This is a genomic window from Ruegeria sp. CDSB013 (genome assembly GCF_059611165.1).
The window spans coordinates 110,506-201,313 of the sequence record NZ_JBXWPA010000011.1 but is presented as its reverse complement, the minus strand read 5'-3'; the positions used below and the strand labels follow the sequence as shown (position 1 = coordinate 201,313).

General features: G+C 57.7%; 84 protein-coding genes, 1 other RNA gene and 1 riboswitch (1 of these 86 cut by a window edge). Of the genes, 32 read left to right on the top strand and 53 right to left on the bottom strand.

What is annotated here, in order from left to right; translation table 11 throughout:
• Positions 1–137: 137 nt before the first annotated feature.
• The 3 genes from fusA to rpsL are packed head-to-tail and all read right to left on the bottom strand — an operon-like array spanning position 138 to position 3,131.
• A complete protein-coding gene (fusA, locus tag AC2FJF_RS18360; RefSeq protein ID WP_282120247.1) occupies positions 138–2,255 on the bottom strand; it encodes an elongation factor G in 2,118 nt (705 codons plus the stop codon).
• 18 nt (positions 2,256–2,273) lie between these two features.
• A complete protein-coding gene (gene rpsG / locus AC2FJF_RS18355; RefSeq protein ID WP_008756926.1) occupies positions 2,274–2,744 on the bottom strand; it encodes a 30S ribosomal protein S7 in 471 nt (156 codons plus the stop codon).
• A 15-nt stretch (positions 2,745–2,759) separates the two neighbouring features.
• On the bottom strand, positions 2,760–3,131 hold the full coding sequence (gene rpsL / locus AC2FJF_RS18350; RefSeq protein WP_005621086.1) for a 30S ribosomal protein S12: 372 nt from the start codon (positions 3,129–3,131) through the stop codon (positions 2,760–2,762).
• A gap of 385 nt (positions 3,132–3,516) precedes the next feature.
• On the opposite strand from rpsL, the gene AC2FJF_RS18345 reads away from it, so the two are divergent.
• On the top strand, positions 3,517–4,323 hold the full coding sequence (locus AC2FJF_RS18345) for a putative rhamnosyl transferase (protein WP_496726647.1): 807 nt from the start codon (positions 3,517–3,519) through the stop codon (positions 4,321–4,323).
• On the opposite strand, the gene AC2FJF_RS18340 is transcribed toward AC2FJF_RS18345, so the two are convergent.
• The 6 genes from AC2FJF_RS18340 to rplJ form a co-directional block, all read right to left on the bottom strand.
• Entirely contained in the window at positions 4,308–5,177 is an 870-nt protein-coding gene (locus AC2FJF_RS18340) for a DMT family transporter (protein ID WP_496726643.1), read from the bottom strand. The genes AC2FJF_RS18345 and AC2FJF_RS18340 overlap by 16 nt on opposite strands.
• A gap of 87 nt (positions 5,178–5,264) precedes the next feature.
• Entirely contained in the window at positions 5,265–5,774 is a 510-nt protein-coding gene (locus AC2FJF_RS18335) for a macro domain-containing protein (protein WP_496726642.1), read from the bottom strand.
• 81 nt (positions 5,775–5,855) lie between these two features.
• Positions 5,856–10,097 carry a DNA-directed RNA polymerase subunit beta' gene (gene rpoC / locus AC2FJF_RS18330; RefSeq protein ID WP_496726641.1) on the bottom strand — a complete coding sequence of 1,414 codons (4,242 nt, stop codon included), beginning with the start codon at positions 10,095–10,097 and terminating at the stop codon, positions 5,856–5,858.
• A 49-nt stretch (positions 10,098–10,146) separates the two neighbouring features.
• Positions 10,147–14,280, bottom strand: coding sequence for a DNA-directed RNA polymerase subunit beta (rpoB, locus tag AC2FJF_RS18325; protein WP_496726640.1), 4,134 nt, complete (start codon positions 14,278–14,280; stop codon positions 10,147–10,149).
• A gap of 252 nt (positions 14,281–14,532) precedes the next feature.
• Positions 14,533–14,907 (bottom strand): 50S ribosomal protein L7/L12, encoded by a 375-nt coding sequence (gene rplL, locus AC2FJF_RS18320; protein ID WP_037314964.1) that lies wholly within the window; start codon positions 14,905–14,907, stop codon positions 14,533–14,535.
• Positions 14,908–14,986: 79 nt separating this feature from the next.
• Complete coding sequence (gene rplJ, locus AC2FJF_RS18315; RefSeq protein ID WP_170417030.1) at positions 14,987–15,505, bottom strand: 50S ribosomal protein L10; 519 nt, start codon at positions 15,503–15,505, stop codon at positions 14,987–14,989.
• 481 nt (positions 15,506–15,986) lie between these two features.
• Here rplJ and AC2FJF_RS18310 point away from each other — a divergent pair, with 481 nt between their 5' ends.
• Together AC2FJF_RS18310 and AC2FJF_RS18305 are read left to right on the top strand one after the other, a co-directional pair.
• Positions 15,987–16,961, top strand: coding sequence for a phosphotransferase (locus AC2FJF_RS18310; RefSeq protein ID WP_496726639.1), 975 nt, complete (start codon positions 15,987–15,989; stop codon positions 16,959–16,961).
• Positions 16,962–17,121: 160 nt separating this feature from the next.
• Positions 17,122–18,162, top strand: coding sequence for a Hint domain-containing protein (locus AC2FJF_RS18305; protein ID WP_496726638.1), 1,041 nt, complete (start codon positions 17,122–17,124; stop codon positions 18,160–18,162).
• 160 nt (positions 18,163–18,322) lie between these two features.
• On the opposite strand, the gene rplA is transcribed toward AC2FJF_RS18305, so the two are convergent.
• Both rplA and rplK read right to left on the bottom strand, forming a co-directional pair.
• Positions 18,323–19,021 (bottom strand): 50S ribosomal protein L1, encoded by a 699-nt coding sequence (gene rplA, locus AC2FJF_RS18300; protein ID WP_496726637.1) that lies wholly within the window; start codon positions 19,019–19,021, stop codon positions 18,323–18,325.
• Between the two features lies 1 nt (position 19,022).
• Positions 19,023–19,472 (bottom strand): 50S ribosomal protein L11, encoded by a 450-nt coding sequence (gene rplK, locus AC2FJF_RS18295; RefSeq protein WP_037314971.1) that lies wholly within the window; start codon positions 19,470–19,472, stop codon positions 19,023–19,025.
• A 270-nt stretch (positions 19,473–19,742) separates the two neighbouring features.
• On the opposite strand from rplK, the gene AC2FJF_RS18290 reads away from it, so the two are divergent.
• From AC2FJF_RS18290 to AC2FJF_RS18275, 4 genes are all read left to right on the top strand, one after another.
• Positions 19,743–20,933, top strand: a complete 1,191-nt coding sequence (locus tag AC2FJF_RS18290) for an adenylate/guanylate cyclase domain-containing protein (protein WP_496726636.1) — start codon at positions 19,743–19,745, stop codon at positions 20,931–20,933.
• Between the two features lie 380 nt (positions 20,934–21,313).
• Positions 21,314–22,534 (top strand): peptidoglycan-binding domain-containing protein, encoded by a 1,221-nt coding sequence (locus AC2FJF_RS18285; RefSeq protein WP_496726635.1) that lies wholly within the window; start codon positions 21,314–21,316, stop codon positions 22,532–22,534.
• A 464-nt stretch (positions 22,535–22,998) separates the two neighbouring features.
• Positions 22,999–23,859, top strand: a complete 861-nt coding sequence (locus AC2FJF_RS18280) for a hypothetical protein (RefSeq protein WP_496726634.1) — start codon at positions 22,999–23,001, stop codon at positions 23,857–23,859.
• Positions 23,856–24,620: a hypothetical protein gene (locus AC2FJF_RS18275; protein WP_496726633.1), complete on the top strand. Its 765-nt coding sequence runs from the start codon at positions 23,856–23,858 to the stop codon at positions 24,618–24,620. Before AC2FJF_RS18280 ends, AC2FJF_RS18275 begins: the two co-directional genes overlap by 4 nt.
• A gap of 131 nt (positions 24,621–24,751) precedes the next feature.
• On the opposite strand, the gene nusG is transcribed toward AC2FJF_RS18275, so the two are convergent.
• The 11 genes from nusG to ccoN all read right to left on the bottom strand — a co-directional run bounded on the left by nusG (position 24,752) and on the right by ccoN (position 34,826).
• Entirely contained in the window at positions 24,752–25,285 is a 534-nt protein-coding gene (gene nusG, locus AC2FJF_RS18270; protein WP_058272488.1) for a transcription termination/antitermination protein NusG, read from the bottom strand.
• A gap of 200 nt (positions 25,286–25,485) precedes the next feature.
• Entirely contained in the window at positions 25,486–25,683 is a 198-nt protein-coding gene (gene secE / locus AC2FJF_RS18265; protein ID WP_058279820.1) for a preprotein translocase subunit SecE, read from the bottom strand.
• 68 nt (positions 25,684–25,751) lie between these two features.
• Positions 25,752–25,910, bottom strand: coding sequence for a cbb3-type cytochrome oxidase assembly protein CcoS (gene ccoS / locus AC2FJF_RS18260; RefSeq protein ID WP_058272490.1), 159 nt, complete (start codon positions 25,908–25,910; stop codon positions 25,752–25,754).
• 5 nt (positions 25,911–25,915) lie between these two features.
• The gene (locus AC2FJF_RS18255; RefSeq protein WP_496726632.1) at positions 25,916–28,093 is read right to left on the bottom strand and encodes a heavy metal translocating P-type ATPase; all 2,178 of its coding nucleotides are present in this window, start codon (positions 28,091–28,093) and stop codon (positions 25,916–25,918) included.
• Positions 28,094–28,096: 3 nt separating this feature from the next.
• Positions 28,097–28,555, bottom strand: coding sequence for a FixH family protein (locus tag AC2FJF_RS18250; RefSeq protein ID WP_496726646.1), 459 nt, complete (start codon positions 28,553–28,555; stop codon positions 28,097–28,099).
• Position 28,556: 1 nt separating this feature from the next.
• Positions 28,557–29,984 carry a cytochrome c oxidase accessory protein CcoG gene (ccoG, locus tag AC2FJF_RS18245; RefSeq protein ID WP_496726631.1) on the bottom strand — a complete coding sequence of 476 codons (1,428 nt, stop codon included), beginning with the start codon at positions 29,982–29,984 and terminating at the stop codon, positions 28,557–28,559.
• Positions 29,985–30,084: 100 nt separating this feature from the next.
• Positions 30,085–30,960, bottom strand: coding sequence for a LysR family transcriptional regulator (locus tag AC2FJF_RS18240; RefSeq protein WP_496726630.1), 876 nt, complete (start codon positions 30,958–30,960; stop codon positions 30,085–30,087).
• Positions 30,961–31,368: 408 nt separating this feature from the next.
• Entirely contained in the window at positions 31,369–32,232 is an 864-nt protein-coding gene (gene ccoP / locus AC2FJF_RS18235; RefSeq protein WP_496726629.1) for a cytochrome-c oxidase, cbb3-type subunit III, read from the bottom strand.
• Positions 32,229–32,465 (bottom strand): cbb3-type cytochrome oxidase subunit 3, encoded by a 237-nt coding sequence (locus AC2FJF_RS18230; RefSeq protein WP_496726628.1) that lies wholly within the window; start codon positions 32,463–32,465, stop codon positions 32,229–32,231. The genes ccoP and AC2FJF_RS18230 overlap by 4 nt, the downstream gene beginning before the upstream one ends.
• A gap of 11 nt (positions 32,466–32,476) precedes the next feature.
• A complete protein-coding gene (gene ccoO, locus AC2FJF_RS18225; RefSeq protein ID WP_058272496.1) occupies positions 32,477–33,205 on the bottom strand; it encodes a cytochrome-c oxidase, cbb3-type subunit II in 729 nt (242 codons plus the stop codon).
• A 13-nt stretch (positions 33,206–33,218) separates the two neighbouring features.
• Positions 33,219–34,826: a cytochrome-c oxidase, cbb3-type subunit I gene (gene ccoN, locus AC2FJF_RS18220; protein WP_472724515.1), complete on the bottom strand. Its 1,608-nt coding sequence runs from the start codon at positions 34,824–34,826 to the stop codon at positions 33,219–33,221.
• Between the two features lie 195 nt (positions 34,827–35,021).
• Here ccoN and AC2FJF_RS18215 point away from each other — a divergent pair, with 195 nt between their 5' ends.
• On the top strand, positions 35,022–35,861 hold the full coding sequence (locus AC2FJF_RS18215; RefSeq protein ID WP_496726627.1) for a universal stress protein: 840 nt from the start codon (positions 35,022–35,024) through the stop codon (positions 35,859–35,861).
• Positions 35,862–35,905: 44 nt separating this feature from the next.
• Here the strand turns inward: AC2FJF_RS18215 and AC2FJF_RS18210 are convergent, their stop codons facing one another.
• Positions 35,906–36,160: a GlsB/YeaQ/YmgE family stress response membrane protein gene (locus AC2FJF_RS18210; RefSeq protein ID WP_170417060.1), complete on the bottom strand. Its 255-nt coding sequence runs from the start codon at positions 36,158–36,160 to the stop codon at positions 35,906–35,908.
• Between the two features lie 64 nt (positions 36,161–36,224).
• On the bottom strand, positions 36,225–36,965 hold the full coding sequence (gene fnrL / locus AC2FJF_RS18205; RefSeq protein WP_496726626.1) for a transcriptional regulator FnrL: 741 nt from the start codon (positions 36,963–36,965) through the stop codon (positions 36,225–36,227).
• A 64-nt stretch (positions 36,966–37,029) separates the two neighbouring features.
• Here fnrL and hemN point away from each other — a divergent pair, with 64 nt between their 5' ends.
• Positions 37,030–38,385: an oxygen-independent coproporphyrinogen III oxidase gene (gene hemN / locus AC2FJF_RS18200; RefSeq protein WP_496726625.1), complete on the top strand. Its 1,356-nt coding sequence runs from the start codon at positions 37,030–37,032 to the stop codon at positions 38,383–38,385.
• A 177-nt stretch (positions 38,386–38,562) separates the two neighbouring features.
• A complete protein-coding gene (locus tag AC2FJF_RS18195; protein ID WP_496726624.1) occupies positions 38,563–40,491 on the top strand; it encodes an elongation factor G in 1,929 nt (642 codons plus the stop codon).
• Between the two features lie 20 nt (positions 40,492–40,511).
• Here AC2FJF_RS18195 and AC2FJF_RS18190 read toward each other — a convergent pair whose 3' ends face one another.
• The 5 genes from AC2FJF_RS18190 to AC2FJF_RS18170 form a co-directional block, all read right to left on the bottom strand.
• Positions 40,512–42,089: an ABC transporter ATP-binding protein gene (locus AC2FJF_RS18190; protein WP_496726623.1), complete on the bottom strand. Its 1,578-nt coding sequence runs from the start codon at positions 42,087–42,089 to the stop codon at positions 40,512–40,514.
• Positions 42,086–43,192 (bottom strand): ABC transporter permease, encoded by a 1,107-nt coding sequence (locus AC2FJF_RS18185; RefSeq protein ID WP_108861177.1) that lies wholly within the window; start codon positions 43,190–43,192, stop codon positions 42,086–42,088. Before AC2FJF_RS18185 ends, AC2FJF_RS18190 begins: the two co-directional genes overlap by 4 nt.
• Positions 43,193–44,278 (bottom strand): microcin C ABC transporter permease YejB, encoded by a 1,086-nt coding sequence (locus tag AC2FJF_RS18180; RefSeq protein WP_058279808.1) that lies wholly within the window; start codon positions 44,276–44,278, stop codon positions 43,193–43,195. It lies immediately after the preceding gene.
• A gap of 9 nt (positions 44,279–44,287) precedes the next feature.
• Positions 44,288–46,192: an extracellular solute-binding protein gene (locus AC2FJF_RS18175; RefSeq protein ID WP_496726622.1), complete on the bottom strand. Its 1,905-nt coding sequence runs from the start codon at positions 46,190–46,192 to the stop codon at positions 44,288–44,290.
• Between the two features lie 174 nt (positions 46,193–46,366).
• The gene (locus tag AC2FJF_RS18170) at positions 46,367–46,873 is read right to left on the bottom strand and encodes a c-type cytochrome (protein WP_496726645.1); all 507 of its coding nucleotides are present in this window, start codon (positions 46,871–46,873) and stop codon (positions 46,367–46,369) included.
• A 119-nt stretch (positions 46,874–46,992) separates the two neighbouring features.
• On the opposite strand from AC2FJF_RS18170, the gene AC2FJF_RS18165 reads away from it, so the two are divergent.
• A complete protein-coding gene (locus tag AC2FJF_RS18165) occupies positions 46,993–47,826 on the top strand; it encodes a prephenate dehydratase (protein WP_496726621.1) in 834 nt (277 codons plus the stop codon).
• Between the two features lie 12 nt (positions 47,827–47,838).
• On the opposite strand, the gene AC2FJF_RS18160 is transcribed toward AC2FJF_RS18165, so the two are convergent.
• From AC2FJF_RS18160 to nudC, 3 genes are read right to left on the bottom strand one after another with little or no spacing between them, the layout of a single operon-like run.
• Positions 47,839–48,306, bottom strand: coding sequence for a GNAT family N-acetyltransferase (locus AC2FJF_RS18160; protein WP_496726620.1), 468 nt, complete (start codon positions 48,304–48,306; stop codon positions 47,839–47,841).
• Positions 48,307–48,332: 26 nt separating this feature from the next.
• Positions 48,333–48,800 carry an SRPBCC family protein gene (locus AC2FJF_RS18155; protein ID WP_496726619.1) on the bottom strand — a complete coding sequence of 156 codons (468 nt, stop codon included), beginning with the start codon at positions 48,798–48,800 and terminating at the stop codon, positions 48,333–48,335.
• A gap of 40 nt (positions 48,801–48,840) precedes the next feature.
• Entirely contained in the window at positions 48,841–49,821 is a 981-nt protein-coding gene (nudC, locus tag AC2FJF_RS18150; protein ID WP_496726618.1) for an NAD(+) diphosphatase, read from the bottom strand.
• A 174-nt stretch (positions 49,822–49,995) separates the two neighbouring features.
• Here nudC and AC2FJF_RS18145 point away from each other — a divergent pair, with 174 nt between their 5' ends.
• The 3 genes from AC2FJF_RS18145 (at position 49,996) to rsgA (ending at position 53,183) form a co-directional block, all read left to right on the top strand.
• Positions 49,996–51,858, top strand: coding sequence for a bifunctional 2',3'-cyclic-nucleotide 2'-phosphodiesterase/3'-nucleotidase (locus tag AC2FJF_RS18145; protein WP_496726617.1), 1,863 nt, complete (start codon positions 49,996–49,998; stop codon positions 51,856–51,858).
• Positions 51,859–51,897: 39 nt separating this feature from the next.
• An RNA gene (ffs, locus tag AC2FJF_RS18140) (signal recognition particle sRNA small type) lies at positions 51,898–51,996 on the top strand.
• Between the two features lie 158 nt (positions 51,997–52,154).
• Positions 52,155–53,183 carry a ribosome small subunit-dependent GTPase A gene (rsgA, locus tag AC2FJF_RS18135; protein ID WP_496726616.1) on the top strand — a complete coding sequence of 343 codons (1,029 nt, stop codon included), beginning with the start codon at positions 52,155–52,157 and terminating at the stop codon, positions 53,181–53,183.
• An 8-nt stretch (positions 53,184–53,191) separates the two neighbouring features.
• On the opposite strand, the gene AC2FJF_RS18130 is transcribed toward rsgA, so the two are convergent.
• Positions 53,192–54,049: an alpha/beta hydrolase family protein gene (locus AC2FJF_RS18130; RefSeq protein ID WP_496726615.1), complete on the bottom strand. Its 858-nt coding sequence runs from the start codon at positions 54,047–54,049 to the stop codon at positions 53,192–53,194.
• A gap of 144 nt (positions 54,050–54,193) precedes the next feature.
• Positions 54,194–54,413, top strand: a riboswitch (cobalamin riboswitch).
• Between the two features lie 84 nt (positions 54,414–54,497).
• Here AC2FJF_RS18130 and AC2FJF_RS18125 point away from each other — a divergent pair.
• A complete protein-coding gene (locus AC2FJF_RS18125; protein WP_496726613.1) occupies positions 54,498–54,905 on the top strand; it encodes a hypothetical protein in 408 nt (135 codons plus the stop codon).
• A 7-nt stretch (positions 54,906–54,912) separates the two neighbouring features.
• Here AC2FJF_RS18125 and AC2FJF_RS18120 read toward each other — a convergent pair whose 3' ends face one another.
• Positions 54,913–55,410: a protein-tyrosine phosphatase family protein gene (locus AC2FJF_RS18120; protein ID WP_496726612.1), complete on the bottom strand. Its 498-nt coding sequence runs from the start codon at positions 55,408–55,410 to the stop codon at positions 54,913–54,915.
• A 157-nt stretch (positions 55,411–55,567) separates the two neighbouring features.
• On the opposite strand from AC2FJF_RS18120, the gene AC2FJF_RS18115 reads away from it, so the two are divergent.
• From AC2FJF_RS18115 to recR, 3 genes are all read left to right on the top strand, one after another.
• Positions 55,568–57,319: a DNA polymerase III subunit gamma/tau gene (locus AC2FJF_RS18115; RefSeq protein ID WP_496726611.1), complete on the top strand. Its 1,752-nt coding sequence runs from the start codon at positions 55,568–55,570 to the stop codon at positions 57,317–57,319.
• A gap of 387 nt (positions 57,320–57,706) precedes the next feature.
• Positions 57,707–58,051, top strand: coding sequence for a YbaB/EbfC family nucleoid-associated protein (locus AC2FJF_RS18110; RefSeq protein WP_496726610.1), 345 nt, complete (start codon positions 57,707–57,709; stop codon positions 58,049–58,051).
• A gap of 64 nt (positions 58,052–58,115) precedes the next feature.
• Positions 58,116–58,709: a recombination mediator RecR gene (recR, locus tag AC2FJF_RS18105; protein WP_496726609.1), complete on the top strand. Its 594-nt coding sequence runs from the start codon at positions 58,116–58,118 to the stop codon at positions 58,707–58,709.
• 70 nt (positions 58,710–58,779) lie between these two features.
• Here the strand turns inward: recR and AC2FJF_RS18100 are convergent, their stop codons facing one another.
• On the bottom strand, positions 58,780–59,277 hold the full coding sequence (locus tag AC2FJF_RS18100) for a lactoylglutathione lyase family protein (RefSeq protein WP_496726608.1): 498 nt from the start codon (positions 59,275–59,277) through the stop codon (positions 58,780–58,782).
• 198 nt (positions 59,278–59,475) lie between these two features.
• On the opposite strand from AC2FJF_RS18100, the gene AC2FJF_RS18095 reads away from it, so the two are divergent.
• Positions 59,476–59,964, top strand: coding sequence for a hypothetical protein (locus AC2FJF_RS18095; RefSeq protein ID WP_496726607.1), 489 nt, complete (start codon positions 59,476–59,478; stop codon positions 59,962–59,964).
• Here AC2FJF_RS18095 and AC2FJF_RS18090 read toward each other — a convergent pair.
• Positions 59,961–60,602 (bottom strand): ribonuclease T2 family protein, encoded by a 642-nt coding sequence (locus tag AC2FJF_RS18090; RefSeq protein WP_496726606.1) that lies wholly within the window; start codon positions 60,600–60,602, stop codon positions 59,961–59,963. The two genes, AC2FJF_RS18095 and AC2FJF_RS18090, sit on opposite strands and share 4 nt — an antisense overlap.
• Before the next feature lie 128 nt (positions 60,603–60,730).
• On the opposite strand from AC2FJF_RS18090, the gene AC2FJF_RS18085 reads away from it, so the two are divergent.
• Together AC2FJF_RS18085 and AC2FJF_RS18080 are read left to right on the top strand one after the other, a co-directional pair.
• Complete coding sequence (locus AC2FJF_RS18085; RefSeq protein WP_496726605.1) at positions 60,731–61,492, top strand: DUF1013 domain-containing protein; 762 nt, start codon at positions 60,731–60,733, stop codon at positions 61,490–61,492.
• 53 nt (positions 61,493–61,545) lie between these two features.
• The gene (locus tag AC2FJF_RS18080) at positions 61,546–61,935 is read left to right on the top strand and encodes a hypothetical protein (RefSeq protein WP_109310705.1); all 390 of its coding nucleotides are present in this window, start codon (positions 61,546–61,548) and stop codon (positions 61,933–61,935) included.
• 38 nt (positions 61,936–61,973) lie between these two features.
• On the opposite strand, the gene AC2FJF_RS18075 is transcribed toward AC2FJF_RS18080, so the two are convergent.
• Positions 61,974–63,002 (bottom strand): permease, encoded by a 1,029-nt coding sequence (locus tag AC2FJF_RS18075; protein WP_109310704.1) that lies wholly within the window; start codon positions 63,000–63,002, stop codon positions 61,974–61,976.
• The gene (locus AC2FJF_RS18070; protein ID WP_058272522.1) at positions 62,995–63,303 is read right to left on the bottom strand and encodes an ArsR/SmtB family transcription factor; all 309 of its coding nucleotides are present in this window, start codon (positions 63,301–63,303) and stop codon (positions 62,995–62,997) included. Before AC2FJF_RS18070 ends, AC2FJF_RS18075 begins: the two co-directional genes overlap by 8 nt.
• A 134-nt stretch (positions 63,304–63,437) precedes the next feature.
• Here AC2FJF_RS18070 and pdxR point away from each other — a divergent pair, with 134 nt between their 5' ends.
• From pdxR to AC2FJF_RS18040, 6 genes are all read left to right on the top strand, one after another.
• On the top strand, positions 63,438–64,898 hold the full coding sequence (gene pdxR / locus AC2FJF_RS18065; protein ID WP_496726604.1) for a MocR-like pyridoxine biosynthesis transcription factor PdxR: 1,461 nt from the start codon (positions 63,438–63,440) through the stop codon (positions 64,896–64,898).
• A 124-nt stretch (positions 64,899–65,022) separates the two neighbouring features.
• On the top strand, positions 65,023–66,798 hold the full coding sequence (gene xsc, locus AC2FJF_RS18060; protein ID WP_496726603.1) for a sulfoacetaldehyde acetyltransferase: 1,776 nt from the start codon (positions 65,023–65,025) through the stop codon (positions 66,796–66,798).
• 4 nt (positions 66,799–66,802) lie between these two features.
• Positions 66,803–67,825, top strand: coding sequence for a phosphate acetyltransferase (gene pta, locus AC2FJF_RS18055; RefSeq protein ID WP_496726602.1), 1,023 nt, complete (start codon positions 66,803–66,805; stop codon positions 67,823–67,825).
• A 78-nt stretch (positions 67,826–67,903) separates the two neighbouring features.
• Entirely contained in the window at positions 67,904–70,717 is a 2,814-nt protein-coding gene (locus AC2FJF_RS18050) for a molybdopterin oxidoreductase family protein (protein ID WP_496726601.1), read from the top strand.
• 91 nt (positions 70,718–70,808) lie between these two features.
• Positions 70,809–71,558, top strand: a complete 750-nt coding sequence (locus AC2FJF_RS18045) for a 4Fe-4S dicluster domain-containing protein (RefSeq protein ID WP_058279787.1) — start codon at positions 70,809–70,811, stop codon at positions 71,556–71,558.
• Entirely contained in the window at positions 71,558–72,430 is an 873-nt protein-coding gene (locus AC2FJF_RS18040; protein ID WP_496726600.1) for a dimethyl sulfoxide reductase anchor subunit family protein, read from the top strand. The genes AC2FJF_RS18045 and AC2FJF_RS18040 overlap by 1 nt, the downstream gene beginning before the upstream one ends.
• 130 nt (positions 72,431–72,560) lie before the next feature.
• Here the strand turns inward: AC2FJF_RS18040 and dapA are convergent, their stop codons facing one another.
• On the bottom strand, positions 72,561–73,433 hold the full coding sequence (dapA, locus tag AC2FJF_RS18035; RefSeq protein WP_496726599.1) for a 4-hydroxy-tetrahydrodipicolinate synthase: 873 nt from the start codon (positions 73,431–73,433) through the stop codon (positions 72,561–72,563).
• 133 nt (positions 73,434–73,566) lie between these two features.
• Here dapA and AC2FJF_RS18030 point away from each other — a divergent pair, with 133 nt between their 5' ends.
• On the top strand, positions 73,567–75,531 hold the full coding sequence (locus AC2FJF_RS18030; protein WP_496726644.1) for a lytic transglycosylase domain-containing protein: 1,965 nt from the start codon (positions 73,567–73,569) through the stop codon (positions 75,529–75,531).
• On the opposite strand, the gene AC2FJF_RS18025 is transcribed toward AC2FJF_RS18030, so the two are convergent.
• Positions 75,505–76,374, bottom strand: coding sequence for a DMT family transporter (locus AC2FJF_RS18025; protein ID WP_282120289.1), 870 nt, complete (start codon positions 76,372–76,374; stop codon positions 75,505–75,507). The genes AC2FJF_RS18030 and AC2FJF_RS18025 overlap by 27 nt on opposite strands.
• A complete protein-coding gene (gene mnmC2 / locus AC2FJF_RS18020; protein ID WP_496726598.1) occupies positions 76,374–77,036 on the bottom strand; it encodes a tRNA (5-methylaminomethyl-2-thiouridine)(34)-methyltransferase MnmC2 in 663 nt (220 codons plus the stop codon). Before mnmC2 ends, AC2FJF_RS18025 begins: the two co-directional genes overlap by 1 nt.
• Positions 77,037–77,085: 49 nt before the next feature.
• Between mnmC2 and AC2FJF_RS18015 the strand changes: the two genes are divergently transcribed.
• Positions 77,086–78,126, top strand: coding sequence for an NAD(P)/FAD-dependent oxidoreductase (locus AC2FJF_RS18015; protein WP_496726597.1), 1,041 nt, complete (start codon positions 77,086–77,088; stop codon positions 78,124–78,126).
• Here the strand turns inward: AC2FJF_RS18015 and AC2FJF_RS18010 are convergent.
• The 4 genes from AC2FJF_RS18010 to AC2FJF_RS17995 form a co-directional block, all read right to left on the bottom strand.
• Positions 78,118–78,918 (bottom strand): HTD2 family dehydratase, encoded by an 801-nt coding sequence (locus AC2FJF_RS18010; protein ID WP_496726596.1) that lies wholly within the window; start codon positions 78,916–78,918, stop codon positions 78,118–78,120. The genes AC2FJF_RS18015 and AC2FJF_RS18010 overlap by 9 nt on opposite strands.
• A gap of 49 nt (positions 78,919–78,967) precedes the next feature.
• On the bottom strand, positions 78,968–79,510 hold the full coding sequence (locus AC2FJF_RS18005) for an NADPH-dependent FMN reductase (protein WP_108861149.1): 543 nt from the start codon (positions 79,508–79,510) through the stop codon (positions 78,968–78,970).
• Between the two features lie 114 nt (positions 79,511–79,624).
• Entirely contained in the window at positions 79,625–80,296 is a 672-nt protein-coding gene (locus tag AC2FJF_RS18000) for a YiaD family glycine zipper/OmpA-like lipoprotein (RefSeq protein WP_496726595.1), read from the bottom strand.
• A gap of 108 nt (positions 80,297–80,404) precedes the next feature.
• Positions 80,405–81,094: a helix-turn-helix transcriptional regulator gene (locus tag AC2FJF_RS17995; RefSeq protein WP_496726594.1), complete on the bottom strand. Its 690-nt coding sequence runs from the start codon at positions 81,092–81,094 to the stop codon at positions 80,405–80,407.
• Between the two features lie 103 nt (positions 81,095–81,197).
• Between AC2FJF_RS17995 and AC2FJF_RS17990 the strand changes: the two genes are divergently transcribed.
• Positions 81,198–81,383 carry a hypothetical protein gene (locus tag AC2FJF_RS17990; RefSeq protein WP_058272537.1) on the top strand — a complete coding sequence of 62 codons (186 nt, stop codon included), beginning with the start codon at positions 81,198–81,200 and terminating at the stop codon, positions 81,381–81,383.
• A gap of 2 nt (positions 81,384–81,385) precedes the next feature.
• On the opposite strand, the gene AC2FJF_RS17985 is transcribed toward AC2FJF_RS17990, so the two are convergent.
• The gene (locus tag AC2FJF_RS17985) at positions 81,386–82,033 is read right to left on the bottom strand and encodes an RluA family pseudouridine synthase (RefSeq protein WP_496726593.1); all 648 of its coding nucleotides are present in this window, start codon (positions 82,031–82,033) and stop codon (positions 81,386–81,388) included.
• Between the two features lie 97 nt (positions 82,034–82,130).
• On the opposite strand from AC2FJF_RS17985, the gene AC2FJF_RS17980 reads away from it, so the two are divergent.
• Together AC2FJF_RS17980 and AC2FJF_RS17975 are read left to right on the top strand one after the other, a co-directional pair.
• Positions 82,131–82,541 (top strand): nuclear transport factor 2 family protein, encoded by a 411-nt coding sequence (locus AC2FJF_RS17980; RefSeq protein WP_496726592.1) that lies wholly within the window; start codon positions 82,131–82,133, stop codon positions 82,539–82,541.
• Positions 82,542–82,543: 2 nt separating this feature from the next.
• Positions 82,544–83,266 (top strand): SGNH/GDSL hydrolase family protein, encoded by a 723-nt coding sequence (locus tag AC2FJF_RS17975; RefSeq protein ID WP_496726591.1) that lies wholly within the window; start codon positions 82,544–82,546, stop codon positions 83,264–83,266.
• Here the strand turns inward: AC2FJF_RS17975 and rarD are convergent.
• The 7 genes from rarD to AC2FJF_RS17940 all read right to left on the bottom strand — a co-directional run.
• Positions 83,245–84,150, bottom strand: a complete 906-nt coding sequence (gene rarD / locus AC2FJF_RS17970) for an EamA family transporter RarD (protein WP_108861142.1) — start codon at positions 84,148–84,150, stop codon at positions 83,245–83,247. The two genes, AC2FJF_RS17975 and rarD, sit on opposite strands and share 22 nt — an antisense overlap.
• Before the next feature lie 145 nt (positions 84,151–84,295).
• A complete protein-coding gene (locus AC2FJF_RS17965; RefSeq protein WP_496726590.1) occupies positions 84,296–86,749 on the bottom strand; it encodes a GcvT family protein in 2,454 nt (817 codons plus the stop codon).
• An 89-nt stretch (positions 86,750–86,838) separates the two neighbouring features.
• Positions 86,839–87,813 (bottom strand): GlxA family transcriptional regulator, encoded by a 975-nt coding sequence (locus AC2FJF_RS17960; RefSeq protein WP_496726589.1) that lies wholly within the window; start codon positions 87,811–87,813, stop codon positions 86,839–86,841.
• A gap of 10 nt (positions 87,814–87,823) precedes the next feature.
• Entirely contained in the window at positions 87,824–88,717 is an 894-nt protein-coding gene (locus AC2FJF_RS17955) for a homocysteine S-methyltransferase family protein (RefSeq protein WP_496726588.1), read from the bottom strand.
• A gap of 12 nt (positions 88,718–88,729) precedes the next feature.
• Entirely contained in the window at positions 88,730–89,782 is a 1,053-nt protein-coding gene (locus AC2FJF_RS17950; protein ID WP_496726587.1) for an alcohol dehydrogenase family protein, read from the bottom strand.
• Positions 89,783–89,784: 2 nt separating this feature from the next.
• Positions 89,785–90,261, bottom strand: coding sequence for a cupin domain-containing protein (locus tag AC2FJF_RS17945; RefSeq protein ID WP_058279770.1), 477 nt, complete (start codon positions 90,259–90,261; stop codon positions 89,785–89,787).
• 18 nt (positions 90,262–90,279) lie between these two features.
• Positions 90,280–90,808, bottom strand: the 3' end of a protein-coding gene (locus AC2FJF_RS17940; RefSeq protein ID WP_496726586.1) for a GcvT family protein. 1,922 nt of this gene lie beyond the right edge of the window; only the last 529 of its 2,451 coding nucleotides appear in the window; its start codon lies off the right edge, out of view; the stop codon is at positions 90,280–90,282.

Sequence of the window (90,808 nt, the reverse complement as noted above, 5' to 3'; positions counted from 1 at the left end):
GTCTTGCCGTGGTCAACGTGGCCAATCGTGCCGATGTTGACGTGCGGCTTATTACGCTCAAACTTTTCCTTTGCCATGATGGCCTCCTTTTTCGGTAATGAAGGGAGCCCCTGAACAGAGCTCCCTCAAATCTTCGCCTATGCGTATTTCGCCTGGATCTCGTCCGAGATGTTCTGCGGAACCGGATCGTAGTGATCGAACTGCATGGTGAACTGGGCACGGCCCGACGACATCGAACGCAGAGTGTTGATGTAGCCGAACATGTTGGCCAGCGGAACGAACGCGTCGATCGCGATGGCGTTGCCACGGTTTTCCTGACCGGAAACCTGACCCCGACGTGATGTCAGGTCGCCGATGATGCCGCCGGTGTATTCTTCCGGGGTGATCACTTCGACCTTCATGATCGGCTCAAGCAGTTTCGCACCGGCTTTGCGCATGCCTTCACGCATACCCATACGAGCCGCGATTTCAAACGCCAGAACCGAGGAGTCCACGTCGTGGTATTTACCTTCGATCAGGGCAACTTTGAAGTCGATCACGGGGAAGCCAGCCAGCGGGCCGCTATCCATGACGGATCTGATGCCTTTTTCGACACCCGGGATATATTCCTTGGGTACCGAACCACCAACAACGCGGGATTCGAACGAATAGCCTTCGCCCGGCTCTGTCGGCGAGATGATCATCTTCACCTCGGCGAACTGACCCGAACCACCCGACTGTTTCTTGTGGGTGTAAACGATCTCGGCTTCGTGACCGATGGTTTCGCGATAGGCCACCTGCGGCGCACCAATGTTCGCTTCAACCTTGAATTCACGCTTGAGACGGTCAATCAGGATGTCCAGGTGAAGTTCGCCCATGCCCTTCATGATGGTCTGACCCGATTCCAGGTCAGTTTCCACGCGGAAGGACGGGTCTTCTGCAGCCAAACGGCCCAGACCCTGGCTCATCTTTTCCTGGTCAGCCTTGGTTTTCGGCTCAACCGCGATCTCGATAACAGGATCGGGGAAGGTCATGGTTTCCAGAACCACTGGATCGCCGGTCGAACACAGGGTGTCACCGGTGGTGGTGTCTTTCAGACCTGCCAGTGCGATAATGTCACCTGCGAATGCTTCCGTGATTTCCTCACGATCATTCGAGTGCATCATCATCATCCGGCCGATACGCTCTTTCTTACCCTTGGTCGAGTTCAGAAGCGTGTCGCCTTTGGCCAGAGTACCCGAGTAGATGCGGGTAAAGGTCAGCGAGCCAACAAAGGGGTCGTTCATGATTTTGAACGCCAGGCCCGAGAACGCCATGTCATCATCCGCGCGGCGGGCAATGTTACGGGTTTCTTCTTCGTCACCGGGTTTGAAGCCCATGTAATCGACAACGTCCAGCGGGCTGGGCAGATAGTCGATCACAGCATTCAACAGCGGCTGAACGCCTTTGTTCTTGAACGCCGAACCACCCAGAACCGGAACAAACGCGATTTCCAGAGTACCTTTGCGCAGCAGGGCGCGCAGGGTCGGAACGTCGGGCTCATTACCTTCCAGGTATTCCATCATCGCGTCGTCGTCCATTTCGACGGCCGCTTCGACCATTTTACCGCGCCATTCGTCAGCCATGTCTTTCAGGCTGTCACGGATCGGTGCTTTGACCCAGCTTGCGCCCAGGTCTTCGCCCTGCCACAGCCATTCTTCCATGGTGACCAGGTCGATCAGGCCTTCCAGCTCGGTTTCTGCACCGATCGGAATACCAACCGGAACAGCACGTGCGCCGGTACGGTCTTCGATCATTGCAACGCAGTTGAAGAAGTCCGCGCCGATCTTGTCCATCTTGTTGACGAACACCATACGCGGAACCTTGTAGCGGTCAGCCTGACGCCACACGGTTTCGGTCTGGGGCTCAACACCGGCGTTTGCGTCCAGAACGCAAACGGCACCGTCGAGAACCGCCAGCGAACGCTCAACTTCAATGGTGAAGTCAACGTGGCCGGGGGTGTCGATGATGTTCAGGCGGTGCTTGGGCGAGTCAGCAGTTTCACCGTCTTCGGTGCGTTCCCAAAACGTGGTGGTCGCAGCCGAAGTGATGGTGATGCCGCGTTCCTGCTCCTGCTCCATCCAGTCCATGGTGGCTGCACCATCGTGCACCTCACCGATGTTGTGGGATTTGCCGGTGTAATACAGGATGCGTTCCGAGCAGGTGGTTTTACCTGCATCGATATGCGCCATAATACCGAAGTTACGGTAATGGTTGAGTGTATATTCGCGTGCCATTTTGATAAGCCTCTGGAATTACCAACGGTAGTGGCTGAAGGCTTTGTTCGCCTCGGCCATCTTGTGGGTGTCTTCGCGCTTTTTCACGGCAGTACCGCGGGACTGTACGGCGTCCAGCAGTTCGCCCGCAAGGCGCTCTTCCATGGTGTTTTCGTTACGGCCACGCGCAGCAGTGATCAGCCAGCGGATGGCCAGTGCTTCGCGGCGCTCGGGGCGCACTTCGACCGGAACCTGATAGGTTGCACCACCAACCCGGCGCGAGCGAACCTCGACCGACGGTTTGATGTTGTCGAGCGCTTCGTGGAACACTTCGACAGGAGCGCGCTTGATCTTGCCTTCAACGCGGTCAAATGCGTTGTAAACGATGCGCTCTGCGACCGACTTTTTGCCGTCGATCATCAGGTTGTTCATGAATTTGGTCAGTACCTTGTCGCCAAATTTGGCGTCAGGCAGGACTTCGCGTTTTTCGGCGGCGTGACGACGTGACATATCAGCCTCTCCTTCTTACTTGGGACGCTTCGCGCCGTATTTCGAACGACGTTGCTTACGGTCTTTGACGCCCTGGGTATCCAGAACACCACGCAGGATGTGGTAACGGACACCGGGAAGGTCTTTTACACGGCCGCCACGGATCAGAACAACCGAGTGTTCCTGCAGGTTGTGGCTTTCACCGGGGATGTACGAGATGACCTCGAACCCGTTGGTCAGGCGCACTTTGGCAACCTTACGCATAGCCGAGTTCGGCTTCTTCGGTGTGGTTGTATACACACGAGTACAGACGCCGCGTTTCTGCGGGCACTGCTCCAGGTGCATGGACTTCGAGCGTTTTACTTTGGGCTGACGCGGCTTGCGGATCAGCTGTTGAATAGTTGGCATTCCGGTTTCTTCCCCGTTTTGCAACACACATGACATGCACGCGCATTGCGTGCGGCTAAACTTGCTGCGTTCGTGCGTCCACAAGCGCAAAACCCGCGAGCGTTCCCATTCCGAGGTGAACGTCGCGGTTTGTTATCAGAGGGCGCGAACGATAAAAGTGTCCGGGCCTTGACCAGTTCATTACTGGAATCGGTTGTGGGGCGGCCCCCGGCACCGAGATGACGCGCGTATATGGGGAGTCGGCTCGAGTGTCAACAGCACATACCCGACAAGCCGATTGACGGCGTTTTACCAAGACTTAGCTGCAGCTTCCAGTGCTACTCGTCCGTTGCCGGCAATTGCGGAGTTCTGCATAGTGGCCGCGAAACTTTTCGATGGACGAAACATGCAAGTCATTGGCCTGTGCCGCTTTTCCTACCCCGCGATCGGCGGTTATCAGGTAGAACACGAAACTGTCGAAGAGCGTCGTCAATACCTGTATAACCCAGAGCGGCTGGAAGAACGGTTTCGACTGTTCGAAACCACCACCCTGCCCGGTTTTCGGGAACAGACAGACGAGGACTTTGAGCTGGTGGTGCTAGTCGGTGAATGCCTTCCTAAAAAGTCCATGGACCGGCTGTATGATCTCACGTCGGGCATCAGGCAGACCCGCATCGTCAAGCGCACACCAGCCCGGCATCGCCCAGTTGTCAAAGAGGTTCTGCACAGCGCCCGCACCGACCCGGATCAGCCGTGCCTCCAGTTCCGGCATGATGACGATGACGCCGTCTCGGTCGACTTTGTCGAACGTCTGCGCCTTGCGGCGATTGACGCTAAAGGACTGACCAGGAATAGCCGGACGGTCGGACTGGATTTCAACAGCGGGTTTCTGGCGCGTTTTGGACCGGATGGCATTCGCGCCACCCAGGTGTTCCAGTCCCTTTTGGGCGTAGGGTTGGGGATGTATGTTGCCGGCGGCTGCAAACACACGATCATGAGCTTCACGCACCATAAGATCGGTCGTTTCATGCCCGTAATCAGCTATCCCGACGCGCCCATGTGGGTCCGTACGCTGAACAACTTCAACGACTCCCCCCATGCCCGCGCCAGCAAGACCGAGCTGTCCCCACTGACACCGGAACAAGAAGGCGAGTTCATTGCGCGATTTGCCATTGAACAGGACAGGGTGCGGCGGGCTCACTCGGCAGGTTGAGACTGACGTTCCCGGAACAGCGTGAAAAGCCCCGCACCCACGACCAGAACAGCGCCCAACATCGTGATCGTATCGGGCCAATCGCCAAAAATGACCCAACCCAGCCCCAAAGCCCAGATCAGGCTGGAATACCGGAACGGCGCGATAAAACCGACGTCGCCTTCGCGCATGACCATGACGCTGCAAAGATATCCGGTCAGAACAAAGACCGCGGCTGAGGCCACCATTATGCCTGCGCCCGGCGTTACCGGCTCCCACCCTGTGACTGCAGTTGCGATCCCTGCGGCCACTGTAATGGAAACCGTCGTCGCCAATGTGACCGTCAAGGACGGAACATGGGTGGACATACGCCTGGTAATCAGGTCGCGTGCGGTGACGGATGCCACGGCAATCAGAGCGTAAATCGCGTAAAGACTGAACCCATCAGGCCCCGGCCGTACAATCAGCAACATTCCTGCAAAGCCCATCCCGATCGCTAGAATGCGGCGCCAGCCGATATGTTCACCAAAGAACAAAACAGCCCCCAATGTCACCGTAAGTGGCAACGCCTGAAGAACGGCCGTTACATTTGCAAGCGGCATATGCAAAAGCGCTGTCAGAAAGAAGAATGTGGCCGACAACTCGGCCAAGCAGCGTGCAGCAACAAGCCACTTGTCGTGGCGCGGAAAGTTCAGGTGCAGCGCCCCAAGATGACGCGCCATCAGAAACACCAACAACGTCGCCAAGAGGCCACGCATCGCAACCATCTGAAACAGCGGCAAGTCTGCCCCCGCAACTTTGATCAATGCATCATTCACTGTAAAGGCGGCCATGCTGCCCATCATCAGCATAGCGCCCTTCACATTCGGGGTCATAGTCGCAGAATCCAATACTCAAAAGAAACACGGATCATTGGCCGTAAGTCCTTGTGAGATGTCAATATGCAACCACGGACCCGTCGGTCAGTCGGGCAAGATCACCAGTGTGTGGTTTATACCGGCAAGGGCCGCGTCTATGCGCTGGGCAATCTCAACCCAATCACCCCCAGCCAATCCTGCGCCAATCATCGGATAGCCGATCCGCGATGCGGGGAATGCGCGTGCAATCTTCGAAAAACAACCCGAGATCGCCTCATATTCCACAAGCGGCCCCGGTCCCTCCCAATGAAACTGGGTATAAGCATTAACCACCGCAAACTCGGTCGTACCCCGCGTGACCTGGGCCGAAGAAATCGTTCCGAGTTTTGATCGGGACCCAAGGTCCGTCTGCTTGTCGGCCTCAAGCGCATCAGGGAATTCCACCGCAATCGCCCGTGCTATCCCGGCCCCCATCGCATGGAAGCAATTGCAACCGTGAACGATGACATCAAACTCACCATTCAGTGCAAGCTGTATCAAATCACCTTTGATCGTATGCATCATGCATCCCTTGGTCAGTAGGTCGCTGTCTTCGAGACTATTCAGTTGTATCACGATTGGGCGAAAGCGCACCAAGGGCAAAAGAAAAGGCCCCGCAAAATCGCAGGGCCTTTCCGTATTTCTATGATGAGAAAGTTACTCGCGGCTTTCCGGTGTTTCCACCAGAACGTCCAGCTCGTCACCGACCATATCGTCATCCATGACCGGCGCAGCCAGAGCAGCGGCCGCTTCGGCCTCTTCCCGGCGGGCTTCGATCACGACGTTGTCGCGGCCTTGCGCAACCTGGCGCACGGCCTGAGTGGCCCCACCGGTACCGGCTGGGATCAGGCGACCAACGATGACGTTCTCTTTCAGGCCGACCAGTTTGTCCTTCTTGCCCTGAACCGAAGCTTCGGTCAGCACGCGGGTGGTTTCCTGGAACGACGCCGCCGAGATGAACGAACGTGTCTGCAGCGAGGCTTTGGTGATCCCCAAGAGGATCGGTTCGCCCTGAGCTGGACGTCCGCCGCGGGCCAACGTCTTCTCGTTGGCTGCGTCAAACTCCTGCTTGTCGACATGTTCGCCTTTCAGCAGAGTGGTGTCGCCTGAGTCCAGGATCTCCCACTTCTGCAGCATCTGGCGCACGATGACTTCGATGTGCTTGTCGTTGATTTTCACACCTTGCAGGCGATAGACGTCTTGCACCTCGTCGATCATGTAATCCGCCAGCGCTTCGACACCCATGATGGACAGGATGTCATGCGGAGCCGGGTTACCGTCCATAAGGTATTCACCCTTCTGGATGAAGTCCCCTTCGGCGACCGGGATGTGCTTGCCCTTGGGCACCATGTACTCGATGGTCTCCATGGACTCGTCAGCCGGCTCGATGCTGATGCGGCGCTTGTTCTTGTAGTCGCGGCCAAAGCGCACGTAACCATCAGCTTCTGCGATGATCGCGTGATCTTTCGGACGACGGGCTTCGAACAGTTCAGCCACACGCGGCAAACCACCGGTGATGTCCTTGGTTTTGGCGCCTTCACGCGGGATACGCGCAACGACTTCACCAGCCTCGATTTTTTCACCGTCTTCGATCGACAGGATCGCATCCACCGACATCGGATAGTGAACCGGGTTGCCCGCATCATTGCGGACCGGCTCGCCATCTTCACCAACCAGAATGATCTCGGGCTTGAGGTCGCTGCCTTTGGGGGCGGCGCGCCAGTCGATCACGATCTTCTGGGTCATGCCGGTTGCATCGTCGGTCTCATCGCGGACAGCAATGCCCGAAACAAGGTCAACATACTTCGCGGTACCGGCTTTCTCGGCGATGATCGGCAGGGTGTAGGGATCCCACTCGAACAGCTTGTCGCCACGGGCAACCTTGGCGCCGTCCTTGACGAACAGCTTGGAGCCGTAGCCCAGCTTGTGGCTGGCACGTTCCTCGCCGTGTTCGTCCTTGATCACCAGCTTCATGTTCCGGCCCATAACCAGGATTTCGCCTGCGGAATTGGCCAGAACCTGCGGGTTCTCGAACGAAACCACACCGTCTTGGCTGGCTTCCTGGAACGACTGCTGACCACCTTGCGCAACACCGCCGATGTGGAAGGTCCGCATCGTCAGCTGTGTACCTGGTTCACCGATGGACTGGGCGGCGATGATGCCGACAGCCTCACCCGTGTTGACCCGTGTACCACGTGCAAGGTCACGACCATAGCAGGTGGCACATACGCCTTCCTCAGACTCGCAGGTCAGAGGAGAACGGATGCGCATCGACGCAACACCGGCTTCATCAATGGTGTCGGCCATGCGTTCGTCGATCAACTGACCCGCAGCGACCAGAACCTCTTCCGTACCCGGACGCAGAACGTCATCGGCCGAAACACGACCCAGCACACGTTCTGCCAGAGATGCAACAACCTCACCATCGTTGACCGCAGCTTCGGCAGTGATCGCACGTTCGGTACCACAGTCGATCTCACGAACGATGCAGTCCTGCGCCACGTCCACCAGACGACGGGTCAGGTAACCCGAGTTCGCCGTCTTCAGAGCGGTATCCGACAGACCCTTACGGGCACCGTGGGTCGAGTTGAAGTACTCAAGAACGGTCAGACCTTCTTTAAAGTTCGAGATGATCGGCGTCTCGATGATGTCGCCGTTCGGCTTGGCCATCAGACCACGCATACCGCCCAGCTGTTTCATCTGAGTAACCGAGCCACGCGCACCCGAGTGGGCCATCATGTAGACCGAGTTCGGTTCCTGTTCGGAGCCATCCTCTGCCCGATCCGAAGACGAGATCGTGCCCATCATCGCATCGGTGACGCGGTCGTTACACTTCGACCAGGCATCGACAACTTTGTTGTACTTTTCGCCCTGTGTGATCAGTCCGTCCATGTACTGCTGTTCAAAGTCTTTTACCTGACTGCGGGTCTCATCAACGATGCCCCACTTATCATCAGGGATGACCATGTCGTCCTTACCGAACGAGATGCCCGCCTTGAACGCTTCTTTGAAACCCATCGACATGATCTGGTCACAGAAGATAACCGACTCTTTCTGACCGCAGTAACGGTAGACAGTGTCGATCACCTGCTGCACTTCTTTCTTCCGCAGCAGACGGTTGACCAGCTCGAACGGCGCCTTGTTGTTCATCGGCAGCAGCGCACCCAGGCGCAGACGGCCCGGAGTTGTCTCGAAACGCTTCTGAACTTCGTTGCCTTCGTCGTCGATCTGCGTGATCCGCGCGGTGATCTTGGTGTGCAGGTGCACTTCGCCGGAATCCAGCGCGTGCTGAACTTCGTCGATCGAACCAAACACCTTACCTTCGCCGGGCATGCCTTCGCGTTCCAAGGTCACATAGTACAGACCCAGGATCATATCCTGCGACGGAACGATGATCGGCGCACCGTTTGCAGGCGACAGAACGTTGTTCGTCGACATCATCAGAACACGGGCTTCCAGCTGGGCCTCAAGGCTCAGCGGGACGTGCACAGCCATCTGGTCACCGTCGAAGTCGGCGTTAAAGGCCGAACAGACCAGCGGGTGCAGCTGGATGGCTTTACCTTCGATCAGGACCGGCTCGAACGCCTGAATGCCCAAACGGTGCAGCGTCGGCGCACGGTTCAGCATGACAGGGTGTTCGCGGATCACCTCATCGAGGATATCCCACACTTCGGGACGCTCTTTCTCGACCAGTTTCTTCGCCTGCTTCACAGTCGAAGACAGACCTTTGGCTTCAAGGCGCGAGTAGATGAACGGCTTGAACAGTTCCAACGCCATCTTCTTGGGCAGACCACACTGGTGCAGCTTGAGTTCCGGACCGGTCACAATGACCGAACGGCCCGAGAAGTCGACGCGCTTACCCAAAAGGTTCTGACGGAAGCGACCCTGTTTACCTTTCAGCATGTCCGACAGCGATTTCAGCGGACGCTTGTTGGCGCCGGTGATCACGCGGCCACGACGGCCGTTGTCGAACAGAGCATCAACGGATTCCTGCAGCATCCGCTTTTCGTTGCGGACGATGATGTCAGGCGCACGCAATTCGATCAGACGCTTCAGACGGTTGTTCCGGTTGATGACGCGGCGATACAGATCGTTCAGATCCGAAGTCGCAAAACGACCACCATCCAGCGGAACCAGCGGACGCAGTTCCGGCGGAATGACCGGGATCACGGTCATCACCATCCACTCGGGACGGTTGCCCGACTCGAGGAAGGATTCAACTACCTTCAGACGCTTGATGATCTTCTTCGGCTTCAGTTCACCGGTCGCTTCGGCCAGATCAGCGCGCAGCTGCTCGGCTTCGGCTTCCAGATCGATCTGGGCCAACATCTCACGGATAGCTTCGGCACCGATGTTCGCGGTGAACGCGTCCATGCCATAGGCATCCTGCGCGTCCATGTACTCTTCTTCGGTCAGCATCTGGCCATAAGATAGGTCGGTCAGACCGGGCTCGATGACGACATAGTTTTCAAAGTACAGAACACGTTCCAGATCGCGCAGCGTCATGTCCAGCATCAGACCGATGCGGGACGGCAGCGATTTCAGGAACCAGATGTGCGCAACGGGTGCTGCCAGTTCGATGTGGCCCATACGCTCGCGGCGGACTTTCTGCAGGGTGACTTCCACACCGCATTTCTCGCAGACAACGCCGCGATACTTCATCCGTTTATATTTACCGCACAGACATTCGTAATCTTTGATCGGGCCAAAGATACGCGCGCAGAACAGACCGTCACGTTCGGGCTTGAACGTCCGGTAGTTGATGGTTTCGGGTTTCTTGATCTCGCCATAGGACCAAGACAGAATCCGCTCGGGCGACGCCAAGGAGACTTTGATCTCGTCAAAGACTTTCGGCGGCGTCAGCGGGTTGAACGGGTTATTGGTGATTTCCTGGTTCATTTTGCGTCCTTACAAATTGGGATGGGATGAGTGTGGGGCGTTGCCGCCCCTACTCTTCCTCCGCATCCAGGAGTTCCATATTCAGGCCGAGGCCACGGACTTCTTTAACCAGAACGTTGAACGATTCCGGTACGCCCGCTTCAAAGTTATCCTCGCCCTTGACGATCGACTCATAGACCTTGGTCCGGCCGGCGACGTCATCCGATTTCACGGTGAGCATCTCCTGCAGGGTGTAGGCGGCGCCGTAAGCTTCCAGAGCCCAGACTTCCATCTCACCAAAGCGCTGACCACCGAACTGCGCCTTACCACCCAGCGGCTGCTGGGTAACCAGGCTGTACGGCCCGGTCGAACGCGCGTGGATTTTGTCATCCACAAGGTGGTGCAGTTTCAGCAGGTACTTGATGCCAACGGTCACAGGACGCGCGAATTGCTCACCGGTACGACCGTCGAACAGAACCGACTGACCGCTTTCCGAGAAGCCTGCACGCACCAGCGCGTCGTTGACGTCAGCCTCTTTGGCTCCGTCAAAGACGGGGGTCGCGATCGGAACACCGCGGGTCACGTTGCCCGCCGCCTCGATCAGGTGACCTTCGTCCATGCCGGCAATGCCTTCTTCATAGACATTCTCGCCATAGGCCAGCTTCATCGCTTCGCGAACCGGGGTCAGGTCGCCGGAGCGGCGGTATTCACCCAGTGCTTCGTCGATGTTCAGACCCAGACCGCGTGCGGCCCAACCCATGTGGGTTTCAAGGATCTGTCCAACGTTCATACGCGAAGGCACGCCCAGTGGGTTCAGACAGAAGTCAACCGGAGTACCATCAGCCAGGAACGGCATGTCTTCCATCGGAACAACCTTGGAGATCACACCTTTGTTCCCGTGACGACCGGCCATCTTGTCGCCCGGCTGCAGCTTACGCTTCACGGCGATGAAGACTTTGACCATCTTCATCACACCCGGCGGCAGATCGTCACCACGACGGACTTTCTCGACCTTGTCTTCGAAACGGGCATCCAGAGCGCGCTTGAGCACTTCGTATTGCTCATTCAGAGCCTCTACGATCTGTGCGTCCTTTTCGTCTTCCAGTGCCAGCTGCCACCACTGACCACGGGTCAGCATGTCCAGCAGTTCCTTGGTGATCACCGATCCCGCCTTGACGCCTTTCGGGCCTTTGACAGCGGTTTTACCCAGGATCAGACCTTGCAGACGCGCATAGATGTTGCGGTCAAGGATCGCCAGCTCGTCGTCCCGGTCACGGGCCAGGCGTTCGACTTCCTCACGCTCGATCTGCAGCGCACGCTCGTCTTTCTCAACACCGTGACGGTTGAAGACGCGGACTTCCACGACCGTACCGTAGTCACCCGGCTTCACGCGCAGCGAAGTATCACGGACGTCAGATGCTTTTTCACCAAAGATGGCGCGCAGCAGCTTTTCTTCCGGGGTCATCGGGCTTTCGCCCTTCGGAGTGATCTTGCCGACCAGAATATCGCCCGGCTCAACATCCGCGCCGATGTAAACGATGCCCGCCTCGTCGAGGTTGCGCAGCGCTTCTTCACCGACGTTCGGGATGTCGCGGGTGATCTCTTCCGGGCCCAGCTTTGTATCACGGGCGGCGACTTCGAATTCCTCGATATGGACTGAGGTAAAGACGTCGTCACGCGCAATACGTTCCGAGATCAGGATCGAGTCTTCGTAGTTGTACCCGTTCCACGGCATGAACGCGACGACCACGTTCTTACCAAGGGCCAGTTCACCGATATCGGTGGACGGACCATCGGCAACAACCTCGCCTTTCGTGACAGTGTCACCCACTTTTACCAGCGGACGCTGGTTGATGCAGGTGTTCTGGTTCGAACGCTGGAATTTGCGCAGACGGTAGATGTCCACACCCGCGTCGCCCAGTTCCAGATCTTCGGTAGCACGAATAACGATACGCTGGGCATCGACCTGGTCGATGATACCGGCACGTTTCGCCTGAATCGCAGCACCCGAGTCGATCGCAACCTTTTCCTCGATACCGGTGCCGACCAGCGGCGCCTCGGCCCGCAGCAGCGGAACCGCCTGACGTTGCATGTTCGAACCCATCAAGGCCCGGTTGGCGTCGTCATTTTCAAGGAATGGAATCAGCGACGCGGCGACCGATACCAACTGTTTCGGGCTGACGTCGATCAGGTCCACATTCTCGCGCGGGGCGAGCGTGTAGTCACCGGACTGACGGGTCGAAACCAGATCGTTGATGAACTTGCCATCCGCATCCAGCGTCGCATTCGCCTGCGCCACGGTGTGACGCATTTCCTCGGTTGCGGACATGTAGTGAACCTCATCGGTCACCTCGGCGTCTTTGACGACGCGGTAGGGTGTTTCGATGAAGCCATACTTGTTCACGCGGGCGAAGGTGGCCAGCGAGTTGATCAGACCGATGTTCGGGCCTTCCGGCGTTTCAATCGGGCACATCCGACCATAGTGGGTCGGGTGTACGTCGCGCACCTCAAAGCCCGCACGTTCACGTGTCAGACCACCGGGGCCAAGCGCCGAGAGGCGGCGTTTGTGGGTGACTTCGGACAGTGGGTTAGTCTGGTCCATGAACTGCGACAGCTGCGACGAGCCGAAGAATTCGCGAACAGCGGCAGCGGCCGGTTTCGCGTTGATCAGGTCCTGCGGCATGACGGTGTCGATCTCGACCGAAGACATACGCTCTTTGATCGCGCGCTCCATGCGCAGCAGGCCAACGCGGTACTGGTTTTCCATCAGTTCGCCGACAGAACGCACACGACGGTTGCCCAGGTGGTCGATATCGTCGATGTCACCTTTGCCGTCGCGCAGCTCAACCAGCGCCTTGATGCAGGCCACGATGTCTTCGCGGCGCAGGGTGCGCAGCGTATCCGGCGCATCCAGGGCCAGACGCATGTTCATCTTCACGCGGCCAACGGCGGACAGGTCATAACGCTCGCTGTCGAAAAACAGCGTGTCGAACAGGGCCGAAGCCGCTTCGACGGTGGGTGGCTCGCCCGGGCGCATGACGCGGTAGATGTCCATCAACGCAGTGTCGCGGCCCATGTTTTTGTCCTGCGCCATGGTATTGCGCATGTAAGGGCCGACATTGACGTTATCGATGTCCAGAACCGGGATATCGGTTACGCCTGCATCAATCAGCTCTTTGACAGTGCCGCCGATCAGATCGCCGTCCTTGTCGTATTCCAGCGTCAGTTCATCGCCGGCTTCGACATAGATCGCACCGGTTTCTTCGTTGATGATGTCTTTGGCAACGAACTTACCAACGATGTGATCGAACGGAACCAGCAGATTGGTGACAACGCCCTCGTCGATCAGTTTCTTGACCGCGCGCGGGGTGACTTTCTTGCCGGCTTCGGCAATCACTTCACCGGATTTTGCGTCAATCAGATCATAGGTCGGACGGGTACCGCGTACACGCTCGGGGAAGAAGGGCGCAATCCAGCCTTTCTTCTTGTCCAGCTTGTAGGACACGGTGTTGTAATACGCGTCCATGATCGCTTCCTGATCCAGACCCAGCGCATAGAGCAGAGTGGTCACAGGCAGTTTGCGGCGACGGTCGATACGAGCGAACACGATGTCCTTGGCGTCGAACTCAAAGTCCAGCCAGCTGCCGCGATACGGGATGATGCGGCAAGCAAAGAGCAGTTTACCCGAAGAATGGGTCTTGCCCTTGTCGTGATCAAAAAACACGCCGGGCGAACGGTGCATCTGGGACACGATCACACGCTCGGTGCCGTTCACGATGAACGTACCGTTGGGCGTCATCAGGGGCATGTCGCCCATGAATACGTCCTGTTCCTTGATGTCTTTAACCGATTTGGCGCCGGTATCTTCGTCGACATCAAACACGATCAGACGCAAAGTGACCTTCAGCGGCGCGCTGTAGGTCATGTCACGCTGCATGCACTCTTCGACGTCATATTTGGGTTTTTCCAGATCGTATTTCACGAACTCCAGAACGGAGGTTTCGTTGAAATCCTTGATCGGGAAGACCGATTGGAACACGCCTTTGATGCCTTCGCCGTCTGTGGGCACATCTGCATCGCCGGAGCGCAGGAATAGATCATAAGAAGATTTCTGGACCTCAATGAGGTTCGGCATCTCCAGCACTTCGCGGATTTTGCCGTAATATTTACGAAGACGTTTCTGGCCAAGGAACGTTTGAGCCATGTCAGATGTCACCTTTCGATGTTCTCAGCGGACAAAGACACCGTCGGGCCCCGGTGCCTTGCACATTAGAGACGACACGTCCGGATCAATTCGTGGCCACCGTCCCGAATGGCAGCCTCCCGATCCGCGAACCGCGTCTTAGAAAACACCCCAATTTTCAGAGGCCCTTTCTAAGACAGGTTCGGCTGGACCCGGATTTCTCCGGATCCAGCCAAATTCTGCGGCACATCAGCGATGCACCTGTCGAATGGCTTAGGCCAGCTCGACTTCGGCGCCAGCTGCTTCCAGCTTGCCTTTGACTTCTTCGGCTTCGTCTTTCGACACGCCTTCTTTGATCTTGCCGCCAGCTTCGACCAGTTCTTTGGCTTCTTTCAGGCCCAGACCGGTGATGCCGCGAACTTCTTTGATCACGTTGATTTTCGAAGCGCCGGCGTTCTTCAGAACGACGTCGAATTCGGTTTTTTCTTCCTCAGCTGCGCCACCGGCGTCGCCACCGGCTGCCATGACAACTGCGCCGCCAGCTGCGGGCTCGATGCCATATTCGTCTTTGAGGATGGTTTTCAGTTCTTGTGCTTCCAGCAGGGTCAGACCCACGATGCTTTCTGCGAGTGCTTTCAGATCAGCCATTTTATCAGCTCTTTCCGTTTACAGTGTGTGTTCCAACGTCAGGGTGGTTACCCTACGCAGATCATTCAGTGCCAACCGCTTACGCAGCTTCCGCCTTCTCTTCGATGGTGGAAAGGATGCTTGCGATGTTGCTTGCAGGTGCGCCAATTGCGCCAGCGATGTTCGAAGCAGGTGCGCCAAGCATGCCCGCGATAGTAGCAATAAGCTCCTCGCGCGAAGGCATTTTCGACACGGCTTCGACGCCGGCACGATCCAGAGCGTTCTCACCCATTGCACCGCCAAGAATTTCGAACTTTTGGTTCTCTTTGGCGTAGTCCTGGGCCACTTTGGCTGCTGCCACAGGGTCCTCGGAATAGGTCAGAACGGTCATCCCTGTCAGCAGGTCGGCCATGCTTTCACACGGCTTACCCTCAAGGGCGATTTTGGCGAGCCTGTTCTTGGCAACACGCACGGAGCCACCCGCGTCACGAGCACGTGCGCGAAGGTCCTGCATCTCGGCAACTGTCAGACCGGCGTAGTGAGCAACCACTACGACGCCAGAGCTTTCGAAGATTTGGCCGAGTTCCTCGACCACTTTCTCTTTCTGGGCTCTATCCACAGTTCTCTCCAAGTTTGGGGCGATATCTCACCCCGGCTCATATTTGCCGCAGCTTTCGCTCCGGCGTTCAGGTCCGTTGTTACGGGATTGGCCAAAATTCGCCCGAGGGTTGGACCCCCCAGAATTCTTTGGTCTTACCCGTCTCAGGCAGGGAATTAAGGGGCCACATGGCACCACCCACCGTCTTGGACGAAACAAAATAAAGCGCACGACGAATCGCACGCTTTACTTCGTAGCCCTACTTAGGGCAGATGGGGCCGGTTTCCAAGGGGTAAATTGCGGTTTCCGCAGGTTCGCAACAGCACCTGTCGAAAACGATTTCCACCCCGTTTGGGGCTTAGCGTGTATATAGGCGCGGATTTGCGCAGCACAACGCGCAAACGCCAAATCAAGCAGGTCCAAGCATCGACTTTCCGTTGACACGGACATCGCACTGTTATCCTGTCCGGAGACTGGACAATAGCACTCAGGACTTGGCCCCTTGGCTGGAACGCTGCCCCTTTCAGACGAAGAAGATGCCCGCGTCGCCTTATTTATCGACGAGTTTTCAAACCAGTTCCTGAAAGAGCCCATCCGCCGTTATGAATGTATCTACCGATCGCACGCATTCGACGACACGCGGTCCGTCGTGATCCTGCATACCGCAGCGCAGGCTTTCGCCCTTAAGATCGATACGCAATCGCCAGACACCGGGAGATTGAAGAACGAATATGACCTGCTCGTCGAACTGTATCGATTTTTTGAGGGCAATGAGACCTCGCGCGTTGTCCGACCCGTTTACCTCTCGCCAGGTGGTGCTTTTTTGGTGACCGAATACATCAATCGGCCAACCGCCGTTGATCTGATCTACAACAGCAAAGACGATGATCAGGTCGCCCAGGTGTACCGTCGCGCGGGGTCGTGGCTGAACGATCTTCACAGTCGCAACCCGCCTGTTCGTTACACCTTTCGCCCCAGGTGGATGACAGACAGCCTGAAAGAGCTGATGACCGCCGTTCCCAACAAAATCGCGAACCAAAGCCGGACAATGGTGAACCTGATGCTGTCCGAAGGGACCCGTCTAAAGGGCACCGAGGACCTGCGCGTGTTTTCACATGGCGATTATCACGGGCAGAACTTGATTGTGGGACAGGGGAAAACGATCGGACTGGATTTCACCGAAGCCCGCGACAAGCTGGCGGTCTACGATATCGTCGATTTTCTGAAGGCGGATATCTTTCGGAATGGCGGCACATTGGGTGTCGACCGAAGCGGTATCCTTAAAAGAAACAAAGACATGTTCTTTCGCCTTTACCGACATCCTGTCAATGTTGAAATCTTGGATTATTGTCTCCGCGGACGGCTATTGAAAGACTGGTTGGCCTTGTGGCGGAACGACCACGAATGCAGCGATTTCGAAAAAGACAAGCGGCAAAGACTGGGCGATCGCCTGCAGGTCGCGTTCCAACACCGTTGAGCTGGATGGATGGTCAGCGTAAATGACGAGATTGTGAGCGACATCGCGCAAATCTTAGTTGACCGAACCATCCCAAGAAACGTTATCCCAAACCATAACCCACGCGGCGTTTGTCAGTTTAGGCCGACAAAAACCGCCACACAGAAGGTAAGTCGCTTACATGGTTCTCCGCAGTTTTTTTGCTCAGGACAGCTCCAGCCTGGTCGCTACATTCGTCCCGGATACAGCTGACGCGAACGATATCGTGGTCGGAGGCTCGATCATCAACAATTCGGACACACCGGATGGCACGATCTTTACCTACTCGGGCGGCACCGGTACCACCATAACACTGGATGACACTGCTGGCGGCCCTGACGTTTTCAACGATGACCTGCCAGCTGGCCACGTTATCACGGATGGTGGCGGCATAGTGACAAACGGCATGCAGGTAGAATCCGAGTCAATTATCACTGTGCGAGCCCTGGATGACGATCTCAACCCGACCGGGCCAGAAATCACCATCTATGTGTTTTCTCAAGGCGGCGTGACGCAGGACGTTTGGGGCTATGCTACATCTGCCCCGCTAGATCCCGGAACGTCGTATGTCAAAACCGGTGGTTCGAATGCCGGGTCGTCGGCTTATGCTGACTATGTTACCTGCTTTGGGCCGGGAACCCTTATCGAGACTGCCGACGGTATCGTTGAGGTTCAAGACCTCATAAAAGGTCAACGCGTCTGGACACGGGACAGCGGATTTCAACCGATCCTCTGGATCGGAACGACCGAGGTTCATGGTCATGGGTCATTTGCTCCGGTGGTGATCGAGGCCGGCGCTATCGGGAACACGAAAGAGCTGGTGGTTTCGCAACAGCATCGAATTCTGATCGGCTCTCCTGCCACTGACATGCTTTTTGGATCACCCGAAGTGTTCGTGGCCGCCAAGCACCTGTGTGGCATTCCAGGGGTTTCGATCCGCCCAACGGATCGCATCACCTACACTCACATCATGTTCGACCGACACCACATTGTCCGATCCAACGGCGCGCTGACAGAAAGCTACTATTATGGCGAAAGCGCAAGATACGCACTGTCGTCCCCGCAACAATCTGAAATCCTGGCGCTATTCCCATCAATCGAAGATGTCAGCGACGCGTTTCGACGCACCGCAGCCCCAACGATCAGCGCGCGTGAGGCCGGTGTATTGCGCGCATACATCTAAGCCGTAGAGGTCAGACACGCGCAGTCTTAATCCGCAGCTTCCGCCTGGCGCAGGCCACTTGAATGCGGCCTAAACGCGGACAGCCTGATCAAATTTAAGAAAAAAATCCCGGGCGGTTCGCACCACCCGGGATTTCATCTTCGCGTTGCAACAATAGGGCTTATTCGCCCGAAGCAGCGGCAACATCCAGAGTCACGCCAGGGCCCATGGTCGAGCTCAGCGCGATTTTCTTCATGTAAGTGCCTTTCGCGCCTGTCGGCTTGGCCTTGGCCACGGCCGAGATAAAGGCACGGACGTTTTCGACCAGCTTGGCCTCGTCGAATGACGCTTTGCCAACACCGGCGTGCACGACGCCGCCTTTTTCCGCCTTGAACTGAACTTCACCGCCCTTGGCTGCTTCCACGGCCGCTTTCACGTCCATGGTCACGGTGCCAACCTTGGGGTTCGGCATCAGGTTGCGCGGGCCCAGAACTTTACCCAGACGACCGACGATCGGCATCATGTCCGGGGTGGCAATGCAGCGATCGAATTCGATGGTGCCGCCCTGAATGGTTTCCATCAGGTCTTCTGCGCCAACGATATCCGCGCCTGCTTCTTTCGCTTCGTCAGCCTTGGGGCCACGAGCAAATACAGCAACGCGCATCGCTTTACCGGTGCCGTTGGGCAGGCCAACAACGCCACGAACCATCTGGTCTGCGTGACGAGTGTCAACGCCCAGGTTCAGAGCGATTTCGATGGTCTCGTCGAATTTCGAAGTTGCGTTGGCTTTGACCAGGGCAACTGCTTCGTCTACCGACAGGTTTTCCTTGCCAGCGACAGCTTCGCGCGCGGCGCGCGTACGTTTACCGAGTTTTGCCATCTTACTTCACCTCGATGCCCATAGAGCGGGCCGAGCCCAGGATGATCTGCATAGCGCCTTCGACATCGTTGGCGTTCAGATCTTTCATTTTGGCTTCGGCGATTTCGCGAACCTGCTTCGAGGTCACGGTTGCCACGGTCTCACGACCTGGGTTTTCCGCGCCACGGGGGCGGTTACGCTTACCAACCGGCTTCAGACCAGCTGCTTTTTTCAGGTAATAAGACGCGGGCGGCGTCTTGATGTCCATGGTGAAGGACTTGTCCTGATAATAGGTGATCACGGTCGGGCAAGGTGCGCCTTGCTCCATGTCTGCGGTCTTGGCGTTGAACGCCTTGCAGAATTCCATGATGTTGATGCCGCGCTGACCCAGCGCCGGACCAACTGGCGGCGACGGGTTCGCCTGACCTGCAGGAACCTGCAGTTTCATCGTACCAGCAAGCTTCTTAGCCATTTGGTTTCTCCTTTTCCAACACCCCTCTGACGCGTCATCAGGGCTATTCAGTTGTGTGGTCTGGTCCGCGAATCGCGATACGCTCGCCTTCCACAATGCTTGTCGCTTTCAACGACAGAGCTGCGCCTTACTAGTCTAAACGTCCAATGGCAAGCCGAATTTCTGATCGCCGATCTGCCTGACGTACGAATCTTGCAGTTTCAGCCCAAGACAGTCAGAGTTTCATGATACCGGTTTATACGCTACAACACGCCGCCTAACGAGAAACTCATGTTGCCCGCATCGCAAAAGCCCAGCCCGCAACAAACCAAAGTTGACGCCCTGATCGAATGGATGGTCGATGGGGCCCGCTCGGCAGGAAATGCCATAGGCATCATTGAGGGTATTTGTACGAGTCTAGTGGATGCGGGCGTAGCAATCGACCGGTTCGGGTTGTTCATCTGGACGCTTCACCCCAATCTGACAGGCCGCCGGTTCTTATGGAAGGCGGGTGAGGGAGTGGACAGGGTTGATGCCCCGCTGCAGTTGTTTACGACCGAAATTTACACGAACAATCCCTTGCCCCATGTGATCGAGCGTAAGGAAACTATTCGTCGGCACTTGGAAGACCCCGATTGCCCGGAAGATTACATCATCATAGGCGAATTGCGCGAACAAGGGTTTACAGACTATCTTGCGCAGCCACTGATCTACCTCAACGGCGATACCCACGTGTGCACGTGGTCGAGCGCATCGCCGGGCGGATTCTCAGAACGGGATTTGAATATTCTGGAGAGGGTCCGTGGACCGCTCGCACGCCTGACCGAGTCCTATATGCTGCGACTGGATGCAACCTATCTTTTGTCGACCTATGTGGGCCGGAACAGTGGCGCACAAATTCTGGATGGCAAGATACACCGCGGCGACGGAGGAGAAATCGACGCCGTCATTCTTTTCGCAGATCTTAAGGGGTTCACACAACTCTCGAATTCAGTTTCCGGAGACGCGTTAGTCAAGCTTCTGAATAATACTTTCGACTGCCTGGCCCCATCCGTGATGGATCAGGGCGGTGAAATATTGAAATTTATGGGTGACGGATTTTTTGCCATTTTCCCAACTCGGGAAAACATGCCCCCGGACGCACAGGTCAAAGCCGCAATTGCGGCGGTTCAAGAAGGTTGGCAAGCGCTGGACACGGCAAGCTTCGATCATAAACTGGGCGTCCGCACAGCGATCCACTATGGTCGGTTTCATTATGGCAACATCGGAGGTGGCGACCGGCTGGATTTTACAGCGATTGGGCCTGACGTGAATCTAACCGCCCGATTGCTTACAGCGGCGACAGAGTTAGATTCTGATCATGTCCTCTCTGACGCGGCTGCGGCAATTCTGCCAGAACTGTGCGAACAGATCGGAACGGCGTCCCTAAAAGGGTTTGGCGAGGATCAATCTGTCTGGAAAGTTCGCACAGCAAATTCATAAAAAGGGTGCCCAACAGGTCACCTCAACATAAATTTTCTGCTAAGCCCAAGTATCCCTGCTTCTTAACCTGCGTGAAGTCCAGCTCGGCCGACATCTCGCAGCCAAAGATCGAAACCAAGACCTTCGCTTCTGGTTCTCGTCGTCCACGCCGTCGCCCATACCGACGAATTCCTCGAACGGACCACAATTGACCCGCTCGTCCACATTTCGTGAGTTAGAAGACTTTTATGCCCATCGGAAAATAGCCTGAAATTGGCAAAAGTCCGCCAACCAACCGCCCTGAGACTGGGATTCGAACGTCACAGTAATGTCCAGGTCCGCGTTGAGCAATGAATGTGGTATACTCATCAAATTCAGGCGTTTTGTTTTGGAGGTAAGTTATGTTTTTTCGTTTGATAGTTACGCTCGGACTCGCCCTATCCTTTGTTGCAACCGCTCCTCAGGTGGCGCGGGCCGACGCCGGTGACTTCCTCGGCGGCGCTGTCGTTGGTGGGGTCTTAGGTTACGCGATAGGCCAGGACCAGCAGAAGAAAAAAGCCCAGAGAACGACGCGGTCAACTCGGACCTACCGTCCCGGCATACCGTCGACAACACAAGGTGCGCAAACTCAGACCGCACTCAACTACTTTGGTTACAATGCCGGAAGGGTGGATGGACAGGTCGGCCGCGGAACCCGGTCTGCGATCGAACGTTATCAGGTTTCAATGGGCTACCCTATCAATGGCTATGATTTTCAGCCGTATCAGCGCGACTTCCTTATGCAGGCCTACTATTGGGCGACAAGCGGAGGACAGGCATCGACTCAACTGTCCGGACAGCCTCTTTTGTTAGCGTACCGTCAGCAAGTGCATAGCGGCACCGCTCTGGCGGCGGCTCCGCAGCCACCGGCAGTGGCCGCCCCGGTCGCAACCGCGCAAGAGGTCGAACCCACGGCAGACGTTGCCGAAGCACCATCCACTACCCTACCGACCTTGTTTTCTGGCGGCACAACAGGCCCGTCACTCGCCAATCGCTGCAGCGCGGTTATGCTTCAGACGTCGACCAATGGCGGCTACACGACTTTGGCCAATATGTCCGATCCTGATTTTGCACTCAGCGAACAGTTCTGCCTCGCCCGTAGCTACGCGATGGCGCGCGGTGAGGATCTGATGCAGGACATTCAGGGACTGACACCAGATCAGGTCGCAGCTCAGTGTGACGCCTTTGGTGAAATGTTGGAGCCGCAAGTTGTTGCGTTGTCTCTAAACTCAAAAACAGAGTCGGAAACTCAGATGCGCAAGCTTGCTTTGGATTCCGGGCTCAGCCCTGAAGATCTTGCGGCGACAAGCAAAGTCTGCCTGGCAATGGGTTACCTGCAGGACAACATGGATACCGCTGTTGGTTCTGCACTGATGTTGGTCGCTATGGGCGAGCCAGCCTATGGAGAGTTGGTTGGGCACCACCTGCGCGAAGGCTTTGGTGTACAAGAACGCCGCGATCTTGCGATGCAATGGTACGATGCGAGCCTTTCTGCGCTGGATGCTGGATCGCAGGCTGTCTTCCTGCCATCCCAATCAGACCGCCCGCAACTCTTGCGAGCGGCTATGGTGCAGGCGAGATAAGTCGATAAACTAAACGCTATCGGCGTCTGCCAAGCTGAAACAAAAAAGCGCCGCGTTGCGTATTGCATCGCGGCGTTATCAATGTAGCCAGAAAACAACCTAGCTCTACTTCGCAAGTTGCTAGAAACCTAGTTCGACCGTGACTTCACCGCCAAAAGTTAGAACAGCAGCTTGACCGGCACGCCCCACCCGACTTGTTTCGCGCGGTCAGATACCAGACCGCGATCCCAGCAACCTCCCACGAGAGAATCTCGCCCGAAAACGGTAAAGGCGGCATGAATAGGGGAATGGTGGGGTTGGCAAGTAGCTCACACCTTGTTTCCAAAGGGCGTGTTTGTGTCCTGAACGAGCCTCTGTGACAGTTGGAAACAGCGAAACAAAATAAATAAATTGAATACATAAGTTGCTTAAGAAACGCAGGCGGGTATCTTGGTACGGCTTGGACACAGAAGAGGTGGTCAGGGATGGCATCATCTCGACTGAATAAGGGACTATTGGTCTGCATTCTTTTTGCTATGCTGCCGGGCTGTGGTAGCAAGGCTCAGGATCAGGGCGCAGAGCCGGAGGCGGTCACCCAAACCGGCGGGTCCAACAGTTCTTCTTCATACTCCTCTACGGGAATTGATCCTGCCACCTATGCCGGTCGGTTTCAGATCAAATTGAATAAAGAAGTTCCACTGCGCGATATTCCGGTTCCCTTCACTGTCTATGGTGGCCTTGAAGAAGCCAGCCCAACCCGTTTGCAACTGCGCGCCTTTATGGATTTGCGCGGATTGCAGGAAAAAGCGCCTCAAATACTGACCGGTCCCCTGGAAGAAAGCTGTAAACGCCAGATCTATCTTGAGGTTCGGGACGTCACCGCCATAGACGACACCGTAAAGATTGAAGGTTCAGCCCGTGCGCAGTTTACGAGATGTAACCGCCATGAAGAACCGGGCTTTCGGTATTTTGGGGCCACGGTAGACGCGGTCGCGGTCGCCAAGGCCGAGGTGAAGGGCCAATGCCTGACATTCAGCATCGAAGGCGTTGATCTAAATCCGCGCGGTTTTATTGGCGCTGTCTCCAATCTTTTCGGACTGACCAACCGCATCAACGAAGCCGTCCTCGAAAAAGGCGGGGAATTTTTGGCTGCGCACCCGGTCTGCCCGCCATTGCCCGCGGAGTTCACTGTACTCGACCCGATTTACGAGTCCGGGGGCACTCGGGAAATTGCGCCAGGCGGGATGGGTGCTGCCATTGTCGGGTCTGCCGATGTCAGCGCTGAGACAATTGTCGAAGTCCTTGGAGGATTGAAGGAGCTTGGCGTATTGGAGTTTGCTGAATGAGACTTTGGTTGATTTTTCCAGCCTTAATGGCAGTAGTTCTGGGAGCCCGAGCACCCGTCGCGCAACAGGTAGATTTTGTCATCGACGCGACACTGCCAGTTCGTGATACGGAATTGCCTTATACGCTTGATCTTAACCTCTCCGCTGTTGCCCCTACCCGGATCGGTGTGGGTGCCCTTCTTGATCTGCGCGAAGTACAGAAAACTGTACCTGAGCGACTGGCGGAAAACGCAATAGTCGACAATTGCGGCCTGCAAGTCCGACTGGATGAATTCGGCTTTAAGGCTGAAGACGACGCGATCGATCTGGATGGGCAAGTGACCATCACAATCTTTGAATGCAGCCGAACCAGTGAGCGCGACTTTCAGCGGGGTGAACAAAAAAACTCTATCCAGGCAAACATGTCCACCGAGGCGACTGTAGAGTTGCGGGACAACTGTGCCTATTTCGAACTTATCGACCTCGTACTCACGGCTCCCGAAGCGCAGCGCGAAAAACTCCTTGAGGACGACACGCTCGAGTCCGTCAAGAAGCTGATGTTGGCTGCCGTAGACCTTGTTTTGAACGAAACCCCTTTGTGTCCGGTACTGCCGGCAGAGCTCGCGTCTCTTGATCCGGTTTATGACTCTGGTGGCCCACGAGAGATCGGAGAAGGTGGACTTGGTGTATTTTTGGACGGTTCGGTGGATGTCAGCCCGTCGACAATTCTGGACATCCTAACAGTTCTTCAACAACAAGAACTAATTCCCGGTCCGCCCTAGCTGCAAAGCTCTTACTTTCCGGTCGATTTCTTCTGCCTTTTGCCTGCGAATTTGAAAAGCTGATGCCATAAAAGCAAAAGCGCCGCGTTGCTCCTAGCATCGCGGCGCTCCAAAATTCGCTGAAGTGGGTTTTAGCCCTGCTTCGTAACCTGCGTAAAGTCCAGCTCGACCGGGGTTTCGCGACCAAAGATCGAAACCGAGACTTTCAGCTTCTGGGCTTCGTCGTCCACACCTTCGACCATACCGTCGAAATCCTCGAACGGGCCGTCGTTGACCTTGACCTTCTCGCCCACTTCGAACGAGATCATCAGTTTTGGCGCGTCCTCACCTTCCTGAACACGGTTGAGGATCTGGTTCACCTCGGCGTCGCGCATCGGCATCGGGCGGCCCTGCGGGCCCAGAAAGCCGGTAACCCGGTTGATCGAGTTGACCAAGTGATAGCCCTGATCCGACATTTCCATATGCACCAGCACGTAGCCGGGCATAAAGCGGCGTTCGGTCGTGACCTTCTTGCCCCGGCGCACTTCGATCACCTCTTCGGTGGGCACCAGTACTTCGTCGATATCGTCCTCAAGGCCTTGCTCAGCCACGGACGTGCGGATCTGCTCTGCGATCTTCTTTTCGAAGTTCGAAAGAACGCTGACCGAGTACCACCGTTTCGCCATGAACCTGTCGTCCTTGTTTGCCTTCGGTGCGTTCGGAATGCCGCAAGCACCGTCATTGAAATTCTGCCACGTCACCCGGAATAAAAAGCGGCGCACAGCCCGAATCGCCGCACGCCCATTCCGAATAGTACTGTGTCAACTACTCTGACATCCCGCGCTGTGCAAGGGGGCTGTGGCGTTTCCGCCCGGCCCAATCCGGTTTAACCGAATGCGCCCAGGATCAGTTGCAGACCGCCGCGAATACCCAGATCGACCAGCGCAAAGAACACAGCGGTCAGCGCCGCCATGATGAACACCATGACCGTGGTCAGCAGAACCTCGCGCCGGGTCGGCCAGACGACCTTCGAGACTTCGGCACGGACTTGCTGAATGAACTGGATCGGATTCATAGTTGCCATTTGGCTTGGTTCTCTCTGCTAGCGGATGGGCCGGACATAACCGGGCATTGCGGCAATTTCAAGAGTGGTCAGGACTTGGGCTTGTCATCCCATTCATCGCTGAGGATACGCCGCGCGTCACCTTCGGGATCATCGTACTGGTTCGACCGCACCGTGTAGATAAACGCCACAAGGCCAACCCCGCCCAAAAACAGGGAAATCGGTATGAGATAGGCCAGAACTTCCATATTAACTACCTCAGGCGCAGGGCATTCAGGGACACGGTAATCGACGACGTCGACATCGCCAATGCCGCGATCAGAGGTGTGGCGAACCCGGCCACGGCCAAGGGTACCGCGATGATATTGTAAACCGTGGCGATGCGAAAGTTCTCGCGAATCCTTTTGGTCGCCTTCACTGCTGTGTCACAGGCATCTGCAATCGGGGACAAATCGTTGCCCAGTAATACGATATCCGACGCCACTCGCGCTGCGTCCAGCGCCGAGGCAGGTGAAATTGACACATGCGCCGCGGCAAGCGCGGCCGTATCGTTCAGCCCGTCACCAACCATCAGGACGTGGCGGCTCTGGTCGCTGAGCTCCTGTACATGGGTGGCTTTATCCTGAGGCAGCGCCTCGGCAATCCATGTTTCAATCCCAAGCTTGTCGGCCAGCGATTGAACTGCGCCCCGCGTATCACCCGAGATGAGAACGACGCTCTTTCCGCCGTCACGGAACGCCTGCACAGCCTCGGCCGCGCCCGGACGCAGAGAATCCGAGAACAGAAACGCAACCGGTGACTGCCCCGTGACCGCCAACCAAGCTGCCGTCTGATCACCTTCGGTCGCGCCGGTCCAACCGGCGCGCCCAAGGCGCACACGCTGATCACGGTAGGTTCCTTCGGTGCCATAACCCGGAACCTCGACCACATCCTCAAGTCTGGCAGGCTTGATCCCGGCATCTCTGGCGGACTTGGCAAGCGACACCGACAACGGATGCGAAGACGCCTCGGCCAGTGCCAGTGCAATCTCAAGATCCGCGCGGGAATGATCCTCAAGATTGGTCAATTCCGGAGTGCCGGATGTAAGTGTGCCGGTTTTATCAAAAACGACCGTATCAACCTCGGCCAGACGTTCCAGCGCAGTAGAATGTTTGATTAGCATCCCCTTGCGGAACAATCGCCCCGAGGCCGCCGTCGTCACAGCGGGCACAGCAAGCCCCAGCGCACAGGGGCAGGTGATGATCAGAACCGCTGCAGCGATGTTCAGCGCGGTTCGGATATCGCCGGAATAGATGTACCACCCAAGGAAACTGAGCGCGGACAGAATATGCACCCCTGGCGCGTATAGCTTGGCCGCCTTGTCAGCCAGCGACGTATAGCGCGATCGACCGGATTCGGCGATGGCCACCAGATCCGCCATACGGTGCAGTGACGTATCCTCGCCTACCGCCGTCGTCCGGACCGTCAGCGGGCCTGTCAGGTTGACTTCACCTGCGCTGACGGCAAGACCGGCTTCGGCAAAGACAGGCAAGGTCTCGCCCGTCAACAATGACCGGTCGAGCTCCGATTTGCCCGATACAATCTCACCATCCACAGGCATACGCCCGCCGGGCCGAACTAGAATCAGATCACCAACGGCCATGCTTGCGACGGACACCTCTTCTTCCGCCCCATCCACCAAGCGAATTGCACGCGGCACTTCCAAGGCCGTCAGTTCTTCGGCTGCTGATCGCGCTGCGGCGCGGGTGCGGTAGTCCAGATATCGGCCCGCGAGCAGGAAGAAAGTCAGCGTCAGTGCGGCGTCGAAATACGCATGCTCTCCGCTAAGCGCGGTTTCCCAAAGCGACGTCATGAGCGCCAACAGAATGGCCAGCACAATCGGCACATCCATGTTCAATCGTTTGACGCGCAGCGCACTCCAGGCGTTGGCAAAGAAGGGCTGCGCTGAAAAGGCAATCGCAGGCAGAGCAATGGCCGCTGAAATCCAATGAAACAGGTCCCGCGTTGCATCCGTAGCCCCTGACCAGACCGACACAGACAACAGCATCACGTTCATCGACGCAAAACCAGCCACCGCCAATCGCATCAGCAGATCACGCCCGGCCTTGTCGGATTGGGTTGCCGACAAAGCGCCCGGGTCCAGCTCATGCGCCTCGTACCCGGCGCGCTCCAAAACGGGGATCAGGTCGGCAGCGTGTGTCTCAGCGGCTGCTTTGACCATTGCACGCTTGAGCGTCAGATTGACCCGCGCGTCCTCGACACCCGGATGGGCGTTCAGCGCGCGCTCAACATTCGCAATACAGGCCGAGCAGTGAATGCCGGGCAGGGATAGGGCAATCTGCACATCTTCAGGAACGGGTCGCGCTGGTTCCGCCGGTGCTGCGATGCAACCGGGGCATGCCGCCGTACCTGAGCTGAGCTGAGCGGTCATCCCCTACCCTTTCACATACAACGGAACCCGCTGCGCAAATTCGGCACCGCTGTTGTCTTTGGCCACCAGACGGATGTTCCAGTTCCCCTTGCCCAGCGCTGCGGGCGTGGAATAGGCGGTCCCGTCAAAAGTGAAATCCGGGGTGAAATCCTCTTTCACATGCGTCGCCCGGCCAACAACTGCCTGCAGCTCGGCCACCTGGACCGGCGCGCCGGTTTGGTCGGTGATGTGCAGGATCAAAAGACCGCCATTGGTCTCAGCCCGGATTTCCCAACCCAAGGCCTGTTGCACTTTCAGGCGCTCGTTGAACTCCTGACTGGCGACGTAAGAGTTTTTGACCTCGAGCCCGGGAAAGGTTTGGACAGCTTTGTAGGCCAGCACGAGATTCACGGAAATGATCACCCCGAAAGCAGCGACAAAGATCGCCAGAAAGTGCTTTCCAGTAAATTGACGCTCGGCCATCTCAGTTTCCTCGTCCATTGAACGTCGTGTCCTTGTAGGCGCGCTCACCGCTTTCGATATCCTCGATCCAGATCCGAACCGGTGTCGCGTCCGCCGCTGCCGGATCCGTGTCTTTCGAGGCGATAATATAGACCCGCTGCAATTGCGCAGTATCCGCCGTGACATTCACCGTATCAAGTGGCGTGCCTTCGATCACGATCCGCATCGCCGGATCACCGGACAGGGACAGCTTGAACAGCCGTTCCTCGCCATGTTTGTTCCGCACGCGCACGTCATAGGTATTGCGGATCGTGCCGTCGGACAGGGTGACAAAGGTCGGGTTGCGAACCGGGGCCACGGTAACTTCGATGTCGGACCGGATGAACAGGGCAAAGAGCAGCCCAAAGCCGACAAGTGACCAAAGGGCCGTGTACAGGATGGTCCGGGGCCGCAGGATGTGTTTCCAGACATTTTTGGGAGGTTTACCTGCCCGCTCGTTGGCTTCGTCGCTCAGGGCCATATAGTCGATCAGACCACGCGGCTTGCCGATCTTGGCCATCATGTCGTCACAGGCGTCGATACACAGCGCACAAGTAATGCATTCCAACTGCTGTCCGTCGCGAATGTCGATCCCAACCGGGCAGACATTGACGCAGGCCATACAGTCGATGCAGTCGCCCAGCTCAGAATCCGCAGTTCGTTTGCCCTTGCCACGCGGCTCACCACGCCATTCACGGTACCCGACGACGAGTGTATCCTCGTCCATCATAGCCGCCTGAATCCGCGGCCATGGGCAGGCATAGATACAGATCTGTTCGCGCGCGAAGCCACCGAACAGGAAGGTCGTTCCCGTCAAAATCAGTACTGTCGTATAGGCAACCGGATGGGCATTCCCGGTCACAAGGTCCCGCAGAAGTGTCGGCGCATCGGCAAAATAGAACACCCAGGCGCCACCGGTCGCCAGACCGATCAAAAGCCAGGCACCCCATTTCGTCAGCCGCAACCGCGCTTTACGAAAGTCTAGCTTTTCCTGCCGATGCAGACGCAATCGGGCGTTGCGATCTCCTTCGATCCACCGTTCGACAAGGATGAACAGGTCAGTCCAAACCGTCTGCGGGCAGGCATATCCGCACCACACGCGCCCCAGCGCCGAGGTGAACAGGAACAACCCCAACCCGGCCATGATTAACAGACCGGCAACAAAGTAGAATTCATGCGGCCAGATCTCGATCCAGAAGAAATAGAACCTGCGGTTGGCCAAATCCAGCAACACCGCCTGATCCGGCAGGCTGGGCCCCCGGTCCCATCTGATCCACGGGGTGATGTAATAGATCCCCAGCGTGACCGCGAGAATAATCCATTTCAGGTTGCGAAACGGCCCGGACACGCGGCGCGGAAATATGGGTTCTCGTGCGGCGTAAAGGCTGGGTGCGGGGTCGGAATCGCTCACGGGCTGGCTCCAGATGTGGCTATATCACGGTGTCTTTTTCCAGAACACAAAGGTAGCCACTTTGACATGGGTCAAAAGCGCATCGTGCAGACACCTTTTGTCACATCTTACCAGCTTGCCGCCTGAGCCATGCAATAAAAGTTTTTGCCGCCGGACGCAGAGGGAAATCACCAGTAACAAGGTGATATCCGCTGTTTTCGGGCTCGCGAAACAGTTCGATGATTTGGCCCGACGTGATTTCTGCTTCGACAAAATGCCGCGCCGTGACGGTTACGCCCTGCCCCGCGCGCAACCCTTCCAAAAGCAGATTGCCGGGTAATGAGATTCGCCCTGCGTTTGGCCCTTGCCCGACACCACGTCGGGCCAGCCAGTTGGTTGCCTCGGTGGTGCCGAACTCTTCAAGCCAGGGCAGTTCGCTGAGCTCGTCTGGCGTCCACGACGTTTTTCCCCCCACCAGATTGCGGGCCGCGACGATCACCATAGGGCTTTGCAGCAACATTTCTGTACGGACACCGGGCCATGTGCCTGCACCATAGCGGATGGCCACATCGACACCGCCGGGATCTAGGCTGACCAGTGCAGGTGACGGATCAAGCGCCAATTGGATATCCGGGTGTTCGGCCTGAAATGCAGGCAGGCGGGGCATCAGCCATGACGCGGCAAATGACGACGTCAAAGAAACATGAACCGGACGATCCTGTTTGGATTGGGTCAGTTCGACCAAGGCATCGCCAATCGCACCGAACCCAAGATGCACGGCGCGCGCCAACCTTTCACCTTCAGGCGTCAAGGTCATGGATTTGCCGGACCGATCCAACAGCGCAACTCCAAGAAATTTCTCAAGCACGCGCAATTGCTGGCTGATGGCAGCGTGGCTGACATTCAGTGAGTTGCCCGCTTCCACAACATTCCGTGTCGCCGCAAAAGCGGAAAAAGCTCTGAGCGATGCGAGCGGCGGCATTTCCATCCAGTTCATATGTAAGCCCTGATTACATATAGAAATGCTAATTGAGTCGCATTTTGCAGTCTGAAAATCAATCCTGATGACAGAAGAACCAAAACTCAGGAGATGTCAGATGCTCTCAATTCTTGCAAAGTCATTCATGATCGCCACTCAGACACATGAGCTGGATGAACCAAAATCATCGGATCGATCTGACAGACAAAGGCAACGCTGGTTGCCGGAAAGTCATTGGTGGAGGCAACACAAACGCGCCAGTTTTTCGCAATGCAAATAGCAAACCGAAGCCCGCGTCTGGACCGCCTCGCTGGTGATTTGTAAGGTAGAGAGGCAGCACCGGCTGTTCAGGAAACGCGCGAACAGATGGAACAGCCGGTGCCTCAACCTTCGGACGGCGAACCGTCCGAAGGTATTCTTTTGAGGTTACTGACCGCCACCCAACTGGTGGACATAGGCGGTGACAGCGCGGATTTGCGCTTCGGTCAGGCGGTTTTCCCACGGGGGCATCACGCCAAAGCGGCTATACTGTACCGTTTCGGTCAAAGCCTCTTCGCTGCCACCATAAAGCCAGATCGCATCCGTAAGGTTCGGTGCACCTTGAGTGACGTCACCCTTGCCGTCTTCGCCATGGCAAACCGAGCAGTTGTCCTCAAAGACAACCTTGCCTGCCTGTGCCGCCGCGTGGTCGGTCTGCGCATTGGTCAGCGACATGACGTACTGTACGACCTGAGTGATCTCCTCTTTCTCGAGGATTTCGCCAAAGGCTGGCATTTCGGAATAACGTGCATCGTCGCTTTCTTCATTCCGAATACCATAGGCAATGGTGGTCTCGATATCTTCCAGCGAACCGCCCCAGAGCCATGCGTCATCCAGCAGGTTCGGGAAGCCCGGCGCACCCTGCGCGCCCGAACCGTGGCACTGCGCGCACCATGTCCGGAATACCGCGCCGCCCGCATTGACCGCATATTGCTGCAGCTCCGGATCTTTCGAGACATCTTCAAGCGAGGTTTCAACCAGTTTGGCGTTCCACGGCGCATTGGCCTCTTCGAAGGAAACGATCTCTTCCTGCACCAATTCTCGTGAAGACCAGCCAAGGACGCCCGCAGTTGCGGATTGAACAAGCGGCCAGGCCGGATACATGATCGTGTAGATCACACCCCAGATGATCGTGACGTAAAAGGTCCACAGCCACCAACGTGGCATCGGATTGTCGAATTCCTCGATGCCGTCCCAGCTGTGGCCCGTGGTATTCGGATCGCCCGGCTGTTTTTCAGGTATCTTGCTCATTGCCGCGCCTCCTTGGATGTGGCGGGTTTGTCGCCCCCACGGGGCGCAGCTGTTTCGTCACCCTTGCGGGGCGCTGGGGCATCTTCGTGCCGGAACGGGATGTTGGCGGTGTCCTTGTATTCCTTGCTGGAACCGGGGCGGAACACCCAGATCACGATGCCAACAAAGAAGGCAAACAGCAGCAACAGCATCCAGCTATCCGCGAATTGCCTCAGGATTGTGTATTCTTCCATCACACCCTCCTTTAGCGGCTCGGATCCGGGGTGAAGGTCGAGAAATCGACCAGCGTTCCCAGCATCTGCAGATAAGCTACCAACGCATCAGCCTCGGTCAGCTCGGGCTGACCGTCGAAGTTACGAATGCTGACCTTGTCACCGTACCGTTCCAGCAAACCGTCATAGTCGCTGTCCGGGTCGGCCTGCGCTCGGAAATCCGCCTGTGCATTTGCCAGCATCTCTTCCGTATAGGGCGTGCCCACGACAGCATTCGCCGCCATGACGTCACCGATATACTTGCCGTCGATCTTGCGATGCTCGAGGAAGCCGTACTTCGGCATCACCGATTCCGGAACCACCGACTGCGGGTCACGCAAGTGATCAACATGCCACTGGTCGGAATAGCGGCCACCAACACGCGCCAGATCTGGTCCAGTACGCTTGGACCCCCATTGGAACGGGTGGTCGTACATCGACTCGGCCGCCAGTGAGTAGTGGCCATAGCGTTCGACCTCGTCCCGCATCGGGCGGATCATCTGGCTGTGGCAGGTATAGCAGCCTTCGCGGATGTAGATGTCACGGCCCGCCATTTCGAGAGGGGTGTAAGGGCGCATGCCCTCCACCTTCTCGATGGTGTTCTCAAGATAGAACAGCGGGGTGATCTGCACGATGCCACCGATGGTCACGACCAAAAAGCTGAAGATCAGCAGGAGGGTCGCGTTGGTCTCGAGGATCTTATGTTTGTCGAGAATTGCCATTGCTCCGGCCCTCCTATTCAGCCGGGACCGCGACGGTCAGGCTGGCCTCTTTGGCCGGCGCTTTCCGCACAGTCATCCACAGGTTGTAGCACATGATCAACGCACCCGCGACGAACATCACGCCACCCAAAGCACGCACCACATACATCGGGAATTTGGCAGCCACGGTGTCAGCGAACGAGTTCACCAGGAAGCCGTTTGCATCCACTTCACGCCACATCAGGCCTTCCATGATACCGGTCACCCACATCGACGCGGCGTAGAGCACGATGCCGATAGTGGCGAGCCAGAAGTGCCAGCTGACCATCTGCAGCGAGTACAGACGCTCACGCTTCCACAGGACCGGCACCAGGAAGTACAGCGCACCAAAGGTGATCATGCCGTTCCAGCCCAGCGCGCCCGAGTGCACGTGACCGATGGTCCAGTCGGTGTAGTGGCTGAGGCTGTTGACCGCGCGGATCGACATCATTGGCCCCTCGAACGTGGACATGCCGTAGAAGCCGACCGAGATCACCATCATCCGGATCACCGGGTCAGTACGCAGCTTGTCCCACGCGCCCGACAGGGTCATCAGGCCGTTGATCATGCCACCCCAGGACGGCATCCACAGGATGATCGAGAACACCATGCCCAGCGTCGACGCCCAATCCGGCAGCGCGGTATAATGCAGGTGGTGCGGACCGGCCCAGATATACAGGAAGATCAGCGCCCAGAAGTGGATGATTGACAGCTTGTAGCTGAATACCGGACGCTCGGCCTGTTTCGGGATGAAGTAGTACATCATGCCCAGGAAGCCTGCGGTCAGAAAGAAGCCCACGGCGTTGTGGCCGTACCACCACTGGATCATGGCGTCTTGAACGCCCGACCAGACGATGACTGACTTCGAACCCCAAACGCTGACCGGGATGGTCATGTTGTTGACCAAGTGCAACATGGCGACGGTCACGATGAACGCCAGATAGAACCAGTTCGCCACGTAGATGTGGGGCTCTTTCCGCCGGACGATCGTACCCAGGAATACGGCCAGATAGGCCACCCAGACGATGGTCAGCCACAGGTCAACGTACCATTCGGGTTCCGCGTATTCCTTGGACTGCGTTCCACCCAGCACATAGCCGGTTGCTGCCAGAACGATGAACAGCTGATAGCCCCAGAACACGAACCACGCCAGATTGCCGCCCCATAGGCGCGCAGCGCTTGTGCGCTGGACCACATAGAAAGACGTCGCGATCAGCGCGTTACCACCAAAGGCAAAAATCACAGCCGAGGTGTGCAACGGACGCAAACGGCCAAAGTTCAGATAGCCTTGTGCCCACTCGAAGTTCAGCACCGGAAAGGCCAACTGAAAGGCGATAAAGGTCCCCGCAAGGAACCCGACCACCCCCCAGAAGGCAGTTGCGATCACGCCATAGCGGATCACGTCATCCATGTACTCGGCCGAACGGTCGACGAGGATATCTGGCTCATCCGTATTTCTCAGCGTCCAGATGAACAATCCACCGGCGATCAGCATCACCAGAATTGCATGCACCTGATACGCCAAATCGCGTGCGTAATTGGTTCCGATCGCCGCGAATATCGCGATCAGACCAAGCACGATCAGCTTGATGTAATTTGACATATTGCGTCCCTTTGCCATGCCCCGCGCGATTCTTATTTGTCGCGGAACCCTTTTGACTGGCCGTTGTTTTGTCGGACAGCGGCCAACCTCGCTTTGATCTGTATCAAGACAATAGCCCGAAATCTGTGACAATCCTAAGCCTTAGACTGAGTTGCATGGCCGCATGCCACTTAGCCCTGAAGACAAGAGGTCAAAATGGCGTACAAATCTCTTCTCACAGTCGTAACGGACTCGGGACAATCACAATCAGCCTTGGCGCAAATGGTTGCACTGGCAAATGCGCAGGATGCGCATGCCGAAGCGCTATGCCTTGGCGTCGATCGCAGCCAAGCGGGTTATTATTACGCGGGTGCAAATGCTCTGGTCCTGCAAGAAACGCTGAGCCGGGCCAACGCAGACGCCGACGAACTGCTGACGCAAACTCAGGAATATCTGGGCAAATCCGATATTCGCTGGTCTGCCGAAAGCGGGGTCGCTCAGATCGCCGATATTGGTCGGCACGTAGCGCATCGTGCCCGGTTCTCGGATCTGGTTGTCCTGCCTAAACCTTATGGCAAAGACCGCAGCGCCGAGGCCGAACCAATTGTCGAAGCCGCCATGTTCGAGGGTCACGCGCCAATTCTGGTCACGCCTGATAGCTCAGCGCCCTTTGAGCGTCCTAGTACTGTGCTGATCGGGTGGAATGAAAGTGTCGAAGCCATGCGCGCCATCCGGTGCGCCCTGCCTTTCCTGACGCAAGCTGATCTGGTCCGAATTGTCGTTATCGACCCGCCGCGCCACGGCCCCGACCGCTCTGACCCCGGTGGACTACTGTCTCAGATGTTGGCTCGTCATGGGGCCAAATGTGAAATTGATGTGCTCAGCAAAACCATGACCCGTGTCTCAGACATCCTGAACAGGCACGCCGAAGATAGTGAGGCGGACATGATCGTTATGGGTGCATATGGTCATTCAAGGTTCCGCGAAGCCATCCTGGGCGGGGCGACTCGCAACATGCTGGAACAAGCTTCGGTCCCAGTGTTTCTGGCACACTGATCAGGCGTGTTTCCTATTCAGGGCCTTCCGTTCGGACGGATGGCCTAGACGCGTTTTATGAGACCAATCACAAACAACAGTATGACCGCGCCGATGGTTGCGAAGAGTATTGACGAAAACACGCCGCCGCCAACCGAAAAGCCCAGCGCCGGGAAAATCAGACCTGCAAGAAAGGCGCCCACGATCCCGACTATGATGTTTCCGATCAGGCCGAACCCGCGGCCTTCCATAATTTTTCCCGAAAGCCACCCGGCGATCGCACCGATGACCAGCATTGCCAAAATGCTACTGAATTCCATGCCTTACTCCTGCGTGGTTCATTCACGGATTCAGTAAATCACGGCTGAAGGCAGCAGGATAGGCTTAAATCAGAAAGCCGCCATCCGAGTCGTCGCCAGCCTCGTCCATCAGACGCCGCATATCGGGGATTGTCACGTGGCGTTTGCCTTCCAACTCGATGACCCCCTCTTTCTTCAGGGCCGAAATCTGGCGACTTACGGTTTCAAGGGTCAATCCCAGATAATCTGCCATAGCCTCGCGTGTCAGCGGCAGGTCAAAGACAATCGGGCCAGGTTTTTGCTTGGGCGCAATTGAAGCGTCCCGCCGGGCAATGATTGACAGCAAGCTTGCAATCTTCTCGCGCGCCGTCTTGCGCCCCAGCACCAGCATCCACTCGCGCGCGGCATCCAGTTCATCCAGCGTCATCTGAAGCAGCCGGTGCGCAATATGGGGCGTGTCGTTCATCAGTTGTTCGAATGGCTTCTTGCGAAAACAGCACATGACCAGATCAGTTGTGGCCTGCACATCATAAGGCGCAGAATCACGGCCCGGCCGACCGACGAAATCGCTGGGCAGCAACAAGCCAACCATCTGGGTTCGCCCATCTTCCATCGTCTGGGTCAACGAGGCAATTCCTGACACGACAGAGCCCACAAAGTTCATCTGATCGCCCGACCAGATGACTGTCTGACCAGCTTCGAAGCTACGGTAATACTTAATGCCTTCAAGCTCTTCCAACTCATCAGCATCACAATGCGCACAGACGGCGCGATGCCGAATGGGGCATTCGGAACAATTGGTATGATCAATCTGTGCTTTTAGCATCGTTCGCGCTTTCACTTGATCTCAGTCAAGGTTTCGTAGACGGCCGTGCCTTAACGGTATCGCTATGATAGTGAAACCGCAATTATCAAGGCTTGGACTATTTGACGCGAAAGTCCCGCGTTACACAAGCTATCCCACCGCCCCGCATTTCAGCAACGATGTGGGGCCAAGTCTTTTTGGCGACTGGATTTCCGGGATCAAGCCCGGCAGTTCTGTGTCTTTGTACGTCCACGTCCCGTTCTGCCGCAGACTGTGCTGGTTCTGCGCCTGCCGGACGCAAGGCACCCAAACCGACAACCCCGTGATCGCCTATGTGGACGTCCTGAAGGCCGAGCTGGACCTGCTTGCCGCCCAGCTTCCCGAAGGCGTAACCCTGTCGCGCCTGCATTGGGGCGGTGGTACACCCACCCTGCTAAACCCCGATCTGATGCTCGATCTGGCCGCCCGGATTCTTGAAATTGTCCCACTGGGGCCGGAGGCGGAATTCTCGGTCGAAATCGACCCGAATGAGATTGACGAGGGTCGGCTCGATGCATTGGCCGAGGCTGGCATGAACCGTGCGTCTATCGGCGTGCAGGATTTCGACGACGAAATCCAGAAAACCATCGGGCGCATCCAAAGTTACGACACCACCCGCAAGGCCATAGAAATGATCCGCGCGCGCGGCATCGCCAGCCTGAATGCCGATATTCTGTATGGTCTGCCGCACCAGACCAAGGCGCGGATGACTGAAAGCGTGCAGAAATTGCTGTCGCTCAGCCCGGACCGGGTGGCGTTGTACGGGTATGCGCATGTGCCGTGGATGGCAAAGCGGCAACAGCTGATCCCGACGGATGCCCTGCCCACACCCGAAGACCGCCTGGATCTGTTCGATACGGCCCGGCGCCTGTTCCTGTGGGACAAGTACGCCGAAATCGGCATTGACCACTTTGCCACGCAGGATGACGGGCTGACGCACGCACTGAACGCGGGAAGGTTAAAACGCAACTTTCAGGGCTACACCGACGATCAGTCCGACGTTCTGATTGGAATTGGTGCAAGCTCGATCTCACGATTCCCGCAAGGATACGCCCAGAACGCACCCGCGACGTCGGCGCATACCAAAGCGATCCGCGAGGGCGGGTTCTCAATATCCCGTGGGCATTTGTTCAAAGGCCAAGACATCTTGCGCGCCCGATTGATTGAAGCGTTGATGTGCGATTTCCGGATAGATACCGCCGAGATTCTGCGCGACCACAACATCACCGCCGCGGAATTGCAGGAGATGTATCAGACTGCAAACGCAACCTTTGACGGGTTGCTAAGCGTCTCTGAAGACGGCCTGTTCATCCCGCCCGAGGCGCGCGCGCTGACCCGAATGGTCGCCCGCACCTTTGACGCCTATGATCTGAGCAAGGCGGGACACAGCTCGGCGATTTGATACCGACGCAGGACAGGACTTGACGCGGAGGGTGGGTTTTCCCCACACTTGTAGGGCGGGTGGAAATCCGCCCCGTGCCTGAGGCAGGCAGAGTACCAGACAGTATGTGCCGACGCGTTCGCGCTCGACCGCCCTTTTCGTGCAGCCGTTCTGCAACTTGAAAGAGGGACTGCATCTATGCGCGTTTTTTCTGTCCTCGGCCCCAGCCACTCGGGCAAAACAACACTGGTCGAGGCCATCAGCCGCCTTGATGGCCGGCCAACCACATTCGACGTTTCCGGAACCGTGCATTTGCACGGTTTTTCTTACTTGGACGAACCCTGGTGTGCCATTGACGTGAATGGCGGCAGCGACACCATGGCTTATGTCGGCCCTGCCATGGCGATCTCGGATGCTGCTGTCGTCGTCGTACCGCCTGACCCGGACGCCGCCGTGCTTTGCGCCCCTTATCTGCGGCTGGTCGAAGAGGCGGGTATCCCCTGCTTTCTGTTCATCAATCGCATGGACACACCAAACGGACGTATCCGCGATATCATCGCCGCTCTGCAAACCTACTGCACACACCACATCGCATTGCGGCAGGTTCCAATCCGCGATGGCGAAGCGATCATCGGCGCGGTCGACCTGATTTCGGAACGGGCATGGAAGTATCAGGAAGGGCAACCCTCGGCCCTGATCGAACTTCCGCAGTCCGTCGAAGACCGGGAACAGGAAGCCCGAACCGAATTGCTGGAGACGCTTTCAGATTTCGATGATCATCTATTGGAGCAACTGATCGAGGACAAACAGCCGCCCAGCGCAGAAATCTATGATCTGGCCGCGCAGGTTCTGCAAAACCACCAGTTGATCCCGGCCTGCCTGGGGTCTGCCAGCCACGGCAACGGTCTGACCCGTTTGATGAAAGCGCTGCGTCACGAAGCCCCAGAATTCAATATCGCCGCCGGGCGGGACGAAGCAGCCGAAGACGCGCGCGCAATTGCCGGGTTCGCGGATGTCAAAAAGCATATCGGAAAAATCATCGTGCTGCGCGGTCTGGGCAAGGGCGTCAAAGCGCATGAAGCCTTGGGCGGCGAAACGGTTGGCAACCTGACGACGCTGGATGCCAAAACACAAATTTCGGAATTGGAAGCTGGCCAGATCGGGCTGGCCGTGAAATCCGACCACCTCAACCCCGGCAACCTGTACGACAGCACCGGAGCCACACCGTTACCGGAATGGGCCGAGGCCCATCCGGCCGCCCACCGACAAATTGTGTCGCCTGCACATGAGCGCGACGATGTACGCCTGTCCAACGCGTTATCCCGACTGGTCGAGATCGACCCCGGACTGCACCTGCAACACGATGAACTGAGCGGTCATGCCGTTCTTGGATCGCAAGGGCCTCAGCATATGCGCCGGGTCAGCGCCAAACTGGCCGAAGACTTCGGTATCGAGATTGAGACCCATTCGGTTGAGACGGCCTATCGCGAGACCATCCGCGCACCGATCGAACATCGTCATCGCCACCGTAAACAATCCGGCGGCGCGGGACAGTTTGCCGATGTGGTGATCTCGATCGCACCGACCCCACGCGGGGCCGGGTTCGAATTCGAAGAGATCGTAAAAGGGGGCGCTGTTCCCAGAAACTATATCCCTTCGGTGGAACACGGGGCCAAGGACGCTCTGGTGCAAGGGCCCGAGGGGTTCCCGGTTGTGGATGTCAAAGTCACACTCAGCGATGGCAAGCATCACAACGTCGACAGTTCAGACTACGCGTTCCGCACTGCGGGCAAGAACGCGGTGCGAGAGGCTTTGCCGCAAGCGAAACCGGTCGTGCTGCAGCCCATCCTGAACGCAGAAATCCACTTGCCCTCGGATTTTGTGGGAGATCTGGTGCCTACGATCAGTTCGCTGCAGGGTCAGGTTCTGGGCTTTGAAGGCAACCCGAACGCCTCGGGTTGGGAGATATTCAACGCCCAACTACCCGCGGTGGCCGAGGACGAGTTGCACCGCACCCTCGCCAGCGCCACGCGTGGCACCGGGTGGGTTAAGTTGAGCTTCGATCACTATGAAGAATTACGCGGGCCTGTCCCAAAATCCGCGGCGCGCGAAACAGCGAATGCTTGAAAGCCCCGGGCGGGCTGGTTTCAGCCCGCCGCCGCTATCAGTTCGCGGGTGTAGTCGGTCTGGGCGTTTTCAAAAAGGTCTTCGGCCGCGCCCATTTCGATCACGTCACCGTTTCGCATGACAATCACATTGTGGGACATCGCACGCACGACTTTCAGATCGTGGCTGATGAACAGATAAGCCAGCCCGTATTTCCGCTGAAGATCGCGCAGCAGATCGACGATCTGCACCTGCACCGTCATATCCAGGGCACTGGTCGGTTCATCCAGAACCAACAGCTTGGGCCTGAGGATCATGGCGCGCGCAATTGCGATACGCTGTCGTTGCCCGCCTGAGAATTCGTGTGGGTAACGATCCATCGCGGCTGGGTCCAAGCCCACCTCAATCATCACTTCGGTCACCAGTTCCCGTGGCGAGCGGTGCGGATCGACTTTGTGGATTGCCAGCCCTTCGGCAATGATCTGCTGGCAGGTCATCCGCGGGCTGAGGCTGCCGAACGGGTCCTGAAACACGATCTGCATGTCCTTGCGCAGCCGCCGCAACTCTCTTGTCGACCATCTGCGCACGTCCTGATCTCGGAACGTTATCCCACCTTCGGACGCAATTAATCGCATGATCGCCAGCGCCAGCGTTGTCTTGCCCGATCCACTTTCGCCCACAATCCCTAAGGTTTCACCGGCGCGCACGCTGAGCGTTGCATCGTTCACAGCCTTCACATGCCCAACTGTGCGCTTCAGGAAGCCGCGCTGTATCGGAAACCAGACCTTCAGATGATCGGTGCGCGCAACCTCTTCGGCATCGGGCGCTACGGGATCGGGATGACCAGAAGGTTCCGCCGCCAGCAGCTTACGAGTGTAAGGGTGTTGCGGGTTGTCAAAAATCTCGAGCGTTGCACCCGACTCGACAATCTCGCCGTCCTTCATAACGCAAACGCGGTCCGCGATGCGGCGCACGATCCCCAGATCGTGTGTGATGAACAGCATCCCCATATTCTCGGACTTCTGAAGCTCGGCCAGAAGTTCGAGGATCTGCGCCTGAATGGTAACATCCAGTGCTGTTGTCGGCTCATCCGCGATCAGGATATCGGGCTTGTTGGCAAGTGCCAGGGCGATCATGACGCGCTGGCGTTGGCCACCTGACAATTGATGCGGGTAGCTGTCCAGACGCTCCTCGGGATCGCGGATGCCAACCTTGGTCAGCAGTTCGACAATCCGGGCCCGTGCAGCATCACCTGTCAAACCCTGGTGCAGGGCCAGTGACTCGGCCATCTGTTTCTGGATCGTGTGAAGCGGGTTGAGCGAGGTCATCGGCTCCTGAAAGATGAAGCTGATATCGTTGCCGCGCACATCCATCAGGCGCTGGTCAGACGCGCCGATCATCTCCTGCCCTTCATAGGTGACCGAACCTTCGACAATCGCACTGTCACCCAGCAAAGACACTGTCGACAGCGCAGTGACTGATTTGCCAGATCCGGATTCGCCCACCAGCGCAACCGTTTCACCCCGATCCACAGTAAAGGACACCCCCTTGACTGCTGCGCTCACCTGCCCGTCCTGACGGAACGAGACCTTGAGGTTGTTCACATCCAGCAGGCTCATGAAAAGGTCTTTCTGGGATCAAATGCATCGCGCACGCCTTCGAAGATGAAGACCAGTAGCGACAGCATGATGGCAAAGGTGAAAAAGGCGGTGAAGGCCAGCCAAGGTGCCTGCAGGTTCTGCTTGGCCTGCAAGGTCAACTCACCCAAAGACGGGGCGGAAGACGGCAGGCCGAAGCCCAGAAAATCCAGTGAGGCCAGGCCGCCGATGGTGCCCGTCACGATAAAGGGCATGAAGGTCAGCGTAGCGACCATCGCGTTGGGCAGCATGTGGCGGAACATGATTGTCATATTGCCCACACCCAGTGCCCGCGCAGCGCGCACATATTCCAGATTTCTCGCCCGCAGGAACTCGGCGCGCACAACTCCCACAAGCCCGGTCCAGCTGAACAGGATCATCAGCGCGACAAGCAGCCAGAAACTTCGACCCAGAATGGCGAACATGATGATGATGACGTAAAGCGAAGGAGTCGCTGACCAGATTTCGATGATCCGTTGGAAGATCAGGTCCAGCCAGCCGCCAAAAAAGCCTTGAATAGCCCCGGCAAAAATTCCCACAAGACTGGCCACACCCGTGACCATAAGCGTGAACAAAATCGACAGTCGGAAGCCATAAATTACACGGGCCAACACGTCGCGCTTGGTGTCATCCGTGCCCAGCAGGTTTTGCCCGTTGGGTGGCAGCGGCGCTGCACCGGGGCGATCAACGCTGGTGTTGAAGGAATACGGGATCAACGGCCAGACGGCCCAGCCACGCTCGTACCCTTCTGCCTGGAATGTACCGGCCTTGATTTCGTCGATAATCCCCTCGGGGTCGTCAAAACAGTCTTCGATGCCACCGCTGTCGATCAGGCACTGCACCTCGGGGTCGCGATAGATTGCCTCGGTCTGGAAATCACCGCCGAATTCGGTTTCCGCGTAGAAATTGAAAATCGGCGTGTAAAACTCACCGCGGTATTTCACGAGGATCGGTTTGTCGTTGGCGATGAATTCGGCGAACAACGACAAACCAAATAGCACGGAAAACACCATCAGCGACCAGAACGCACGCCCATTGCGGCGAAAGTTGCGCCAGCGGCGCTGGTTGAGTGGGGAAAGCGCCATTTACCCCTCCCGCTTTTCGAAATCGATGCGCGGGTCGACCAGCACATACATCAGGTCACTGATGATGCCGACAACCAACCCCATCAAGCCAAAGATGAACAGAGTGCCGAAGATCACCGGATAGTCCCGCGCAACGGCTGCCTCGAACCCCAGACGGCCGAGACCGTCAAGCGAGAAGATCGTCTCGATGATGATCGACCCCCCGAAGAAGACGCCGATGAAAACCGCCGGGAATCCGGCGATTACGATCAGCATCGCGTTGCGGAAAACATGGCCGTACAGAACCTGACTTTCGCTCAGACCCTTGGCGCGGGCGGTCATGACATATTGTTTTTTGATCTCGTCCAGGAACGAGTTCTTGGTCAGCAGAGTCAGCGTCGCAAAGGCCGAAATCGTCAGCGCGATAATTGGCAGGGCAATGTGCCAGAAGTAGTCAACGATCTTACCAAACAGGCTGAGGCTGTCCCAGTTGTCCGAGGTCAGCCCCCGGAGCGGGAATATCTGCCAATATGATCCCCCGGCAAACAGAACCAACAGCAGGATCGCAAACAAGAAGCCGGGAATAGCATAGGCTACGATGATCGCGCCACTGGTCCAGGTATCAAACTGTGACCCATCCTTAATCGCCTTGCGAATGCCCAGCGGGATCGAAACCAGATACGCGATCAGCGTGGACCACAGGCCCAGTGAGATCGATACCGGCATCTTCTCTAACACCAGATCGGTTACGCTGATCGACCGAAAATAGCTCTCACCGAAATCCAGTGTCAGGTAATTGCCCATCATGTTGAGGAACCGCTCAACCGGAGGTTTGTCGAACCCGAATTCCTTTTCCAGCTCTTCGATAAACTCGGGCGGAAGGCCACGCGCACCGATGTAGCGATCATTCGTGCCGCCGGTCTGTTGCTCGATGTCACTGCCGCCGCCGGCAATCCCTTCGAACACATCACCGCCACCCTCCAACTGGGCGATGATCTGTTCAATCGGTCCGCCAGGAACGAACTGAACCAGCGTGAAGTTGACGATCATGATCCCAAGCAGGGTTGGGATGACCAGCAACAGTCGTCTAAGAATATATGCTCCCATGGGGGCGGATTACCTCAAGGCGCCGGAGGATTTCAACTCGGCTTCTTTCTCTTCGTTGATCCACCAGAGGTCTTCAACACCCAATGCGTAAGGCGGCAGATTTTCCGGGTATTCGTACATGTCCCAGTAGGCAACCCAGTGCTTGCCCAGATACCACGTAGGAACCATGATCCGCTTGGCGCGCAGGACGCGGTCCAATGCGCGGACATTTGCAAACAGCTCTTCGCTGTCTTCGGCAGAGGCAATGTTATCGATCAGCGGTTCGATATCCGGGCCATGCACACCCGACGGGTTGAAGACCGAGTAAGAGGCCGCTTCGGTTCCGAACTGCTGATACAACCCTGTCGACGGCTGCAACGACCTCGGGTACCCGCCAACAATCATGTCGAAATCACGGTCCCGGCGGCGCAAGGTGAACTGGGCGTTGTCCACGCGGTTGTAGCTCGCATCAATCCCCATTGCCCGCAAATTGGCGACGAAGGGTTGAATAAGCCTGTCCAGCGTTGGCTGGTCGGACAGAAATGCAACAGACAGCACTTCGCCCTTGTCGTTGCGACGAATGCCGTCATCCCCAACAAGCCAGCCAGCTTCGTCCAGCAGTTTCATCGCCTTGCGCAAGTTGCCACGGTCATTTTGGCGGGCGGCCCGGGATTCATGCGCCGAGACCGGTTCTTCGGTCAGGATGGCCGGGTCCAGCGCGTCACCCAATTCCTGCAACACCTCAAGCTCGCGCCCTTCGGGCAGGCCGGTCGCCTCAAGATGCGTTCCTTCCCAGAAAGAGCTGCGCTGCTGGAATAATCCATATTGCAGGCTCTCATTCGTCCATTCGAAGTTATACGCCAGCTGAATAGCTTCGCGAACACGAGGGTCCTGAAACTTTGGACGGTCAAGGTTCATGATGAAGCCCGACGCCGTCGGCACATTTCCGTCTGCCAGTTCAACCCGCACGACAGAACCATTCGCAATTGCCGGGAAATCATAGGCCGTCGCCCAACTTTTTGAGTTGTTTTCCTGTCGAAGCGTAAATGTGCCTGCCTTGAACCCCTCCATCGCAGCGATGGAATCGGCGAAATACTCAACGCGGATGGTGTCAAAGTTGTTGCGGCCCACATTGACGTTGACGTCGTTGCCCCAATAATCGGGGTTGCGCTTGTAGACGATGCGCCGGTTGATGTCATAATCATCCAGAACATATGGCCCCGAACCGATACCCGGATCCAGCCGCGACTTGTCCAATCGGCGGTTTTCAGGGTCTTCCTCGAACCATTTCTTTGAGAAAATCGACGTGGCCCCAACTTGGGAAATCCGGCCTCGGCGAGGGAAGTCCGGCGAGAAGTAGAACTTTACACGATGGGTATCCAGCGCCTCGGCCTTGGGGATTCGTTGGCGAATTGCTTCGGCATAGGATTTCAACCCCTGGTCCAGAAGCAGGTTATGGGAAAACACCACATCCTCTGCCGTCACAGGTGTACCGTCAGAAAACCGCGCCTCCGGGCGGATATTGAAGATCACCCACTCATAGCTTTCGGGGTATTCGAGGCTTTCGGCTAGCAGGCCATAATATGCTGCAGGTTCGTCATAAGACGGAACCAGCAGGCTTTCGTAGTGATCTGCCGACCGCGCACCAGCCCGGCCCTGCCTGGTATACGGATTAAAACTGTCGAACGTGCCTTGCGCCGCATAGGAGAGTTCTCCACCACGTGGCGCATCCGGGTTCACATAGTCGAAGTGCGCAAAGCCTTCGGGGTACTTTAGATCACCGAATTCCGAGAACCCGTGTGATTTGATGATCTTTTCCTCAGCAAAAAGCTGAGTTGCGGCGGCTGCACAGAGCAATGCCCCCAAAGCCAGAATGTGAACTAAGCGTCCGAAATCCCTTGTTCGCGCTAAAGCGGTAACTCGATTGGATTTCATGTGGTTCATCCCCTGCTCGTTGACATCTTTAATATTGTTTGCGCCAGCTAAAAGACCAGCACTGCCAGTTTCAAGTTTAGAGTGCGTGAACACTTTGTGAAGATTTACTTAGACAAAAAATAAAGCCGCTGCACGGGGCAGCGGCTTTTGAATGCGTCAAAACTGAGCGAAAGATCAGTTGATGGTCTGCAGATAGGCAATCAGGTCGGCCCGTTCCTGCGGTTTTTTCAGACCAGCAAAGCTCATTGTGGTGCCCGAGATATAAGAGCTTGGGCGGGTCAGGAATGCGTCCAGTGCTTCAGGAGTCCAGTTGCCGCCATGCGCCTGCATAGAGGCCGAATAGCCGCCAAAGCCTTTCGCAGATGCAACCGGACGGTCCACAATCGCGAAGAGGTACGGGCCAGTACCGTTAGCACCGTCTTCCAGCTTGTGGCACGCGGTGCACTTGCGGAATACGCGGGCGCCTTTGTCCGGGTCGGCGGCGGCCAGCATGTCTTCGAACACCACTTCTTCGCCGTCAGCGCTTTCACCAGAGCTTTCGGTTTCGATAATATACGAGGCCGTCTCACCATGCCCATCCGCATGGTAAAGCACTTCGGCACCCCATTTGGCCAGAAGCAGCACCAGGAAGGTGCCAAACAGGCCTGCTGCGGCCTTGGTAACTGTCATCGTGTCGAACATTGATCGCGAGTCCATTTCAGCTGTCTGCGGGGTGTCTAAGGCTTCCCCTGACAAGAGGCAAGGTATAGACACCGCGACTAAACGCCCAATTATCGAACTTGTTGCACGGAATCGACCAAATGACCAAACGTATTGCATTTCAGGGAGAACCCGGCGCCTACAGCCACGAGGCCTGCCGTAATGCCCGCCCCGATATGGAGGCCCTGCCCTGCCGGACTTTCGAAGATGTGATCGAATCGGTGCGCGCAGGTGAGGCTGAACTGGCGATGTTGCCGGTGGAAAACACGACCTATGGGCGCGTCGCCGATATCCACCGTTTGCTTCCCCACAGCGGGTTGCACATCATCGAAGAAGCATTCGTGCGCGTTCACATCAACCTTCTTGCCGTACCGGGTGCAAAGCTTGAGGACGTAACTGAGGCACACTCGCACCTGGTTCTTTTGCCGCAATGCGCCGGGTTTTTGAAAGAACACAACATCAAAGGACGTGTCGGCCCCGACAACGCGCGGGCGGCCCGCGAGGTCTCGGAACAAGGCGAGGTGCATTCAGCAGCATTGGCCAGCGAGTTGGCCGGCGAAATCTACGGCTTGAACGTACTTGCCCGGCACATTGAAGACCGCGACAACAACACCACGCGCTTTTTGGTGATGTCAGAGCAGGCCGACATGTCGCGCCGGGGTGAGCACGGCATGATCACCAGTTTTGTTTTTCAGGTGCGCAACATTCCGGCCGCGCTATACAAGGCGATGGGTGGGTTTGCGACCAACGGCATCAACATGACCAAGCTGGAAAGCTACATGGTCGATGGTTCGTTCACCGCGACCCAGTTTTATGCCGATATCGTGGGCCACCCGGACGACCGGAACGTTCAGCTGGCGATGGAAGAGCTGGAACATTTCACCACGAATGTCGAGATTTTGGGCGTCTACCCAGCGGCTCAACCGCGCGGCTGAAGCGACCCCGGCTCAAGTCACGGTGAAGCTTTTGCACAGGCCTCCCTCGTGCTGCCGGTAATCCACAAAGCCCATCGCCGAATAATAGGCCAATCCTTCGGCGTTTGTGGCCGAAATGGTCGCATCAATGGCCGGTAGGCCACTTTCCCGTGCCGCCAAGAGCGTCGCACGAAACAAGGCACGCCCGACACCGCGCCGTGCGGCAGACGGGCGAATATGCGTTCCAATGACGCCCCACCCGACCGGAGCACCATATGGGTTGTTTTCGACCGCCCATTTCAGTGATTGAAACCCCAGGATCTGTTCCCCTTGAACAGCGACTGAACATCTGATCCGGTCGGGGTCGGCCACGTAATACTCGCGGGCAAAATCAACGTCGCAGCGCTTATTACGCTTTCCGGCCGCTGCGATGTCCTGCAGTACCTCTGAGATACCTTGGGCATCCGTCAACACCGCCTCACGAACAATAAAGCTATCCATCTTGTTCCCACCAAGGCATTGGGTAATCAGCCACCATGAATGTGGCGTTGTTCCAATTCCCGTGCGAACTCGGTCAGGCGCAACTGAAACTGTCGGCGAAACCGGGATTGCCCAAGCCGGAGCGATTGTAACAGCAGCCGCGCAGGCAGGGATTTGGCTGACAGGGACATATCAACACTAAGACGCGTGCGACGCTGCGACAGGGCCAAAAGCTCGATCGTGGTGATGCCGTTCATCCCCTTGCTTGCCGCTTCGAACCGCATCAGCGAAGGCGGGTCGCATTCGGCCATCTGCACGGAAATCTGACGTGGCTTTCCGCGCAACCTGAATTCTGTTTCCCAACTGGTGCCCGGAACAACGCCCAATTCGCCCGAAATCCGCCGGACCTCGATCCCGCGCCGCATTGCGATCCGTTCGAATCGGTCAAAGTCGGCCACCATTTCGAACACCGAGTTGATGGGAGCTTCGATATCTTCGCGCACTGTAAACTGCATTGTGGTTCGGGGTTCTCTCGCTTTTCAGAACAGTATTTTGTCAGTCCAACGTATCGGCAAGCCAGTTTTGCAAAAGAAAATGCGCAATCGCTCCCTTGCGGGCTGGCAGCAGAACGGGGTGTTCGCCGGCAAAGGCCTCCATCATCTCGGATTTGGTAACCCACATCGCATCTTCGATTTCAATCGGGTCGATGGTGATATCGCGCGACAACGCCTCACCGGCGCAGCCGAACATCAACGAGGCTGGAAACGGCCAGGGTTGGCTGGAGAGGTAACGGACCTCACCCACGGGCACTCCGGCTTCTTCCATCACTTCGCGTCGGACTGCAGCCTCAAGCGTTTCACCCGGCTCAACAAACCCTGCCAACAGCGAATACATCCCTTCTGGCCAGCCCGGCGAACGCCCCATCAGAACTGAATCGCGATGGGTAATCAACATGATGACGACCGGATCGGTACGTGGAAAATGCTGTCCACCACAGGACGGACAACTGCGCTGCCACCCCGCCTGCGCAAGTTCACTGGCTGCGCCGCACCGGGCGCAAAACCGATGCGTTTCGTGCCATGCAGTCACCGCCTTGGCCGAGGCCGCCAGTTCGGCGTCACGCGTCGACAAACGGGTCATGATCCGACGCAGTTCGGCAAAGACATGGCCGTGGGGCAAGTCCGGGTGCTGTTGCTCTGACTTATCGATAAAGCCTCCGACACCGGACACGTCCAACCCATCAGCCGTCCAGTCCGAGATATCAAAGGCAAACACAGGCGCGTCGTCTGACAGCCCCAGGAATACAGGCTGCTCGACAGAACCTCCTGGCCCGGTTTCGACCAGCTTGTGTGACATCGCGATCAGCCCCAACTGATCCAGCGCCTCACCCTGAACCAATACCTTACCGCGCCACAAGAGCAGGCATTTTGCATTGGGATGCACCCGCGCCCCCGCGACCGCATCAGCGTCCCCGCGAATATGCGCCGCACGATCCAGCCCCGAGCTACCAAACGTCACATTTTCCGCATTTTTCATAAGTTATCCTTAGGCTTGTCCGCACAGGGCTGCCATGTCGGCCAATCAGTTGCAACGGTGTTTCACCTCCAAAATCACAGGTCGCCATCGAATGAACACAGCTAAGCCTTGCAATTCACTGTGATTAATCTTTTTGTTGAAAATAACTAAGACAAAACTGCCAAAAGTAGAAATTTGAAACCTTCCCCTTCTCTGCCATCGCAGACCGTGCAGATCCGAATACTGGCCACCACGGATCTTCATATGAACTTGAGGGGTTTTGATTACTATTCTGACACCCCTGAACCCACAATCGGCCTGGCTCGAACCGCCAGCCTGATCCGTGAAGCCCGAACTGAGGCGCAGGCGGAAGGCTCGGTTGTGTTACTTTTTGACAATGGCGATTCGCTGCAGGGAACTCCGGTTGGGGACCTGGCCGCCGAGCAAACTGATAAGCCGCATGCGCTGATGCAGGCCCTTGGCGCGCTAGAGTATGATGCGATCGGGTTAGGCAATCATGATTTCGGGTTCGAAGGGAACATACTGGATCGCATACTTTCACAGGCCCCCTGCCCGGTGGTTTGCAGCAATGTTCATCGCCCGGGCGCCAACGAAGTCTGGCAGGATCAGGCAGTTCTAACCCGCCGGGTTGAGGTCGCGGGGCACCAAGCCTCGCTAACCGTCGGCGTCTTCTCGGTGGTTCCGCCGCAGACCCGGAAATGGGAATCTCATCGGCTGGGTAATGACGTCCGGATAGACGACATTCTGACCTGCGCGCGCATTAAAGTGTCAGAGCTTCGATCCCACGGCTGCGACGTGATCATCGCGCTAGCCCATACAGGGCTGGGGTACGTCGACCCCGCGCCCGATCTTGAAAACGCGATAATCCCCCTTGCCGCGATTGAGGGCATTGACGCCATCATCGCCGGGCACACGCATCTGACCCTGCCGGGGAAGTCACACGCTGGGCTGGAACACGTCGATGCCACTGGCGGTATGGTGCATGGCACACCTGTTGTCATGCCGGGATCTGCCGGATCTCATCTTGGCGTGATTGATCTGACGCTGACTGCCACGACGGAAAAGGGTTGGTCGGTCGCGGCTCATCGCACTGAACTGCGCCCGGTCTCAGGTGCTGACCCGGCGGCCGAAGACCCGCTGTTGGTAGCGATGTTTTCAGATGTGCATTCCGCAACACGAAAACGGGCCGCGGAACCGATTGGGCATACGGATCAGAGCCTGCACAGCTATTTCAGCTTTTGCGCCAAGGATCGAGGGCTTGCGATGGTGGCCGCAGCACAGGCTTCGACCGTGCGCCAGATCCTGAAGGGCACACCCCATGAAGCGACACCATTGCTGTCTGCCGTAGCGCCTTCGAAATTCGGTGGTCGCGCCGGGCCTCGCTTTTACTCGGACATTCCTGCGGGCGTAATGCGCATGCGCCACGTGGCCGATCTGAACATCTTTCCAAACGAACTTCGTTCGGTCGCGGTGTCAGGAGAGCACATCAGAGATTGGCTTGAAATGTCTGCGGGCGTTTTCAATCAGGTGAAACCCGGCGCGCAAACTGAATTGGTCAATCCTGATCGAGCCGGACACAATTTCGATGTTCTGTTCGGGCTAAGCTACGTGATCGACCTCAGCGTACCGCCTCGGTTCGATGCGGAAGGGCGACTGGTAAATCCGGCATACCGGCGCATCTCAGATCTTCGTTTCCAAGGCCACGCGGTGACGGCCGAACACCGCTTTGTCGTTGCACTGAACAATTACCGCGCCAGCGGCGGTGGACATTTTCCGTTCATACAAGACGCCGAAGTCATCAACGTTCCAGCCTTGCCGATCCAACACGCATTGAAGGGCTACCTGACCGGTGCAATGCCCACAGAATCGCTGGAACAAGGTCCCTGCCCATTCCGTTTTGCGCCCATGCCGGGGTCCTCTGTCCTGTTGAAGACCGGTCCAAAGGCACAGTGTCACCTCGCGGACATCGCAGAGTTTAGCGCAAAGCTGGCTGGCACGGATGCCGAAGGGTTTTTGCGCATTCAACTCACACTGTGACGGGTTGTCATTTCTGCGTGTCTTCCCTATATCGATTTTCGAGAGGTTGGCGCGGGCGAGCGCCTCGCCAACCTGGTCAGGTCCGGAAGGAAGCAGCCACAACGAGCCCCGCTTGGGTCGATGTCCAACCTCTCACTTACTTGAACCGCTAGCCACAGGAGGGCTTTTATGATTGTAGCAAAAACCCTTTGGGCAGAGCGTTTCTGAGGCCGACCCTCACACCTGCCTGAACACATCACCGCTGATTGCGCGACCGCCATCCAGACGGCTTGCTGTACCTGAACACATGCAGAACAATGTCCTTTACACTTTCGGACCTGGGATGGTCCTCACACTTTGCCGCCCAACATGCGGCCAATCCTTCGTGCGTTCCCTTTCGCATCACAGCCGTTCACCGTGATCGTCTGATCGGTGCAAACATCAACGGTGAAACACCTCTGCTCACCCTGGCCCAGCCGACGGGCGACTTCGCCGTCGGCGACTGGGTATTGGCGGATGATCATAACCGCGTTCAACAGCTGCTGGAACGCCGCAGCCTTTTGAAACGCCGCGCCGCCGGAACTGGGGCCGAGGCCCAGTTGATCGCCGCCAATGTGGATGTGCTGTTCATCGTCAGTTCCTGCAATGCCGACTTCAATCTGGCCCGGCTGGAACGGTATTTGGCTTTGGCACATCAGGCCGGGTGCTATCCGGTCGTCATACTAACCAAGGCCGATACCTGCACCGATCCTGATAAATACTCCAAAGCGGCCGTGTCGCTGTCTCCGTTTCTGACCGTGCTGGCAATCAATGCTTTGGATGCCATGGACGTTCAGCAAGTTCTGTCCTGGTGCCCCACCGGGCAGACCGCTGCACTGGTCGGCTCATCCGGTGTCGGCAAGACAACATTGGTCAACGCCATGACGGGCCTGGATGAGGCAACCTCCGGCATTCGCGAGGACGACGCGCGCGGGCGGCACACGACAACTGCCCGCGCGTTGCATCCGATGCAGAACGGAGGCTGGTTGATCGATACACCCGGCATGCGGGCTTTGCGGTTGCTGGATGCACAAGATGGCGTCGATGAGGTCTTTTCCGACATTCTTGAATTGGCTCAGACCTGCCGCTTTTCCGATTGTCAGCATCAGGCCGAGCCGAGCTGCGCCGTGCAGGATGCGATTTCCAACGGAACACTGGACGCTGAGCGGTTAGAGCGCTGGCGAAAGCTGCGGCGCGAGGATGAGAGGAACTCGGAAACCGTGGCGCAGTCTCGTGCGCGCGACAAGGCCTTTGGTAAGATGGTACGATCGGTGATGCAGGACAAGAAATCCCGAAAAAAGCTGTAAGTACCGGCTCAGGCGATTAACCGGGGCCATATGGCCGCATTTCGGCGCGCAAATGCGCCGATGTGACCGACCCCGGCCAATCCAAAGTCTTTCGGCGACAACTGATGCCGGCGGGCTTTGGGACCGTAAAGATCGGCCAGGCGCCAAACCGCGTTCGGGGGCACCACCTGATCATCGTCCATTGTGAACAGATCGACGGGTGTTTCCGACGCAGCCCAACGGGCGTCTGGAAGGCTTTTGCCGATATCCGGCACGTAGCTCAGCGCAGCGGTGCACCATTTGCGCCACTGCCAGTAGACACGTGCCGGAAGGTCCGAGCCGAACCCAAGTGCCTTTCCCGGCAGGTATCCCAATGCCTTAACCAGCAATGGCGGGTGGGCATACCAGAACATTGTCGCCAGTGCGCGATACGGCCAGGGGTGGTCGGATACCGTCACCAAACCTGAACAGACACAGATCATCCGGTCGATCTGCTCAATATCGGGCTGAATTGGCCCCAGCATTCCACCCACCGAATGGCCAATGCTCCACTGTTGCGCGACAGGAAACCTGCGCCGCATTTCAGTGCGGGCAGCGGGCATGTCGATCAACGCCCAATCGGCCATCGTGGCCTGCGAATCGCGCAGACGCCCCTTTAGAGAGTGGCCAAAATCGCGATAGTCATAGGTCAGACAGGCCATACCCTGTTCTTCCACCAGCCACCGCGCAAAATGCTGGTAATAGTCGCGCGGTACGCCTGTGGCTGCATGGACTACAACCGCCACATCAGGTGCCGAGGCAGGCATATACAGCCGTGCCGACAGTTCGGCCTCTCCGGCAGAAAACGTGAAATCTTCGGTCAAAACGACCGGAGTGTTGTCCAACATGGTGCCCTCGCAAGCATCTGAACTATTCGGTTCACATATGGCATATCGGCGCTTTTGCGCGACTAGAGTCAACAGATTTTCAAAGTGACCAAGCGTCCACTTGAACGATGGAAAACAGCCCGCTTGACTCAAGCCACCTACAACCGCTAGCGATGAGGTGATGGTTCTCGTCCTTATATTGGGGCGGGATGAAAAGGGAACTCGGTGCGGTCCAGCCCGGCAATGCCGGAACGGACCAAGGCCGCGACTGCCCCCGCAACTGTAAGCGGTAAGCAATGCCGAAAAACCACTGGCCGAAAGGCTGGGAAGGTCGGCAAAGCAATGACCCGCAAGTCAGGAGACCTGCCATCAAAGTAAAAACCGAAACTCGGGCGGGGTGTCCGGGCAGGTCTTCAGTTGACTGAAACACCTGTTCCACGTCCCCCGCTCACCGCGCGGAGGGCGCATTATGATCTGGAAGACAACGACCCACGAGTTCACCGCCACCCTGTGCCAGAAAACGGGGAAAACCTGCCCCGCATTGGCACAAATGGCTCGGGCCTTGGCCGAGGCGATGGCAACAGCACAACCAATGACGACCAGCGAATTTGAGGTGGACGGTTCCAGCGAACTGACCCATTGCGGCGAGGGCTGCACGGCTCGGTTTCGCGCTAGCCCGTCCCGGATCAGGGTCTATTGCGGCGCGAACGCAGACGACTCGGCAGATATGTTGGACGACTACGCCGATATGATGTTCAGCCCTGAATTCGCCACTCTGCCAACAGGTGTATTGACCGCCTTGCCTTGCGCAATGCTCGAGGCATCGGCACTTGCGCCGCGACCGTCACAGCACATCGTGCAGCAAGCAACAGCCTGATTTTGCTTCACCGATCGCTCTGGGTCGGCTTCATGGCCCAGGCCATCTGCTCATCCGTTTCCACCGCGCAGGGTCGAGCCAAGCGTAACCGGATTAGCGCGTGGTTTGGGTCTTCACCGCTTTCCACCATGAGCCTAAGCGCGACCATCCCCGACCGCCCACAACCGCCCCGGCAATGCACCAGCACGCGTCCACCCTCGGACAGCACCTGCCGGGCGGCTGCGCTGGCTTGAGGCCAAAGAGTTTCGATTGGCAGGGGCGGCGTGCCAAAATCCTCGATCGGAAGATGCACCCAGGTCGCGGGTCTGCTTTGAACGTCTCTACCAAAACTGCCTGCACCGACCTGCTGCATCTCGGCCTCAGTGGTCATTGAAATCACCAGATCAGGGTTCCAGTCCTGTATCACCCTCAGATCATCCACATACCCGCCGCCGCCGCCAGGCAAGGGGGACAACGCCAAAGTGCCTGAGCCAACAGGCAGTGCGTAGATTGCAAATTTTGCCAAAGCTTATGCTCCTACTGCCACCGGCTTACCAGGTTTTGACAGCCGGTTTATCCCGCTTACAGACGCAGTCCAAACCGAAATTCCACGAAGCCTGCTGTGGACGCGAGCGGCCCGGGTCTCTACGCTACATTTCTGACACGAATCTGACAGAGCAGACATGACCGAAACGCCCAGCCCCGCCTATCAGGTTCTTGCCCGCAAGTACCGCCCCGAAACCTTTGCAGATCTGGTTGGACAGGACGCAATGGTGCGCACGCTAAAAAATGCGTTCGAAGCGGATCGGATCGCGCAAGCCTTCATCATGACCGGCATTCGCGGTACAGGTAAAACCACCACTGCCCGGATTATCGCCAAAGGTATGAACTGCATCGGTCCCGATGGTGAAGGCAAACCAACGACCGAACCTTGTGGCCAGTGCGAGCATTGCATTGCCATCATGGAAGGACGCCATGTCGACGTGATGGAGATGGACGCCGCCAGCCGGACCGGTGTGAACGACATTCGCGAGATTATCGACAGTGTCCGATATCGTGCCGCCAGTGCGCGCTACAAGATCTATATCATCGACGAAGTTCACATGCTGTCGACCAGCGCCTTCAATGCCCTGCTCAAAACGCTTGAAGAACCGCCCGAGCACGTAAAATTCATCTTTGCGACGACCGAGATTCGCAAAGTTCCAGTGACAGTGCTGTCACGATGCCAGCGGTTTGACCTGCGCCGGATCGAACCCGAAGACATGATTGGCCTTCTCAACAAGATCGCAGCGGCTGAGAATGCGCAGATCGCAGAAGACGCGCTTGCTTTGATCACGCGCGCGGCCGAAGGGTCTGCCCGCGATGCAACATCGCTGTTGGATCAAGCGATTTCACATGGTGCCGGGGAAACCAGCGTCGATCAGGTTCGGGCAATGCTGGGCCTTGCAGATCGCGGGCGCGTGCTGGATCTGATGGACATGATCCTGCGCGGTGATGCGGCTGGAGCATTGACCGAGTTGAGCGGCCAGTATGCCGAAGGGGCCGATCCGCTGGCCGTTCTGCGCGATCTGGCCGAGATCACCCATTGGGTTTCCGTGGTCAAAATCACGCCCGATGCCGCCGATGACCCCACCGTCTCACCGGATGAACGTGCGCGTGGTCAACAGATGGCCGAGGCGCTGCCAATGCGGGTGTTGACGCGCATGTGGCAGATGTTGCTGAAAGCGCTGGAGGAGGTCTCCGCAGCACCCAACGCGATGATGGCCGCCGAAATGGCAATCATTCGTCTGACCCATGTGGCCGATTTACCAAGCCCCGAAGAACTTATCAAACGACTACAGGATGCACCTCCCCCCCCACCAAGCGGGGGACCTGGCGGTGGTGTGGCTGTGCCAACTCATGCACCTACGCAGGCGACATCCTCTACGCATCTCTCGGCCCAGCGCGGGCCGGCAGGGGCACCCACCGCAGCGCTTGCCCAGGACATCCAGACCGCGCTGGCACGCTATCCAACCTTCGAACACGTAGTCGAGTTGATCCGTACCAACCGGGACGTAAAACTGTTGGTTGAGGTCGAAAACGGCGTGCGTCTCGTCTCGTATTCCCCGGGACGGATCGAGTTCACGCCAACGGACAAAGCGCCGACCGATCTGGCGCAAAGGCTTGGTTCAGCCTTGCAACGCTGGACCGGAAACCGATGGGCCGTCTCAATCGTGGCCGACGGGGACGCGGCAACAATCGCCGAGGTTCGAGACGCGGCTGATCTGGCGTTGAAAGCGCAGGCCGAACAACACCCACTGGTTCAAGCCGTTCTGATGCAGTTCCCCAAAGCGCGCATCAAACGGATCGAAACCCCGGAAGAACGCGCCGCCAAGGTCGAAACCGAAGCCCTGCCTGAGGTCGAAGACGAATGGGACCCGTTCGAGGAGGATTAACAGCTGCACTTTGCACACATCGATGCGGTCTACTACGAAGCATGCGAAGTATTTAACCCTGGCTGGGATGGCGAACCGGTTAGCGAATTGGTCGAAGCAGTTGCTCTCACCTTGCATCCGGTATCCATGGTCTTGCTGGTGTTGTCTGCTATAGCAATCTGGCGCGGAAACCTATGGATCGCATTGGCGACGTCCTTCGCTTGGGCGATTTGGGCGGCTCACATTTTTGTCGACGACTTGATGGATGACTCGCGTAGATCGGCGGCAGACATCGGGTGCATCGGTCATTCCAGCCTGTTCATAGGGCTGACAATTGCGCTATGTGCGTCGATGACACTTTACGCTGTATATGTTCGCCTAAGGCGATCACAATTTAGGAGACAGTAAATGCTCAAAGGACTCGGCGGTCTGGGCGATATGGCCAAGATGATGAAATCCGCACAGGATTTGCAGACCAAGATGACGGATATGCAGGAAGAGCTGAACAACATGATGGTTGTGGGCGAATCCGGTGCGGGGCTGGTGAAGGCCACCGCCACCGCAAAAGGCGAGCTGAAGGGTTTGGACATCGATCCGTCGATCTTCAACGGCGACGATAAGGAAGTTGTCGAAGATCTGATTCTGGCCGCTATCAAGGACGCGCAAACCAAAGCGGCCGAGCGCTCTCAGGCCGAGATGGCAAGGCTGACCGAAAGCATGGGTCTGCCCGCAGACATCAAGCTGCCGTTCTGATAGACACTCCTGACGACCCAAAGGCCGGGCACCCCTGTCCGGCCCTTTTGCAGGAGCGCACGCCGTGAGTTCGAACAGCGATATCGACAATCTGATCGACCTGATGGCCAAACTGCCCGGCCTCGGCCCCCGCTCGGCCCGCCGCGCAGTGCTGCACCTGATCCGAAAGCGCGCCCTGCTGCTGACGCCCCTGTCGGACGTAATGCAGCAGGTGGCTGCCACCGCCCGCGAATGCCTGAATTGCGGCAACGTGGGCACCACCGATATCTGCGACATCTGCGATAGCGAGGATCGCGCGACCGGAGAGTTGTGCGTGGTCGAAGATGTGGCTGATCTCTGGGCGATGGAACGCGCTGCAGTTTTCAAGGGTCGCTATCACGTTTTGGGCGGCACATTGTCGGCTCTGGATGGGGTCGGACCGGACGAACTGCGCATTCCCCGACTCAAGGATCGGGTGATGGCCGAAGGGATTTCTGAGGTCATTCTGGCCCTAAATGCCACTGTCGATGGCCAGACCACCGCCCACTACATCGCGGATCAGTTGGAGGGACAGGTCCGCCTGACCTCACTGGCGCAGGGTGTTCCGATTGGGGGCGAGCTTGATTATCTGGACGACGGGACGATTACGGCGGCGCTGAGGGCACGAAAAGAACTCTGAGCCTTGCGATACGGCGACAACCGGAAAGGATTCGCCTCTTCCGGTTGCACACCAAGGTCTGTTCCGATTGTCAGGTGTAAGCACCCGACGAATACGTCAATTCATAGGAATGGCTGTATATCTCAAAGACGATACCAAATGGGTCTTCGACGTAGACCATGCGATAGGGTTTCTCACCGGGATAATAGTATCGGATCGGCATCCGTTGTTTGCCGCCGGCCGCCACGATTTTTTCTACCAGGCCTTCGACATCCGGGTCCTGGACGCAAAAATGGAACGTACCATTCTGGCGAAAATCGATATTGTTTTCAGGCACATAATTCCCGTGAAACTCGAATAGCTCAAAACCAACGCGATCAGCGGTCGCGAGATGCGCAATACGCAGTTTTTTCCATTCCGGACCAAACACATCAGTGCACATGACACCGATATCCGTGTCATCCTCTACCACGTCCGTTGGTGGCATGATTACGTAAAAACCAAGGACTTCAGAGTAGAACTTTACAGCCTCGTCAACGTTTGGGACGGACAATCCGATGTGAGAAAATGTTCTTGGATGTTGCGGCATGGCACGCTCCTTAATTTTATGGAGCGAAAACTATTGTGCCGCGGCCGAGTTTCAAGCGTTCGCCCTGCGAGGCATAGCCGGGTTCCACTATGCACATAGGTCTTTGTTCGCGGTCGCATCAATCAAGAATGGCCTTTGCCTCCTTCACGCGGCGTGTACTATGGCTTCGACCTTATCCATTTGATATTGGAAACTGTTATGAAACGCCTTTTTGCCCTCGCGCTTACCGCCTTTACAGCCACCGCCGCGTTTTCGCAGGAACTGATCGACAAAGGCTTTATCGAGGGCTGGAACATTATGATGGACCCCGCGCTGGGGAATGGATGCCTGATCCAGACGATCTACCAAGACCTCTCAGTCGTGCGGCTGGGCTATGACGCGCTGGACAATCGCGGGTATTTCGCCGTCTACAACAAGGCGTGGGGCGACATCAAACAGGGTGAGAGTTATCCGATCCGGTTCGATCTGGACGGCAAAAGCTATAATGCCACTGCCATCGGCTTCAATCAGCGCGATGTGCCAGGCGCAACCGTGTTTTTCACCGACCGCAGCTTCGTGAATGCGATTGCGCAGAACAAGACCATGACGGTCTACAACCCCGCAGGTGAGACGGTGATGGCGATTGATCTAAAAGGCACGGCCAAAGCGCTGGAATATGCCCGGGACTGCCAGAACAAGAAGCTCTAACGAATCGGATCAAACAGGGCGTCTTTGGCGGTACAATCTCGGATCACGTCTCGCCCACAAGGCACGGGTTCAAGGTCGCGCGACAGGCACAGGCGGACCTCTTCTATATAGCCCTGCTTGCAGGTCACAGTGATCATGTCGCGCTCAAGGCCGGGGTTGGCTTTCAGAAATGCTTCTTCCACGACCGATGCAGGCAGTTTGACCGAGGCGTCCAGCTTGCGGAATACCTGAGGACGCTCAACCGCCTCATACGCCTGCCGGGACAGCGCATAATAGTCGGACGCGCTGAGGCCCGAGCAGGTCCCGTGCTTTTTCCACTGATGCCACGCCAGACCGGAACTGCCCTGAATATCCGTCATTTTGCGTGACATAGCGCGCGATGGCGGTGCCTCGGGCGTGCGGCAGAAGGCGGGCCAGCCCTGATGGTACTGAGGCCACAGACCATGCAGGATCCAGCCATGGTCATGCCGAGTGTCGCATTGATCCGATCCGCGCGCGTCGCCTTCGCGGGCGCACCAGTTGGGCGACCAGCTAAGCGACAAGACGTAGTAGTCAAACTCGCCTGCCTTTTCGCCATCGCCCAGCGCCGCCATTGCACCGAAAATCCACGAAACCAGCCCCAAAACAACCCAGCGCATTCGCCTCTTCCCTTCTTGCCTTGGCGCGACTATATACGGACCAAGTTCCCCGACAACGGAAACCTGCCCCAAAAAAGGGGCCGCCGAATTCCGGCGACGGGAAAGATGTATTTATAGGAGACGGGCTGATGGCAAAACCGCTTATGGCCAAGGCAACAGCCGTATGGCTGGTGGACAACACCACGATCAGCTTCAAGCAGATCGCGGATTTCGTAGGCATGCACGAGCTTGAGGTGCAGGGCATCGCAGACGGCGATGTGGCCGCTGGCGTGAAAGGCTTTGACCCCATCGCCAACAACCAGCTGACCCAGGACGAGATCGACACGGCGCAGAACAACCCGCTGCACAAGCTGAAGCTCAAGTTCAACCCCGCTGCAAGCGGCGAGGAAAAGCGTCGCGGTCCGCGCTATACCCCGCTGTCCAAGCGTCAGGACCGTCCGAACTCGATCCTGTGGTTGGTCAAGTTCCACCCGGAACTCAGCGACGGTCAGATCGCCAAGCTGGTGGGCACCACCAAGCCGACCATCCAGTCGATCCGTGAACGGACCCACTGGAACATTTCCAACATGCAGCCGATCGACCCCGTTGCCCTGGGTCTGTGCAAACAGTCCGAACTGGACGCGATCGTGCAGAAGGCCGCAGCCAAGAAAGCTGCCGAAGGTGGCGTCATGAGCGATGACGAGCGCCGCAAGCTGGTCTCGACCGAACAATCGCTGGAAATGGACGCGGCGCCGAAGATCCCGACTGCCATCGAAGGTCTGGAAACCTTCTCGCTGTCGGACGACCCTGCGGAAGAAAAAGAAGAAGAACCAATCCTCGACGCGGACAGCTTCTTCAACCTGCCCAAAGGCGGTGCCGACGACGAAGACGAAGACGATCCGCGCTCCTAAGGCACAGACAGCCTCGGCCTGAACGGACCGGGGCTTTTTTTTACGAGAAAGCCATGCTGAACGTTCTTTCCAAACTATTTGGACCGCATCGCGCCGTTTCGATCTATGCCTTCCTGAAGACCTGGGGTTTGCCCGTGGCAGGCGGTGTTGGTCTTGTTGCCGTCGCTGCTGGTTTGCTGATCTTCAACGACAGCGGCGAGCACGAGCATGAGGCATTCATGACCGTCAACGTCTTGTCAGCGACACCCATCAACGGGGACCTCAAGAACGGCGTCATTGCTTCGGTCCGACTGCCGGACGGGTCTGCGACCTCGGTCACTTCTACCGACGCTCCGGTCTCACAAACCGTTGGCACCACGGCCTGCATCGAAAAACGAGTGTATGTTGATAGTGGTGAAGCGCGGTATCGGTTCAAACTGCCGCGCCACTGCGAAACCGGATAAAAAAACCCGCCCGCCAAGTGCACCGGGCGGGTTTGATTTCAGATCATCTGGAACAGAATGCCAGCGGTGATGGCCCCAGTGATCCCCAGCCCCAGATAGGTCGCAAAGACCCGTGGTTTGACCAATGACCAGACCGCGGCCATTGCCGGGATCGAACTGACGGCACCCGCGACCATGAAGGACATCGCGGCCCCAGCGCTCATCCCCTGTTCCATCAGGCCTGCCAGCAGCGGCGGCGCGACGTAGGAGTTCAGGTAAGCGGGCATCCCGACCAACGCGGCAATGACAATGGGTACAACACCGTCACCGCCGACAACGCGCGCGATCAGATCGGCGGGCACATAGCTGACCAACAGCGCCTCGAGCACATAGGCCAGAGCCAACCATTTCAACAGAAACAGGCTGTTGTGAATGAACTCGGACCGGAAGCGCTGACGACGCTCGGGTACCTGCCAGAACTTCCAGACAGGTTTGTCCTCTGTTTTAGGTCCGCATCCGCAGCCAGCCGGTTTGTATTCGCGCAGAGGCTGGGCAAACGCACCACCTCGCATCAGGGCACGGACGGCAAAGCCCCCAAACAGACCCAATGCGACAGCTGCAATGGCCTTGCCGATTGCAAATGGCCAACCCAATGCGCCTGCCGTGATCAACAGGGTAGGTGGATCAATCAAGGGCGAGCTGAGCCAGAACGCCATGACAGCCGACAATGGCGCACCAAGTGCCAGCAGACCAGCAATAAACGGAATGACTTCGCAAGAACAGAACGGTGCGAGGCCGCCGAAGACTGCGGCCAGAAAGATCATCCGCGTCTCGCGCCCCTCAAAGGCGCGCGCAACCATCACTTCGGCACCTGTCGCCTTGAGGTAAGACAGCAGCAAGACGGCGAACAGAATGTACTGGCCCGTATGGGCAAGGGCTTTACCCGCAAAGGTTACAACCTCTCCCCAATTGCCGGGGTCAAGGACAGCCACAAGCGCCAGAATGGCCACGATCACCGCCCATGGGGTTTTGATCAGATCGACGGCAACCTTTGCGGGTGCCTTTGGGTTTTGTGTCAGCTCAGCCATCGTTCGCAGCCTTTCCCACTTCGTCCGCGCAGCATTCGCTAAGAATGAACTGCGCGAGGCCTCTCAATTCTTCATAATTTGCGCGGTTGATGGTGGCGCGCCCGATTTTCTCTTGCTCGACAACACCGCCGGCCGCGAGAAACCGCAGGTGATGGGCCAATGTCGAAGGCGCAATGCCTGTGCGGTTCTGGATTTCCCCAACGGTCAACCCCGCCTCACCAGCCCGAACCAATGTCTTGAGAACCTTCAGTCGCGCTTCAGAGCCCATGGCCGAGAATCCTGCTGCAGCTGTTTCCCACATCTGACTTCTCCATTAAACTAAATTTCTAGTTATTTAGGTGAGTCGTTCTTTTTCGTCAAGCGCCTTGTTCACGAATTCTCGAGACGAGATTAAGTCCAGATTGCCCTCGCCTTAAGTCCACCCTATAAGGCGCTATGGGAATATCGGTCGACACATTCTTTCTGGAATTGAACGGACAGGGCACGCTGCAGGCGCAGATCCAGCAGATGATTGCCGAAGGCATCCTGTCTGGCCGGTTCCACGTTGGGGAAAAGCTGCCCTCGTCTCGTAAACTGGCGGCACACCTAGGTGTTAGCCGGATCACGGTGACATTGGCGTATACGGAACTTCTGGCCAATGACTACCTGACTGCCAAAGGCCGGTCGGGGTATTTCGTCTCGCAAAACGCGCCCGTGCCACCCAAGTATTCGCCTGTGCAAAAACGCGATGAAAATGTCGACTGGGACACGGCACTCGCACGCAGGTTCTCGGACGGGGACGTGCTGCCCAAGCCCAGTAATTGGCGCGATTACAAATACCCTTTCATCTATGGTCAGGCAGATCGGAAATTGTTTGACCACGCCAACTGGCGTCTCTGCGCGGTCCGCGCGTTGGGTCACAAGGATTTTGCATCCCTGACCGGGGACTACATGGATCAGGATGATCCGCTGCTGATCGAATTCATCGCCCGTCACACGTTGCCGCGCCGTGGAATCGCCGCCCGCCCCGAAGAGATCTTGATCACTATGGGCGCGCAAAACGCACTGTGGCTGGCCTCACGCATTCTTTTGAACCGCAACCGCACAGCGGTGATTGAAGACCCCTGTTACTATGCGCTGCGGGATCTGTTGAATCACTCCGATTGCAAGGTGTCGCCACTGGCCGTCGACAGCGACGGCCTGACCCCGGATGCGCTACCTGACGAAACAGACGTAATTTTCACCACCCCCAGCCATCAAAGCCCGACAACGGCAACCATGCCCGTTGAACGCCGCTACGAGCTGCTGAAACGCGCCCGCGAACTGGACGCCATGGTGGTCGAGGACGATTACGAGTTTGAAATGGCCTTTCTGGGATCCCCGTCCCCGGCCCTCAAGTCAATGGATCGCGACGGACGGGTGATCTATGTGGGCAGCTTCTCGAAGTCGCTGTTTCCCGGATTGCGGCTAGGCTACATTGTTGGGTCCGAGCCCTTTATCCGCGAGGCACGAGCCTTGCGTTCTTTGGTGCTGCGCCACCCGCCGGGCCATATCCAGCGCACTGCGGCCTATTTCCTGTCCCTGGGCCATTACGATGCTCAGATTCGGCGTATGTCCAAGACTCTGGCCCGGCGCCGCGAAGCGTTGGATGCTGCAGTCGAACAGTACGGGCTTACCGCTGCCGGACGCGGAATCATGGGCGGCTCGTCTCTTTGGATGTCGGCCCCCGAGCGTGTGGACACGACCAAACTTGCCCAAAAGCTGCAGAGCCAGGGCGTCCATATCGAACCAGGCGCCCCGTTCTTCAATGGGTTGCACCGACCGCACAACTTCTATCGCCTTGGATACTCGTCCATTGGCCGGGACCGCATCGGGCCGGGGGTGAAACTGATCGCGGACGCCATCCGATCCGCCTAGCACGACTCTGGACATATCCCGCCTAACGTTCTGGCCCTAACGCCGCTTCGCCCCTTGCGCCAAAACCGTATCAAAGGCGGGTGCTGTGCCCGAACCTTTCTTCAATTGTGCGGAGAACACTCAGATGAAAATGACCACTGAAGAGGCCTTTGTTAAGGTTCTGCAAATGCACGGTATCGAACATGCGTTCGGTATCATCGGCTCGGCGATGATGCCGATCTCGGATATCTTCCCGGCTGCAGGCATCAATTTCTGGGACTGCGCCCACGAAGGTTCCGGCGGCATGATGGCGGACGGCTACACCCGTGCCACCGGCAAGATGTCGATGATGATCGCGCAGAACGGCCCCGGCATCACCAACTTTGTGACTGCCGTTAAAACCGCATACTGGAACCACACCCCGGTTCTGCTGATCACTCCGCAGGCAGCCAACAAGACCATCGGTCAGGGTGGCTTCCAGGAAATGGAACAGATGCGCATGTTTGCGGACTGTGTTGCCTACCAGGAAGAACTGCGTGACCCCAGCCGTGTCGCCGAAGTTCTGAACCGCGTCATCCTGCAAGCCAAGCGTGCTTCGGCACCTGCTCAGATGAACATCCCGCGCGACATGTGGACTCAGGTCATCGACATCGAGCTGCCCAAGATCGTCGAATTCGCCGCGACTGCTGGCGGCAACGAAGCACTGGACGAAGCCGCAGCCCTGTTGTCCGACGCCAAATTCCCGGTCATCCTGAACGGTGCTGGCGTTGTTCTGTCCGGCGCGATCCCTGCATCCGCCGATCTGGCCGAACGTCTGACCGCACCGGTCTGCGTTGGCTATCAGCACAACGACGCCTTCCCCGGCTCGCACCCGCTGTTTGCCGGTCCGTTGGGCTATAACGGCTCGAAAGCAGGTATGGAACTGATCGCCAAAGCGGACGTTGTTCTGGCTCTGGGCACTCGTCTGAACCCGTTCTCGACCTTGCCTGGCTACGGCATCAACTACTGGCCGACCGATGCCAAGATCATTCAGGTTGACCTGAACCCTGATCGTATCGGCCTGACCAAAGACGTGACCGTTGGCATCGTCGGTGACGCCAAGAAAGTGGCCGAAGGTCTGCTGGAACGTCTGGGCGACAACGCCGGTGAAGCAGGTCGCGAAGACCGCAAGAACCTGATCGCCACCACCAAATCGGCTTGGGCGCAAGAACTGAGCTCGCTGACCCACGAGAACGACGATCCGGGCACCACCTGGAACGAGCGTGCACGTGCCGCTAAGCCCGACTGGATGAGCCCCCGCATGGCATGGCGCGCAATTCAAGCGGCGCTGCCGACCGAGGCAATCATCTCGTCCGATATCGGCAACAACTGCGCCATCGGTAACGCGTACCCGTCCTTCGAAGAAGGCCGCAAGTACCTGGCACCTGGTCTGTTTGGCCCCTGTGGTTACGGCCTGCCTGCCGTTGTTGGCGCGAAAATTGGTTGCCCGGACGTTCCGGTTGTCGGTTTCTCGGGTGACGGCGCATTTGGTATCGCTGTGAACGAACTGACCGCGATTGGCCGCGAAGAATGGCCCGCCGTGACCCAGATCGTTTTCCGCAACTACCAGTGGGGCGCTGAAAAGCGCAACTCGACCCTGTGGTTCGACGACAACTTTGTTGGCACCGAACTGGACCAACAGGTCTCTTATGCCGGTATCGCAACCGCATGTGGTCTGAAAGGCGTCGTTGCACGCACTCAGGACGAGCTGACCGCGGCCCTGAACCAGGCGATCATCGACCAGAAAAATGGCATCACCACTCTGATCGAAGCCATGATCAACCAGGAACTGGGCGATCCCTTCCGTCGCGACGCCATGAAAAAGCCGGTCCGTGTTGCCGGTATCGACGCGGCTGACATGAATACGTCGGCCGGGGCATAATCGCGTGAAGCCACTACGCACAATTCTCGGAGCTGCCAGCAGCTCCGACAAGATCATCGCCCTCGCTGAGGGCGATGATCCACGTGTTGTTGAAGGTGCTTTGAAGGCCCGCAAGGAAGGTGTCGCGCGCATCATTCTGGTTGGCGACAAAGCCAAAGTAACTGCCCTGCTGGCCGAACAGGCTGGTCAGGATGTCGACGGCATCGAAATCCACGATCCATCGGACTCTCCCCATGCCGAAGCGTTTGCAGCTGAGCTTTTCGAGCGGCGCAAGCACAAGGGCATGACGCCTGAAAAGGCCGCTGAAGAAATCAAACACCGCCTGAACTATGCCGCGATGCTGGTTCATACCGGTAATGCCGACGGAACCGTCGGCGGAGCTGTTGAGACCACGTCGGCCACAGTGCGCGCCGCTTTGCAGATCATCGGCAAAGCGCCCGACGCGACCATGGTTTCCAGCTTTTTCCTGATGCTCTACTGCCGCGATCACCACACGGTCCGCGGAGCGCATATCTTTGCCGATTGCGGCCTGGTCGTTGATCCGAACGAACAGGAACTGGCCGAAATCGCCCGGGCATCTGCCGCGTCTTTCAAGGCGCTGACGCATGAGACGCCCCGCGTTGCAATGCTGTCCTTTTCCACCGGCGGCAGCGCAAATCATCCGAAGGTCACGAAGGTCAGCGAGGCCACGCAGATTGCAAAATCGGCCGACCCCGATCTGTTGATCGACGGCGAGCTGCAGTTTGACGCCGCATTCGTCCCCGAGGTGGCTGCAAAGAAAGCCAAGGATTCGCCCCTGCGCGGTGAGGCAAATGTCTTTGTGTTCCCGAACCTCGACGCAGGCAACCTTGGCTACAAGATCGCGCAGCGTATTGGGGGTGCCGAAGCAATCGGCCCGGTCCTTCAGGGACTGGCGAAACCGGCCAACGACCTTTCACGCGGATGCTCCGCCGAGGACGTTCTGCACATGATCGCGGTTACAGCCGTGCAAGCAGAAACATCCAAAACCCGGACAGACGCCTCGTAAATCCGGCTAAAGCGAAATACTGTTCCGATTGATCTCTGCTCATGAGAATAATCGGACCAAAAGCCACAGGGACCAGAAATGAACCAGCCAATCATTAATACCTCTCCCAAGGTCTCTGATGAGGTCAGAAAAACAACGTGCTACATGTGCGCCTGTCGCTGCGGCATCAACGTACACATGAAAGACGGCAAGGTCGCCTATATCGAAGGCAACCGCGATCACCCGGTTAACAAGGGCGTCTTGTGCGCCAAGGGCTCGGCAGGGATCATGCAGGTCAATGCACCCTCGCGTCTGCGCGCCCCACTGAAACGTGTCGGGCCCCGTGGTTCGGGCAAGTTCGAAGAGATCAGTTGGGACGAGGCCCTGGACATCGCCGTTGGTTGGCTCAAGCCGATCCGCGAGGACAACCCCGAGAAACTGGCATTTTTCACAGGTCGGGACCAAAGCCAAAGCTTTACCAGCTTTTGGGCACAGAACTTTGGCACCTGTAACTATGCGGCACATGGCGGGTTCTGTTCTGTGAATATGGCCGCCGGCGGCATTTACACGATGGGTGGAGCATTCTGGGAATTCGGCCAACCTGACTGGGATCACACCAAGCTGTTCATGCTGTTCGGTGTTGCCGAAGACCACGACAGCAACCCGATCAAGATGGGCATCGGCAAGATCAAGGCACGTGGCGCACGGGTGATCGGCGTCAACCCGATCCGCTCGGGCTATAACGCGGTGGCTGATGATTGGGTCGGGATCACTCCGGGCACAGACGGTTTGTTCATCCTGTCGATGATCCACGTGCTGATGAAGGCCGGCAAGATCGATCTGGACTATCTCAGCCGCTACACCAACGCGCCGGTGCTGATCGACGCATCCGAAGGCCCCACCAAGGGTCTGTTCCTGCGCGATGAGAATGGTAAGCCGCTGGTTGTTGATCGCAACACGGGCGAGCTGACGGCGTTTGACAAACCGGGTGTCCGCCCCGACCTGTCGGCGACCTTTGAGAAGGATGGCGTCACCCACCGGCCCGTGTTCCATCTGATGGCCGAACGCTACCTCAGCGACGAATACGCGCCCGAGAACATCGCCGAGCAGTGTGGCATCCCCGCCACCCGTATCCGCGCCATCGCGGGCGAGTTGGCCCGCGTTGCCTTTGACGAGGCGTTCGAGTTGGAGCGCGAATGGACTGATTTCCGCGGCGAAAAACACACCAAGATGATCGGTCGCCCGGTTGCAATGCACTCGATGCGCGGTGTCTCGGCTCATGCCAACGGTTTCCAGACCTGCCGCGCACTTCACGTGTTGCAGATCATCCTTGGCACAGTCGAAGTCCCCGGCGGCTTCCGCTTCAAACCGCCCTATCCCAAACCGGTCGAGGCGCACCCGAGACCGCACTGCAAGGTGACCCCGAACACGCCGCTGGACGGCCCGCATCTGGGCTTTGTTCAAGGGCCAGAGGATCTGGCGCTGAAGGCAGACGGCAGCCCGGCGCGGATCGACAAGGCATTTACGTGGGACAACCCGATGTCCAGCCACGGGCTGATGCATATGGTGATCTCGAACGCACATGCGGGCGATCCCTACAAGATCGACACGCTGTTCATGTACATGGCCAACATGTCCTGGAACTCATCCATGAACACCAAAGGTGTCATGGAAATGCTGACGGACAAGGATGAAAACGGCGATTACGTAATCCCGCATATCATCTATTCCGACGCTTATTCGTCGGAAATGGTGGCCTATGCCGACCTGATCCTGCCGGATACCACCTATCTGGAACGGCACGACTGTATCTCGCTGCTTGATCGCCCGATCTGCGAAGCGGATGCTGCAGCCGACGCAATCCGGTGGCCGGTGATTGAACCCGACCGGGACGTCAAAGGCTTCCAATCAGCGCTGGTCGAACTGGCCAACCGCTTGGGGCTGCCGGGCTTCACCAATGAAGACGGCAGCGCCAAATGGACAGATTACGCCGACTATATCGTCAATCACGAGCGCAAGCCCGGCATCGGCCCACTTGCCGGTTTCCGTGGTGAAAACGGCGACAAGGAAGGCCGGGGTGAGGTCAACCCCGATCAGTTGAACCGCTATATCGAAAACGGCGGCTTCTACGTGGCCCATATCCCCGAGGGCGCGGATTACTACAAACCATGGAACGCAGCCTATCAGGATTGGGCTGTCGGCATGGGCATCTATGACAGCCCGCAGCCATACCTGTTCCAGCTCTATTCCGAGCCGATGCGCAAGTTCCAGCTTGCCGCCGAAGGCCATGGCGAACGTCAGCCCCCGGAACACCTGCGGGAACGCATCAAAGAGACATTGGACCCGATGCCCATCTGGTACGAGACCGACCAGACCGGCAACGAGGGCTTCACCGTCAACGCGCTGACCCAGCGCCCCATGGCGATGTATCACAGTTGGGGAACCCAGAACGCATGGCTGCGCCAGTTGCACGGCCGCAACCCACTTTATGTTCCGACTAAGCTGATGCGCGAGAATGGCCTGAGCGACGGTGATTGGGCCAAGGTGACCTCGCCGCATGGCGAGATCACGGTGCCGGTCATGGAAATGGCGGCCCTGAACGAGAACACCGTCTGGACCTGGAACGCCATTGGCAAACGCAAAGGCGCATGGGCGCTGCAAGACGACGCGCCCGAGGCCACCAAGGGCTTCCTGCTGAACCACCTGATCCACGAACTGCTGCCGCCCAAGGGCGATGGTCTGCGGTGGGCCAACTCTGACCCCATCACCGGTCAGGCCGCATGGTTCGACCTGAAAGTGAAGATCGAAAAAGCTGACCCACCAACGGATGCGGAAAGCCAACCGGAATTCCCACCGATTGAATCTCCGGTCGGAACTGGACCGAAGGATTTGGCATGGAAGGTAGGCAAATGACCCGATCCCTGCGTCATCTGGCCAAAAATATCGCGGGGTCTGGGGCAGCGCCCCAGTCCGCCCTCACCAAAAAAGCGGAGGCAAGGTAGTCATGACCCAGCTCCCCACATCCACCGACCGCAAGATGGGTCTGGTCATCGACCTGGACACCTGCGTTGGCTGCCACGCCTGCGTCATCTCATGCAAAGGCTGGAACACGGAAAACTACGGCGCGCCGCTATCCGATCAGGACGCGTACGGCGCCAACCCGTCCGGCACGTTCCTGAACCGGGTGCACTCTTACGAGGTGCAGCCTGCGGAAGGTCATGCCCAGCTGATCCACTTCCCCAAATCCTGCCTGCACTGCGAGGACGCACCTTGCGTCACCGTTTGCCCCACAGGGGCCAGCTACAAGCGGGTCGAGGATGGCATCGTTTTAGTCAATGAAAGCGACTGCATCGGTTGCGGCCTGTGCGCTTGGTCCTGCCCCTACGGCGCACGTGAACTGGATCAAGCCGAAGGTGTGATGAAGAAATGCACCCTCTGCGTTGACCGGATCTATAACGAGAACCTGCCGGAAGTGGACCGGGTCCCATCCTGCGTACGCACCTGCCCCGCAGGCGCGCGCCACTTCGGTGATCTGGGCGATGCGGACAGCGATGTCAGCAAACTGGTCGCCGAACGCGGTGGCATGGACCTGATGCCGGAAATGGGCACCAAGCCCGTCAACAAATACCTGCCGCCCCGGCCCAAGGATAATGTCGAAGATCAGATCGACATCCTGGCCCCGCTGCTGGCCCCGGTCGCTGAAGAACCCAAAGGGTTCCTTGGCTGGCTCGACAAGACTTTGGAGAAGCTCTGATGCATCCAGCACCTTCCGTTATCATCTTCACGACACTGTCGGGCCTTGGCTTTGGACTGTTGCTCTTTCTGGGGCTTGGTCTGCCTGACGTCTCTGGCTGGGTCGCTTTTGTCTTTTTCGCGATCGCCTACGCCCTGTCCGTTGGCGGGTTGATGGCGTCCACCTTTCACCTTGGCCACCCCGAGCGGGCCTGGAAAGCGTTTACGCAATGGAAGACCAGCTGGCTCAGCCGCGAAGGCTGGTGCGCGGTCATCGCTCTGATCGTCATGGGGCTTTATGCGATTGGCGTGATCTTCCTAGGCCAGCGCTGGAGCATTCTTGGCTGGATCGGTGCGCTGTTTTCGCTACTGACCGTATTCACCACGTCGATGATCTACACGCAGCTCAAAACCATTCCCCGCTGGAATATGAACCTGACTCCGGCCATGTTCCTCAGCTTCAGCCTGGCAGGCGGTGCCCTGCTGGCCGGACAGGCACGTGTTGCGCTGCCGCTATTGCTGATCGCTGCTTTGGTGCAGATCCTGTACTGGAAAAAGGGCGACAAAGCTCTGGAGGAGTCCGGAACAAATCTGGGCACCGCAACAGGATTGGGCGATCGCGGCACCGTGCGTGCATTCGAGCCTCCTCATACCGGCACCAACTATTTGCTGCGTGAATTCGTTCACGTCGTTGGCCGCAAACATGCCGAAAAGCTGCGCATCATCTCGTTTGTGTTGGCGTTTGTCCTACCGGTTGTCCTGCTGCTGTTGCCATTCGGCCATTTCTTCGCGCTGCTGGCAGTGCTCTCCCATCTGGCCGGTGTAGCGACGTCACGCTGGTTGTTCTTCGCACAGGCCGAGCATGTCGTCGGACTGTATTACGGAAAACGATAGGGGCTCTGCCCCCCGTCGCGACAAGCCGCGACTCCCCCGGGATATTTTGGTCCAGATGAAGCCTGGATCCGGAACAAAAAAAGGCGGCGCTCGAAGTTCGAGGCCGCCTTTTTTCACTTTTGAATTCGTTCTAGATGAGACCTGCGTGCTGAAGCGCCGCGTCTATCGCGGATTTGGTGCTGCTTTCCAGCCCGGATAGGGGCGAGCGGACTTCCTCGCTGCACAGACCCAATTTGCTGAGCGCGTATTTGGCACCCACGAGGCCGGGCTCGATAAAGATCGCTTCGTGCAGGGGCATCAGGCGGTCCTGATACTCTAACGCCTTGGTGTAATCGCCGTTCAGCGTCGCCTGCTGGAATTCGGCACACAGTTTGGGCGCGACGTTCGCGGTGACCGAGATACAGCCCACACCGCCATGCGCGTTGAACCCTAGCGCAGTCGCGTCCTCGCCAGACAACTGACAGAAGTCCGGGCCGCAGGAGGCACGCTGCTGGCTGACACGTGCCAGATCGCCGGTCGCGTCCTTTACACCGACGATGCGCGGCAGTTTCGCCAACTCACCCATGGTTTCAGGGGTCATGTCGATGATCGAACGGCCGGGAATGTTGTAGATGATGATCGGAATATCCGCGCAATCATGCAGCGCGCGAAAATGCATCAGCAGACCCTTTTGCGTGGGCTTGTTGTAATAAGGCGTCACGACCAGAGCTGCATCCGCACCCACTTTCTGCGCGAATTGCACAAACCGGATGGCCTCGACAGTGTTGTTTGACCCAGCACCTGCGATCACGGGAACACGGCCAGCTGAAGCCCTTACAACCTCATCCACAACAGTTTCATGTTCTTCGTGGCTCAAGGTGGGGCTTTCGCCGGTGGTGCCAACGGGAACCAGCCCGGTGGAGCCTTCCTGAATCTGCCATTCCACCAAGTGTTTGAGCGTCTTCAGGTCCAACTCGCCGTTGCTAAACGGTGTGACGAGGGCTGGCATAGAGCCTTTGAACATGACACGCTCCTTAGGTGCAGTTTGTAATTTTTACGCCTCGGTTTGCCAGAAATCTGTCTTTCTTGAGTTGAACCCGACGGCGCAAGCTTTATCCTGAATGGCTGTATCCTTGGTTGGTTGGGAAATGCAAGGGATGACACGCTTTCTGGCGTTTTTGACGGTCGTAATTCTGATTTCGGGCACACAAGTGCGGGCCGACGCCGCAGGTGATCTGCGGGCCGGTATGAATGAAATGCGCAAGGGGGACTGGAATGAAGCCCTGCGTGTGTCTGGTGCGCGGGGCTCAGTGTCTCGGGATATCATCGTCTGGCACTGGCTGCGCGAAGGGTTTGGCAGTTCGGGTGACGTTCTGGTGTTTTTGGACCGTCGACCAGACTGGCCTGGTCTGGCCTGGTTGCGGCGTAAAAGTGAGCCCGCCTTCACTGGCGCCGATCCGGACCGCGTTGTTAGATTCTATGCCGAACAGCCGCCGCAAACCGCAGAGGGTGCGTTGAACTATGCAGTCGCATTGAAGGCAAAGGGTCGTCAGGGAGATGCCGAGGCCGATATCGTCGCGGCATGGCGGACCATGCCCATGGGGTCTGGTCTGCAGAAGGACTATCTTGAGAACTTTGGCAAGCTGCTGAAACCCCATCACGCCGCACGCCTGGACCGGATGCTATGGGACAATCATCTTGTCAGCGCAGGTCAGATGCTGCCGCTGGTCGGCGCTGATCAGCGCAAACTGGCTGAGGCGCGGATCGGTCTTCAGAAACGGCAACCCGGTGTAGACACCAAGGTGGCGGCAGTTCCGAAATCGCTGATCGATTCTCCGGGACTGGCTTTTGACAGGTTTGTTTGGCGCGACAGGAAAGAGTTGGACGACAGCGCGATAGACTTGATGCTGGCGCGTTCTTCCGGTCCTGATGCGTTGGGGGAGCCTGACAAATGGGCCGAAGGCCGCCGCCGGTTGGCCCGGCTTGAGATGCGAAATGGGGACCAGAACCGCGCTTATCAGATTGCAGCCAATCACCACATGACTCCTGAAATGGGCTATGGCTATGCGGATCTGGAGTGGCTTTCCGGGTTTCTGGCCTTGCGGAAGCTGAATGATCCTGCGACCGCGATCCGGCATTTCCAGAACTTCTCGGACGCGGTGAAATCGCCGATCTCGAAAGGACGCGCCGGGTATTGGTTGGGTCGTGCCTATGCGGCCCATGGTGACGCCGAAAACGCCTATGACGCTTATGCGATGGGTGCAGATTATCAATCCTCTTTCTACGGCTTGCTGGCGGCAGAGCAGATCGGGCGTCCTTTCGATAGTGAGTTGGCCAACCCACGCAGGGCACCCCATTGGAAACAAGCTGAGTTCTCCAATTCAAGCGTACTGGAAGCCGGGCTACTGCTGCTGAAGGCTGACGAAGACACCCTGTCTGAGCGGTTCCTGACTCATTTGGTGGAAGGGCTGGACCCGGTTCAGGCCAATCAGTTGGGCGATTTGGTGATTGAGTTGAAGCAGCCGCATCTGGCCGTAATGATTGCCAAACGCGCTGCAACAGTCGGCTTGGTTTTGCCAGCCGCCTATTACCCGGTGCATCCGGTGGCCGACATGGGTCTGCCCATGGCCAAGGAAATGACACTGGCCATTGCCCGTCGGGAAAGCGAGTTTGACCCCGTTGTGATCAGTGGAGCCGGCGCGCGCGGACTGATGCAGGTCATGCCGGCCACGGCAAAGCTTGTTGCCAAGGAATTGGGCATTCTAAGCGGCCACAAGACGATCAAGCTGACTTCGGACTGGCAATACAACGCCAAGCTGGGTGCCAATTACCTGTCCGGTCTGGCCGCTGATTTCAACGGAAACGTTGTGATGATGGCTGCAGGATACAACGCAGGTCCACGTCGGCCGATGTCGTGGATGGATCGCTATGGCGACCCGCGCGCAGGTGAGATCGACGTGGTCGACTGGATTGAGACGATCCCGTTCAGCGAGACCCGCAACTACGTGATGCGTGTGTCGGAAAGCCTGCCGGTCTATCGCGCCCGGCTTGGCCAACCTGCCTTGCCGATCCCGTTCTCGCAGGAATTGGTCGGGTCAACGCTGGCGTCTTTCGCGCCATAGGGTGAACAGCCCGGCGGCGACAACCAGCGCTGCGCCTATGACCACTTCGGGGCGCAGCGTTTCACCAAAGACCGAGATTCCCAGGATCGCGCTCCAGACCAGGTGGAAATAGGCGAAGGGCTGCACCGCGCTGGCCTCGGCCATCTCATAGCATTTGATCAGCAACCAATGCCCCAGAACGCCGCTCACGCATAGCAGCGCCATCCAGGCCCAGTCCGTCTGGGCCATCGGCTCCCAGAACCACATTCCCACGAGCGTCATGGCGACGGCACCGCTGACGCCTGTCCAGAAAAAGCTGGTGGCGGAATTGTCCCGGCGGGATACGTAACGGGTCAGCAAACCATAGACTGCAAACATGAAAGCCGAGATCAGCGGTACAATGGCCCAAGGGTTAAAGACCCCTACACCGGGCTGCAGGATGATCAGAACACCGATGCACCCAACGCCGATTGCGGCCCAGCGTCGCCAGCCGACCTGTTCGCCCAATACCGGCCCGCTGAGAGCAGCGATCAACAACGGGTAGCAGATGAATACGGCCATCGCGTCAATCAGGCCCAGAACAGTGAAACTGAACACAGCGACGCAGATCTCGGCCGCCAACAGCAGGCCACGAAATATTTGCAGCTTAAGTTGGCTTGTCTGGGTGGTGGCTTTCAATCCGCCGGGCGCACGTGCGGCCAAAGCGATGACAAAGGCCGCAAAGAACCAATACCGGATCATCACTACCATGTAGGTGTTGTAGGTTCCTGCCAGATGGCGCGAGATACCGTCCTGCAGTGCAAAGACGATGGTCGCCCCGATCATCAACGCAATCCCGGCGCGCGTATTGTTCTGTTGCGTCATTATTTGACAGCGCGGGTCATGTGGCGCTTGCGGCCATAACCGGGTGCGCGTGCAACTATGAAACCGGCATCCTCAAGCCCCCGTCGCACGAACCCGGCGGCTGTATACGTCGCCGCCGTCCCACCAGTGGCCGTGTGGTCGGCGACCTGCTGCATCAGGTCTGCGCCCCATAATTCGGGGTTTTTAGCCGGAGAGAACCCATCCAAGAACCACGCATCGGCGGCACCTTCCCATTCTTGCAGGGTTTGACGTGCATCGCCTTCAACAACCTCAAGCCGCAGGGTGCCCAAATCACATGTGCCTCCCTCCCATTGCGCAAGGAACCGGTCAGACCAAGGTGCAAGTTCAGGAAAGGCTGCCAGCGCTCGGGACATATCCACGGGTGCCATCGGATAGGCCTCAAAACTGGTAAAGGACAGGGGCGTCGTCTGGCCGGAATTCTCCCACTCTGACCAGACAGTCAGCATGTTCAAGCCGGTGCCAAAGCCCAATTCAGCAATGTGGAAACCAGATGCGAACCGCGCAGGCAGCTCATTACCCGCCAGAAACACATGCCGCGTCTCTTCCAGCCCGTTCTGCAACGAATAATACGGGTCGTCGAAACGATCCGAGACGGGGATCTGATCCTCAGTCCATGTCAGTTCGGCGCGCTGGTCTGCCATCGGGGAATCCTGTAGCTAAGCGGCGCGACACTGAACAAGGTAAAGGGGAATGGCAATGGTCGATGTGACGGTGCGCGGTGCAGGGATTTTCGGCCTGTCTATCGCCTGGACCTGCGCGCGGCGTGGCGCAAAGGTGCAGATCGTCGACCCTTTTGGTCCCGGAGCCGGATCCAGCGGTGGTCTGGTTGGCGCACTGGCACCGCACGTGCCTGAAAACTGGAATGCCAAGAAGGCGTTTCAGTTCGACAGCCTGATCATGGCCGAACCATTCTGGAAACAGGTCGAGGCCACAGGCGGCGTCTCACCCGGATATGCGCGGCTGGGACGGTTGCAACCTATCATCGACACCCGAACGCTGGAACTTGCCCATGCCCGCGCCATCACAGCAGCGGAACTGTGGCAGGGTCGCGCTGAATGGTGGGTCGTCGAAACAGCCGCGGTCGGTACATGGTGTCCGCCCAGTCCTACCGGTTTTGTCATCCATGATACGCTGAGCGCTCGCATGCATCCGCGCCGGGCCTGTGCGGCCTTGGTTGCGGCATTGGCTGTGATTGGCGTCGAGGTCGTAGCCGACGCACCAGATCGCGGACAGGTTGTCCATGCAACCGGGCTTGTCGGACTGCAGGAACTGAGCGAGGCGTTTGGTAAAACAGTCGGCAACGGCGTTAAGGGACAGGCGGCTCTGTTGCGGTTCGATGCGGGTAAGGTTCCACAGCTGTTTGCGGACGCGATCCACTTCATACCGCATGCGGACGGGACATTGGCGATTGGATCGACCTCTGAGCGTGACTATGACGACCCGACCAGCACGGATGCAGCTCTGGATGACGTTCTGGACCGGGCGATGCGGGCCGTTCCCGTCCTGCATGGCGCAGAGGTCATCGAACGATGGGCAGGTGTACGGCCGCGCAGCAAAAGCCGCGCACCGATGCTGGGCGCGCACCCGGTACACAAAGGTCAATTCATCGCCAATGGTGGCTTCAAGATCGGCTTTGGCATGGCCCCGAAAGTGGCCGCGGTCATGGCAGATCTGGTTCTTGAGAACCGGGACGCGATCCCGAGTGACTTCAGACCCGAAGCATCACTCTGATCGCGGGACAAACTCGGCGGACATGCATTGCCGCCCATCTGGTCCGCGCACCCACATCGCTTGGCCATTCCGGCACAAGGTCGCCGTCTCAGAGTGCATTAGCGGCGATGACGCGCGAAATGAAAACTGAGCCAAGGGACCTGCCAGATCCTCGGCAAACGGCATCAATAATTGTGCCAGCAAAGGGCCATGAACGACCAGGCCGTCATAGCCTTCGACATCCCGCGCGTAGTCCAAATCGTAATGGATACGGTGCCCATTGAAGGTCAGCGCCGAGTATCGGAACAAAAACGTGCTGTCGAAAGTGACGTCTCGCCTGTCGGTTTCATCGGTACGGGCCATAGGTGGCTTGGGCTTGATGTCAGTACCCGAAGGGTCAGGCCGATAGACCAGATCCTGCCATTCGCTCAGACACAATTGACCGTCCTGAGAAATCTCGTGTCGCAGGGTAACAAACCCCAGCGGTCCCGTCCGTCCGGTTTTTGTCGCCGCACTTTCAAGAACAGACCGGCGCACGGCTTTTGAGCCCGCGACCAGCGGCGCGTGAAACTGCAACCGTCCCCCGGCCCACATCCGACGTTGCAAGCCCATATCGGGGATCAGACCGCCCCCAACCTTTGGATGCCCGTCCCGCCCCAAACTGGCAGGCGGCTGAGGGGACCAGAAATACAGCTGGTGAAAGAACGGCGGCAGGTGATCGCCCGCATCGAATTTCTTATGGGAACCAAGCGCCGCCAGCAGCGCAGAGGCGCGGGCCGGATCCATCACATCGGTCTGTATTTCGTCAGTCATGGCGGCAGACTATGCAGACGGACCAGAGCCGGCAAGCAGCCTCTCGATCTTAGAACCCAGCCTCAGCCCGCAGTTTCTGCATGAGTGTCCTCAGAGAACTTTCATAACGGTCGCTCAGCAATTTCCCCTGCTCATCAAACTCGTTCGAGCTGCTGGCCAGATGAATTTCTGGCCCCTGCAGGATACGAGGCTGGAACGGAACCATATAGCCGCGCAGAACCATCTGCGCCCGCTCGCCACCTGCGCGTCCTGCGGCAGCTGACATCACGGCAACCGGTTTGTCGGCCCAGGGGCGGCCATCGGTTCGACTGACCCAGTCCAAAGCGTTTTTCAGAACACCCGACGGGCCTTTGTTATATTCCGGGGTCGAAATGATCACGGCATCAGCCTGCGCGATCTGATCGGACAAGGTTTGCACTGCGGCAGGAATGCCCTCGCCATCCTCAAGATCACCATCATAAAGCGGCAGGTTCAGATCAGCTTCGATATGCGTTCCCGGCTCGAACAACCGGGCCGCTTCGCGCAGCAATTTGCGGTTGGTGGCACTTTGGCGCAAAGAGCCGGACAGGCTCAGAAGGATGGGGTCAGACATTGGGAAACTCCGCTTTGGTGTTTCCCAATAGCTAGCGTAACTTTCGCACGCACCAAAGACCGGATGACGCGCAGTCAATGTGCGAAAAATGGGCACCCGAAAGTGCCCATGTCATTATGTGTTTCCGTTCGGAATGATCTCGATGTCGACCCGGCGGTTCTGGGCCTTCCCCTCGGGCGTCAGGTTAGAGGCAATCGGGCGGTTTTCGCCCTGGCCGATGGTTGAGATGCGTGCACCACTTACGCCATTGGCTTGAAGAATATCGGCGACAGACCGCGCGCGGCGTTCAGACAGACCCTGATTATATGCGGCGTCGCCGTCGCTGTCGGTATTGCCGATGACCTGCACGTTCGAGTTGGGGTAATTCACCAGATTCTGCCCCACCCGGACCAGATCGGCCCGCAGTGCCGGGCGCACGGTCGCGCTGTCGGTGTCAAAGGTGATATCATTCGGGACGGTCACAATCAGTCGGTCGCCAGCGTTGGTAACGATGATGCCCTGATTGGCCAGTTGCTGACGCAATTCCGCTGCTTGCCTATCCAGTTGGTTGCCTATCAGGCCGCCTCCTGCCGCACCGATTGCACCGCCTGCCACGGCCCCCAAAAGTGGATCAGATCCATTGGCAATAGCGCCGACACCTGCACCAATCAGGCCGCCGAGAATTGCACCTTGCTTGGTGTTCTGGTTCGGGTCTGAGGGCAAGTTCAGCGTACCGGGGTCCGTACAGGCCCCCAAAAACAGGGCCGAACACAGCCCAGCGGCAAGAACACTCTTGGAAATCGTCATGAATTCACCTTCTGCTCTGGGGTCCGTTCACCGGACCCGCTTTGTTTGGCGCAGTATATCGCGTTACCTTATCTTAGGCTCAAGCAACAATCGGGTGAAGTCGGCAAATTACCGCCGTTCAACAGGATCCAATTGGTTCTGGTCTTGCCAGATCGCTCGCAAAGGCTCCCCCTGCCCGCAGAAATGATCGTCTGTAACGTCGCAGGCCCAAATGCGATCCGTACGAAAATGGCGAAACCCATTCCTCAGCTCACACCACGCCGCCAACATCGTGCATTCAATGTGGTAGATAAGGGCGACGGGCCTGACGATCCGCTCGGTTCGCTCACCTTGGGCATTCACATAGGTGATGAGAATTTTGCGTTCAGAGCGGATGGCCTCGCGATAGTTTACGACAGGCACGCACCCCTTGGCCGGATCATCCAACGGTGCACCCCATGGGGCGACTTGCAGCCAATCCGCAGGCGCGCGCAAAGCGTCGATCTTGCGGCAAACACGGTCCGCAGCTTGTTGCAGGGTGCTATCCCCGGTGCGCGCCAGCATCGACAACCCGACCCACAGCGCCTCGACCTCTTCAGCGTCAAAATTCAAGGGTGGCAGGTCATATCCCCGCCGCATCAAGTATCCCACTCCGGCTTCACCCTCGATCGGGGTTCGCTGTGCCTGCAAAGCGGCGATATCGCGATAGACAGTACGCGCTGACACTTCGAGCTTTTCTGCCAGTGCCTCGGCCGTCACAGGCACATCGGCCGAGCGCAGGATCTGGATGATTTCAAACAGGCGGGTCGAGCGGCGCATAAGGTTCTCCAGTCATTCTGCTGACACACTAGCACACGCCCCTGACAGGGTGGTGTCAGGAGTGATCTGCGATCTTTGGAAAACAAACCAAAGGAGGTCGACCATGCCATACCTCGACAATCACGTGATGATGACATTGAAACTGGACCGCTGGGCGCAGGATCACACTTTACGCGCGTTCGAGATCGAACGTGAAATTATGGCTGCCCGTCAGCCCTGCGCACCGCGCAAACGGACCAAGCGGTTCTCGCTAGGCAACCTCAAGATGCTGTGGACAAGCACGGCCTGAGGTCAGAAATCAGCCGGGGTGCGGAATTTCATCGAAACTCCGCCCTCGGGGCTTTTTAAGCGCAGTTCCTCAGAATGCAGCATCAGACGCGGGAAATCGCGCGCTTCTCCCTCGGCGTAGAACGGATCGCCCAGAATAGGGTGGCCCAGCGCCAGCATATGAACGCGCAGCTGATGCGACCTGCCCGTTTTTGGGAACAATCGGACGCGCGTTGTCTCACCTTCGAATTTCACGAACCGCCAGTCAGTGACGGCGGGTTTTCCAGTCTCATGACAGACCATCTGGCGCGGACGGTTGGGCCAATCCACAATCAACGGCAGATCGACGGTTCCGGACTTTTGCTCGATGCGCCCCCAAACACGCGCAACATAGGTCTTGCGGGTCTGGCGCTTTTCAAACTGCATACTCAGGTGTCGCTGTGCGTGCGGTGATTGGGCAAACACCATGACACCCGATGTATCCCGATCCAACCGATGCACCAGCAAAGCCTGTGGAAACGCCGCCTGCACGCGGGTCAACAGGCAATCGGCCAGATGCGCGCCACGCCCCGGCACGGACAACAGACCCGAGGGCTTGTTCACCACGATCAGCTGCGCATCCTCGTGCAGCACTTCCAACGGCGTATTCGGGGGATCATAGGTCTCGCTCATGCGCGCCTGCCTATCGCACGGCGTAGGTTCCCGCAACGTCGGCCTTGCCTGAACGGATCGGTTCAGCAACTCTCAGGCCCAAAGCAGAGGAGAGACCATGCACCCCACAATCGCGCGCATGCAAGACGTTGTCGCCAAGGGCGATGAAACCCTGATCCACGAATTGCTGGCCGAAGACGTCCGGTTTTCCCCGCCGACTTACTACAGCACCTGGACCGGACGCGAACCGGTGGCGGCTGTTCTGGGTCACGTGGGACAGGTGTTTTCCGACTTCCGCTATCGCCGGATTATGGGTGAAGGCAAAGATTGGGCGTTGGAATTTCAATGCAAGGTCGGGGATCTGGACGCGGTCGGCGTCGATCTGATCACGTTGAACGACGAGGGTTTGATCCAAAACTTCGAAGTAGTCATGCGCCCCTACAAAACCATTGGTGCCCTGCGCGAGGCGATGATGGCCCGGGTGATGACAGACGCCCGCTTCCTCGAATACAAAAACGCGCTTAGCTAACGATGACTGCCCCGATTGCCGCCGATCAGATATTGCGTGTCCCACTGTTGCCGGTTCTGGCAGCACAGGCGATTTCCGTGCGTCGTAACGCTCAGCTACTGCCCGAACCGTCCGGCCCGCGCAAAGGGCGCGAAGGGCGCGGCCCCCGGTTGCGGCTGCTCATCGCTGGTGACAGCTCGGCAGCGGGTGTGGGGGCTGGGCGACAGCAGCAGGCGCTGTCCGGATTTCTGGTGGCGAGGTTGGCCCGCCATTACAGCGTGGAGTGGCGACTGGAGGCGACAACGGGCCACACAACACAGGATACGCTGGAACGATTGAACCGCCTTGAAGGCAGCTATGACGCCGCCGTGACAGCCTTGGGTGTAAACGACGTCACGCGTGGAGTATCCCGGCAAAAGTTCACGGGTTTGCAGACCCAACTTCTGGATCATCTAACGAGCAAACTGGGTGTTCGCCGTGTCGTGGTTACCGCTGTGCCGCAGATGAACCGTTTTCCGGCCCTGCCCCAGCCGCTGGCTTGGGCGCTGGGGCGACAGGCGGCCCGGCTGGATCAAGGTTTGCAAAAGGCCGCTGCGACATTCCCGCAAGCCCGGCACCTGTCTTTGGAATTCCCGGAAGACCCGGCACTGGCTGCTCCGGACGGGTATCACCCAAGCCCCAAAGCCTATCGCTTGTGGGCGGAGGCCGCGGCCGACCTATTGCATCAGCGCTGGCCCCGCATCTGACGGATCATCGGGATCGTATAGACCACCAAAGCCGCCCAGATCAGTGGGAAGGCGATCATCCGGCCCCGATCGATCTGTTCCCCGAACACGGTAATCGCAGTGATAAAGATCATCGTCGGCGCGATGTACTGCAGGATTCCCATTGTGGACAACCGCACCAATTTGGCCCCGTTGGCATAGACCAGCAGCGGAACAGCGGTGACAATGCCGGCACAGGCCAGCAGCATGGTGTCCCCAGCGGCAGCGCCAAAGTGGCCGGTTCCTTTTGCCCCCAACCAGGTGATGTAGACCAAGGCTGGGATCAGCAGGATCAGAACCTCTAGCAGAAAGCCCTGATTGGGGCCGATGGGCAGCGAGCGTTTGAAGAAAGCATAAAACCCCCAACTGACCGTCAGGGCCAGCGCGGCCCACGGCAACCGACCCGCTTCGACGATCAATACCAACACACCCAAAGCAGCTAACCCCACTGCTGCCAATTGCGTACGATTCAAAGGCTCACGTAACAGGATTGCCCCTAGTGCAATGCTGAACAGCGGGTTGATGTAATAGCCCAACGCTGCGTCCAATGCGTTGCCGCTGGCAATCGCCCAGACGTAAATGGCCCAATTCACCGAGATCAAAGCCGCTGTCAGACAGGCCATGCCCAGCATTTTTGGGTTTTGTAAGGCAGCCTTCAAATCCCCGGTTCGCCCTAGCGCCACCAGCAACAGCCCGGCCACAGGCACCGACCATACAATCCGATGCGCCACGATCTCGACCGGCCCGATATGCGCCAGAGCTTTCATGTAAAGCGGCAGGAAACCCCATAGAACGTAGGCGGTCACCGCCAGAGCCAATCCTTTTGGCGTGTCCTCATTCTGGGGTGATGTTGCGACGTCCGCCATCATGGATCTCCGGGTGATACCGTTTGTCTATACGGCTGTTCCGGAGGGTTTGGAAACTGCGAAAACCGTGAACGGTCGCATCAAGAAAATTGATATGTACCAAGAAAACGGGGCGCTGCAGCGCCCCGTGTGTCGAACCTTGGCGCTAAACTTTAACGCGCTCGGATTTTGGATCGTACATCGGCTTGAGTGATGCTTCGGCTTTGACTTTGACGCCGCAAACATCGATCTCGTAGGTCGAGGCCAAAACGTCAGCGGCCTTTTCGCCTTCGCAGGGCACATAACCCAGACCGATCGCACCGCCCAGCGTGTGGCCATAGTTGCCTGAGGACAGATAGCCCACATACTCGCCGTCCCGGATGATCGGTTCGTTATGGAACAACAGCGGTTCCGGATCGGTCAGCTTGAACTGAACCAGGCGATTATGTGGTCCGCTTTCCTTGCGCGCGATCACCGCCTCACGCCCGATGAAATCGCTGCCCTTGTCGACCTTGACCGCAAAACCAAGACCGGCGTCGACCACATGGTCCTCACATGTGATGTCGTGGCCGAAGTGGCGGAAGCCTTTTTCTATCCGGGCGCTGTCCATCATATGCATGCCGCATAGTTTTAGCCCCATGTCCTGTCCGGCCTCGTGCAGGGTTTCGAACACATGTCCCGCCATGTCGGACGAGACATAGATTTCCCAACCAAGCTCACCGACATAGGTCACACGGTGGGCTCGAGCCAGACCCATGCCGATCTCGATATCCTGCGCGGTGCCAAACGGGTTGGTCGCGTTGGTGAAATCGTTGGGCGAGACCTTTTCAAGCAGCGTACGCGCATTTGGGCCCATGATGGCTAGAACGCCCTCGCCCGCCGTTACATCGGTGATGACGACGTTGAAGTTACCCGCATGGCGCTGCATCCAGGTCTGGTCCGCCAAACGGGTCGCGGCCGGTGTTACCACCAGAAAGGCAGTTTCGGTCAGGCGGGTGACGGTCACGTCCGCCTCAATCCCGCCTGTGCGGTTGAGGAACTGAGTATAGACGATCTTACCATTCGGAACCGAGTAGTCGCCGCCGCCGATATAGTTCATGAACTTCTCGGCATCGGGGCCATCAACGCGGAGTTTGCCGAACGACGACATGTCGTACATGCCGACATTCTCGCGCACCGCACGGTGTTCAGCTGCCGAGTTCTCGAACCAGTTCTGGCGTTTCCAGCTGTACTGGTACTCGCGCTCCTGCCCCTCGTTCGCGAACCAGTTGGCACGTTCCCAACCCGCCAACTCGCCCATGACCGCGCCCTGTTCCAGCAGATGATGATGGAACGGCGTCCGACGTACGCCACGCGCGGTGGCCTTTTGGCGATAGGGGAAGTGGTCGGCGTAAAGCAGACCCAACGTCTCTTTCGAACGCTCAAACAAATACTGTTTATTGCCCTGGAACGGTTGCATCCGACCTATGTCAACGTCGCCCAGATCGAACGGTTTTTCACCGCTGTCCATCCATTCGGCCAGCGCCATACCAGCACCGCCAGCGGACTGGATGCCGATCGAGTTGAAGCCTGCCGCGACCCAGACATTGTCCATCTCAGGCGCAAGGCCCAGATGATAGGCGTCATCGGGAGTAAAAGACTCGGGCCCGTTAAAGAAGGTGTGGATGCCAGCCTCGGCCAACATAGGCATACGTTCGCACGCGGCTTCGAGGATTGGCTCGAAATGGTCGAAATCCTCGGGCAGTTGGTCGAACTCAAACGCGTCGGGGATGCCGTTCATCGCCCACGGCTTGGCATTCGGTTCAAATGCACCCAACAGAATTTTGCCTGCGTCCTCTTTGTAATACGCGCATTCATCGGGAACGCGCAGAACCGGCAACTGGGTCAAACCGTCGATATTTTCGGTAACGATGTAGAAGTGTTCGCAGGCGTGCAACGGCACGTTCACGCCAGCCATCTGGCCGACCTGATGCCCCCACATACCGGCGCAGTTCACCACCATGTCGCATTCGATATGACCCGAAGCGCTGCCGTCATCTGCGACCCAGTCAACGCCGGTTACCTTGCGGTCTTGTTTGACGATGTCGGTGACTTTCACACGTTCTTTGACGATACCGCCACGCTGACGGGCGCCCTTTGCCAGCGCTAAGGCAATGTTGGCCGGGTCACCCTGACCATCCAGCGGTAAGTAAACAGCACCCTTCACGCCTTCGAGGTTGATGTGGGGATACAGCTCCTGAACACGTTCATTCTCGATTTCTTCGACCTCGACGCCGAAAGCGCGCGCCATGGCCGCCTGACGGTAGATCTCTTCTTTGCGCTCTTCGGTTAGCGCAACAGTGATTGATCCACAGCGTTTAAAGCCTGTGGCCACACCGGTTTCTTCTTCGAGCGAGCCATAGAGTTCCTGGCTGTATTTCGCCAGCTTTGTCATGTTCGCCGTTGCGCGCAGCTGAGCGATCAGACCCGCCGCATGCCAGGTCGTGCCGCTGGTCAGCTGCTTACGCTCCAGCAGGACAACGTCTTTCCAGCCTTTCTTGGTCAGGTGATACGCCACCGAACATCCGATGACACCGCCACCGATAATGACAACACGGGCCTTGTTTGGAAGATCAGCCATTCTCATGATTCCGCTTTATGAGTTTCCACCCAAAATGACACGAAAGAGCGACACAGAATGCACGAAAAACGTCAGCCCATTTGCAAAAATCAACGTTGTTTGACTTGCCGTTTTTCACGTCGCAGCACAAAGGGTGTCACGCCGAAAAAGCTTTTGTAGACCGACGAGAAACCGTTGGGAAACCCGCAGGCTAGTCCGATTTCGCGCACGCTCATCGTTGTGTTCAGCAACAGGTTATTGGCCTTGGCCAGCCGCATTTCGCGGTAAAAGCCGTTTGGTGTGGTTCCGAAATAGTTCTTGAACTTCCGTTCCAGCGATCGGTTCGAAAGCTTTAGCGCTTCGACGATTTCGTTAATCGGCAGCGGGTCTTCGATATTGGCCTGCATCACCTTGATGCACTGGTCCAGCTTGGCGTCGCCGGTTGCCGTGGTTTTTGACCCGGAAAAGGGCTGAAGCGAGGAAAAGTCCCGGATATTTTCGTGCAGCATAATATCGGCCACGGTCATTCTGGTTGGCCCAGATATGTGGCGCCCGATCACGGCCAGCGCGACATCGGTTGTCGCCTCCATCCCGGCGCAGGTCACCACGGCGCCCTGTTCCGTTGCAATCGACAGTTTGGCCTCGAACTGGGCGCGACGCTCACGCAGGAAGGACGCGTTTTCCCAGTGGGTCGACATGTCCTCGGTCCCCTGCTCGTCGATATAGCGGCTTGCAGCTTCGGACAGCAAAAAGACCTGTGCACCGCGGAAAGTATAATCCGACACAACACGCCCCAGCGACAGATCAGGATGATCGGGGTCGGAATTTCCGATGACAAACAAATAGTCCGCGTTGGGCTGCGACGGAATGCGCTCGGTCTGGATCGTTGCCTCGCTGCTGCTAGCGACCGGGCCACCCCTCAGAGAGCGATAGGCGTAGGTGAATGGCGGGCTCGGGCAAACGCGGTTGGCCAGCCGCAGCACCTCAACCAATGACGCCAGTTCCAGCAGCACATAGCCCGGCGCGACAACGATGTCGAAATGTCGCTGCGCGTTAGAAGCCGGGATGTTCGACGGCGATGGCATCACGTTCCTCTCAGACAATCCGGTGTCCAGAGGACCGCAATCGATCGGCAAGGACCTCTATGTGATCCGGTCCGACTTCGCAGCATCCGCCAACAATCGTTGCCCCCTGCGCTACCCATTCCATGGCATGATCGGCGTAAGCCTCGGGCCCCAGATCGTGGCGTTGTTCCAAAGCGTCTACTGTTGGGGCGTCCTTCAGAAAATCCTGGGTAATTCCAGTAAACCCGTTGGCATAAGCCCCAAATGGCCGGCCCAGCGTGGCTATGACCTCAAGCGCAGCAGGAATGGCCTCGGGGCGCGAACAGTTGATCAGAACCGCGTCAGGGGAGAATTGCTCAACAAGGGGCGCAATATCTCCAAGCGGTTCTCCGGATCGCAGGCGCGATCCATCATCGTCCATGACCGACAGAGCCAGCCAGACCGGCTTACCCGCATCCTTTGTACCACGCAAAGCCCCTTCGGCCTCTTGCACCGAGGACACGGTTTCGATCAGGAAAAGATCAACGTGATCGGACATGAGGTTAACCAACTCGGCAAATTTTTTCGCAGCGTCTTCCACGTCGGGTTTCAGATCGGGACGATAAGACGCCAGCAAAGGGCCCAGCGCGCCAGCGATGCGACCGGAACTGTCCTTTCGCGCCCGGTTCGCCTGAGTAACCGCAGCATGGATCAGCTCGGGCAGTTGGCCTTCCATGCCCAGGCGCTCCAACCGAGAACGATGGACCGCGTAAGTATTGGTCGTGGCAACCGTTGCGCCACGGCGGAAGTATTCGGCGTGGACCTCTTGCACCAATTCGGGATGGTCGATCATTACGCGCGTCGACCACAGCGGGGTGGGTTTGTCCCCACTGCGTTTGACCAGTTCTTGCCCAATCGAGCCATCCAGAAGCGTAATTTCTGCCATTTGCCAACCTTCCTAAGGAATCAGAACGAGTTTTCCCGGCAGCGCCTTGGACTGGAAGTCCTCTTGCGCCTTGGCGATGTCTCTTAGTGGATAGGTCCTGGAAACCAAAGGCTTGATGCGGCCCGCATTCATCATCTCGACAAGGCGGCCAAAGACTTCAAATGCCTGATGTGTGCAGCCGTGAATCGTGATGTCGCGCAGGTAGATCTCACGCAGGTCGGCCGAAACGATTGGTCCTGCGATTGCCCCGGAAACGGCATAATGACCGCCGGGTTTCAGGGCCAGGATCAGGCCGGGCCAAGCCGGGCCTCCGACAACGTCGATCACGACGTCGAACATGTCCTTGGGCAGCGGCGCGTTGCGGTCAAAGGTGTCCACGGCCCCCTGCGCTTTGACCACCTCAGCCTTGGCTGAACTCGTAACGCCCCAAACCGTCGCCCCGCGAAGCGCCGCCAGTTGCACGGCGGCAAGGCCCACGCCACCCGAGGCACCGGTAATCAGCACCTTATGCCCAGCGGTCACGCCAGCACGGGTTAACAGGTTCTCAGCCGTGCCAAATGCACAGGGGATGGCGGCGATTTCGACATCTGACAGGTGTGAGGCCGTCACGTCATACAGGTCGTCGGCCTGAACCAGACAGTATTGCGCAAACGCTCCGTCGATTTCAGAGCCTAATGCGATAAAGCCTGTCGGATTGCCGGGACGTGGGCGTGGCAAGTTGATCGGGCAGGTCACCCGTTGCCCGGCTTGAAACCCAGTCTCTTGCCCTGACAATTCGACTATCCCACATAGATCGCCGCCCTGAATGCGCGGAAACGCCAACGCGCCTCCCCAGCCTCCGGCATCAACATCCTGATCAACGGCGTCCGTTGCCCCGGTCACGTCCGAGGAATACCAGCCGACCCGTGTATTGATGTCGGTGTTGTTTACCCCTGCGGCCGCGACCCGAACCAGAACCTGCCCCGGTCCGGGCGTTGGAACCGGAATATCCTCGCGCCATTCCAGCGCTTCGGGACCGCCATGGCGCGTCAGGTAAACCCCGGACATTTTCGTGGGCGTGGTCATCTTTAGACCCTGTCTTCCGGATGGGCTGGAACCGGCCCCATCGGCACAATGTCGTAACGCGCGTTCAGCTCGGCCATTTTCGCCTCATCTGCAAAGTCAGCCTCGGTCATTTTTGCCAGTTCAGCCAGAAACCCGTCGAACCCCGAGGGCTGAAAGATCATCAGCATTCTGGCGGGCGCGCCATCGGCGACACGACACGCATGGGGTACTCCGGGCGGGACATGCATGGTTGTGCCCGGAGTGCAGCGATGCCAGTCGCCATCAACGTAGAAATCCACCGCGCCTTCCAGAAAGTAGAAGGTCTCGGCGTGGGTATCATGGCGATGAAGGCCAAGCGCGAAGCTGGCCTTCAGATTATCTTCCATAAGCGTGTATGCGCCATCGGTGTCCTGACCAGACACTTTCACAAAGGTGTGGTCATTTTCCCAGTCATAGTTGGGACCCTCACCGGGTCCCAGTTTGGCGTATCGTTTGCTCATGGCGGTCTCCGTGAGAAGTTAAGCGCGCAACCGCTCGTTCTCGGGATCCCAAAGCGGCTGATCCTGCTCTACCACGGCGCGGCACTTTTGGCCGTAGATTTCGACTTCAAGCTCGGTGCCGGGGTTGGCAAGCTCGGCCTTGATCATGCCCAGCGCGATGGACTTGCCGACGCGGTAACCCCATGCGCCCGAAGTGGTCTCGCCCACGATCTCGCCGTTCTGCCAGATGCAGGACATGTAGGGCGCGTCGCAGTCTCCTGCATCCACTGTAATGGTGACAAAGGCCTTTTTCACGCCCTGTTGCTTTTCGTTCAGGATCGCGGCCTTGCCGGGGAAGTCCTGCGGCTTGTCGAGTTTGACGAACCGCTCCAGCCCGCCTTCCAGCAGAGAGTAGTCGGTCGACAGGTCGCCCTTCCATGCCCGATAGCCTTTTTCGATACGCAGTGAGTTCAGGGCATACATCCCGAACGGCTTGGCACCAGCGTCGACGATTGCGTCATAGATCGCAGGCATATGCTCGTTCAGGGCGTGCACTTCCCATCCCAGT

Bases quoted from the DNA above. Each gene is read 5' to 3' on its own strand.
- fusA (WP_282120247.1), bottom strand. From the start codon at position 2,255: ATGGCACGCGAATATACACTCAACCATTACCGTAACTTCGGTATTATG.
- rpsG (WP_008756926.1), bottom strand. From the start codon at position 2,744: ATGTCACGTCGTCACGCCGCCGAAAAACGCGAAGTCCTGCCTGACGCC.
- rpsL (WP_005621086.1), bottom strand. From the start codon at position 3,131: ATGCCAACTATTCAACAGCTGATCCGCAAGCCGCGTCAGCCCAAAGTA.
- AC2FJF_RS18345 (WP_496726647.1), top strand. From the start codon at position 3,517: ATGCAAGTCATTGGCCTGTGCCGCTTTTCCTACCCCGCGATCGGCGGT.
- AC2FJF_RS18340 (WP_496726643.1), bottom strand. From the start codon at position 5,177: ATGACCCCGAATGTGAAGGGCGCTATGCTGATGATGGGCAGCATGGCC.
- rpoC (WP_496726641.1), bottom strand. From the start codon at position 10,097: ATGAACCAGGAAATCACCAATAACCCGTTCAACCCGCTGACGCCGCCG.
- rpoB (WP_496726640.1), bottom strand. From the start codon at position 14,280: ATGGCTCAAACGTTCCTTGGCCAGAAACGTCTTCGTAAATATTACGGC.
- rplL (WP_037314964.1), bottom strand. From the start codon at position 14,907: ATGGCTGATCTGAAAGCACTCGCAGAAAGCATCGTGGGTCTGACCCTG.
- AC2FJF_RS18305 (WP_496726638.1), top strand. From the start codon at position 17,122: ATGGTTCTCCGCAGTTTTTTTGCTCAGGACAGCTCCAGCCTGGTCGCT.
- rplA (WP_496726637.1), bottom strand. From the start codon at position 19,021: ATGGCAAAACTCGGTAAACGTACGCGCGCCGCGCGCGAAGCTGTCGCT.
- rplK (WP_037314971.1), bottom strand. From the start codon at position 19,472: ATGGCTAAGAAGCTTGCTGGTACGATGAAACTGCAGGTTCCTGCAGGT.
- AC2FJF_RS18290 (WP_496726636.1), top strand. From the start codon at position 19,743: ATGTTGCCCGCATCGCAAAAGCCCAGCCCGCAACAAACCAAAGTTGAC.
- AC2FJF_RS18285 (WP_496726635.1), top strand. From the start codon at position 21,314: ATGTTTTTTCGTTTGATAGTTACGCTCGGACTCGCCCTATCCTTTGTT.
- AC2FJF_RS18280 (WP_496726634.1), top strand. From the start codon at position 22,999: ATGGCATCATCTCGACTGAATAAGGGACTATTGGTCTGCATTCTTTTT.
- AC2FJF_RS18275 (WP_496726633.1), top strand. From the start codon at position 23,856: ATGAGACTTTGGTTGATTTTTCCAGCCTTAATGGCAGTAGTTCTGGGA.
- nusG (WP_058272488.1), bottom strand. From the start codon at position 25,285: ATGGCGAAACGGTGGTACTCGGTCAGCGTTCTTTCGAACTTCGAAAAG.
- secE (WP_058279820.1), bottom strand. From the start codon at position 25,683: ATGGCAACTATGAATCCGATCCAGTTCATTCAGCAAGTCCGTGCCGAA.
- ccoS (WP_058272490.1), bottom strand. From the start codon at position 25,910: ATGGAAGTTCTGGCCTATCTCATACCGATTTCCCTGTTTTTGGGCGGG.
- AC2FJF_RS18255 (WP_496726632.1), bottom strand. From the start codon at position 28,093: ATGACCGCTCAGCTCAGCTCAGGTACGGCGGCATGCCCCGGTTGCATC.
- AC2FJF_RS18250 (WP_496726646.1), bottom strand. From the start codon at position 28,555: ATGGCCGAGCGTCAATTTACTGGAAAGCACTTTCTGGCGATCTTTGTC.
- AC2FJF_RS18240 (WP_496726630.1), bottom strand. From the start codon at position 30,960: ATGAACTGGATGGAAATGCCGCCGCTCGCATCGCTCAGAGCTTTTTCC.
- ccoP (WP_496726629.1), bottom strand. From the start codon at position 32,232: ATGAGCAAGATACCTGAAAAACAGCCGGGCGATCCGAATACCACGGGC.
- AC2FJF_RS18230 (WP_496726628.1), bottom strand. From the start codon at position 32,465: ATGGAAGAATACACAATCCTGAGGCAATTCGCGGATAGCTGGATGCTG.
- ccoO (WP_058272496.1), bottom strand. From the start codon at position 33,205: ATGGCAATTCTCGACAAACATAAGATCCTCGAGACCAACGCGACCCTC.
- ccoN (WP_472724515.1), bottom strand. From the start codon at position 34,826: ATGTCAAATTACATCAAGCTGATCGTGCTTGGTCTGATCGCGATATTC.
- AC2FJF_RS18215 (WP_496726627.1), top strand. From the start codon at position 35,022: ATGGCGTACAAATCTCTTCTCACAGTCGTAACGGACTCGGGACAATCA.
- AC2FJF_RS18210 (WP_170417060.1), bottom strand. From the start codon at position 36,160: ATGGAATTCAGTAGCATTTTGGCAATGCTGGTCATCGGTGCGATCGCC.
- fnrL (WP_496726626.1), bottom strand. From the start codon at position 36,965: ATGCTAAAAGCACAGATTGATCATACCAATTGTTCCGAATGCCCCATT.
- hemN (WP_496726625.1), top strand. From the start codon at position 37,030: ATGATAGTGAAACCGCAATTATCAAGGCTTGGACTATTTGACGCGAAA.
- AC2FJF_RS18195 (WP_496726624.1), top strand. From the start codon at position 38,563: ATGCGCGTTTTTTCTGTCCTCGGCCCCAGCCACTCGGGCAAAACAACA.
- AC2FJF_RS18190 (WP_496726623.1), bottom strand. From the start codon at position 42,089: ATGAGCCTGCTGGATGTGAACAACCTCAAGGTCTCGTTCCGTCAGGAC.
- AC2FJF_RS18185 (WP_108861177.1), bottom strand. From the start codon at position 43,192: ATGGCGCTTTCCCCACTCAACCAGCGCCGCTGGCGCAACTTTCGCCGC.
- AC2FJF_RS18180 (WP_058279808.1), bottom strand. From the start codon at position 44,278: ATGGGAGCATATATTCTTAGACGACTGTTGCTGGTCATCCCAACCCTG.
- AC2FJF_RS18175 (WP_496726622.1), bottom strand. From the start codon at position 46,192: ATGAAATCCAATCGAGTTACCGCTTTAGCGCGAACAAGGGATTTCGGA.
- AC2FJF_RS18170 (WP_496726645.1), bottom strand. From the start codon at position 46,873: ATGTTCGACACGATGACAGTTACCAAGGCCGCAGCAGGCCTGTTTGGC.
- AC2FJF_RS18165 (WP_496726621.1), top strand. From the start codon at position 46,993: ATGACCAAACGTATTGCATTTCAGGGAGAACCCGGCGCCTACAGCCAC.
- AC2FJF_RS18160 (WP_496726620.1), bottom strand. From the start codon at position 48,306: ATGGATAGCTTTATTGTTCGTGAGGCGGTGTTGACGGATGCCCAAGGT.
- AC2FJF_RS18155 (WP_496726619.1), bottom strand. From the start codon at position 48,800: ATGCAGTTTACAGTGCGCGAAGATATCGAAGCTCCCATCAACTCGGTG.
- nudC (WP_496726618.1), bottom strand. From the start codon at position 49,821: ATGAAAAATGCGGAAAATGTGACGTTTGGTAGCTCGGGGCTGGATCGT.
- rsgA (WP_496726616.1), top strand. From the start codon at position 52,155: ATGTCCTTTACACTTTCGGACCTGGGATGGTCCTCACACTTTGCCGCC.
- AC2FJF_RS18130 (WP_496726615.1), bottom strand. From the start codon at position 54,049: ATGTTGGACAACACTCCGGTCGTTTTGACCGAAGATTTCACGTTTTCT.
- AC2FJF_RS18125 (WP_496726613.1), top strand. From the start codon at position 54,498: ATGATCTGGAAGACAACGACCCACGAGTTCACCGCCACCCTGTGCCAG.
- AC2FJF_RS18115 (WP_496726611.1), top strand. From the start codon at position 55,568: ATGACCGAAACGCCCAGCCCCGCCTATCAGGTTCTTGCCCGCAAGTAC.
- AC2FJF_RS18110 (WP_496726610.1), top strand. From the start codon at position 57,707: ATGCTCAAAGGACTCGGCGGTCTGGGCGATATGGCCAAGATGATGAAA.
- AC2FJF_RS18100 (WP_496726608.1), bottom strand. From the start codon at position 59,277: ATGCCGCAACATCCAAGAACATTTTCTCACATCGGATTGTCCGTCCCA.
- AC2FJF_RS18095 (WP_496726607.1), top strand. From the start codon at position 59,476: ATGAAACGCCTTTTTGCCCTCGCGCTTACCGCCTTTACAGCCACCGCC.
- AC2FJF_RS18090 (WP_496726606.1), bottom strand. From the start codon at position 60,602: ATGCGCTGGGTTGTTTTGGGGCTGGTTTCGTGGATTTTCGGTGCAATG.
- AC2FJF_RS18085 (WP_496726605.1), top strand. From the start codon at position 60,731: ATGGCAAAACCGCTTATGGCCAAGGCAACAGCCGTATGGCTGGTGGAC.
- AC2FJF_RS18080 (WP_109310705.1), top strand. From the start codon at position 61,546: ATGCTGAACGTTCTTTCCAAACTATTTGGACCGCATCGCGCCGTTTCG.
- AC2FJF_RS18075 (WP_109310704.1), bottom strand. From the start codon at position 63,002: ATGGCTGAGCTGACACAAAACCCAAAGGCACCCGCAAAGGTTGCCGTC.
- AC2FJF_RS18070 (WP_058272522.1), bottom strand. From the start codon at position 63,303: ATGTGGGAAACAGCTGCAGCAGGATTCTCGGCCATGGGCTCTGAAGCG.
- pdxR (WP_496726604.1), top strand. From the start codon at position 63,438: ATGGGAATATCGGTCGACACATTCTTTCTGGAATTGAACGGACAGGGC.
- xsc (WP_496726603.1), top strand. From the start codon at position 65,023: ATGAAAATGACCACTGAAGAGGCCTTTGTTAAGGTTCTGCAAATGCAC.
- AC2FJF_RS18050 (WP_496726601.1), top strand. From the start codon at position 67,904: ATGAACCAGCCAATCATTAATACCTCTCCCAAGGTCTCTGATGAGGTC.
- AC2FJF_RS18045 (WP_058279787.1), top strand. From the start codon at position 70,809: ATGACCCAGCTCCCCACATCCACCGACCGCAAGATGGGTCTGGTCATC.
- AC2FJF_RS18040 (WP_496726600.1), top strand. From the start codon at position 71,558: ATGCATCCAGCACCTTCCGTTATCATCTTCACGACACTGTCGGGCCTT.
- dapA (WP_496726599.1), bottom strand. From the start codon at position 73,433: ATGTTCAAAGGCTCTATGCCAGCCCTCGTCACACCGTTTAGCAACGGC.
- AC2FJF_RS18030 (WP_496726644.1), top strand. From the start codon at position 73,567: ATGACACGCTTTCTGGCGTTTTTGACGGTCGTAATTCTGATTTCGGGC.
- AC2FJF_RS18025 (WP_282120289.1), bottom strand. From the start codon at position 76,374: ATGACGCAACAGAACAATACGCGCGCCGGGATTGCGTTGATGATCGGG.
- mnmC2 (WP_496726598.1), bottom strand. From the start codon at position 77,036: ATGGCAGACCAGCGCGCCGAACTGACATGGACTGAGGATCAGATCCCC.
- AC2FJF_RS18015 (WP_496726597.1), top strand. From the start codon at position 77,086: ATGGCAATGGTCGATGTGACGGTGCGCGGTGCAGGGATTTTCGGCCTG.
- AC2FJF_RS18010 (WP_496726596.1), bottom strand. From the start codon at position 78,918: ATGACTGACGAAATACAGACCGATGTGATGGATCCGGCCCGCGCCTCT.
- AC2FJF_RS18005 (WP_108861149.1), bottom strand. From the start codon at position 79,510: ATGTCTGACCCCATCCTTCTGAGCCTGTCCGGCTCTTTGCGCCAAAGT.
- AC2FJF_RS18000 (WP_496726595.1), bottom strand. From the start codon at position 80,296: ATGACGATTTCCAAGAGTGTTCTTGCCGCTGGGCTGTGTTCGGCCCTG.
- AC2FJF_RS17995 (WP_496726594.1), bottom strand. From the start codon at position 81,094: ATGCGCCGCTCGACCCGCCTGTTTGAAATCATCCAGATCCTGCGCTCG.
- AC2FJF_RS17990 (WP_058272537.1), top strand. From the start codon at position 81,198: ATGCCATACCTCGACAATCACGTGATGATGACATTGAAACTGGACCGC.
- AC2FJF_RS17985 (WP_496726593.1), bottom strand. From the start codon at position 82,033: ATGAGCGAGACCTATGATCCCCCGAATACGCCGTTGGAAGTGCTGCAC.
- AC2FJF_RS17980 (WP_496726592.1), top strand. From the start codon at position 82,131: ATGCACCCCACAATCGCGCGCATGCAAGACGTTGTCGCCAAGGGCGAT.
- AC2FJF_RS17975 (WP_496726591.1), top strand. From the start codon at position 82,544: ATGACTGCCCCGATTGCCGCCGATCAGATATTGCGTGTCCCACTGTTG.
- rarD (WP_108861142.1), bottom strand. From the start codon at position 84,150: ATGGCGGACGTCGCAACATCACCCCAGAATGAGGACACGCCAAAAGGA.
- AC2FJF_RS17965 (WP_496726590.1), bottom strand. From the start codon at position 86,749: ATGGCTGATCTTCCAAACAAGGCCCGTGTTGTCATTATCGGTGGCGGT.
- AC2FJF_RS17960 (WP_496726589.1), bottom strand. From the start codon at position 87,813: ATGCCATCGCCGTCGAACATCCCGGCTTCTAACGCGCAGCGACATTTC.
- AC2FJF_RS17955 (WP_496726588.1), bottom strand. From the start codon at position 88,717: ATGGCAGAAATTACGCTTCTGGATGGCTCGATTGGGCAAGAACTGGTC.
- AC2FJF_RS17950 (WP_496726587.1), bottom strand. From the start codon at position 89,782: ATGACCACGCCCACGAAAATGTCCGGGGTTTACCTGACGCGCCATGGC.
- AC2FJF_RS17945 (WP_058279770.1), bottom strand. From the start codon at position 90,261: ATGAGCAAACGATACGCCAAACTGGGACCCGGTGAGGGTCCCAACTAT.